The sequence below is a fragment of the Paenibacillus sp. USDA918EY genome, from assembly GCF_009870825.1.
Classification (GTDB): domain Bacteria; phylum Bacillota; class Bacilli; order Paenibacillales; family Paenibacillaceae; genus Paenibacillus_AQ; species Paenibacillus_AQ albilobatus.
In genome coordinates this window covers 1-85,488 of record NZ_WTWY01000022.1, presented here as the reverse complement: position 1 = coordinate 85,488, position 85,488 = coordinate 1, and the positions used below count along the sequence as shown (strand labels likewise).

73 protein-coding genes and 1 tRNA gene are annotated in these 85,488 nt (G+C 53.5%); 51 read left to right on the top strand and 23 right to left on the bottom strand.

All coding sequences use genetic code 11. The features are described 5' to 3' along the window. Positions 1-313 precede the first annotated feature (313 nt). Together GQY55_RS27960 and GQY55_RS27955 are read left to right on the top strand one after the other, a co-directional pair. Positions 314-808 carry a CYTH domain-containing protein gene (locus tag GQY55_RS27960; RefSeq protein ID WP_160045204.1) on the top strand — a complete coding sequence of 165 codons (495 nt, stop codon included), beginning with the start codon at positions 314-316 and terminating at the stop codon, positions 806-808. Positions 809-1,211: 403 nt separating this feature from the next. Further along, entirely contained in the window at positions 1,212-2,348 is a 1,137-nt protein-coding gene (locus GQY55_RS27955; protein WP_160045203.1) for a glycoside hydrolase family 88 protein, read from the top strand. Between the two features lie 83 nt (positions 2,349-2,431). On the opposite strand, the gene GQY55_RS27950 is transcribed toward GQY55_RS27955, so the two are convergent. Continuing rightward, on the bottom strand, positions 2,432-3,457 hold the full coding sequence (locus tag GQY55_RS27950) for a chitosanase (protein ID WP_236575924.1): 1,026 nt from the start codon (positions 3,455-3,457) through the stop codon (positions 2,432-2,434). 400 nt (positions 3,458-3,857) lie between these two features. Between GQY55_RS27950 and GQY55_RS31670 the strand changes: the two genes are divergently transcribed. Continuing rightward, a complete protein-coding gene (locus GQY55_RS31670; protein ID WP_236575923.1) occupies positions 3,858-4,010 on the top strand; it encodes a hypothetical protein in 153 nt (50 codons plus the stop codon). Between the two features lie 129 nt (positions 4,011-4,139). Continuing rightward, complete coding sequence (locus GQY55_RS27945; RefSeq protein WP_160045202.1) at positions 4,140-5,009, top strand: EamA family transporter; 870 nt, start codon at positions 4,140-4,142, stop codon at positions 5,007-5,009. Between the two features lie 161 nt (positions 5,010-5,170). Here the strand turns inward: GQY55_RS27945 and GQY55_RS27940 are convergent, their stop codons facing one another. Then, a complete protein-coding gene (locus GQY55_RS27940; protein WP_160045201.1) occupies positions 5,171-6,115 on the bottom strand; it encodes a helix-turn-helix transcriptional regulator in 945 nt (314 codons plus the stop codon). Between the two features lie 259 nt (positions 6,116-6,374). On the opposite strand from GQY55_RS27940, the gene modA reads away from it, so the two are divergent. The 4 genes from modA to GQY55_RS27920 all read left to right on the top strand — a co-directional run bounded on the left by modA (position 6,375) and on the right by GQY55_RS27920 (position 9,684). Next, positions 6,375-7,232: a molybdate ABC transporter substrate-binding protein gene (gene modA / locus GQY55_RS27935; protein ID WP_160045200.1), complete on the top strand. Its 858-nt coding sequence runs from the start codon at positions 6,375-6,377 to the stop codon at positions 7,230-7,232. Between the two features lie 15 nt (positions 7,233-7,247). Then, positions 7,248-7,946, top strand: coding sequence for a molybdate ABC transporter permease subunit (gene modB / locus GQY55_RS27930; protein WP_160045199.1), 699 nt, complete (start codon positions 7,248-7,250; stop codon positions 7,944-7,946). Positions 7,947-8,169: 223 nt separating this feature from the next. Beyond that, positions 8,170-8,442 (top strand): hypothetical protein, encoded by a 273-nt coding sequence (locus GQY55_RS27925; protein WP_236575922.1) that lies wholly within the window; start codon positions 8,170-8,172, stop codon positions 8,440-8,442. 87 nt (positions 8,443-8,529) lie between these two features. Beyond that, positions 8,530-9,684, top strand: a complete 1,155-nt coding sequence (locus GQY55_RS27920) for a response regulator (RefSeq protein ID WP_160045197.1) — start codon at positions 8,530-8,532, stop codon at positions 9,682-9,684. A 194-nt stretch (positions 9,685-9,878) separates the two neighbouring features. On the opposite strand, the gene GQY55_RS27915 is transcribed toward GQY55_RS27920, so the two are convergent. Then, entirely contained in the window at positions 9,879-12,995 is a 3,117-nt protein-coding gene (locus GQY55_RS27915) for an ATP-binding protein (RefSeq protein ID WP_160045196.1), read from the bottom strand. A 264-nt stretch (positions 12,996-13,259) separates the two neighbouring features. On the opposite strand from GQY55_RS27915, the gene GQY55_RS27910 reads away from it, so the two are divergent. After that, positions 13,260-14,081 carry an MBL fold metallo-hydrolase gene (locus GQY55_RS27910; protein ID WP_160045195.1) on the top strand — a complete coding sequence of 274 codons (822 nt, stop codon included), beginning with the start codon at positions 13,260-13,262 and terminating at the stop codon, positions 14,079-14,081. A gap of 148 nt (positions 14,082-14,229) precedes the next feature. Here GQY55_RS27910 and GQY55_RS27905 read toward each other — a convergent pair whose 3' ends face one another. Continuing rightward, on the bottom strand, positions 14,230-14,388 hold the full coding sequence (locus GQY55_RS27905) for a hypothetical protein (RefSeq protein ID WP_212958890.1): 159 nt from the start codon (positions 14,386-14,388) through the stop codon (positions 14,230-14,232). Between the two features lie 471 nt (positions 14,389-14,859). On the opposite strand from GQY55_RS27905, the gene GQY55_RS27900 reads away from it, so the two are divergent. The 4 genes from GQY55_RS27900 to GQY55_RS27885 all read left to right on the top strand — a co-directional run bounded on the left by GQY55_RS27900 (position 14,860) and on the right by GQY55_RS27885 (position 17,314). Next, on the top strand, positions 14,860-15,777 hold the full coding sequence (locus tag GQY55_RS27900; protein WP_160045193.1) for a hypothetical protein: 918 nt from the start codon (positions 14,860-14,862) through the stop codon (positions 15,775-15,777). Positions 15,778-15,799: 22 nt separating this feature from the next. Next, on the top strand, positions 15,800-16,057 hold the full coding sequence (locus GQY55_RS27895) for a hypothetical protein (protein ID WP_160045192.1): 258 nt from the start codon (positions 15,800-15,802) through the stop codon (positions 16,055-16,057). Positions 16,058-16,765: 708 nt separating this feature from the next. Next, a tRNA-Pro gene (locus tag GQY55_RS27890) sits at positions 16,766-16,839 on the top strand. Between the two features lie 280 nt (positions 16,840-17,119). After that, positions 17,120-17,314, top strand: a complete 195-nt coding sequence (locus tag GQY55_RS27885) for a hypothetical protein (protein WP_236575921.1) — start codon at positions 17,120-17,122, stop codon at positions 17,312-17,314. 70 nt (positions 17,315-17,384) lie between these two features. Here GQY55_RS27885 and GQY55_RS27880 read toward each other — a convergent pair whose 3' ends face one another. From GQY55_RS27880 to GQY55_RS27870, 3 genes are all read right to left on the bottom strand, one after another. Continuing rightward, positions 17,385-17,987 (bottom strand): nucleotidyltransferase domain-containing protein, encoded by a 603-nt coding sequence (locus GQY55_RS27880; RefSeq protein ID WP_160045191.1) that lies wholly within the window; start codon positions 17,985-17,987, stop codon positions 17,385-17,387. 155 nt (positions 17,988-18,142) lie between these two features. Next, the gene (locus GQY55_RS27875) at positions 18,143-18,340 is read right to left on the bottom strand and encodes a hypothetical protein (RefSeq protein WP_160045190.1); all 198 of its coding nucleotides are present in this window, start codon (positions 18,338-18,340) and stop codon (positions 18,143-18,145) included. 178 nt (positions 18,341-18,518) lie between these two features. Further along, complete coding sequence (locus tag GQY55_RS27870) at positions 18,519-18,941, bottom strand: hypothetical protein (protein ID WP_160045189.1); 423 nt, start codon at positions 18,939-18,941, stop codon at positions 18,519-18,521. Between the two features lie 296 nt (positions 18,942-19,237). Between GQY55_RS27870 and GQY55_RS27865 the strand changes: the two genes are divergently transcribed. After that, positions 19,238-20,065, top strand: a complete 828-nt coding sequence (locus GQY55_RS27865) for an aldo/keto reductase (RefSeq protein WP_160045188.1) — start codon at positions 19,238-19,240, stop codon at positions 20,063-20,065. 197 nt (positions 20,066-20,262) lie between these two features. Here GQY55_RS27865 and GQY55_RS27860 read toward each other — a convergent pair whose 3' ends face one another. From GQY55_RS27860 to GQY55_RS27845, 4 genes are all read right to left on the bottom strand, one after another. After that, positions 20,263-20,967 carry a CPBP family intramembrane glutamic endopeptidase gene (locus GQY55_RS27860; protein WP_160045187.1) on the bottom strand — a complete coding sequence of 235 codons (705 nt, stop codon included), beginning with the start codon at positions 20,965-20,967 and terminating at the stop codon, positions 20,263-20,265. Between the two features lie 116 nt (positions 20,968-21,083). After that, positions 21,084-22,211 carry a cytochrome P450 gene (locus tag GQY55_RS27855; protein ID WP_236575920.1) on the bottom strand — a complete coding sequence of 376 codons (1,128 nt, stop codon included), beginning with the start codon at positions 22,209-22,211 and terminating at the stop codon, positions 21,084-21,086. A gap of 76 nt (positions 22,212-22,287) precedes the next feature. Beyond that, positions 22,288-22,866 carry a TetR/AcrR family transcriptional regulator gene (locus GQY55_RS27850; protein ID WP_160045185.1) on the bottom strand — a complete coding sequence of 193 codons (579 nt, stop codon included), beginning with the start codon at positions 22,864-22,866 and terminating at the stop codon, positions 22,288-22,290. 198 nt (positions 22,867-23,064) lie between these two features. Beyond that, positions 23,065-23,409 carry a winged helix-turn-helix transcriptional regulator gene (locus tag GQY55_RS27845; RefSeq protein ID WP_160045184.1) on the bottom strand — a complete coding sequence of 115 codons (345 nt, stop codon included), beginning with the start codon at positions 23,407-23,409 and terminating at the stop codon, positions 23,065-23,067. Between the two features lie 161 nt (positions 23,410-23,570). On the opposite strand from GQY55_RS27845, the gene GQY55_RS27840 reads away from it, so the two are divergent. The 7 genes from GQY55_RS27840 to GQY55_RS27810 all read left to right on the top strand — a co-directional run bounded on the left by GQY55_RS27840 (position 23,571) and on the right by GQY55_RS27810 (position 30,887). Beyond that, positions 23,571-24,509 carry an aldo/keto reductase family protein gene (locus GQY55_RS27840; RefSeq protein WP_160045183.1) on the top strand — a complete coding sequence of 313 codons (939 nt, stop codon included), beginning with the start codon at positions 23,571-23,573 and terminating at the stop codon, positions 24,507-24,509. A gap of 418 nt (positions 24,510-24,927) precedes the next feature. Beyond that, positions 24,928-25,632, top strand: a complete 705-nt coding sequence (locus GQY55_RS27835; protein ID WP_236575919.1) for a glycerol-3-phosphate responsive antiterminator — start codon at positions 24,928-24,930, stop codon at positions 25,630-25,632. A 71-nt stretch (positions 25,633-25,703) separates the two neighbouring features. Next, positions 25,704-27,128 (top strand): ABC transporter substrate-binding protein, encoded by a 1,425-nt coding sequence (locus GQY55_RS27830; protein ID WP_236575918.1) that lies wholly within the window; start codon positions 25,704-25,706, stop codon positions 27,126-27,128. Positions 27,129-27,145: 17 nt separating this feature from the next. Then, the gene (locus GQY55_RS27825; RefSeq protein WP_160045180.1) at positions 27,146-28,027 is read left to right on the top strand and encodes an HAD family hydrolase; all 882 of its coding nucleotides are present in this window, start codon (positions 27,146-27,148) and stop codon (positions 28,025-28,027) included. Continuing rightward, positions 28,009-29,082 (top strand): ABC transporter ATP-binding protein, encoded by a 1,074-nt coding sequence (locus GQY55_RS27820; protein WP_160045179.1) that lies wholly within the window; start codon positions 28,009-28,011, stop codon positions 29,080-29,082. Before GQY55_RS27825 ends, GQY55_RS27820 begins: the two co-directional genes overlap by 19 nt. Beyond that, on the top strand, positions 29,079-29,951 hold the full coding sequence (locus GQY55_RS27815) for a carbohydrate ABC transporter permease (RefSeq protein ID WP_160045178.1): 873 nt from the start codon (positions 29,079-29,081) through the stop codon (positions 29,949-29,951). Before GQY55_RS27820 ends, GQY55_RS27815 begins: the two co-directional genes overlap by 4 nt. A 105-nt stretch (positions 29,952-30,056) precedes the next feature. Then, positions 30,057-30,887 carry a carbohydrate ABC transporter permease gene (locus tag GQY55_RS27810; RefSeq protein ID WP_236575925.1) on the top strand — a complete coding sequence of 277 codons (831 nt, stop codon included), beginning with the start codon at positions 30,057-30,059 and terminating at the stop codon, positions 30,885-30,887. 408 nt (positions 30,888-31,295) lie between these two features. Here the strand turns inward: GQY55_RS27810 and GQY55_RS27805 are convergent, their stop codons facing one another. Continuing rightward, the gene (locus GQY55_RS27805; RefSeq protein WP_160045177.1) at positions 31,296-31,922 is read right to left on the bottom strand and encodes a DUF3298 and DUF4163 domain-containing protein; all 627 of its coding nucleotides are present in this window, start codon (positions 31,920-31,922) and stop codon (positions 31,296-31,298) included. Between the two features lie 550 nt (positions 31,923-32,472). On the opposite strand from GQY55_RS27805, the gene GQY55_RS27800 reads away from it, so the two are divergent. Together GQY55_RS27800 and GQY55_RS27795 are read left to right on the top strand one after the other, a co-directional pair. Continuing rightward, complete coding sequence (locus GQY55_RS27800; RefSeq protein WP_160045176.1) at positions 32,473-33,666, top strand: amino acid deaminase/aldolase; 1,194 nt, start codon at positions 32,473-32,475, stop codon at positions 33,664-33,666. After that, positions 33,654-34,970, top strand: a complete 1,317-nt coding sequence (locus GQY55_RS27795; protein WP_160045175.1) for a D-arabinono-1,4-lactone oxidase — start codon at positions 33,654-33,656, stop codon at positions 34,968-34,970. The genes GQY55_RS27800 and GQY55_RS27795 overlap by 13 nt, the downstream gene beginning before the upstream one ends. 129 nt (positions 34,971-35,099) lie before the next feature. On the opposite strand, the gene GQY55_RS27790 is transcribed toward GQY55_RS27795, so the two are convergent. The 4 genes from GQY55_RS27790 to GQY55_RS27775 all read right to left on the bottom strand — a co-directional run bounded on the left by GQY55_RS27790 (position 35,100) and on the right by GQY55_RS27775 (position 39,706). Next, positions 35,100-37,034: an FtsX-like permease family protein gene (locus GQY55_RS27790; protein ID WP_160045174.1), complete on the bottom strand. Its 1,935-nt coding sequence runs from the start codon at positions 37,032-37,034 to the stop codon at positions 35,100-35,102. After that, the gene (locus GQY55_RS27785) at positions 37,009-37,779 is read right to left on the bottom strand and encodes an ABC transporter ATP-binding protein (RefSeq protein WP_160045211.1); all 771 of its coding nucleotides are present in this window, start codon (positions 37,777-37,779) and stop codon (positions 37,009-37,011) included. The genes GQY55_RS27790 and GQY55_RS27785 overlap by 26 nt, the downstream gene beginning before the upstream one ends. Before the next feature lie 224 nt (positions 37,780-38,003). Then, positions 38,004-39,008: a sensor histidine kinase gene (locus GQY55_RS27780; RefSeq protein WP_160045173.1), complete on the bottom strand. Its 1,005-nt coding sequence runs from the start codon at positions 39,006-39,008 to the stop codon at positions 38,004-38,006. Beyond that, on the bottom strand, positions 39,005-39,706 hold the full coding sequence (locus GQY55_RS27775; protein ID WP_373309305.1) for a response regulator transcription factor: 702 nt from the start codon (positions 39,704-39,706) through the stop codon (positions 39,005-39,007). Before GQY55_RS27775 ends, GQY55_RS27780 begins: the two co-directional genes overlap by 4 nt. 270 nt (positions 39,707-39,976) lie before the next feature. On the opposite strand from GQY55_RS27775, the gene htpG reads away from it, so the two are divergent. From htpG to gcvPB, 22 genes are all read left to right on the top strand, one after another. Beyond that, positions 39,977-41,857: a molecular chaperone HtpG gene (gene htpG, locus GQY55_RS27770; protein WP_160045172.1), complete on the top strand. Its 1,881-nt coding sequence runs from the start codon at positions 39,977-39,979 to the stop codon at positions 41,855-41,857. Positions 41,858-42,184: 327 nt separating this feature from the next. After that, positions 42,185-43,321, top strand: a complete 1,137-nt coding sequence (locus GQY55_RS27765) for a YecA family protein (protein WP_160045171.1) — start codon at positions 42,185-42,187, stop codon at positions 43,319-43,321. A 298-nt stretch (positions 43,322-43,619) separates the two neighbouring features. Beyond that, a complete protein-coding gene (locus tag GQY55_RS27760) occupies positions 43,620-45,047 on the top strand; it encodes an N-acetylmuramoyl-L-alanine amidase (protein WP_201452261.1) in 1,428 nt (475 codons plus the stop codon). A gap of 154 nt (positions 45,048-45,201) precedes the next feature. After that, positions 45,202-45,912: a response regulator transcription factor gene (locus GQY55_RS27755; protein WP_160045170.1), complete on the top strand. Its 711-nt coding sequence runs from the start codon at positions 45,202-45,204 to the stop codon at positions 45,910-45,912. Beyond that, positions 45,909-47,366, top strand: a complete 1,458-nt coding sequence (locus GQY55_RS27750; RefSeq protein WP_160045169.1) for a sensor histidine kinase — start codon at positions 45,909-45,911, stop codon at positions 47,364-47,366. The genes GQY55_RS27755 and GQY55_RS27750 overlap by 4 nt, the downstream gene beginning before the upstream one ends. After that, complete coding sequence (locus tag GQY55_RS27745; RefSeq protein ID WP_160045168.1) at positions 47,363-48,550, top strand: hypothetical protein; 1,188 nt, start codon at positions 47,363-47,365, stop codon at positions 48,548-48,550. Before GQY55_RS27750 ends, GQY55_RS27745 begins: the two co-directional genes overlap by 4 nt. A 284-nt stretch (positions 48,551-48,834) precedes the next feature. Next, positions 48,835-50,244 (top strand): ABC transporter substrate-binding protein, encoded by a 1,410-nt coding sequence (locus tag GQY55_RS27740; RefSeq protein WP_160045167.1) that lies wholly within the window; start codon positions 48,835-48,837, stop codon positions 50,242-50,244. Further along, positions 50,237-51,118, top strand: a complete 882-nt coding sequence (locus GQY55_RS27735; protein ID WP_160045166.1) for a carbohydrate ABC transporter permease — start codon at positions 50,237-50,239, stop codon at positions 51,116-51,118. Before GQY55_RS27740 ends, GQY55_RS27735 begins: the two co-directional genes overlap by 8 nt. 15 nt (positions 51,119-51,133) lie before the next feature. Beyond that, positions 51,134-52,012, top strand: a complete 879-nt coding sequence (locus GQY55_RS27730; protein ID WP_160045165.1) for a carbohydrate ABC transporter permease — start codon at positions 51,134-51,136, stop codon at positions 52,010-52,012. Between the two features lie 20 nt (positions 52,013-52,032). After that, positions 52,033-53,190 (top strand): efflux RND transporter periplasmic adaptor subunit, encoded by a 1,158-nt coding sequence (locus GQY55_RS27725; protein ID WP_160045164.1) that lies wholly within the window; start codon positions 52,033-52,035, stop codon positions 53,188-53,190. A 101-nt stretch (positions 53,191-53,291) separates the two neighbouring features. Further along, positions 53,292-55,832 (top strand): hypothetical protein, encoded by a 2,541-nt coding sequence (locus tag GQY55_RS27720; protein WP_160045163.1) that lies wholly within the window; start codon positions 53,292-53,294, stop codon positions 55,830-55,832. Between the two features lie 27 nt (positions 55,833-55,859). After that, positions 55,860-56,012 carry a hypothetical protein gene (locus tag GQY55_RS31665; RefSeq protein ID WP_236575917.1) on the top strand — a complete coding sequence of 51 codons (153 nt, stop codon included), beginning with the start codon at positions 55,860-55,862 and terminating at the stop codon, positions 56,010-56,012. Next, positions 56,009-57,715: an amylo-alpha-1,6-glucosidase gene (locus tag GQY55_RS27715; RefSeq protein ID WP_160045162.1), complete on the top strand. Its 1,707-nt coding sequence runs from the start codon at positions 56,009-56,011 to the stop codon at positions 57,713-57,715. Before GQY55_RS31665 ends, GQY55_RS27715 begins: the two co-directional genes overlap by 4 nt. Positions 57,716-57,980: 265 nt before the next feature. Further along, positions 57,981-59,744 (top strand): cache domain-containing sensor histidine kinase, encoded by a 1,764-nt coding sequence (locus GQY55_RS27710; RefSeq protein ID WP_160045208.1) that lies wholly within the window; start codon positions 57,981-57,983, stop codon positions 59,742-59,744. Further along, positions 59,701-60,885, top strand: coding sequence for a response regulator (locus tag GQY55_RS27705; protein WP_236575916.1), 1,185 nt, complete (start codon positions 59,701-59,703; stop codon positions 60,883-60,885). The genes GQY55_RS27710 and GQY55_RS27705 overlap by 44 nt, the downstream gene beginning before the upstream one ends. A gap of 131 nt (positions 60,886-61,016) precedes the next feature. Next, positions 61,017-62,288 carry an ABC transporter substrate-binding protein gene (locus GQY55_RS27700; protein ID WP_160045161.1) on the top strand — a complete coding sequence of 424 codons (1,272 nt, stop codon included), beginning with the start codon at positions 61,017-61,019 and terminating at the stop codon, positions 62,286-62,288. A 34-nt stretch (positions 62,289-62,322) separates the two neighbouring features. Further along, on the top strand, positions 62,323-63,315 hold the full coding sequence (locus tag GQY55_RS27695; RefSeq protein WP_160045160.1) for a carbohydrate ABC transporter permease: 993 nt from the start codon (positions 62,323-62,325) through the stop codon (positions 63,313-63,315). Then, positions 63,312-64,124 carry a carbohydrate ABC transporter permease gene (locus GQY55_RS27690; RefSeq protein ID WP_160045159.1) on the top strand — a complete coding sequence of 271 codons (813 nt, stop codon included), beginning with the start codon at positions 63,312-63,314 and terminating at the stop codon, positions 64,122-64,124. The genes GQY55_RS27695 and GQY55_RS27690 overlap by 4 nt, the downstream gene beginning before the upstream one ends. Before the next feature lie 23 nt (positions 64,125-64,147). After that, positions 64,148-67,267, top strand: a complete 3,120-nt coding sequence (gene ebgA / locus GQY55_RS27685) for a beta-galactosidase subunit alpha (RefSeq protein ID WP_236575915.1) — start codon at positions 64,148-64,150, stop codon at positions 67,265-67,267. Continuing rightward, positions 67,260-68,042 carry an SDR family NAD(P)-dependent oxidoreductase gene (locus GQY55_RS27680; RefSeq protein WP_160045158.1) on the top strand — a complete coding sequence of 261 codons (783 nt, stop codon included), beginning with the start codon at positions 67,260-67,262 and terminating at the stop codon, positions 68,040-68,042. Before ebgA ends, GQY55_RS27680 begins: the two co-directional genes overlap by 8 nt. Before the next feature lie 46 nt (positions 68,043-68,088). Next, positions 68,089-69,492 (top strand): aminomethyl-transferring glycine dehydrogenase subunit GcvPA, encoded by a 1,404-nt coding sequence (gene gcvPA, locus GQY55_RS27675; protein WP_160045157.1) that lies wholly within the window; start codon positions 68,089-68,091, stop codon positions 69,490-69,492. 24 nt (positions 69,493-69,516) lie between these two features. Continuing rightward, a complete protein-coding gene (gene gcvPB / locus GQY55_RS27670) occupies positions 69,517-71,103 on the top strand; it encodes an aminomethyl-transferring glycine dehydrogenase subunit GcvPB (protein WP_160045156.1) in 1,587 nt (528 codons plus the stop codon). A gap of 41 nt (positions 71,104-71,144) precedes the next feature. On the opposite strand, the gene GQY55_RS27665 is transcribed toward gcvPB, so the two are convergent. Beyond that, the gene (locus tag GQY55_RS27665; protein WP_160045155.1) at positions 71,145-71,342 is read right to left on the bottom strand and encodes a hypothetical protein; all 198 of its coding nucleotides are present in this window, start codon (positions 71,340-71,342) and stop codon (positions 71,145-71,147) included. A gap of 191 nt (positions 71,343-71,533) precedes the next feature. Here GQY55_RS27665 and GQY55_RS27660 point away from each other — a divergent pair, with 191 nt between their 5' ends. From GQY55_RS27660 to GQY55_RS27650, 3 genes are read left to right on the top strand one after another with little or no spacing between them, the layout of a single operon-like run. Then, a complete protein-coding gene (locus GQY55_RS27660) occupies positions 71,534-72,709 on the top strand; it encodes a glucose-1-phosphate adenylyltransferase (RefSeq protein WP_160045154.1) in 1,176 nt (391 codons plus the stop codon). A gap of 43 nt (positions 72,710-72,752) precedes the next feature. Beyond that, positions 72,753-73,856 carry a glucose-1-phosphate adenylyltransferase subunit GlgD gene (gene glgD / locus GQY55_RS27655; RefSeq protein WP_160045153.1) on the top strand — a complete coding sequence of 368 codons (1,104 nt, stop codon included), beginning with the start codon at positions 72,753-72,755 and terminating at the stop codon, positions 73,854-73,856. A 27-nt stretch (positions 73,857-73,883) separates the two neighbouring features. After that, positions 73,884-76,343, top strand: a complete 2,460-nt coding sequence (locus GQY55_RS27650; protein WP_160045152.1) for a glycogen/starch/alpha-glucan phosphorylase — start codon at positions 73,884-73,886, stop codon at positions 76,341-76,343. Positions 76,344-76,543: 200 nt separating this feature from the next. Here GQY55_RS27650 and GQY55_RS27645 read toward each other — a convergent pair whose 3' ends face one another. From GQY55_RS27645 to GQY55_RS27625, 5 genes are all read right to left on the bottom strand, one after another. Continuing rightward, complete coding sequence (locus tag GQY55_RS27645) at positions 76,544-77,305, bottom strand: SGNH/GDSL hydrolase family protein (RefSeq protein WP_160045151.1); 762 nt, start codon at positions 77,303-77,305, stop codon at positions 76,544-76,546. 216 nt (positions 77,306-77,521) lie between these two features. Further along, positions 77,522-78,562, bottom strand: a complete 1,041-nt coding sequence (locus GQY55_RS27640; RefSeq protein ID WP_160045150.1) for a Gfo/Idh/MocA family protein — start codon at positions 78,560-78,562, stop codon at positions 77,522-77,524. A gap of 42 nt (positions 78,563-78,604) precedes the next feature. Then, positions 78,605-79,684 carry a Gfo/Idh/MocA family protein gene (locus GQY55_RS27635; RefSeq protein WP_160045149.1) on the bottom strand — a complete coding sequence of 360 codons (1,080 nt, stop codon included), beginning with the start codon at positions 79,682-79,684 and terminating at the stop codon, positions 78,605-78,607. Between the two features lie 4 nt (positions 79,685-79,688). Next, the gene (locus GQY55_RS27630; RefSeq protein ID WP_160045148.1) at positions 79,689-80,537 is read right to left on the bottom strand and encodes a sugar phosphate isomerase/epimerase family protein; all 849 of its coding nucleotides are present in this window, start codon (positions 80,535-80,537) and stop codon (positions 79,689-79,691) included. Between the two features lie 26 nt (positions 80,538-80,563). Then, positions 80,564-81,727: a Gfo/Idh/MocA family protein gene (locus GQY55_RS27625; protein WP_160045147.1), complete on the bottom strand. Its 1,164-nt coding sequence runs from the start codon at positions 81,725-81,727 to the stop codon at positions 80,564-80,566. Between the two features lie 157 nt (positions 81,728-81,884). Here GQY55_RS27625 and GQY55_RS27620 point away from each other — a divergent pair, with 157 nt between their 5' ends. Beyond that, positions 81,885-82,712, top strand: a complete 828-nt coding sequence (locus tag GQY55_RS27620) for an AraC family transcriptional regulator (RefSeq protein ID WP_236575913.1) — start codon at positions 81,885-81,887, stop codon at positions 82,710-82,712. A 158-nt stretch (positions 82,713-82,870) separates the two neighbouring features. Continuing rightward, a complete protein-coding gene (locus GQY55_RS27615; protein WP_160045146.1) occupies positions 82,871-83,794 on the top strand; it encodes a hypothetical protein in 924 nt (307 codons plus the stop codon). Between the two features lie 104 nt (positions 83,795-83,898). Here GQY55_RS27615 and GQY55_RS27610 read toward each other — a convergent pair whose 3' ends face one another. Then, on the bottom strand, positions 83,899-84,336 hold the full coding sequence (locus GQY55_RS27610) for an Rrf2 family transcriptional regulator (RefSeq protein WP_160045145.1): 438 nt from the start codon (positions 84,334-84,336) through the stop codon (positions 83,899-83,901). A 193-nt stretch (positions 84,337-84,529) separates the two neighbouring features. On the opposite strand from GQY55_RS27610, the gene GQY55_RS27605 reads away from it, so the two are divergent. Then, positions 84,530-85,171 (top strand): NAD(P)-dependent oxidoreductase, encoded by a 642-nt coding sequence (locus GQY55_RS27605; protein ID WP_160045144.1) that lies wholly within the window; start codon positions 84,530-84,532, stop codon positions 85,169-85,171. Positions 85,172-85,488: the final 317 nt, after the last annotated feature.

Below are 85,488 nucleotides of genomic sequence, written 5' to 3'. Positions count from 1 at the left end.
TGCCCAACAAGTTGCCTAATGATTATAACCTGTCTAACTTTATGGGGTCACTTCATTCACACGGGTGGTTTTGATTGCGAGTCGCAGAATTCAGAACCTTCCGGGTCACCAGAAAGTACTTGGACCGGCTTCGAAGCTACAGGCCCATATTGTAGGGGATTTACCTGTACGAATAAGTTGGCGACCGGCCCGATGGGCTCTGGAACAACCGTGCCTCCCGGGGATGACGGGCCTGCGATTGTCCCTCCATGCGTTCGCCCGTATAATGAATGTGACTGGTTTCAGATTGCGAGAAAACGGGAGGAATCCATCCATGGCCCTGGAGATTGAACGAAAATTTTTGCTGCCGGCGTTTCCGGCGGCGCTCATCGAAGAAAACGTGCTAAAAATCGAAAAAGAACAGCTGATTGAACAGACCTACTTGGCGCTTCATGAAGACCAGGAGCTGAGGGTTCGGAAAATCGTCGACCTGGCGAGCGGCCGGGCGGAATACACCCATACGTTCAAAAAAGGCCACGGCATTGCCCGCGAGGAAGTGGAGTATGCCATTTCGGAAGGGCTGTACGAGCAAATGGTTGCCAAACATCGGGCGGTCCCGTTGTTCAAAAAGCGCACCACCGCCTTATGGGGTGACCGCGTGGTCGAAATCGACGATTACCGGCAAATCGAGCTGCTGGTGCTGGAAGCGGAATTCGCATCCGTCGCGGAGGCGGAAAACTTCGATCCGCCGGCTTGGTTCGGCAGGGAAATCAGCTCCGACAAACAATACAGCAACAAAAAAGTGTGGGCCGACCTTCAAAGCCGTTAAAAAACGACCGAAGGCGGGGGAAACGCGGACAAGCCAACGGCGGTGCCGAATGGTGAAAAGGTATGGACAAACCTGGCGGCGGATGCCTATTATCTTATTATGGAATACCATTCGGCCCATGACAGCGGCGCTATTTGATCCATCTTAAGATTTGCGCAGCATCGTACGGAATACCGGAACGGGTGGCCTTACGCGCGGTCACACGCGAAAGGCGGCGCACTTGGGACAAGCGGCCGAACCAGCTTCGGCTGTCCCCTCCGCGAAAGTTTTTGTAAGCGCATTCGCGGCGTTTCCCGTACGACAAGAAGAATAGCCATGGTTTTTTTCGGGAGGGAATGGGACCGGCAACCGTCAAGGTTGCTTCGAATCATGAAACCGAACTTGAAAAGGAGAAAAACGGGCGATGTGGCAAAAGGCGATTGAAGACGCGGCGGCCAAGTTGAAACGGAATATCAGTTCTCACCCGGGGCTTTTTCCGCATATTGCGGGCAAAGACGCCATGGGGGAGAAGCGTTACGACTGGGGCGCGAACGTAGACTGGATCGAAGGATTTTATACCGGGATGATGTGGCTTTGCTACGAATACGGCGGGGACGTTTTTTTTCGCGATGCGGCTGAGGCGCAGCTGGACGATTACCGCAACCGTTTGGTAAAGCATATTAGCCTCGACCACCACGACATCGGGTTTCTGTATTCCCTTTCCGCCGTGGCCCAGTGGCGCGTGCTGAAAGACGAGAAGGCCCGGGAGCTTGGGCTGCAGGCGGCGGACAAGCTGCTTCAACGCTGGCGGCCGCGGATCGGAGCCATTCAGGCTTGGGGTCCCGAAGGCGATCCGGAGAACGGCGGGCGGATCATCATCGACTGCTTGCTGAACCTGCCGCTATTATATTGGGCCCATCGGCAGACGGGCGATGAAAAATATTACGATATCGCCTACCGCCATGCGCTCCTCAGCCGGCGTTTCCTCGTTCGCGGCGACGGCTCGTCGTATCATACGTTTTATTTTGACACGGAAAACGGCAACGCCATCCGGGGCGGCACGCATCAAGGCTACCGGGACGGCTCGACGTGGACGCGCGGGCAGGCATGGGGCATCTACGGTTTTGCTTTATCCTATCGTTATACGAAGGACGCGCGTTTCCTCGACACGTCCAAGCGGATGGCCCGCTATTTTATCGAGCATTTGCCGGAGGATGACGTCGCTTATTGGGATTTCGACGCACCGGTCGAGCCGGGGACGTCCCGCGACAGCTCCGCTTCGGCCATCGTCGCTTGCGGTTTGCTCGAGCTGCTCGAGCTGATGGACGCAAACGATCCGGAACGCGCATGCCTGCAGGAAGCCTTGCAGCGGATGATGACATCGCTTGTGGAGAATTACGCCACGATCGGGATTCCTGACGCGGAAGGATTGCTTCAGCACGGCTCCTACCATGTGCGCGGCGGCATCGGCCCGGACGACTACATGATCTGGGGAGATTATTATTACCTCGAGGCGCTGGTCCGGATGTCGAAGGGCATTAAGGGGTATTGGTACGAATAAGGCATGATCGAACTTCGTAAAGACTTGAACTGAGAAAGCAGGGGCACCGCTTGCGATGCCCGCTGCTTTTTCCGGTTTCCGGCTTATTTCAGCTCCCAATCGGTTACTTTTTTGATCGCGGCATCGGCGTCTTTCAAATCGGTTTCGCCCATATTGAGAAGCGTACTCCATTGTTTGACGCGGTTTTTCCCGTTTGGCGGCTGGTTGTAATCGTGGGTGTCGACGATTTTGGTCCGTTCGGCGTAAAATTTCGTCATAAACGTCTTTTCGTCCTTGCTGCTTCCCGAGCGGGAAAGGATGCCTTCCAGGCTGCCGGAATCGCCCGTCGCTCCCTGATTCAAGGCGGTGTCAACAAAAGAGCCGATCGTCAGCGCCGAAGTAAAACCGCGTTTTCTCGCCTGCTCGACGCTGTATTTGATATACACGTTATAGAAGGTGCGCCACATCGCTTCCCGCCAGGCCGCGTCATTCTGGAGGCTGTTGATCTTACTGACGAACTTGCTTTTGCTGTCCGAAATGACGAGGATGCCGTTTTTCATCTTGCCGTTGATGCCAAGGCGCTTCAGGGCGCCTTCGACGCTTGGGTTGCTTGCGCCCTTGGCGCGGTCGTACTCTTTAAAAAGGTCGGGACCGTCCGGGCCTTCGTCATTCGGCCCCCCGGTCGTCGCGCCGAAAATCCCGATGGTATACCCGCGGTCATCTCCGATATCCTCGCAATATCCGTAATATTTCGTCCAGTTGAGGTCGTCCTGCTCCGGTTTGTTGACGAGCTTCATGATGTTGTCCCACTGCTCGCCGTCCAGGCCGGTGTTGGCTTTCAGAAATTGCAGCGTTTCCGGGGAAAAATTGGCGTCATGGCTTCCCGCGGCAGCGGCGAAGGCTTGAACGTCCGCATCGGAAGCTCCGGCGGGGAGTACGTTCACTTCTGCACCAGGGCTGTCAGCGGAGTCCGTCACATCGGGCTGCTCCGCGGCAGCTGCATGTTCGTCGGCAAAAACCTTTGTCGGCACGGGACCGGACATGGCCGTCAATGAGCCGACCAGCGTGAAGCTGAGCAGGAAAGCGGTCAGTTTTTTTCTTGCGGCGGCTTGTCTGTTGGCATTGTTCATGGATTATCCCTCCAAAAGTGATGAATGGCAAAAACGGTATTCGATTTTTCTTGATAAAAGTAAAAACGCTTTAACTTTCGCTGGATAAAAAACGAACACAGTAAAAAATATATTTTTGGTGCAAATCCCTCCTTCCGGTATTCACATAATGTTTAAGCGCTTAAACTTTTGGGACAAAAAGGCATTCCGTTTCCGATCCGCTGCGTTGGAGGCTCCGGAGCCGCGGGCCATGATCAGTGTCGCGTGGATGCAGCAAGAGCATACTTGAGATCGCGGCGGTCGAACAAGGGGCCAAACGACTATTCGTTTGGCTGATTTCTGTGTAGATATTTTATCCTAATCGGGGATTTCGCACGACAGGATACCGCACCGTTCGAGCCAAGCCGCTTTCGGGCGCAAAATGAAGTCGAATTACCGCCTGGGCGTCATTATCGTTTTCGGAAACGATGTCGTTTTTTGGCTGTCCGGCTGCACGCTTCATTTTGGCGGACAAAGGGCAGGCGATTTTTTTCAGCTGGGGTCTTCTGCCTTGGCTGCGTTTCTGATATGGTGATGAGGCAGGGAATTTATGGGCCTTCCCGGCGAGTAAACGGCTTTAAAATCCATATGCTATACGGTGAATGGTCAGATACATAAAGATCGGATCGGCGGCATCTTGGCATCAAAGGGGGACTGATCGGCAATGTGGATTGCCTTTGCGTTTGGGTCGGCGCTGTTCGCCGGCATCACATCGATTCTCGCCAAAATCGGAATCCGCAACGTGGACTCCAATTTGGCCACCGCGCTGCGCACGTGGGTCGTGTTGATTTTCTCCTGGCTGATGGTTTTTGTGGTCGGGTCGCAGAACACGATCACGGCTTTAAGCGGGAAAAGCTTGCTGTTTCTCCTGTTGTCCGGCTTGACGACGGGAGCTTCTTGGATCTGTTATTTCCGGGCGCTGCAACTCGGGGACGTCAACAAGGTCACGCCGGTGGATAAATCGAGCAACGTGCTGACGATGATGTTGGCGTTCGTTTTTCTCGGCGAGCGGCTGACGTGGAGCAATGCCATCGGGATGGTGGTCATCGCGGCCGGCACGTATATGATGATCCAGAAAAGCAAATCGGAAAAAGCGGCGTCCGCCGTCCGCAGAAGCTGGCTGGTTTACGCCTGTTTATCCGCGCTGTTCGCGGCATTAACCTCGATCTTGGGCAAAATCGGCATCGAGGGCGTCGAGTCGAACCTGGGGACGGCCATCCGGACGATCGTCGTGCTTTTGATGGCTTGGCTGATCGTGTTTGCCCAAAAAAAGCAGCGAGAGATCAAACGGATCGACCGCAAAAGCTGGCTGTTTATCACCCTGTCCGGGCTGGCGACGGGCCTGTCGTGGTTATGTTTTTACAAAGCGCTGCAGGACGGACCGGCAAGCGTCGTCGTGCCGATCGACAAGCTCAGCATTTTGATCACGGTGCTGTTCGCCTTCGTTTTCCTGAAGGAAAAGCTGTCGCTGAAATCGACGGCCGGATTGGTGCTGCTGACGGCGGGAACGCTTTTGTTGCTGCTCAAAGGATAGCGAATGAACCCCGGAAGCGGGGCCAGCGGCCTCGAAGCCGATTCAGGTGCTTTGCGGGGACGCCGGAAAGTCTAAATTCTTATTATGGAAAAAGGAGCTGTCCCGCAGGTTGCTTTGCACCCGGGAAGCTCCTTTTATTTATGACCAAGCAAGGAAGGCGGTCACGTCTCGAACAAAACCTCTCCCGTGCGCGATAGATCGTACCCCGCGATCGTTTGCAGCTCCTTCCGGAACTCCTCCGAACGCAAAATGTCCAGCAGCGCCCCGATCCAGGCCATGTTTTCCGCTTTTTTCAGCATCACCAGATCGTAGCGCTCCTGAATGAGCGGGATAAAATCCACCTGCCCGACGATGGCCGCGGCTTTTTCGATGCCGACGCCGACGTCGGCGTCGCCGGACGCAACCTTGGCCGCCACGCCGATATGGTTGGTCTGCTCCTCTTCATATCCGTCGAGCTGCTCCGGCCGGATGCCGTGCAGGCGCAGCTGCTCGTCCAACAGGACGCGGGCGCCGGAGCCTTTTTCGCGGTTTGCCATTCGCAGCCCGGGACGGGCGAGATCGGACCAGCCGGAAAGCCCGAGCGGATTGCCTTTTTGCACGTAAAGACCGGCGTTTCTCGACAGCAGGTTCACGACCATGCAGGGAAAACCGACGAGCAGCTTGCGGATGTACGGAATGTTGTATTCCCCGGTATCTCCGTCCAGCAGATGGGTGCTGACGATGTCCGATTCCCCGCGGTACATGGCGATCAGGCTGTCCAGGCTGCCGACATACGCCCGCAGCGGCCGGATGCCGGCAACGCCTTTTTCCATATATTTGACCAAAATGTCCAGGCTGATATCCTGTCCCGTCACGACCAAAGGGCGAACGCCGCTCAAGGCCGCTCCGTGATGAAGCGGATCCGCCGTTTGGACGGGCTGGGGAACGGCTTTGATGCCCTTGGCCCGCTGCTTGTAAGCTTCGAGGTCCGCCGCGTCGACGCGCATCTGCTTGCCGACCCGGTAGGACGGAAGTTCGCCTTTTTTGATCAGGTCGTAGACGGTAAGCTTGGATATTTTCAGCATTTTGGCGATTTCTTCGGTGGTATAGGATATATCGCTCGACATGGAAATCCTCCTTATTCGAAACAGGCGCTCGTTTGGCGGCAACGCCGCATTGCTTCTTTCATTGTAACACGCGGAAGGCCAAAGAACATGCTTCATCCTGCCGTACCTGCCGGACAAACCGATGGAACATCTCCCAGGACCTACTTTTGACGGTTTGTGAAACTTTTCCGAATCCGGTTTACAACGCCAGGAATATCTAGGTATAATTTATATCAATTATAACTATTTATAACTAAATATAATGATTTGGAGTGCTGACATGCGGATTAATTATCGAAACAGTCTGGTTTTATTTATGATCATGATGGTCATGCTGCTTGCGGCAGGTTGCGGGGGCGGGGCAGCCACCAAAACGGACGGCGCTGCGGAAACCGCGGACAAGGGGACGGATCAGGCGGTATCGAATGCGAAGCAGGCGGCCAAGACCGACCTGACGATCTCCGCCGCGGCAAGCATGACCGATGCGCTTGAGGAAATCAAAAAGGCTTATGAGCTGGCCCATCCCGATGTGGAGCTGAATTTCAACTTCGGCGGTTCCGGCGCGCTGCAGAAACAGATCGAGCAGGGGGCGCCTGCGGACCTGTTCCTCTCCGCCGCGGTCAAAAACATGAAGCCGCTTGTCGAGCAGGGGCTTATGGCCGACGGCAAGGTCAAAACCCTTCTGAAAAACGAGCTGGTCGCCGTCGTGCCGGCAGATTCGGCCAACCCGGTCGCAAGCATCGCGGATCTCGGCAATGCGGACGTCAAAAAGGTTGCGATCGGCATCCCGGAAAGCGTTCCGGCAGGCAATTACGCCAAGGAAGCGCTGACGAATTCGAAGCTGTGGGAACCGCTTCAGCCGAAACTCGTTCAGGCCAAAGACGTGCGTCAGGTGCTGCAATACGTCGAAACCGGCAATGCGGACGCCGGGTTCGTGTACAAGACGGATGCTTTGTCTTCGTCCAAAGTCAAAATCGCGTTTACGGTGGATCAAGGCACCTATTCGACGGTCGAATATCCGGCGGGCATCGTCAAAGCGACCAAACATGCGAAGGAAGCGGAAGATTTTTACGAATATTTGCAGTCCGAGGCTTCGCTTGACGTTTTCGTTAAATACGGCTTTTCCGTTCCGGAGTAAAAAGGATGTGCGCTTATGAGCTGGCATGACTTTTGGCCGCCCGTCCGTATTTCCCTGGAGGCGGCGCTGCTGTCGAGCGTGATCGTTCTCGTCCTGGGCGCTGCGGCGGCCTGGTGGATGGCGCGAAAAACGTTCAAAGGGAAAAGCGTGCTGGAGACCGTTTTGATGCTGCCGCTGGTGCTTCCCCCGACGGTGGTCGGCTTTTTGCTCCTGGTGCTGCTGGGGCGGAAAAGCTGGATCGGACAGGCCGTAGAATGGCTGTTCGACGCGCCGATTATCTTTTCCTGGTGGGCCGCCGTCATCGCGGCGGTGGTCGTTTCCTTTCCGCTCGTATACCAAACGATGAAAAACGGATTCGCCGCCGTCGATCCCGAGCTGGAAAACGCCGGGCGCGCGAGCGGTGCAAGCGAATGGCAGGTATTCCGATACATCACGCTTCCGCTTGCCGTCCATTCGGTCGGCACCGCCTTTATCCTCGGCTTTGCGCGCGGACTCGGCGAGTTCGGGGCGACGTTGATGATCGCGGGCAACATTCCGGGCAAAACCCAGACGATTCCGACGGCGATCTATGTGGCGGTGGACGCGGGCAATACGCCGATGGCTTGGGCATGGACCGGGGCGATCATCGTCATTTCGTTCCTGATGCTGTCGTTAACCGGACGCCGGAACCCGGCCGATGCAAACCGCGCTTCGGCGGCATCCAAAACAATCTAGTCGGGCGCAGCGAAAATGCTGCCATAGTCTAAAGGCATAAAAAGGCTTGATTTGGTGGTGCACCGAATCAAGCCTTTTTTCCCATCCTCCCCGTTCCTTTTTCAGAATATATTCAGAGCTTTATAGTTAAATGGATATATACTCGCTGAAATGGGGGAAAGGGTTATTCCACCGGCCGTTACACGGCAGAACATTAGAAAAGGATTTGTGTGGTGATAAATTGATGTTATCCGAAATACAACAAGAGGCGCTGAACAAGGCGCAAACGCATGGAGGGAAACTCGTCCGCTGGAGACAGGGCGGATATTGGACGTATGAGGGAGCCGTGTCGAATATAAAAGACCGTTCTCCGAAAGTGTCCGATTTGGAATGGTATTGCACGACCAACACGATTTTCGCCCTCGTCCGGCGGGGGTTTATGGCCATGGAGGATTGGGAGAATTGCTTGGTCATCCCGGAGGAAGCGAAAGAAGAAACCGATATAAAAGAATTATAGACGAACCGGAGTTATTTGGTGCAACCTGGCATGCTTTGCTGTTAAAATATTTAGAAGAAAAGCAGCACTGTCAAGGAGGAGAGAACCTTGAAGGTCTTGATCGTCGACGATGAAAATCTGGCTTTATTAAAATTGGAAAAACTGCTGCATTCGCAAGGCGGGCTTGGTTTTCCGGTCCAGGTGATTGGGGCGTACCAGAATCCTTATGCTGCGCTTGAAGCGGTGAGGCAGGAGGCGCCGGACGTCGCCTTTCTGGATATCGAGATGCCGGAATTTTCCGGTTTTGAGCTGGCGGAGCAGCTGTTGGAAATTCATCCGCAAATGCATGTCGTTTTTGTTACCGCCTACCAGGATTTTGCCGTAAAAGCATTTGAAGTGAACGCGCTCGATTATTTGCTGAAGCCCGTGCATCCGTCGAGACTGGCCGTGACGCTGGACCGGATCGGACGGTTTTCGCTCCTTAATACCGCAAATGCCGCCGAGGAACAAACCGGAGAAGCGATGCTTTGCTGCCTGCAAAGCCTGCACTACCGGGATCGGGAAGGCAGGCCGCAATTCTTCCGGTGGAAAACGCTGAAAGCCCCGGAATTGTTTGCATATCTGATCTACAACCGGGACAAAATGGTGAGCAAGCAAACCTTGATCGATTTGCTGTGGCCGGAGCAAGACATGAAGAAAGCAACAACACAGTTACATACGGCCATCTACCAAATCAGGCAAATGATTAAGGCGAGCGGGCTCCAGCTGCAGATCAAATACCATGACGAAGGTTATCGGCTGGTTTGGGGCCAGGTGGCGTTCGACATGGACATTTGGGAAAACAGCCTTCGCGACGCGCCGCCAGTAACGCCCGAGACGCTCCCCCGGCACTTGTTGACTTTGGACATGTACGCAGGCGACTATTTGGAGGAACACCGGTATATTTGGGCGGCGCCGGAGCAGGAGCGCATCCGGCTGCTCTGGCTGAAATATGCCAAACCCGTAGCGGAATGCCACGTTCGGCTTGGACAGCATGCCGAAGCGGCGAAGCTGTACCAGCAGATGATCGGAAGGTTGCCTTATTTGGAGGACGGTTATCTGGGATTGATGAAAATGTATGCGGAGCTTCATAATTCCACGGAAGTCAGAAGGCTGTACCAGCAGCTGACGGACGTGTTCGAGGGCGAATACGACATGACCCCAAGCGAGGAAACGACGGCATGGTACCAGGAATGGGAGCAGGCGGTCGCAAGCGGCGCATAGACGGGAAATTATCGATTCGAAAGGGACGCAGCCCTGATCAATGCTGCCCAAAGCTCTAATCGCACCCATCTTTCGGATGAAGGTTGTTGAATTCGAGGCCATCAAAAACGATGGTCCTAATCATAGCAAAAAGGGGCCGTCCCCAAAGACGGCCCCTTTTCTATTCCTGTGATGGCGCAGGATGGTGGCTTGCTTTACTTGCGATGGTTCGGAATGACGAAGGACATGACCGTGCCTTCCCCAAGCTTGCTTTCAATCTGCAAACCTTGCCCGTAATGCTGCTTCAGCCTCCGGTTCGTATTGAGGAGTCCGATGCCCCCGGAGGTCCGGCCGCCGCCGGCATCCGGGTGAAGCAGGTGCGCGGCTTCCTCTTCGGACATGCCTTTGCCGTTATCCCTGACGTCGAACCTCGTGCCTTCCTCCTCCCGTCGGATCCGGATTTCTACCGTCCCGCCTTGAATCCGGCTCAGCAGGCCGTGCTTCACCGCATTTTCGACCAGCGGCTGCAGCGTCAACGGCGGAATGAACAGCGAAATGTCCGGATCGACATTCCATACGACCTCCAGCCGCGGCCCGAAACGTTCCTTCTCGATGTAAAGATAGGACTGGACCAGATCCAGTTCATGGGAAAGGGGAACGACCTGCTCCGAGTTCAGAAAATCGATGCTGATCCGCAAATACGAGGTAAACGCATCGGCCAAATCCCGCATTTTGTCCAGATCGATTTCGCTTAGCGACATAATCGAATTGATCGTATTGAACAGGAAGTGGGGCTGGATTTGGGCCTGCAGATAAGCGGCTTCGATCCGGAGCCTTTCTTCGGCCGATTTTTTGAGCGTCCCTAAAGAAAATACCCGGTATTTCAGCTCCAGCGCATCCACCGGCTTCGCCACATAATCGTTTGCCCCGGCGACAAATCCGGCGTAGATGTCCTCCGGCCGGCTTCTGGCGGTCAACAGCAGGATCGGCAGCTCGAAGCTGCTGAACCGTTCCCGGACGATCCGCGTCAGCTCATAGCCGGACATATGCGGCATCATGACGTCGGAAATCAGCAGATCCCATGATGAGGATTCAAGCAGATGCAGCGCTTCTTTCGCCGACAAGGCCGTCTGGATCTCGTAGTTTTCATCCGCAAAAATGCCGGCAAGAACTCTCAGGTTGACGGGATCGTCCTCAACGATCAAAATCCGTATGCCCTTGGCCAAAGCATGTCCATTCATGCCGGCGCGATCGTTGGCGGGGTCCGGTTCGACGGCTGCGGCCGTTTCCCGGGCGAGTATGCCGTCCCACTCGTTTTCGCCCGGCTTCGGTTCGGCGCGGTCGGCTTTTTGAACTTCTGCATCCGCCTCGAAGCCGCTTTCCGCCAGCGGGAGGGAAAAGCTGAACACCGTGCCTTTGCCAGGGGTGGACTCGGCCGTCAAGGTGCCGCCATGAAGCTCGACCATCTGTCTGCAGATGCTGAGGCCCAGTCCGATGCCGCCGTTTTCGTCTTCACCCTGCCCCTGCTCATACGGAAGGAAAATCCGTTCCAGCGCATCCTGCCCGATGCCGCGCCCGGTATCCGCCACACGGATCACGACCGCTCCTCCATCGGCCTCGGCCGAGATGTTGATGGTGCCTTCGTCGGTAAACTTGATGGCATTATGAAGCAAATTGAACAAAATTTGAGTCAGCCTCTGCTCATCGGCATACACCGAAGGAAGCGTCTCCGGAACCCCTGAGGTGATCCGGACGGGTTTGCCTTCCGTCATGTAGGCGAGCATGCTGATCACGCCGGATACGACAGTCTCCACCTGAAGCGGCCGTTGACGGAGCACGATCCCTTGGTCCTTCAATCTGACGGCGTCGAGCAGATCGCTGAGCAGATAAGACATCCGGCGGCTGATGGTGACGAGAAGCTCCATGTTCTTGAGGCTTTCTGGGTCCATGGAGTGTTGCTGGCGGGTCAATACCGACTGGGCGATATTGATGATGCCGTGCAGCGGCGTCCGCAGTTCATGCGAGGTGTTCGCCAGGAACTGGTCCTTCCGTTCGTCCGCCTTTCGCAGCTGCTCGTTCAGCTTGGCGTTTTCCGCCGCGTTCCGGAAATAACGTTTAAACCAGTAGGCGGAAAAGCCGACGATGGCGGCCAAAATGTCGACCGGATAATAAATGGGAGTGAAATTCCAATCGAAATTCACCATCCCCCATAAAATGTTGGATATGACGCTGGCCGCCGCGAGCAGGATCAGAAAAGCATCCTTTTGCTTTTGGCGCATCATTTTGCCGATCAGGAAGAAAAACCAGAACGTCGGCAGCAGGTACAGCACGCCAAAGATATGATAGGCCTTTGACAGATGCACCAGGTTTGCCGGAGCGATAAGCAAAAATGCGCAGTACAGGGCGCTGGCGCCAACATATGCGACAAACAAAGGCCCCCGCCGGGTTTGCCCGGAAAAATTTCTGCCCATCAGCAGCATGCAGAACGTAATGCCCAAATAGGACAGAATCCGGATCTTCAGCATCCACGTATAATTGAGGGGAAGCCAGCGCAAAAGCACGTATTCATGATCCGACACCACCGTCAATCCCGCAAATACGAGCAGCAGAACGAAAGCCAGAAGAAGCTTCTCCCTCGGGTTGATGATATACATAATGCCGGCGTACAGCGCATGAAGCAGGAGGATCATGAAAACGACCAGCTGAAAACCGATCGAATACCACCACTGAAAATCGATTGCCGCCTGCGTGCCAAACCTCATAGACTCGATAATTCCCCCGGTGGTAGGATCGTCGTAGTTGGCGGATTGGATCAGGATATCGATCACGTTCTGCTGACTCGGAGTGATGGTGTTGGTGAAAGATACGAGCTCCGGAATATATTCCTTGCCCGATGGAGCAGGTTTCCCGAAGCCGCCCATGGTTTTTCCGTTGACGATGACAACGGTGGAGGATTTAATCTCCTTGATCCACAGTTCGTAAGGCTGGTCCAGCGGTTGATCCACAAGAATGCGGAGCCTGTAGGTTCCGTAACCGAACGACGAACCGTTTTTATCGTTCCAAGCGGCACTCCAATCGCCGGGAACTTGAATATAGCGGCGCTCATCCTTGGCCTGTTCGGCCTGCCGGCTGCCGGAGATCAGCCGATTCGGATAAAACTCCCACGCCCCGTCCAGTACGATGGAATGCCTGTTATCCAATCGGGCTCCGCGCAAGTCGAGAACGCCCTGCTGCACTTTAGGCTGTTCCTCGGTTCCGAATGCATCCGACCAAAGCATTCTTGCACAAATGAGCAGCGCAATGTACAGCAAAAATACGACCGTTTTTTTCATTAATATGTATCGTCCCTGTTATAAAGTCGTCGTCAGGCGTGTTCATGTTGTCAAAGTACATTCTATTATACGACATGATTCGCGGTTCCGTCTGTCCATCTAGAGCACCGTCTTCTTTTTTACGAATGAAGACTTCCCGGGAGCCTTCTTCAGCTTCCGGAAGGGATGCATCGATTTCGTATGTTGCGCTCTGGACGGATGGGAATTCTTCATCGATAATGGGAAAGGAAAGATATGGATCCTGAATAAGGGAGAGCTGAAAACATGAAGATTCGGTTTCTGGGCACGGCGGCGTTCGAAGGAATTCCTTCGTTGTTTTGCCGTTGTCCGCTGTGCGTGAAAGCAGGGGAGGAAGGCGGCAAAGAGATCCGCTCCCGTACTTCGGTCATGCTGGATGATGAACTGAAAATCGACTTTCCGCCGGATACGTTTATGCACATGATTCGCGACAGGCTGGATTTGGAAAAAATCAAGGATCTTATTTTTACCCATTCCCATTCCGATCACTTGTATGCCGACGATTTGGTTGCCAGACTTCCAGGGTTTGCCCGTTCTGCCGATCATCCGATCGAGGTGTACGGGAACGACGCGGTTCTTCTGCGGATCAAACAAGCGCTGGACGCAAACGGAGGAGCGAAGGGCAAATACAATTTGCACAGACTCCGGCCGCTTGAACGAACCCAGCTGCAGACGGCGGTTGTCGTGCCTCTTCCGGCCAGCCATGATCCGAACGAAACCTGTTTGCTTTATTACATCGAAAAAGACGGCAAAACCTTGCTTTACGGTCATGACAGCGGCTGGTTCCCGGAGGAAACGTGGCAATGGCTTCAAGGGAAAAGGCTGGATTTGGCCATTCTCGAATGCACGGTCGGGCAAATCAACTACCGGCAAAGCCATATGAACGTCGATGCCGTATTGGAAACCAAACAGCGTTTTGAGGAGTTCGGGATACTGAAGCCGGACGCGCAAATCGTCGTCACCCATTTTTCCCATAACGGGCAGCTGTCTCATTCGGATTTGGTGGACATATTTACGCCTCACGGCATCCAGGTCGCATACGACGGCATGAATCTTGAACTTCCGTGATCTGACGCCACATCTGATGCGAAAAGCATCGGCTTTTTTGCAAATAATTCGATCATGATTAGGGTGCGGCTGAAGGAGTAGAGAAGGAGCCGATCATTGAGGGGTCTCAGCTTGAAAAGAAGCCATTGGAGCGGAAACGAATATGCACTCAGCATTTTTGGCTGCTGGGCTGGGCAGACTCGCTTCGAGGCGGCTTCACGGATGCTTTGGGAGGCTGCTCGGCCCGTTTGGCTTCGGCGCAACCCACAATCAGAATGCTGAGGGTCATGACTGCCGCGACGACGGAATGCATCTGCCTTGATTTCATCATTTCACCTCCTTTGGCTTCAAATTAGAAAGTGTAAGTTCTGGAGCCTTCACATGCCTTTATCGCAAGGAAAATTTCCGCTAATCGCGGGCTGTCTACTATGAAAGTGCGTCGATGGACGTTTTTCTTATAAACGAACAGGCAGAAGAGATCATTTTGTAACCGCTATCTTATATAACGTTTTTCCCTGGACCTGGTTCCGGACTTCATAAAACGTTCACAAGTTCATTTTGAAAGCGCCAACGTTTTGTTACAAATACCCGCTGGGAGATTTTGCGAAACATTCATTTTGTTGTTGAAATAAATGGAACAGGTTGCATATGAAACTTAATCGAACATGGTTGTATTAGGATAACAAATATAAAACCATTAAAAAATATGTAACTTTTTTATAGACCAAGTTGTTCTATATTATGTAACCAAAAAATCTGAAGGGAGATTTAACGAAATGAAAAAAAATTTCTCTGTTTGATGATGTCTTTAACCGCTGTGCTTTCTATCCAAGCAACCAGTGCTTTTGCAGCAGTAACCAATGACAACGATGATGCTTCTATTGTTAGCTACGATATATTAAACGATAGCGATGTAAATGCTAAGCAAGCTTTAGCCTTTAAATTTAGTAATGAATTTAATCCTAATTTGTCTGAAGATCAGAAGAAAGAATTAAGATCTGAACTAGGCTCAATACTAGCAGAACTTGTATCCCAAGGAGCATCTGAAGAGACGATTGATAAGGAAATTCAAAAATATAACGCTCACGTGCTATTTCAGCCACAAACTAATGAAGACCAAGTTGTATCACCAATGTCCCAAGGTTCAGATATACAAATGAATAAGCCAACAATAGTTTATTCAGCAACTAGCAAGGAGTGGATCGTAACTGGGGGTGGATATTGGAAAACAGAAAATTGGAAGAATGATGTACCAGGAGTATGGCTCCCTATCACCGGTGAAACGAAAAACATCGGCGGCAGAGATTCGGTTGGTATTACTTTCTTTAATAAAAGTGGTACATATAATGCAAAGGTTTTATCATCTTCGGGGTATCTAATGAATGGTCGAGGACAAGAAATCAAAAATGACAACCCAACTTATGGAAATGGTAATGTTGGAGTGGCCTTTGAAATTCAGGACTATGCTAAATTAGCAGACGCAGGCACAGCTGATGTTTACTATATGGGACACAATTTTGCTGCACAGATAGTATACGATGAAAATTTTAAAAATTTACATGGTAATGCCCGTACTTTTTATGTTCATACGTGGGATAATTCTAGTATTAATAATATTCAAATGGGAGCGTCAGGTGGTACTTTCGGGGTTACTTTTTCAATCGCAAATGAAAGCAAGAGCTTTAAAATATTCAACAACGCTGATGCTAGCTTCTAAGAAATCAACATAGGGGGTGTAAATGATTATTACTATACTTGACATTGCTCTGCCTTCTATTATTGCCTCCATTATTGTAGTTTATATTATTACTAAGTTTTTTCCTAAAGATTCAATTAAAATGTTCCTTTTAAGTTTTCAATTTATGCTTTTTGGAATTAGTTTATTTGTTTTGGATTATGTTGCTCAGAGTAGTGAACATATACTCTTATTTGGAGGAATATTCTTTGTTATATTAGGGCTTTTACTTAGTTTATCTGCATTTTACAGAGAAAAATAATATAGGCTAGTACACATGCTTTATAATTATCTCGGAATAACTTAGTCATAGTAAGACCGTATTGTCTGTTGATACGTTTGCTTTTTTTAGAAACAACAATGAACCGTCCTTGATTTGGGCGGTTTTTTTTCATATCAACGACAAATGGAATGTTGTGGGATGAATGAATTTACTGATTTTATAGGACATGCACTTTTTTTCCTACTGGCCAAGACGCTTGTTACATTATTTGTTTCTGGGCAGAGGCAAGAATCAGGAGAACTCGGCGAACCTCAACTGGGTCTGTACCTCTACGGGCAATATGGACTAGCTTATTGCCTTCTTCAATCGTTAACTCACGAACAAACAACGTCATAATACCCCTCCTAATTGTTGATAAGGTTATTTACCCGTTTTTCAACTACGATATCAGATGTGACACTAGAAGGTTTCTGTACAACCCTTAGAGTTATATCATATTCAGAAAACATGAAATTAACGAAAAGAAAAAAAATTAAGCGCGAAGTATGGAATTACAGCACCGATTTTAGAGATTTTTTAGTCGGAAAATTTACGCAGGTATGCACGTCTAAAGTATTGCAGGTGTGCGTGCCTATGCGCTATAATAGCCTCAAATACATTAACGGATGACTCACAATTATCGAATGGGCTATCGTACAATGGGCGTGAAAACCGCGTTCTTTTGCGGAAAAAAGGCTCCGCGAACATCGGGGTATGGCGCAGTCTGGTAGCGCGCACCCTTGGGGTGGGTGAGGCCGTGGGTTCGAATCCCGCTACTCCGATTGAGTTCCATGCAGGAAATCAGGAAAAAGCGTTCACTAAAAGTTTCGGCTTTTAGTGAGCGCTTTTTTCTATGTCTTCTATTCGGAAAAGACGAAAGTCCACGGCAAGGAGAGAGAAACCTCGACTGCTCCCCGTACTTGGAAACCAGAGCGTCAGCGGCCGGGAAAAGCTAGCAATAACCCAAAGGCGGTAATACGGCGAAGTACATGTCTCCCATTCCCTAAAACTGCGACAAGAGGCATGCTTATATGGTAGAATTTAGGCAGTGAGGTGATCGAAATGAGTCGTTTTATGAAGCCGCTGACCTCTTCGCTGCACCTTTATACCGCGATGACCGAGCGCGTACCGATTGTCGTTTTTATCGGGAATGAACTCGTCGGGGCCGGGCGAATCGCAGAGATTACGGAAGAGAGCGTGAAAATCGGGGGCGAGCGGTATATGAGGGAAGTCTGCACGTTCAAGTACGCCAGTTAAAATACCGCCTCATTCTAGTGCTGCACCGATGCTCAATGGGCTTGAGGCTGTAAGGATCCGGAAGGTTTGTTTATGCCCGATTCTCCCGTTCCAAATCATCCCTCAACACATCCACCCACGTCCTGTTTCCGCCCAACCGGATCATTTGTTCAAGCAGCCACTTTTTCGATTTCCGGTCGCGGCTGCGCTCCATATAGACGTTAAAATCATGCTCGTCTTCCGGCCGCGTGCTAAGGCTTTTGAACAGCAGCTGCCAAGCCGGGTTGACGAATGGCCGCGTCAAGCTTCCCATCGCAAAGTCGCCGATCGGCATGGTCACGGTCCGGTCCTTCCGGAAAATGACTTGTTCATCGCTGCGTTCGGTCAAAAGAATTTCCAGAAACGCCGCCCCTTTGAACAGGTGAAGGCAATATCGCGGCGGTTCGACGTCCCCCAAATGACGGACAGGCTCCAGCCGATGTTCCCCGGGGATGGCCACGTTAATGTCCCAATCATTGAAAAAACTTAACGCATACGCCAAATCCTCTCTGAAAATGCAAATGTCCATATCTTTATGGCTTCGCGTCGCTTCCCCGACGGCCAAATCGATCGTCCAGCCCCCGGCAATGAACCAAGGTTTTTGGAAGGAAGCCATAAGCGATTCGATGCCGCCAAGTTCTTTTTCATGGATCATGTTCGTTTCCTCCAAGGCAGGGGTTATGCCAATGTATTTTTGAAATGCCATTCTTTTAATGCCGTTATGAATCTGCAACAGGTTTCCGTTGAATATAGCAAGTCGTTGCGTTTCCGCTCAAGGCGGTGAACCAACTCCATGGCAGAGACATGTGACTACACACTTCTTAAAACCGAGAAAATAAAAAGAAAAACGCAAACGATGATGAGCGTGATTTTCGAAAATTGCTTCAGCTTGCGGTTGTCGAACGTCTTGTTCAGCAGGAAAAAGAATCCGGCCATCCAAATCGCGTCCTGAAAAAAGGTGATGAAGATGTTTCTAATCATGTTGATAAAAAAGAATACATTATTCACGACAAAGTCCTCCTTGCGAGGTTTCTGAAAAGGTTCCCTTTTATATAGATTGAACTAAAATTTGCATCGAACTTCCTCTTAAAAGGGCCCGATGCGGCCCTATAACCTTCATTTCTTTAGTTCATTCTATATTGTTAACGCTTGTGGAACGTCGTTCGTAACCGCATGCTGAAAATTTCTACACGATTGTCGCGTTATACCCCGTCTTTTTTCCTTCCTCCACGGCTTGGACATACCCCTCAAAGTAAAAAGGGATATCGTCTTCGCTTCCGTTCGCGAGCCTTCCTCTCACTTTGTCAAAGGCGAAGATCGAGATCGAAAAAGCGGGCTCTCCGGTAATCAGGACAGGTTGCTCTTTCTCCGCAGCCCAATAGTACTCCCCGCCGTAATTCCGCCTGGCCACCTCGAAAATATAACATCCCGCCATGGAGCATACGGAATCCAAATGTTCGTCATCCGTTACAAAATCGCTGATTTCATCCAAAAGATCATCCAGCGGGCGCAGGCTTTCCACGCTAAAATCAAAATTCCCGCGGTCCGCAAAATTGGCGGCAAAGCTTTCCGCAGTTGAGATCACGTCGTCTTTTAAGCTTCTCGGCATGTTTTTAGGCTCCCTTCAACGATACGATGTTGATCGTCGCGATAATTTTTGGCAACTCATCTAATATTTACAGTTCGTTTCTATTTTTTCAAGCTTTTTGGTAGATGAAAGTCAATATAATCAAAGTTGTACGACACAAACGATGCAGGAGGGCCATCGATGAGCGGGCGAATACCGGAACCGTATTTCCGTTAATCCCCCGCTTCCTTTGACTTTAACCTGCCACTGGTTTATCTTGGGTTGTACTTGGGTGTTTATGAACGCCCATTCGAATAAACCGAGGGAGGCGTCTTTTGATGAAAAATCTTCAATCTACGGTAACCTTGAACAGCGGTCATTCCATGCCATGGTTTGGACTGGGCGTATACAAGGTGCAGGAAGGCCAAGAAGTGGTTGATTCCGTCAAAACCGCGATAGCTAGCGGCTACCGGAGCATTGACACGGCTGCGCTTTACGGCAACGAGGAAGGCGTTGGGCAAGCGATTCGGGAGTCGGGTGTTCCGCGCGAGGAATTGTTTATTACGACCAAAGTGTGGAATTCGGATCAAGGATATGACAGCACATTGAAAGCTTTTGAAACAAGCATCACCAAGCTTGGGCTCGATTATGTGGACCTCTACCTGGTGCACTGGCCGGTAAAAGGGAAATATAAAGAGACTTGGCGGGCGCTCGAAAAGCTGCAGCAGGACGGCCGGGTCCGTTCGATCGGCGTATCCAACTTCCATATCCATCACTTGGAGGATGTAATGAAAGATGCGAATGTGAAACCTGCCGTCAACCAGGTGGAGCTGCATCCGCTGCTGAACCAGGCCGAGCTTCGCGAATACTGCAAATCGCAGGGCATCCAGATCGAGGCTTGGGCTCCGCTGGCGCAAGGGCATCTGCTGGACAACGAAGTACTGAAGAACATCGGCGCGAAATACGGCAAGTCCACGGCACAGGTGATCCTTCGTTGGGATATTCAAAATGAAATCGTCACGATTCCGAAGTCCATCAATCCGAAACGGATCGTCGAAAACGCGGACATTTTCGATTTCGAATTGACGGCGGAAGACATGGAGCAAATCAACGGGTTGAACGAAAACCGCCGGTTCGGAGCCGACCCGGACAATTTCAATTTTTAAATGCACGGTCGATAACGTGAACTCAAAATCGCGTCCCCCTGCTTCCTTGGCAGGGGCGCGATTTATTTTTTTACATCTAGCCGGGGAATATGTGCATGCGGGCTCCCCTTCAACCGAAGCATGCGCAGCGGTTCTGTCGCCGCAAAAACCTTGCCCCGGGTGCTGGAGGCAAGGTTTTTTGGGGAGAGTGAACGGCATCAAGCGTACCTGTACTTGGCCAATGTTTTGGAACCCCACAGGAATACAGCGATCCAAGCTGCGATGGCGGTCCATATTCCGGTCATGCCGGGAACGTAACTCGCATCGTAGTTCGGCAAAAACGAATCGATAACGTTCAACAGCGCGTGGATGATAATGGCCCCAAACATGCTTTTTCCCGTATTGTTATACACCCAGACGATAATGACCCTTGCCGCTACGGTGCCAAGGAACCAGCAAGCGATCCACAATGGAGGATGATGGGCCTCAATGAGCGGAATGATATGCCAAATTCCCCACACGCCCCCCATAATCAAGCCTGCCCTCAATGCCCCCCACCGGTTTTGCAGCGGATCGATCGCATATCCCATCCACCCGATTTCTTCAAACGCAGCGGATATGAAAAACAAAACAAGCAGGAAGGGGAGGGAGGACCATGGAGTCGGGGGACCGGACAGCGGCAGCCCTATGATGCGAAGGGTGGCAAATGAGAGCAGTCCGATCATCGGAATGATGAAAAGCATGGGAATATACCAGACTTTATGTTGAATTCTACTGCAGTCGAACACCCTTGCAAGCAGCCGTTTTACGCCTTTTGTACGCTCCTGTCTATACTCGAGGACAACCGCGGCGACCGCAGGACACACCACCATCAAGGCGCTCACCGGAAGATTCATCGGTAGCCCGTTTATGCTTCCCGTCATGGAGCCTACCACCCAAAACGGTATCGCGAAAACAAAAACAAGAGCAAGAAATGCATGCCATGATCGATAAGACGTGACGGAATCCATGTCTCACAGCCTCCCGCTGATTATTTGTTTCATGATTTTAATATAATCGGCAGTTCCTTGAGCGCAAACATCATCGTGCTTTCCTGGCGGACAAGCTCCGCGGAACGGTCGCGGCGGAAATCCGGGAAGCGTCTTAGCAGCGTTTCGATGGCGATTTTCGATTCCAGCCGGGCGAGCTGGGAACCGAGGCAATAATGGATGCCGCTGCCCAGACCCAGATGCGGATTCGGATTCCGGTGAATATCGAATCGTTCCGGCTGCGCGAACACTTCCTCATCATGGTTGGCCGATGCCATCCATATGTGGACGAATTGCCCTTGCTTCAGCTTTTGCCCGCGCAGGTCGGTATCCTGCTTGACATGGCGGAACATCAGCTGCACCGGGGAGAAATAACGGAACGTTTCCTCGATGGCGCCCGGAATCAATCCGGGGTCTTCGAGCAGCTGCGAGCGCACCTCCGGCAGACTGTCGATGGCCAGCATGGCCGAGGAGATCAGGTTGGTCGTCGTTTCGTTGCCGGCCACGAGCAGCAGGATGCAAAATCCGATGATCTCCATTTCGGTTAAATGTTCGTTTTCGATGCGGGCCTGCACCAGCTTCGTAATCAAATCGTCCTGCGGATGACGTCTGCGGTCCTCGGCGATATCCGCAAAATAGGCGCTCATCTCCCGCTGGCAGGCATAATAGGCATCGGGATGATCGCCGACGAGGGCGTCCGACCATGCTTTGAATGTTTCCCTGTGCTCTATGGATACGCCCAGCATTTCGGCAATGACGGTAATCGGAAGCGGGCTCGCCAAATCCGCGACCGCGTCCATCCGGCCCTTTCGTTCGGCTTCGTCAAGCAGGGAGTCCGCGATGGATTGGATTTTCGGTGCGAGGGACTCGATCACGCGCGGGGTAAAAGCCTGTGAGACCAGCTTGCGCAGCTGACGGTGCTTCGGCGGGTCCTGGCGCAAAATGCTCGATTCGAGCGGATCTTCCGAGGACGGGGACCCTTGGGAAGAGAAGATTTCGTAATTCGTGAAGACGTATTTAACGTCCTCGTATTTAAAAACGTTCCAGATTCCGTTGCCTTCCGACTGAACGACCGGGGAGTGGCTGCGCATTTGCTTGAACCAATCCAAAGGCAGCAAACCGTTTTTATTCCATTCCATACGTAGCACCGTCACTTTCTTTTGCGATTTTTGAACTGACTGGTCAGTTTTGGGTCATGAAAAAAAGAAGGCCTAGCTAATCGATGGAGATAAACAGGCCTTGGGTAATGATCGTAAAGACAAAATGCTCCAAATCGTCCCGGGTGTATTCATCCGGATGGTTCAGGTAATAGTTGCAGGTGCTTTCCAGCGTGCCGATGATGCTTGCCGCCGCCAAATTGGCGTCCACGTCGCGGATCAGGTTTTCATCGCATTTGCCTTCTTCCAAGATTGCCGCCAAAAAGCGGAGATGCTCCCGCCGGAGCTGCTTCAGCTCTTCCAGGACATCCTGCTCGATTCCGTTCGAAAGCTCGTTAAACACGATATGCGAAAAATGGCGCGATTCCAAAAACAAATCCAGATGATGGCGGATGATCCGCAAAATCTGCTCCTTCAGCGGCAGGGGGGCGTACAGGTCGGCTTGGGTTCGCTGCATAATATCCTCGAAACCTTGCTTGACGACCGTTTTGAAAAGTTCGGACTTCCCCGGAAAATTATAATATAGCGTTCCCTTGGCCACCTGGGCTCTCAGGGCGATCTCATCCATGCTCGCGCGATGGTAGCCGTTTTCGGAGAACACTTCGATGGCGGCGCGTATAATTTTGTCTTTGCTCAAGCTCAATCTACCTTTCCTGCAAAATCAAATCCGTTAATCTGACTGGTCAGTTCAAAAATAAAATAACATGCTGGCAAAATTTAGTCAACTGCAGCCGGCAAGTCCAATTCCTGTGCGACGCAGAAGGGGATGGGGACGGGGATGCTTACAGGGACTTTTCACCGTTCCGTTCAAAAACAGGACGGGGGCGGACGCTCCTTAGGTCCACCGCGCCGCCCAAAGCTTCATTTGATGGCAAATGCCGTGCAAATCCTGACCCTTGGGGGTCAACGTATATTCCACCGTCACCGGCACCGTCGGGTACACCTTGCGCTCAAGCACCCCATGTTCTTCCAGATGGCGCAGCGTGCTTGTCAAAGCCCGCGGGCTCACGCTGGGGATCCGCCGCTGAAGCTCCCCGAACCGGAGCGTTCCGCAGAACAGTTCGCGGATGACGAGAAAAGCCCATTTTCCGCCGAGCACGTCCAGCGTTTTTTCGATGTTGCATTCGATAAACTCCGGATTTTTCGGGATATAGCTGCTGGCTTTTTTGGCCGTTGTCACGAAGGTCACCTCCACAGGGATATCTACTATACTGAAGTATACTAGATATCCTTGGTATAATTAAGTGAAAAACATTTCACTTCTTCAAATCGGATACGAACTTCTTTAGAATGTAGGGTGTAACCAGAATGATCTTGAATTATCTCAAGGAGGAATGAAAAATGAAATACCGGAGATTGGGCGGCAGCGGCCTGAAGGTCAGCGAAATCAGCTTGGGAAGCTGGCTTACATACGGCGGTTACGTTGAACGCGAAAATGCGGTGAATTCGATCAAAACGGCATATGATCTGGGCATCAATTTTTTCGATACGGCAAACGTTTATGAAAAAGGCGCGGCGGAAGAGCTGGTGGGCGAAACCTTGAAAGCGTATCCGCGCGAGTCCTACGTGCTTGCTACAAAAGCATTTTGGCCGATGGGCGACGGTCCCAATGACCGCGGCTTGTCCCGCAAACATATTATGGAACAGGTACACGCCAGCCTGAAGCGTCTGAAGCATGATTACGTGGACATCTTCTACTGCCACCGCCATGATGCCGAAACGCCGCTGGAAGAAACGCTCCGGGCGATCGATGATCTGGTCCGTCAGGGCAAAGTGCTTTATGTCGGCGTAAGCGAATGGCAGGCCTCTCAAATCGCGGAAGCGTTGGGCGTAGCCGACCGTTATTTGCTGGATCGCATCGTGGTTAACCAGCCGGAATACAACATGTTCAACCGTTACATCGAAAAAGAAATCATGCCGCTCTCCGAGCGTTCCGGCATCGGCCAAGTCGTCTTTTGCCCGCTGGCGCAAGGACTGCTGACAGGCAAATACACGTCGGTTTCCGATATTCCGCAGGACAGCCGTGCCGCCAAACTCGAATGGATGCGCAAGGGCATCACCGAGGAAAAAATCAACAAGGTGAAGCAGCTTGAAGGCATTGCGGGCGAACTCGGAATTTCGATGGGCAATCTGGCTTTGGCCTGGATTTTGCGCAATCGCAATGTAGCGAGCGCACTCGTTGGCGCAAGCCGTCCGGAGCAGGTCACGGAGAATGCCAAGGCTTCAGGCGTGGAACTGAGCGAAGACGTGCTGAACCGCATCGAGGACATTTTGAAATAATGCGCCAAAGTCGCCCGATCCGGATTTCGGAGAAAGGATCTTCAACCGGCTGAAACGGATTCGGCTAAGGCAGGCAGGAGCGCATTCCTGCGGTTCCGGGCGGGTTATCCCGGCATAAGGAATGGGCGCGGACCAACATGCAGGACGACCTGGAGCATAGGCTGCCAAGGCTGAAGCTGCTCGAGCCGGAGCTGCCGAAGGCATACGGACGCGGCGGCCGTCGTATATAATGTTAAGAAAGCTCGGAGCGGATGCGCTCCGGGCTTTCCTTATTTAACGGTTGCGATTGGACCCAAGGTTGCCCTCCCGGTCCAGAAGAAGGTTTTTGCAAGCCTAGCTGCGGTCAGCTCAAACCTGTTCACCGCGTTTACAAAACCATGCGGCTTGTTTAACCGTCGGGAAACGTTTTATGCGTAAGATGGAAAAGAAGAGAGCTTTAACCAAAGCAAAACCGCTAAACGAGAAACATGAAGGAAATACCGTATTCGAATGCAGCGAAGGAGGCAAACCGATGAATGACGCGATAACCAAAGAGGAGTTTTACCGTGGTCTCGCCAGGCATAAGCGTATCGCCTCAATTAAAGACCCGCGGCATATTGAGCTGGCTCTCCGCCAACGGGACCAGCTAAGCGGCATATTTCTGCTGACGGGGCATATCGGGGTGGTCAAGGGATACGTCAACGTATTCAAGGAACACGGCCTGCCCGTATTCATGCATTTGGAGAAAATAGGCGGGCTCAGCACCGACCGGTACGGACTGGAATATTTGGCCAAGGGCATCCGGCCGTCCGGGGTGATTTCCACCAAAACGAGCATCGTCAAAAACGCAAAAAAAATGGGGCTGCTGACCGTGCAGCGTTTTTTCCTCGTCGACAGCGAAGGGCTCGACAATATCGCCAAAAGCCTCTCGCAAACCGAACCGGACATCATCGAGCTGATGCCTGCGCGGATTCCGGAGATGATCTGCAGGGTAAAGTCGTTCACGGAAATTCCGATTATTACCGGAGGGTTATTGTACGAGGAAGCCCATGCGGAGGCCTGCCTGACCCACGGCGCAACGGCCATCTCTTCTTCCAGACCCGAACTGTGGGGGAAACCGGAACGAAAATTGATGAAGATTTAACTTTTTGCCGAAACGGATTTAACAGTTGTCTTTTATATTGGTATCAACAAGTAAATAAACCGGTTGGAGTCTTGGAGAAACCTGATCTGCTGCGGCCCGCGCTTTCGCTGCCGTTAGTTTTTCAGGTTTCTTTTTTGCTGCTTCCGGGCCGATTTTACAATAAAAAGGGTGGAGGAATGACTGTGTTCAAGAAGAAGTTAACGGCTTTAACGCTTGCGGCTTTCATGGCGGCGTCTTTGGCAGGCTGCGGTTCGGGCGGAGGGGATAGCGCCACGGTCGAGGGGCAGGCCGAAGCGGCGGGATCGTCCAAAAAGGTGGTCATTAAATACTGGTACGCCTACGGGGACAAAATCGAGGAAGCAAAGCTGCACATGGTCAAAACCTTTAACGAATCGCAGGACAAATACGAGGTTGTGGCCGAACACCAGGGCAACTACGACGACCTTCACGCGAAAGTGCAGGCGGCGTTTGCCGCGGGCAACGCTCCGGCGGTGACGGACCTTGAGATCGCCTCGACCGGCGTATTCGCCAATTCCGGCATGCTGGAAGAGCTGACCCCGTATGTGGAAAAGGACAAAGATCAGGTGAAGCTGGACGATTTCATCCCGGGATTGATGGGGAACGCCTACGTCAACGGCAAGCTGTACGGACTTCCTTTTATGCGCAGCACTCCGATCATGTACAAAAACGTGACGATGCTGAAAGAAGCCGGGCTTGATCCTGCCGGTCCGAAAACGTGGGAGGAGCTCGAGCAATATTCGAAAGTTTTGAAGGATAAAGGAAAATTCGGCATGACGCTTCCGGTCGATATTTGGTATTACGAGGCGCTGGTAGCCCAAAGCGGCGGCCACATGCTGAGCGAAGACGGCAAACAAGCGGCATTCAACGATGCGGCGGGAGTCGCGCCGGTCGAGTTTTGGAAAAAGCTCTCCGGCGAAGGCCTGATCAAAATGCCTGTCGGCGATGAAGCGGGGGCCACCGCGAACAAGGATTGGGCAAACCAAATTTCGGCCTTCAAGTTCAATTCGACGGCAGGCGTGGCGGAAAGCCTGGAAATCGCCAAAGGCAACGGCTTCGAGCTGCAAACGGCCTTTATGCCGGCCAACAAGGATTACGGCGTGCCGACGGGCGGCTGCCAGCTGGTCATGACGTCGAAAAGCAAACCTGAGGAGAAGGAAGCGGCATGGGAGTTTATCAAGTGGATGACGTCCAAGGAAAACACGATTTACCAGCATAAACATGTCGGTTATTTGCCGACGCGCACGTCGGCTGTAGAAAGCGAAGAGCTTCAGGAGCATTTCAAGCAATACCCGCAATATAAAGTTGCCGTCGATCAGCTTCAATATGCCAGACCGCGCCCGATGGAGAACGCTTATCCGGAAGTAGCCAAAATTTTGCGCGACGCGATCGAAAAAGCGATCATCGACCCGAAAACAAGCCCGCAGGACGCGCTGAATCAAGCGGCTGAAAAAGCGAACAAACTGCTTGGCAAATAGAAAGGATCATGCCCGAGATGACGGAAGACAGCTGGTTCGAGGACATCAAAGTCGTTATTTTCGATATGGACGGCACGTTATATCAGGAAGATACCTTTATGGAGCGCTATATCCGTTATTTGCTGGAAGGAACGGAGCATGAGGCGGATACGGAGGCGGCGGTCGGCATGGGGAAAGCGATCCGGTCCGGGGAGCAGGCTTTCGGGTTCGGCCACTTTTACCATCTGAAGGACGATCTGCTGGTCATCCGGCTGGAAGACGGATTGGCGCGGGGATACGCATGGGACGGTTCATCCGTCCCGATTCGAAAAAAGCTGTACAAGTTCGATTCCATCCTGGACGGGGAATTGCTTCATATCGGCGATCCATGGGGCATCGTCGCCATGTTAAGCCTCAAATACAAGCTGCCGGCCATAAAGCTGGGCGAAGCTTTCGACAGGGTGCGGCGGGAAATGCTTGCCGCTCCTTACCGCTTCGAGGTTCACGGCGGTTTGATGCAGGCGATCGGGGAGCTCGGCGTGGAAAAAAGAGTGCTTATGACCAATACGCATCCGGAGTCGGGCGCCGAATTTTTGGAGTTCATGCAGATTCGGCATATATTCGAAGAAGTGTGCTTCGGCGCGGGGAAGCCGGCGGGGCTGGAGTCGTATTTGACATCCCTGCAGCGGCAGGGGTACAAGGGCCATGAAATATTGTCGGTCGGGGATAACCCGTGGAATGATCTGCATCCGGTGAAACGGATCGGGGGCCGGACCTGCTTTATTTCCCCTTATCCCAGCCATGATTCCGAAGCTTGGGACTTGCGGCTGACGACGCTGGATGAACTGGAACGGCTCATGCGCGCCATACGGAAGCGGAAAATGAAGGAGGAGATGCACGAATGGCACGAATCCAGCTGAAAGGAATCAGCAAAAAATTCAAGGACGAAACGGTCATTCAAGATTTGAACCTGGAGATTAAGGACGGCTCCTTTACGGTGCTCGTCGGCCCGTCCGGCTGCGGCAAATCCACCACGCTGCGCATGGTCGCGGGGCTGGAGAAGCAAAGCGGCGGGGAGATTTGGATCGACGACACCTGCGTCAACGATACGCCGCCCGGGCTGCGCGACGTCGCCATGGTGTTCCAGAATTACGCGCTGTACCCGACCATGACCGTCCGCGGCAATATCGAATTCGGCCTGAAAAACAGGGGGGTCTCCCGAAACGAACGCGAGAAACTCGTCAAGGATATTTCGGAGATCGTCGGGCTCGCCCCTTTCCTGGACAAAAAACCGCAAAACCTGTCCGGCGGGCAGCGTCAACGGGTCGCGCTCGCGCGCGCCATGGTCAAAAAGCCGAAGGTGTTTATCCTCGACGAGCCGTTGTCCAATCTGGACGCCAAGCTGCGCAACCAAATGCGGACGGAGCTGATCCAGCTTCACAAGCGCCTGGGCACCACCTTCGTTTACGTAACCCATGATCAGGTGGAGGCGATGTCGATGGGAGACGAGATCGTCGTCATGAACAAGGGGGAAATCCAGCAGGCGGATTCCCCGATGAAGCTGTATCAGGATCCGGCCAATCTGTTCACCGCCCAATTTATCGGCACGCCGGCGATGAACGTCATGAAGATGGGCGACGTGAAAGGGCTCGACGTCCGTTCGGACCGTCCGGTAGGTTATGTCGGTTTCCGGCCCGAGCAGGGGATCCTGAACCCGGACCGGCCGGTGGAAGGGCTCGTGCTGAAGGGAGACATCGTCACCCGCGAAAGTTTGGGCGCCGAAAGCATTTATCAGATCCGTTCGGACGCCGGCATGTTTTTCGTCAAAACCTTCCTGAAACCGCTGGAGTCGGCGAACAAGGTAAACGTTGCGGTTCCGTACGAGCAGCTCTTTTATTTCGGCCCGGACGGGGGCAGAGTGTACGGGGCGGGAGTTTCGGCCAAACCTTTGGTTGCCGGAGGCGCGATCGTATGACGCTTTGGCATAAACTTCGTCCCTATAGCATGGTTGCTCCGGCCATCATCATTTTTTCGCTGTTTTTCATTTATCCGATTTTTTACATGCTTTATTTGAGCTTGTTCGACTGGAATTTCGTCAGCCCGACGAAAACGTTCGTGGGCATTCAAAATTTCGTGGACCTGCTTACCGAACCGGAATTCAGGCAGGTGCTTTCCAATACGACCATTTATACCGTGTTAACGGTGGCGCTGACGACGGGACTGTCGCTGCTGCTTGCCTTATGGCTTAACCGGGGGAACGTCTTCTACGGCATCGTGCAGGGCGCGATTTTCAGCCCCCACATCATTTCGCTCGTCTCGATTTCGCTCCTGTGGACCTGGCTGATGGATCCGGAATACGGGCTGCTCAACTGGGTGATCGGGTTGTTCGGCTTCGGGAAGCTGCAGTGGCTGTCGCATCCGAGCACTTCGCTCATTTCGCTCGTCATCGTCGCCGTCTGGAAGGGAATCGGGTACAACACGCTTGTGTTTATCGCCGGTCTGCAAAGCATTCCGGCCGACATTTACGAAGCGGCTTCCCTGGACCGTTCCCGGCCGTGGACGACGTTTACGAAGCTGATTTTGCCGATGCTGTCGCCGACGATTTTTTTCCTGGTCATCATCAACATGATCGGTTCGTTCCAGGTGTTCGAAACGATCGCCATCATGACCCAGGGCGGGCCGGTCAATTCGACGAATACGCTCGTTTATTACATTTACCAATACGGCTTCCGATTTTTCAAAATCGGCTACGCTTCCGCGGCGGGCGTCATTCTGCTCGTCATCGTCGGCATCCTGACCATCGTTTATTTCAAACTGCTGTCGAACCGGGTTCATTACCGTTAAGGAAAAGAGGTGTCATGCTTGAAAGCCGCAAACCGCGCCATCGAAGGGCCGATCCGGGCCGCAGCCGGCCATCCGCTGAACGGGATCCGGACGAAACAAGCCCTTTTGCGCAAAATTTTGAACCTTATTCTCCGCGTCGCGAACGTCGCCGGGCTGCTGCTGCTGGTGCTGATCTTTGCCCTGCCTTTCGTCTGGATGCTGTCCACGTCGCTGAAGACGCTGCCGGAGACGATGATCTTCCCGCCGGAGTGGATTCCGCGCCATCCCGTTTGGAAAAACTACGCCGACGCCTGGCATACGGGGCCGTTCCTGCATTATATAACGAACAGCGTCATCATTTCCGTCAGCATCCTCATCCTGCAAATGCTGACGATCATTCCGGCGTCCTATGCGTTCGCCAGGTATAAGTTTGCCGGGTCGGGCTTTTTGTTCAGCGTCGTGATGGTCACGCTGATGATCCCGAGCCAGCTGATTTTCCTGCCCGTCTATTTGGAGCTGAGCACCTTCAAGCTGCTGAATACCCATCTCGGGCTGATCCTGCCATTTGCCTCGAGCGCGTTCGGCATTTTCCTGCTGCGGCAGGCGTTCCGGCAAATCTCCGACGAATTGATCGAAGCGGCAAGGCTGGATCAGGCGAAAGAGTGGAAAATCATCGTCCGGATCATGGTCCCGATGGTGAAACCGGTGCTTGTCACCTTCGCGTTGTTCAGCTTTATCGCCCATTGGAACGATTATTTCTGGCCGCTGGTCATGACGACCAACGAAACCGCCAGAACGCTGCCGATCGGGATCGCCAAAATCCGCGAGGTCGAAGGCGTGGGCACGTGGAATATTTTGATGGCAGGCAACCTGATCCTCGTGGCGCCGATCCTTGTCGTGTTTTTCCTGTCGCAGCGCCAAATCATCAAGGCGTTTGTATACAACGGCGTCAAATGATCGAACGTTTACATCGAAGCGGGAATCTGCAGGGTAAACGCGGCGGATCCGCGTATATCTACCACAGTCCTTCAAATCAATGTTCCTACAACAAAAACGGGGAGCACCAAGCGTGCTTCCTGTTTTCGTGCATATTATCGTTTTCGAATATCTGCTGATAGTTACGCAAGTTAGCTTCATCCTTTTTCACGCATATGCTCTAATTCGTCATTCCCTTCTCCCAAGGCCGTAGTTGAAACGTAATAAGCATTGTCGACCAGGAAAAGATCGATCATATTGAAAAGAGAAAAGAGTAGGAAGCAACTCCTTTATTGGCTAAGTTCAAAAGAGAACCTTTCCGCGACATATAACAACTTTTACGGCGGCATGGAGCAGCTTTTTGCTGTTTGGACGGCAATGGGCGCGCGTTTAAGCGATATCGGCTGCCAGTATCGTCAGCGGCCCTTCCTCGGCGGCGATGTTTTGCAGGACGTAGACCGAAACCGGAAACATCGGGAACCCGACGTAATAGGGCGTAATCGAATACAGCGGATAAAAGATGACGAGCGCTTTGTCGGCCAAATAATAATCCTGGGTCGGCTGCACGGTGACCGCCGTGCCTTCCAGGACGGGGAGGTTCCGCTTTTTGATCTGCGCGTTGATTTCGTCCGTCAGCAGGGCCTGGTAGTTCGAGCCCGGTTTAAACAAATCGGACAGCGCATAGGAGGCGCCGGAGCCGGTGTAGAAGGTCAGCCCTTTGGCGACGGTATAACCGTGGGCCATGGGAGTGGAATACGTGTAATTGCTGAGCATCAGGCTTAATATGCCGCGCTCGTTCGTTTTGATCTCGAAATTTCCGACCGTTTGCGGGTTGCTCCCGGTTTGAACATGCTGCTGGATGCGCTGCATTTCCTGAATTTTCTCCACGATCGCGCGGTTGATCCGCTCCTCCGCCCGGGGATTGGCCAGTCCGGAAATTCGGGGATAATGGATCCGGATGCCCGGGGCGTTATACGTTTGGGTTTGCACATGAACGGGCGGCTGGTATAGAGGCATTTTCATTCGCTCCCATATGTTCGAATTTTGCTGCATTAGCCTATTCGCAAGCGGGTTACTTCGTGACTTTGGCGGAAGCCATTGGCGAGGAGACGCGATCCCCCGAAAAAGAATCCGTTGCCCGTATTTTCCTTTTCGGCTAAAATGAGGATAATTTACGACAGCCTCGCACAGCACGCTTTTTTGGATGCTTTTCAACCGTTTTCCCCATGAATCCGCATATTCATCTCCGTAAAACCCGCATTTTTCCGATAGCAGCTCGGGAAGTCGCAGTACCGCAAAAGGCATCGTTAACTGCCGAAAGTAGATTTTTCCGATCGTCGTCCGCCAAAATGATAGCGCTTACCTATCCTTGTCCCGGGCATTCTGCCTGCATACAGCCTGGATTGTTTTCCGTGAGAGAACGTCGATCGATGTTTTTCTTAAGATATAAGAAGGTACAAATTTCGAAGCGATGGCTTCCTTATATCTCAAGGAAAATTTCCGCTAAGCGCGGTCTCTCTTCTGTGAAAGTACGTCGATCGATGTTTTTCTTAAAGGAGGGAAAAGTTTGGAACGGGGTTATTCTTACTACAAACAGGCGTTTGAGCGTATTCCGAAACCTTTCGCCTACGTTGATCTGGATCTGCTCGGCAAAAATATCGGGCACATCCTGGCGCGGGCCGGCTCCAAAAACATCCGAATCGCGACCAAATCGGTCCGGAGCGCCGCGTTGCTGAAACGGATTCTTCATCAAAGCCCGGTTTTTTGCGGGTTGATGTGCTTTTCCCCGCAGGAGGCCATATATCTGGTAAAGCAGGGGATGGACGATATCGTGATGGGTTACCCGGTCTGGGAGCCGTCCGCGCTGGCGGGGATGGCCGAACTGATCCGCCAAGGCAAGTCGGTTACGCTGATGGTCGACTCGGTCGCGCACATCGAGCATCTCGAACGGATCGCGGCCCGGCACGGCGTCCGGTTTCCGGTATGCATCGACATGGATATGTCGCTGGACGTTCCGGGGCTGCATTTCGGCGTGTGGCGCTCGCCGGTTCGTACCATTGCCGAAGCCGGACCGCTCGTGGAGCGGATCTTGTCCTCCCGCCTGGTCATGCTGGACGGGGTGATGGGGTATGAAGCGCAGATTGCCGGCGTGGGCGACCATTACCCGAACAAAATGGCAAAAAACATGCTGGTGCAGGCGCTGAAACGGCGTTCCGCCAAGCAAGTAGCCGAAAAACGGGCGGCGCTTGTGGCCATGATCGAAGACGCGATGGGGGCGCCTTTGCGTTTCGTAAACGGCGGCGGCACGGGAAGTTTGCTTACTACGGTCCTGGAGGAAGCGGTGACGGAGGTGACGGTCGGCTCCGGTTTTTTTGCGCCGGCGTTATTTGACCACTACAGGGATTTCCGTTATCTGCCTGCGGCGGGTTTTGCCGTTGAAATCGTGCGTCAGCCGGGTAAGCATATATATACCTGTCTCGGGGGCGGGTATACGGCTTCGGGAGCCGCGGGCCGCGATAAACTGCCGCTGCCTTATTTGCCGGCCGGGGCGTCCCTATTGCCGCTGGAAGGCGCGGGGGAGGTGCAGACCCCCGTAAAGTATGACGGGGAGGAGCCCCTCACGCTGGGCGACCCGATCTTTTTCCGTCATGCGAAGGCCGGCGAGCTATGCGAACGGTTTAATTATTTGTACGGCCTATCGAAAGGCGGCATCGTTGAAAAAATCACAACCTACCGGGGGGATGGACAATGCTTTCTTTAAACGAAAACCGGAAAGTCTGGAAAAACTGGTCGGGCGCCGTCCGCAGCACGCCCAAACATATCGTTTATCCGGCGGCCGTTGACGACATCATGTCTTTGGTCCGTTCCTGCGCCAAGGAAGGCAAGGGCATCCGCGTCATCGGGGCGGGGCATTCCTTCACGCCGCTGGTGCGGACCGATGACGTTCTGCTGTCGCTGGACCATCTGGCCGGGGTCGAGCCGGTGGACGAATCTTCGCGCAGCGTCTGGATTTGGGCGGGCACAAGGCTGCGGGACATCAGCGAAGCGCTGCACAGGCAGGGCTGGGCGCAGGAAAACCTCGGCGACATCGATATCCAATCGATCGGCGGGGCGATCGGAACCGGAACGCACGGGACGGGAATCCGTTTCGGTTCTTTATCGACGCAGCTGCTCGAAGCGCAGGTGATTACCGCATCCGGCGAGCTGCTGACGTGCAGCGAGGAGGAGAACCGCGAGCTGTTCAAGGCGCTGCAGGTTTCGCTCGGCATGCTGGGGATCGTGGTCAAAGTCCGCATCCGGGTCGTTCCGAGAACGGTGCTCCACTACAAAAGCATGCGCCTGACCGTTGACGAATGCTTCGGGCGGCTGGCGGAGTTTCGGGACGACCACGACCATTTCGAGTTTTTCTGGTTTCCCCATACCGACACCGTCCAGGTGAAATTGCTGGATGAAACGGACGAAACGCCGTCCGAAAGCCGTTTTTGGCAGCAGGCCAATCAGCTTGTGATGGAAAACGCCTTTTTCGGCATGCTGTCGGCTGGCTGCCGCATCCTTCCAGGCTTGTGCAAGCCGGTAAGCCGGCTGTCGGCGCGTTTTGTCCCGACGGGAGAGGATACGGCGTACAGCCACGAGCTTTTCGCCACGCAGCGGCTGGTGCGCTTCAATGAAATGGAATACAGCGTCCCCGCGGAAAAGATGGAGGAGGTCGTTCGCGAAATTCGCGCCAAAGTCGCGGCCGAAAAACATGCGGTGCATTTTCCGGTCGAATGCCGTTACGTCAAAGGCGACGACATATGGCTCAGCCCGGCCTGCGGCCGCGACTCCGCGTATATCGCCGTTCATATGTATAAGGGGATGGAACATCGGACGTATTTCCGGGATATCGAGGACATTTTCCGGCGGTATGACGGGCGTCCGCATTGGGGGAAAATGCATACCCGAACAGCGGAGGAATTGTCAGGACTGTACCCCAAGTGGGATGCCTTTCAGGAAATCCGCAGGCAGCTGGACCCGTTGGGCATATTCCAGAACGATTACTTGAAGAAACTGTTTGCCGTTAAATAAAGAAGAAACCCAAGCCCGCGATTCCCCGCGGGCTTGGGTTTTGCGTTGTGCGGCTATAAATCTCGCGAATGGTCTCTCCGGACGGGCCAAATGGCGATGCCAAGCGCGCCGGCCTGCGCAACCTTCCAATTACACCATAAGCTTGCGCAGGCTGCGGACATACTGCATCCGAACGATCAGGAAATAGACGGTTTGAACGACGATGAAACCCGCGGTCGTAGTAAGGATCGGCGGCATTATGCCGGTTTGATTCAACCCATGCAGGATGGGCACGATAACCACCATCGTTTCGACGATGGCTGCCGCGATCGGAACGTAAAAAAGCAGCGCAATTTGCGTCGAGGCGGCTTTCGCCATCTCGTCTTCGCCAAGGCCGATTTTGGACAGGGAGCGGTACATCCGCTGATCTTTACGAAGCTCCGTATGCAGCTTGAAATAGAGAAAGCTTGCCGACGACAACGAGAAAATAAGGGCGATAAAAACGCCGATAAAACTCATCACGGCCGTAGACTGCTGGGAGCTTTGATAATTTTCGCCCCGGGCATATAACATGTATTCATAGTTGTGCTGGGAAGTCACCGCCTGATTCCACTCCGCGAGTTTCGCACCAAGGGTCGCTTCCGGATCGGACCGGGAGGGAGGCGCTCCATCCCAAGCCGGAATCTTATACAAATAATAAGTCATCTTCGAGAACAGCTCCGGATCTTGGGCAAAATCCTTGTACGCCGCATCGCTCACGACCAGGAACGGGGAAGAATACGGTCCGAAAGGCATAATGTCCGTATTGACCTTCTGTTTGACGGTAAGGCTATGTCGTTTGTTTTGCAGATGGGCATCCGCAAAATCCTTGAAATGTTGGACGTTGGTGGTCCTGCTGAGGAGCAATGCCGCATCCGAAGCAGACACGTTTTGAATGCCCGGCAGGCCGGTTTGTTCGGATAACAAGCGATATGCAGACATCGGAAGCAGGTCGATGCCCCGTTGCTTGCCATTCAGCGCAAAGCCCCGATAGTGGATGAAATCCAGTTTTTGTTCGGCAAATTGGACTCCGTTGGCCTTCAACTCCTTGACGATGTAGCCGCGCTCCCCTTTTCCGTCGATGGCGTCACGGATGACGTAGACCAACGCATAGGGAGAATTTTTGTACGTCGCGGCATTGGTCTGGTACATGAACAGAAGCACGCTGGAGACCATGCAGGCCATCGCGGTAACCACCGTAACCATGAACAGAATTCGCGCGTTGTCTTTCAGCTTGTAGGCCATTTCGGAGATTCGGATCAGGTTCGTTTTTTTCCACGTGAGCGGCCGATTTTTTTTCAAAAGCTTGATGATGACCACCGACAGCTGCGTATAAAAGAAATACGTGCCGGCGATGCCCGTGACTGCAGCGTACATCAGCGTGTTGCTTGAGAATTTGCCCGTCACGGCAATCACTCCGAGAATCAGAAGCGAAGCGCCCAGGATGGACAGAAGCCAGGAAGCTTTAGGTTCTTTTTTCGGCATCACGCTGCCTTTGAGCAGCTCCTGCACCTTTTTATGCCGGATCAACGCAAGCGTGAAGACCGAGGCGGCGACAAAAAGCAGCAGAAACGCGGCGGCGGTTACAACCAGGGCTTTGGCTGGCCAGTAAAAGCGAAGTTCGGCTTCCCCGATGATTTTGCTGGTGATGAGCAGAAAGAACTTGGAAATCAGCATTCCGCCGAGGACGCCGACGATGATGGAGCCGATGCCGACCAGCATATTTTCCAGAAAAACAAGCCGGTTGATTTGGCCCGTCCGCGCGCCGAGAATCATGAGCATGCCGAATTCCTGATTCCTTGATTTCAGAAACGCGCTAAGCGAGTAGAACACGAAGAAAATGGAAAAAACGTAGACCACATAGGACGCGATCCGCATGCCGGTGGAGACGTATTGGCCGAAATCCGAATGGGAAAGATCCGGGTGGTAAATGAACATGGAGTACGCGAAAAAAATCATAACCATGACGGCGCTGCTCAGGAAATACGTGAAGTAGGCGCGGAAATTGCGCCTGACGTTGTTAAACGCGAATTGAGGAAAGCTCATGGCTGTGACCTCCCCAGAATGACAGCGCGTCGATAATGTGTTGGAAAAAGGCCTGCCGGCTTTCGCCGCGATGGATCTCGGCCGCGAGCCTTCCGTCCTTGATGAAAATGATCCGGCTGCAGTAGCTCGCCGCAACCGGATCATGCGTGACCAGCATCAGCGTCGTATGGTCCTCACGGTTCAGGCGCTCAAGCGACTCCATGACCTGTCTTGCCGAACCCGAATCCAGCGCTCCGGTCGGTTCGTCGGCCATGACGATGGCGGGGGAAGTGATCAGCGCCCGGGCGATGGCTGTTCGCTGGCGCTGGCCGCCTGAAATTTCGTACGTGCGTTTTTTCAAAATATCTGCGATGCCGAGTTTGCCCGCCACGCGCTCCAGCGAAGCTTCGATGTCGGACAGCCTCCGGTTGTCCAGGGTGAGGGGAAGCACGATATTTTCGGCGACCGTCAACGTTTCCAGCAGGTTGAAATCTTGAAACACAAAACCTAGCTTTCTGCGGCGGAAACGCGCCAGCTCTTTTTTATTCATGCGGTGCGGGCTGATCCCTTCGATTAATACTTCTCCCGCACTGGGCTCGTCGATGGTGGAGACCACGTTCAGCAGCGTCGTTTTTCCGCTCCCGGAAGGACCCATAATGCCTACGAATTCCCCTTGTTCAATATTGAAATGGATATCGGTTAAGGCTTGGGTGTTTATTTTTCCCGGATAGACCTTGCTTAAGGCTTTGACCTGCAGCAGTTCCATAAGCAGCATTCATTCCTTTCCTGTCGTTTGGCGGCGGTCTCTCATTGGGAGAGCCCGATATCAATCTACCAAACCCGAAAAAACCTAACCATCGATTTGAATTAACGTTTCCTTACAGCGGGGTTAAGATTGTGTTCGTATGCGGAGCGGCGAACGTCATGAACATCCATCGCTTGTTCTCTTCCTTCTCTTTTGTCAACTTATATGATGTTCCCCTAGCAGACTTACGCAACAGGATGATGCGGCAAAATGAACCTGACCTTTGTGCCTTGCCCCAGCTCCGATTCGATCGCGACTTCATGCCCTAACCGGGAGCAAATCTCGCGAACGAGATACAGCCCCATCCCCGTCGATTCCTGGTACTGCCGTCCCCGTTCCCCGGTGAAGTAGGGCTGGAACACCCGCTTGAGATCTTCTTTGGCAATGCCGATGCCTTGATCCCGAATGTCCAATATGACGCTCTTCCCGGAGATTTCGGCCGTGATGGATACGGTTTTCCCTTTTCCTGCGGAATAGTTCATGGCATTCGTCAGAATCTGATTCAGCATGAACCGGAGCCATTTGGCATCGGAGTAGACCGCGATCTCTTCGCCGATCCGGATATCCGGCCGGAGGCCTTTACGTATAAAAAGCCGGCGGTTCTCCGTCACGGCCGCTTTGACCGCCTGCAGCAGCGCGATCCGCTCGATCCGGAAATCCTCCTCGAACCGGTCCAAACGGGAGGTATACAGCACCATCTCCAAACCTTTGCGCATGCGTTCGATTTCCTCCTGGATGCTGTCGGCCGCTTCGGATTGGTCGACGTCGCGCAGGGTCAACTGCATGACGGATAGCGGTGTTTTCATTTGGTGCACCCAGCGGTTGATGAACGTAATATGCCGATGCATGCGGTCTGCGTGCAAGCTCAGCTTGTCCCTGTAAGATCGGTCGCGCGCGTCAAGCAATTCCTGCACGGCTTCCGGCAGCGGCGCGCCGCCAATCGTTCCCAGCGAAAGCTCCGTATCGGGAGCGATAGTCCCGATGCTGCTCAAACAAGCGTAAAGCTTCCGGAGTTGAATAAACCGGATGATGAGGTAGATGGCGAGGATGACGCTGCTGAGCAACATGCCGTATCCGATGATGCCCAGCGGCCGGTTTTCGCCGGAAAGCCAGTAGAGCAGCGGGACCAGCAGCATTTGCGCCAGATAGCAGGCAAGAAGGGGGATTTGATCCTTCCAGAACAGCTTCATCGATCCTCACCGCCCGGATTCAGCCGGTATCCTGCACCCCGTACCGTTTCAATCATGTCACCCGCGCCCAATTCCTTCAGCTTCTTCCGTACGCGGGTAATGTATACGTTCAGCGTATTATCATCGATAAACTGCCCGTCGCTCCACATCAGATCCAGTAGCTGCTCCCTGCTGACGACACGGCTTTGACGGTCCATCAGCGCTTCCAAAAGCAGCGATTCCTTTTGCGAAAGCTCGGCAGTTCTTCCGGCGAACTGTATGACATAACGTTCCGGGTACAGCCTGATCTTGCCCGCATCCATGGTCCGTTCTTCCAGCGACTTGGCGTACGAGCCGGATGCGCGGCGCAAGTTGCTGCGGACTTTGGCCAAAACGACCTCGTAATGAAAAGGTTTGGTGATATAGTCATCCGCTCCGTTTTCGAGCGCCATCACCTGATCCATCTCATGCTCCCGCGCCGATATGAACAGGATCGGGCAGAGCGAGAGGTTGCGGATTTGCCTGCACCAGTAAAAGCCGTCGAATTTGGGGAGGTTGACGTCGAGCAGCACCAGATCGGGTTTGCATGACTCGAATGTTTCGATCACGCGGCTGAAATCTTCCACCACGACCGCATGAAAATCGTATTTTGTCACATATTCGCTGAGCAGCCCGGCCAATTTCCGGTCGTCTTCAATAATAAGGATGGTTTGTTGCAAAATGATCACCTATTCTATTGGATCAACCTAATCATGAGTGCTTGACAACCAAGCGGAACCGCAGCGATCAACCCGCATGATGTCAATTCCAATTTCAGTATTGTCCCATAATATATTCCAAATTTGCACTATACCATTTTATCATGAAAACCTTGAAAAACGACGGATGTATTGACTTCGAATTTCAAGGTGTGATATATAAAAATAAGAATTAGCACTCATTGTGCAAGAGTGCTAACATATCCAACCGAGCCGAAAGGAGCCTGACTCATGATCAAAAAAGAGTTCAAAGCCGAATCGAAACGGCTGCTGGACATGATGATCCACTCGATCTATACGCAGAAGGAAATCTTCCTAAGAGAACTGATCTCCAACGCCAGCGACGCGATCGACAAAATCTATTACAAAGCTCTGACCGACGACAACATTGTTTTTAATAAGGACGATTATTATATCCGCATCACTCCCGATAAGGAGAACCGCACGCTGACCATTGCGGACACCGGGATCGGCATGACCCAGGAGGAACTGGAAAACAACCTCGGGATCATCGCCAAAAGCGGATCGCTGGCCTTCAAGGCCGAAAACGAAGCGAAGGACGGACACAACATCATCGGCCAGTTCGGCGTAGGTTTTTATTCCGCGTTTATGGTGGCCGACAAGGTGACGGTGACCAGCAAAGCGCTGGGCAGCGACCAGGCTTTCCGCTGGCAATCGGAAGGCGCGGACGGCTACACGATCGAACCTTGCGAGAAGGATTCGGTAGGCACGGAAATCATTCTTAAGATCAAAGAAAACACCGAGGACGACCGGTACGACGAGTATCTTGAGGAATACCGCCTGAGATCGATCATCAAGAAATATTCCGACTTCATCCGATATCCGATCAAGATGGAAGTGAGCGGGCAACGTCCGAAGGAAGGCAGCGAGGGCGAATTCGAGGAATATAAGGAAGAGCAAACGATCAACAGCATGGTGCCGATCTGGCGCAGAAACAAAAGCGAGCTGACGCAGGAGGATTACGAGAACTTCTATGCGGAAAAACGGTACGGTTTCGACAAGCCGCTGACGCATGTGCACGTCAAAGCGGACGGCGCCGTCGTGTACAACGCGATTTTGTTCATTCCGGAGCGCACGCCGTTCGATTATTATACGAAGGAATACGAAAAGGGCCTTGAGCTGTACTCCAACGGCGTCCTGATCATGGACAAATGCGCGGACCTGCTGCCGGACTACTTCAGCTTCGTGAAAGGGATGGTCGATTCGGAGGACCTCTCCTTGAACATCTCCCGCGAAATGCTGCAGCATGACCGCCAGCTGACGCTGATCGCGAAAAATATCAAAAGCAAAATCAAAAGCCAGCTTTTGTCGCTATTGAAGGATGACCGCGAAAAATACGAAACCTTCTACAAAGCGTTTGGCAGACAGCTCAAATTCGGGGTATACAACGATTACGGCATGAACAAGGACGTCCTGTCCGACCTGTTGATGTTTACGTCCTCGAAAGAGAAAAAGCTGGTTACGCTCGATGAATACGTGGCGAGAATGCCTGAGGATCAAAAATATATCTACTACGCTACCGGAACCTCGGTCGAGCGCATCGAGAAGCTGCCGCAAACCGAGCTCGTCCTCGATAAAGGCTACGAAATTTTGTACTTTACCGACGACATCGACGAATTTGCCATCAAAATGCTGATGAACTACAAGGAGAAGGAGTTCAAGTCGGTATCGAGCGGCGACCTCGGCATCGAGTCCGAAACGGACGAAGCGGCGTCCAAAGCCGAAGCGGAAGAAAACAAAGAGCTGTTCGAGGCGATGAAGGAGCTGCTTTCCGGCAAGGTGAAGGACGTCAAGGCCTCCAAACGCCTGAAATCGCATCCGGTATGTTTGTCCGCCGAAGGCGAGCTTTCGATCGAGATGGAAAAGGTGCTGAACGCGATGCCAAGCAGCGAAGGCATCAAGGCGGACAAAATTTTGGAGATCAACGCGCAGCATGAGGTGTTCAAGTCCTTGAAAGAAGCGTTCGACAAAGACCGCGAGAAACTGGGCTTGTACACGAACCTGCTGTACAACCAGGCGCTGCTGATCGAAGGGCTTCCGATTCAAGACCCTGTTGAATTCACGAACGACATTTGTAAAATCATGGTGTAGCTTCGTTTTCATAAAAAGCCATGAATGTCGCCCGGCCTTCCGGAGGCCGGGCGCTTTTGTTACTTATTTCCCTTCCTGGCATTTTGTAAAATTTTCGGTATAGAAGATGAAAACGCTCGAATAGTGTATAATGTGTAAAGATGCGGCTAAATTCACATGCCTCGCAATTTGCGACATCCGGTTTAGACCGCCGCAGGGTACGATTTATAACGAATGAAACGTTTTCGGTTCGCCGATGCCGAAGGCTTTTTTGGATGTGGCAACATCGTCACCTGCATGTTTATCAATCTGGAAGAGGTGTAAATGTTGGAAGACCCAAGGTTACAAATGGAAGAACGTAATATACAGCACGCCATCATCGGAGACGTGATGAACCGTTTGCCGGAAATTCTGCAAAGCTTGACCAAATCAAGACTCTCTTCGCTTGCTGCCGCCAATCAAATTTCCGGACGTTCCAAGATGAAGAAGGAAGAGCTTTCGGACGCTCTTTCAGCATATTTGACCGACCCGGAGCAACTGGGGCCGATCGTAACGGCAGCGAATGCCGATGAATGGGCCCTTCTGGAAAAAGTAATGAATGAGCCGTCCATTCAGGATAACGCGCTGCCATTCGGGCATTATTCGCATTTTCTGGAGCGCGGCCTGGTATTCAGCTTTTTTAACGAAGGCAAGCTGCATGTCCTGATGCCGGAGGAAATCAAGGCCGCCGCGTCGCGGATCGGTTTGTCCGAACTGAAAAAAGAACAGGGCTCCAAGCAGGAGATTTACGATTATATCGCCGCCGCAGCCCATTTGTATGGCGTTATCAAGCTGGACAAGCTTGTTGAAGTATATAACTCGCACCATGACGAATCGATCACGAAAGAGGAGCTTGCAGCTTATGCGGGCGAAATGGCCGGTCGCGGCCAACATATCCTTGTGGCGGACGATGTCCTGTACAACGGGCTTGCCGCAGGAAGTGCGGGCGAAAGCGCCGGGCTGGCAGAAGGGCTGGACGAGAAGCTGTATTACGTTCCGGCGAAGGAGGAGCTTCTTCGTTACGCGGATATGGGATACTTCGAAATGACCCCGCAGCTTGAAGAGCTGCAGGCATTTGTGCTCAACAACATGTGCCAGGACCAAGAACGGGTGGAAAATCTGATTGACGACATCCAGTGGGGCAGCGTGCAAAAATCTTCGATGCAGGAACTGATCAATCAGTTTGACCGGCACAAAATTCGCTTCAAAACGCCGGTGCATGCGCAGCGCGTCATTTCCCTGCTGGCAGAGGTGTATAATAACACAAGAATGTGGGCTAACGGCGGACATACGCTGGTCGAGCTCAGCGCCATGAACGCCATCGATCCGGAGAAAGGGCTCGTCAGACTCGTGGACGACAGCGCCGAGGCGATGCCGAAAGTCGGAAGAAACGAACCTTGCCCATGCGGCAGCGGATTGAAATACAAGAAATGCCACGGGAAGTAAACGGGATTTATTCGTACTTATAGTTTATTCCGCACCCTGCACGTTTCGGATCGCCCTTTTGGGTCGTCCGGCTGCAGGGTGTTTTGCATAAATTTTCGAAAGCCGCTGCATAGCGGCTTTTTTTCATTTTAGCCCCGCTCCTTAAAGAAATGATGCCTCTGACAGGTTTGTACACAACTTGGTGACATCTTGGTGAAATGGCCGTCACATTCATCGATTATATTTTGCTTAAGGGAATGGATCGCAGCCATAGTTCCCGCAAATCAATCCATGAAGCATTCATACACAAGGAGGAACTATGATAAAGCGCAGCAAACGGAAAAAACCTGTCAAAGGAATTTATATTTTTATCGTGTTATTTATTGTTTTATTGGGCATCAAACTAGTCTGGCATACGGGTTCTTCCGCGGCGAAGCTGATCCCGAACCTGGCAGAGAAGTCGGAGACATCGGCGGTTGCTCCCTCCATCTCCGCAAATCAATCGAAATACCGGATCGTGATCGACGCGGGCCACGGCGGCAAAGACCCTGGAGCAACCGGGGCAAGCGGAGCCTTTGAGAAGGAATTTAACCTGTCTCTAGCAGAGCGGGTGAACGAGCTGCTGAAGCAAGATCCGATGTTCGAAACCCGAATGACCCGTACGGATGACAGGTTCGTCGAATTGGAGAACCGCGCGGCGGCCGCCAACGATTGGAATGCGGATGCACTCATTTCGATTCACGGCAACACCTATCAGGATCCGGCGATTGCCGGGACGGAAACGTTGTACCGTCATGACGACAGCATCCCGCTTGCCCAGATCCTGCAGGAGCGGGTGGCCGAAGCGCTTGGATTTCCCGACCGAGGCGCGAAGCAGGAACATCTCGTAGTCCTGTCGTTGGCGCAGATGCCGGCGGTGCTCGTAGAGGTCGGGTACCTGACCAATCCGAAAGAAGAAAAGACGCTGCTGAGCGACAAAGGACAAGACCTCGCGGCCCAGGCCATCGTGGACGGAATAAAGGAATATTTCGAGAAAAACGGCTCCCGCAAACCAGCGGGGGATGAAGGGCTCGAGGAGGTGCCGCCTCCGGTCTCCCTGAATCGGAACCATTCGCAAATTGAAAACAAAATCTATTTCGACGGTTTGGCAAAAGACGGGAAGCAGGTGGCCTTAACGTTCGACGACGGTCCCGATAAGATCGTTACTCCAAAAATTTTGGACATATTGAAGGAAAACAAAATCAAGGCGACTTTTTTTATATTGGGAAACCGGGCCAAAACCCAGCCGGACCTGGTTCGCCGCATCGTGGAGGAAGGGCACGCCATCGGCAACCATTCCTGGTCACATCCGAATTTCGATCAGATTTCGGTGGATCAAGCCCTTAAAGAGGTTGAGGATACGCAGGCCACGCTCGAAGACGCGGTCGGGTTTCGGCCCATCTTGTTTAGGCCCCCATACGGCGCGCTTAGCAAAGACAAATTGGACGCGATTCACCAACAGGATTTGGCTGTCGTCAACTGGACGGTGGACACGATGGACTGGTCGGGCGTTTCCTCGAAGGAAATCATGAGGCTCGTCCGCAAAGAGCTGAAGCCGGGCGGGATCGTTTTGCAGCATACGGCCAACGGGAAAAACCATCTCGCCAACACGATCGAGGCGCTGCAGCAAATGATTCCCGAGCTGAAAGCGGAAGGGTATTCCTTCGTGACGGTTCCCGAGCTGCTGCACCTGCCGGATTCACAGTAGAGCGGCTGATCGGCGAATCAGCGTGTTGCCGCCATTATACGTCGATACACGTTTTTCTTAATGCTTCCGCGTTATGATAAAATCGATTCAAACAGGCATAAGTCGTAAAGCTGCCGCAGATTTCATTGATAACGAATAAGGAACGGAGATATTCATGAATAAAACGAAAATTCTCATTATCGAAGACGAGGAGCCCATTGCCGATTTGCTTGCTTACGGACTGGCGATGGAAGGGTTCGAGACCCGCATTGCCGCCAGCGGTGCGAAGGGCATGAGCGAGCTTGCGGAATTTAGCCCCGATATGCTTCTCCTCGACTGGATGCTTCCGGACCAAAGCGGGCTGGACATCTGTAAAAAAGTGACCGCGAGCTATAATATTCCCATTTTAATGATTACGGCCAAATCCGATATAACCGACAAAGTGCTCGGTCTTGAATTCGGGGCCGACGACTACATTACGAAGCCGTTTGATCTGCGCGAGGTCGTCGCCCGGATCCGCACCATACTCCGCCGGGTGGATCAAGCAGGCGCGGGCGAACGCGAGGCGGATGAGGAGAAGGAGAAGGTAATCCGGTTTCGGAATATCGAGATTGTGGCGGATGAACGGCTGGTTAAAAAGGACGGCATACCGATCGATTTGACCCCGAAGGAATTCGATCTTCTCATGACGCTGCTCGGGCATAAGGGCAAAATTTTCACCCGCTCGGAGCTGCTCGATTTCGTGTGGGGATATGATTTCGTCGGCGATACCCGTACGGTGGATACCCATATTCAACGGCTGCGCAAAAAGCTGGATGCGGGCGACCTGATTACGACCGTCTTCGGCATCGGATACAAATTCGAGAAACAGGTGGAGCAGCGATGATCCGGACGATCAGGGCCAAATTTATCGTCGGTTTTTTTCTCATCTTTTCCCTTTCATTTCTCGTGCTGAATCAGACGGTCAATGAAATCATCCGGACAAGCAATCAAAAAATCGTCACCTCGGATTTGGTCGGGATGAAAAATAACAGCAACGTCTATGTGCGCCAAGCCTTCCTGATCAACCATTTTACGAACGACAACATCTATTTCGGGCAAATGGCGGAGGAAATGGTGAATGATTTGAACCATGCGACCGGAAGCAGCGTCAGCGCCTACACGGTGGATGGCGTTTTGCTGTTTTCGTCCGATAAGACGGTTTTTGCCGGACGCGGTGACGACGACCTCAAGCAGGCCGTTGCAGGCAAGACCGCTTACAACATTAGCTACGGCCGCGATCAAGGTGCGGTCCTTTTTTCTTATCCGGTTGTCATTGACGGCACAAAGGTGGGCATTTTGCGTTTTGCGAAAGATTTTACCCTGCTTTATGAACAAAGCGGGCGGATTTCGGACATCATTTTCTACATCGCGCTGGCGGTTTTTGCCGCGGCTTTCCTGTTTTCCTACGTCCTGTCCAGACATATCACAATCCCGCTCGTCAAGCTGACCCGGGCTTCCACGGAAGTGAAAAACGGCAACTTGGACGTACGCATCCGTTTTAAGCGAAAGGACGAGATCGGCCGTCTGGCCGTCAATTTCAACGAAATGATCAACCGGATCAGCAGCCAGATTTCGACGATCGAAAGGGATCGCGACCGGCTGAAGGAACTCAACGAGCAGGAGAAGCGGTTTTTCGATAATGTCACGCATGAATTGAAGACGCCGCTGACCTCCATCCTCGGATATGCCGAAATGATTCGGGAAAAAGGGGAAGCCGACCGCGCGTTTTTCGATAAAGGAATGAATCATATCGTGGAAGAAAGCAGGCGATTGCACGGCATGGTGCTCAAGCTGCTGGAAGTATCCCGCAGACCTTCGGACGACCGTGAATTGGAACAGGTGGATGCGGGCCAGATTTTGCAGGACGTTTGCGATTCGATGTCCTTCCGCGCCAAGCGTTATAAAAAGAGCATCGTCTGCCAGGCGGACGAGCGCCTGTATGTCAACGGCCAACCGGACAGGCTGCGCCAGCTGTTTATCAACCTCCTCGATAATGCGATCAAATACAGCTCTCCTCACGCGGAGATTTCCGCCAAGGCCGAGATGGACGCCGGACTCGTTCGCTTTAGTTTCGGCAATCCGGGCGAACCGATTCCGCCTGACCAACTGAAGAACCTGTTTCAGCCGTTCTATTCGGTGAGCCGTAATTTTAAGGAAGAAGGCAGCGTCGGCCTCGGTCTCAGCATCGCCAAATCGATCGTCGACGATCATGGAGGAAGCATTCGCCTGGTCAACCAGGAAGGGCGGATTATGGTTTACGTGGAAATACCTTGCTTCGGGAAGGAGGGAGCATCATGATACGCAAACGATTTGCAGGATGGCGCGCGTTTTTGACCTTAATCATTTTCTTATCCGGATGTGCAGTGGGGCAGCGGTCGGAAACGATCATTATTCCAAGCACCGAAGCTGAACATACTTCCGATTCAGGCAGCAAGCCGTTTAAGGTGAAAACCATATATAGGCTTCCGATTTTGGACGCAAAAGACGATTCATTGCTTGGTTGGGCGGATTCCGAATCCGTTATTGGTGTTTTTCAGGACGCTTCCGGCGCAGACAGGACTTTGACGCAAAGCATACAGCGATTCCCGCCTCCCTATGAACAACCTGAGATGATGCGGCAATTAGACATCGGTTTGTGGAACCTCGTGCTGTCGCCAAACGGCAAATTTATCACCGGTTTCAAGAAGGCGCAAGATAGCGTCGAGGTGAAGCTGATCTCGCTATCCGACGGACAGGAAAAAAATATCGCTGCCATAAAGCCGCGTCAGGAACTGCTCTCCGCCCCCGCTTGGTCGGATAACGGCAAGTATATCTCCTATCTCTTCACGGACGCCGACGAAGGTCATCCCGGTACCGAAAAGAGCACCCCTAAAGAATCGGCTATCCAAATGGCCGTGTATGACACGATCGCTGGGCAAGCCAAACGCTATCCGCTAAAGGGCTTTCAAATCGAGGGCAGCGTCTCGGCGGTAAAGATGTCCGACGACGGGCAAAGCGTAGTGATCGTTTGGCAGAAAAATGTGGGGGCCGTTTATATCGGCATGGGAACGATAAGCGGAGACGCCTTTCAGATCCAATACGAAAATGAGGCGAGAAGCGATCAGGCGGCGTGGCTTAACAAAGATCAATTCGTTTTTCTCGGCACGGAAGGCACGCTCTATGAATACGATCGGCGAAATGCGGCTCTTTCCGTCCTGCTGGAGCGGGTCCTTGGCTTTCGATTATCGCAGGACAGGAAGCATATCGCTTATTTCCAGAAAGTCATCGACGACATCTCGATCTTTGCCGGCAAGCTTCAAGGAAACAACGTCTTGTACAACGAATCGGTCTATCAAGGGGTCCTACCGTCGAGGATGGATTGGAGTCCGCAAAACGACAGCCTTTTGATCAATGGGCGAAAAATATATTCAACGGCAAATCAGAAGAGTCCAGAGCCAAGTCCCGACTCGTATAATCAGTCGTTTATTATTAAGTTTCAATAGTCACTTTGCAATAGGGATGCATTCAAAAAAAGATACTCTTATTTGCGGCAGACTGAACGAATGATCGTTCGGTCTGCCGTCTTTTTTTCAGATATTAAAATCTATATGTTTTTGGAGACAACTTGTTCACAAGTAGGCGAAAGTTTGGTGACATCTTTCCTTTATATTTTGAAAAGCGGGTGATAAGCAGGATGGCTGGCCTTAAAGCCAGGAAAGGGGAGTGAAGCGGAAAAATGGGGCGGAATCCAAATTTCAAAAAATATAGAGGCGAGGAGTTCTTGCAGATGAAGAAAATCGGAGCAGGACTATGGATTACCTGTTTGTTTGCAATCCTTTTGACCGCCTGCAGCGGCGGAAGCCCTAACGGGCAAGCGTCGGAATCGGGAATCGGCAGCAAGGACGCGGCGGGGACAAACGACGGTGGTTCGGTTGCGGGCAAGGCCCAGAAGGATGATACCGTTTCCGGCGGAAAAAAGACCATCGTCTATTCGATGTTTTTCCCGGATGACCGGTTTGAGCAAGCCAAAAAGAAATACGAACAGCTGCACCCAAATGTTGAGATTATCCTGCAGTCTTCCTACACCGACGATGCCCACGTGGAAGCGGATATCGAAAAATTCGTTCAAAACACAAATACGGCGATGCTGGCAGGCAAGGGCCCCGATCTGCTTCAATCCGCGGAATATGTGAATATTTTGCCGACCGACAACTACGTGAAGCATCAGCTGCTGGAGGATCTCGGGGAATGGATGGACAAGGATTCAACCTTCCAAAAGGAGGACTATTTCGGCAATATCCTGGATAACGTTCGAATCGGCAAGGGGCTTTACGCCATGCCGCTCGCCTTTTTTCTGGAGGGATTTGCCGGAGATGAAGACGCGATCGCCAAAGCCGGAGTTTCGGTGAACGATAAGTCCTGGTCATGGAATGATTTTATGAATACCGCAAAGCAGCTTGCAGCTTCCAAAGGATCTCCTTCAGCGTTGGTATTCGGCGAGCCCGAGAACCTGTTATCCGACATCGCGATGGACAATTATGACTTATTTGTAGACGTGGCAGAACGCAAAGCCCATTTCGAATCGGAGCCCTTTACCGGTCTGATGAATCAGGTCAAATCCATGTACGACGATCAGATCGTGACCCAAGATCCGCGGAACCCGGCTTATTTCCGAACCGTCCATATCAACTCGCCGAAGGACTATTTCGTCACTCTAAGGGAATACGGTGAACATATGAAATTTTACATGAAACCTCATGCCCAGGAAACGACCGCCGGGGGATATTTCAGGCCTTACGAGAGCATCTCCATGAACTCGAACTCCAAAGTGAAAGCGGAAGCGTGGGACTTCATAAAATTCATGATGTCCGAAGAATTTCAAACGCCTTCTATGAAAACGGGATTTCCGATCAACAAAAAATCATTTGCCGATCAGATCAAGGAATTGAAGGCCAAAGGGACGGTTAAAGCCTATGAGGAGGGGCCGCTGCATGGTATGGCGGTCAAAGTCGACCCTGCCGAATTGGATCTGCTGGAGAGCCTTGTGAACGGAGCGGTTCATCAGGTTGAATACAAGTCCGAACCGGTGCGGGAAATGATCCTTAAGGAGTCCAAAGCTTTTTTTGTCGGGCAGAAATCCGCGGATGATGTCGCCAAGCTCATCCAGAACAAGGTTACGACATACCTGAATGAATAAGAGAAGCTTAAGGAGATGGATGCGCAAAGGCGGGATGAAGGCTATATGGTTTTTGGCTCCCAGCCTGATCGGCTTCGCCTGCTTTTACATCATTCCGTTTGTGATGGGTATATACGAATCGTTTACGGACGGTTCGCTTGGCGGCCGGTTCGCCGGCTTCAATAATTACCGGGCGGTGATGGACAGCAGCTCTTTCCGCAAGGCAGCCGGAAACACGCTCCTGTTTACGGGGATCAGCGTCCCGCTCCTCATACTGCTGTCCCTGCTTCTGGCGGTCCTGCTGAATCGATCCGTGTTCCTGCGGGGATGGCTCCGCACATCCTTCGTTCTGCCGCTGGTCGTGCCGGTGGCATCGGTCGTCATGTTCTGGCAATTTCTTTTCGACTGGAACGGAACGCTTAACGCATGGCTGCATCATTTTCACAAGGAACGGATCGACTGGATGCAGTCGGACGGTTCAATGGCGATTATCGTCATGATGTACGTTTGGAAAAATGTCGGTTACAACGTCATTTTATTTCTGGCCGGCTTGCAGTCCATTCCGAAGGATTACTACGAGACGGCGCAAGTGGAGGGGGCGGGGCCGATCCGTCAATGGTTCCATATTACGCTCGTATATTTGACGCCGACGATGTTTTTCGTCCTGCTCATGTCGATGATCAACTCGTTTAAAGTCTTTCGGGAGACGTATTTGCTGGCGGGAGACTATCCCTATGACCGCATTTACATGCTGCAGCACTATATGAACAACATGTTCTATTCGCTGGATATTCAGAAGCTGACCGCGGCGGCAGCGCTTATGATGGGATGCATCGTTATCCTGATCGCGGGTCTGCTCGGCATAGAGAAGCGGTTCCGGGAACTATTGGAATAAGCGGGGAGGAACAACATGAAGACATGGCGATGGTTTCCTAAGCTGATACTGACGCTCCTGCTGGCTTTTGCCGCCGTCCTGATGCTGGCACCGATCATCTTTATCCTAACGAACTCGTTTATGAAGGAGCAGGAAATAACGGCGAATTACGGCTTGATCGGACAAATGGTGGATGTGGCGAAAGGAGGCAAGGACGCCTTCATCAATTTGAAGCTGATCCCGGATTGGATCTCCTTTGGGCAATATGCCGAGGTGCTGATGTTATCGACCCAATTTATGCGCATGTTTTGGAACTCCGTCATGCTGGTCGTTCCCATCGTGGTAGGTCAAACCGTGATCGCGTCATTGGCCGCTTATGCTTTTGCCAAGCTGCGGTTTCCGGGAAGGAACAAGCTGTTTATGGTTTATTTGATGACGATGTTGATGCCGTTTCAAGTCACCCTTGTCCCCAACTATATCGTGATCGACAAGCTGGGGCTGATGAATCATGAGGCTTCGATCATTTTGCCCGGCATCTTCAGCGCCTTCGGCGTGTTCATGATGCGCCAATTCATGGCCCATATTCCCGGAGCTTATTCCGAAGCGGCGATGATGGACGGCGCGGGACAGTGGCTGATTTTCTGGCGCATCATTTTGCCGCTTGTGAAACCCGGTCTGGCAGCGCTGGTCGTTCTGCTGTTCGTCGATTATTGGAATATGATCGAACAGCCGCTTATATTTTTGCAGGACGCCGCCAAGCAGCCGTTATCGCTGTATCTCGCCCGGATCAACAAAGACGCGCTGGGCATCGGCTTCGCCGCTTCGGCGCTTTATATGGCTCCCATGGTCCTGCTGTTCCTGTATGCCGAGTCGTATTTTACCCGGGGCATCCAATTGTCCGGCATTAAAGGTTAGTTCTAGGAGTTGATTCGCCTTTGGAAGATAATATAACCCCATCAAGAAAACGCAAAATCCGCCTGATTGCAGGTTTGTTTACAGGACTTCTCCTTCTGTTCACTTTTGCCGGCAATACGCTGCAGTCGCTTACGATGCCGAAGGTACTCACCATAACGGTCAGCAAAGGGGCGATGACTCATGCCTATGAAGAAAGCGCGGAAGCGATCCCTGTGGAAATAAGAGCGTTGTCCAACCCGGCCGGATGGAAGGTAAACCATATCCTTGTCAAAAAAGGAGACGCCGTGCAAAAGGGACAAGCGCTGATCCAATATGAAGGCAGGGATGTGCAGCAGCAGCTGGCGGATGAAAAGTCCGCATTACGGAAGCTGGAATTGTCGATGGAGCAGCTCCAGTACAATGTGATGCAAGCGATGCAGGCGGAGGACGAGGCCGCCCGAATCAGCGCCGCTGCCGCACTTGAATCGGCCAAAGTCGATGTGTCCGTTCAGCAGAAGCATATTCAAAATCTTCAAGAACAGCTTGCGGACAATCAGCAAATTACGGCCCCCTTCGACGGCATCATCATGGATGTCGGCGCACTGGAGGGTTTTAGTTCCACCGGCAAACCGGATGTCGTGATCGCGAATGCAGCTAAAGGATATAAAGCTGAGCTGCTTATGCCTTCGGAGGTCGCCTCCTTGCTCGCCGTAGGCGAAACGCTGAAGGACATCAAGCTGGCCGATCAAGAAGAGCATCCGCCGATCACCGGAATCGTCGAGAAGATCGGAGGAGCGGGAGGTTCAACAGGCAGCACGATAAACGATTCTGCAGACAGCGAGCTAAACGGTTTAGGTGGAAAGGCGCCCTCATCCATGAAGCAGGTCGAGATTCTGCTGAAAGACTCTTCCCTGCATGGAGGAGAGCAGCTGCGCGTGAACATCGCCAAGTCCACAAACGGCGACGCGATCCTGGTGCCGAAAGAGGCAATCCATAAAGATCAGGAGGGGACCTACGTGTTCACCCTTCAAGAAAAGGAAGGGCCGCTTGGCAACGCTTATTATGCCGTTCGCACGAACGTGAAGGTGATCGATTCGAACGATACGACATCGGCTGTCACCGAGGGGCTATTCGATGAACAGGAGGTTATCGTAGACAGCAACGACCTCATCGTGGACGGTACGCGTGTCCATAAGTAGATAGCCGCCTCTCCCGGCGGCAGGGATTTTAGGTTCCCATAGCGCATGAAAAAGGGGATGTCATGTTTGGATAAAATAGGACAACGACCGGAGGAATGGAAATGAGAAACGTCACAAAATTTTGCGGAATCTTGTTCAGCTTGCTGCTCATCAGCCAGTATCCGCCGGCCGTTACCGAGGCGGCTTCCGGTACGCCGGGTATGGCGGTGACAAGCAGCCTGGGTTCGATCGCGATCAGCTCCCGCATGAAAGTCACGCTGGAAGACGTGAACTTATGGTCGCAGGCCGGAGGGAACATACTGACGTATACGCTGAGCTACAAAAATACGGGGAGCGGCAGCGTCAGCCTGCTGAATTTTTTTTCGAAGGTCAAGACGCCCGGCGGCTCCCTGATCATGGGGCATCCGGTCAGCATGGACGCGGCGAAAAAGACGATTCAACCCGAGGAAACGCTGCGGGTTACCTATTATGCGAACCTGAAGCAAATCCAGTCGCTCAAAGGAATCACAATCCCGCTGTATGTTTGGGATGCCGGTACAAAGGGGTACCTGAAGCTGGCCGGAACGTTTGGGGTGCCTGCGAATGGCTCTAACGAGACCCCTTACGGCAAAAGCCTGAACACCATCTTGGACAATATGCCGGTGACGGCCCGGGGCGAATCGCTTGAGGTATTGAAGTACGGCGGGAAAACCTATGCGAAGGTCGGTTTTTCCTTGACGAACCGGGGGAAAAAGGTGCTGGAAGACCCGGGATACGCCGCGTATCTCGTATCGGGCGGAGGCAGCATGTTTAAGCTTGCACTGGGTGCCACAACCGTGTTTAAGGTGCAGCCCGGCGAAAAAAAGCTCATTTCGTACCTATGCGAAATCCCTCCGAATATCCCAACGGATCGCATGAAACTTCAATTTACGCAAAAGGATGACGCCCTGCAGCTGGAGTACGCGAAATTCGCCTTTCGGCTCCCTCCTGCCACAGTGCCGAATCTTATCGTGGGCCAGGGCGCCGTCAAAAAAATGATGATCGATCAAAACAGCGTGGAAGCCCAACTCCAAAATGCCGGCGTCTCGGCGGAAAACGGGAAGGCCATATGGTCGATTCAATTCCGGTTGAAAAATAACGGGAACAAGCCGGTGACGCTCCCTTCGTATAACTTATACGTGAGAACCTCATCCGGAAAATCGTTTCCGGTCGATTCCAAAGGATTAAGCGGCCTCGCCTTAAAGCCGATGGAAGAGAAAATCATTCCGATTGGCGCGCAAATCCCGCTTGAGGTAGAGCAGGACGCGCTGCGCCTGGAATGGATCGAATCCGCCGGTAAGGAGCAGGCTGGAGACGGGAATACGAAGGATACCCCGCAAACCGGGAATACCACCGGGGCGAGCGTCGGGGGGAAGATCAACCTGCCTATAGCCTATTTTGTCATTCCCTATCGCCCGCAAACCGACGCGCAAAAGGGGGTAACGTATGCCGAGACCAACACTTTCGGCGGGTTTAATTACACGTTGGAGTCCTTGCGGCGTTTACCATGGAAGGACGAAGACATCCTGGCGGTCAAACTGAAGCTGACGAATACGCAATCGGTCGATCTGGAACTGCCGGCGTTGAAAGGATCGCTGAAGGCGGATTTGCTGGATCTTTCGTCTACGACGGAAATATGGATGGATCGGGAAGTTTCCGCCCTGCGTCCGGGGGAAAGCGCCGAGATGAACGTGCTTGCGCATATTCCGTATACCCAACCCTTCAAAACGCTGAAGGTCATCCTTTATGCGCTCGATAAGGAAGAAAAAACGCCGTTTTTGTCCTTGAGCACCCCGAACGTCATTACCGCGGCGGAGGCGGTGAAACCGGAAAAGGGCTTGGCGCTGTCCATGGCGGGCAAAAGCCTTCAACTTTTTGACTGTCAAACCAGCGTGTATGAAGGATCTCACGCCAACATCGTATTCACGGAAATGCTGCTGGACAGCGGGGGGAAACGCCGCATCGAGCTTCCACGGTTTTATGCCTATTACGAGACCGGGGACGGGGAAATATACGAGGCCGAAGCGGTTCATCCGGAAAAGCCGGCATCGCCGGGAGCAAGGCAGCAGGTCGCGTTTAGGGCTAAACTGCCGAAATCCGTGAACATATCGGATCTCAAGCTTGTATTTGGATCGGAAATAACCGGAAATCACCTGACCAAACCGGAGGAGGAACCGACCGGATTTATCGATGCGGCTTCGCTCGAGCTTGAACCGGGGATGATCCGGCCAAAAACGGGCCTGACACAGATCTCCGCATATCCGTACACCTTGTCGGTTCTGAATTTGAGCGGCAGCATGGCAGAGAAAAGCGAAACGGTGAACATCGCGATGAGTTACGATCTGCAGCGTGATGACGCCAATGAAACCGGGGCATACGATCATAAGCTGATCTTGCGAATAACGGATCCAAGCGGACAATCCCAAGAAAAGAAGGTGAGCCTTGGAACGGATTTGAACGAAGGAGCACGGAACGCTTATTCGGCAAGCTTCACCAGCGGCAGGTACCGAAACTTGGGCGGGGGAGGTTGGAAGCTTACGTTGTACGACGAAATGCTGGGCGAACGGATCGAGCTGGGCAGCCAAAGTTTCTATGTGACGGAGGAGAAACCCCAAAGCGAATAATGTTCCGTTCTAACATTTGCACCCCTTATGATCAAACAAAAAGACACCTTCATGCAAAATAAATTCGTATTTCCAACAAAATGGCCGCCACTCGAAAAACAACAGGCCGTTCCTGCGTTTCCGGATCAGGAGTACAATGAAAGCGTTATGATTCCTCTTGACGAAGGAGAGCAGCCATGAAATTCGACCTGAGCATCGTGCCCTTCAGCCGGAGAGAGACGTTTCTCGCGGTATCGCTCCTGCCTGAAGGGAAAAATAGACAAGAAGGCCTGTACCTCCGGACGGTACGGGGCGGGGACGACAAGTTCGGAGAAGCGTTCCGCATCGAATTGACGGATTCGATCGGCAAGCGGATCCCGTTCACGGCGGAAGCATCGCCGGAGGCGGTCAAACTGCAATCGCCCGCGTCCGCCGTCTACGCCGAAATGTGCATTTCGGACAGCCGCACGGTCCGTTTCCGTTCGAAGGGCTGCGGCATCCGGCTGACCTTCATGCCGGCCGCTTACGATTATGCGTATGAAGTGAACGAAAACAGCTGGGAGATGAACAGCTTTACCCACGAATGCCGCTTCATGCTGACCCGGCTTGCCGGCGGGATGAAGATGGAAGTGCCGTGGGACAAAATCAAAAGCTCCCGCGTCGTCGCCGAGTTCGCCCCGGATCCGGTTACGAACAAAGCGGAGTTTGCCGTCGAGGAATTCCGGACGGTCTGGGAACCTCGTGACGTATGGGAGCCGTTTGACGAGGCGGTCCAATCGGCGAAAGCCGATTTTGCTTCCTGGCTGGAACGCAGCTTGTCCGTTCCCGACGCTTTCGCGGAGGGACGGGAGCTCGCCGCTTACATTACCTGGTCCTGCCTCGTTCCTGCGGAAGGGTGCCTGACGCGGCCGGCCATGTACATGTCGAAAAACTGGATGACGAACATATGGAGTTGGGATCACTGCTTTAACGCGATGGCGTTGGTACGGCATGATCCGAAGCTGGCCTGGGACCAGTTCATGATCTTTTTCGACCGGCAGGATGAAAGCGGGTTGATCCCCGACTTCGTCAACGACAAATACGAGCTGTGGAACTGCAACAAACCGCCGATTCACGGCTGGACGCTCGCCTGGATGATGCGGCGGACCGATTATATCCGGGAAACCCAGCTGCGCGAGGTATACGGTCCGTTGTCCAAATGGACGAAATGGTGGTTCCGGTACCGGGACGGGGACGGCGACGGCATTCCGCAGTATAACCACGGCAACGATTCGGGCTGGGACAACAGCACCGCGTTTAATAACGGGATTCCGGTGGAAAGCCCGGATTTGGCCGCTTTCCTGATCATTCAATCCGAGCTGCTCGCCGAAATCGCCGGCCTGCTGGGACTGACGGAAGAATCTTCGGCATGGCGCCGTTTGGCGGAGGATACGCTCGATAAAATGATCGGCCATTTTTGGCGGGACGGAAAGTTCATCTCCTGCCGCTCGGGCACGCATGAGCCGTCCGACGGCGACAGCCTGCTGCTCTTTGTGCCGATCCTGCTCGGCAAACGGCTTCCCGAGCCTATCCGCGCCGCGCTGCTTGAGGGCTTGCGCGACGAAAGCCGGTTCCTGACGGCCAACGGCTGGGCGACCGAAAGCGTAAGCAGCCCGTATTATACGCCGGACGGGTATTGGCGCGGCCCGATTTGGGCGCCGTCGACGATGCTGCTGGTGGAAGGCGCCGCCGCAGCCGGAGATGCCGAGCTGGCCCGCGAAGTATCGCGCCGCTTCTGCAGCATGCTGAGCCGCAGCGGCATGGCGGAAAACTTCGACGCTTTGACCGGCGAAGGCCTCCGCGACAGAGCGTTTACCTGGACGTCAAGCGTGTTCCTTATTTTGGGGCATGAATACGCAACTTAACGTAGGAAAACCGCACTTCTCCCGCTTTTTTTAAAGCGCAAGGGGAAGTGCTTTTCCCGTTTGTCCGGCATGAAACGCCTTATGAAATTTACGTCAAATCCGTTTTAAATCCGCTTCAAATCCACGGCGAATCCGCGTCAAAGCAAGTTTATCCGCATTTGGAAAAATGTAAGCGGTGCCAAATCGGGCTTTATTTTGTCTGCTGCATGTTTGTCCATGCTAGAATGCTGTTATACGCTATACGCAGGCAAGGGGGGGAATCGTGATGATAGCTCAGCGGCTTCGCCAGCTGTACCGCCGTCTCATGTCGGGATCGTACCGCAGCATCCGCACCAAACTGCTCGTCTGTTTTCTCATCGTGGCGCTGATTCCTTTGCTTTCGCTTGGCGCGGTATCGTATTACCAGTCGGCGAAAATGATCAATTCGCAGTTCGGCAAATACGGGGAAAATGCCGTGGCCCAGCTTGAGCAGCAGACCAATTCTTCATTGGGCCGCATGAAACAGACGAGCGAGACCATTTATTCTTATTTGCTGGACCCGGCACGAACCGGTTTGGGGAACCGGGTTCCCGTTACTTATAGCGAAATTATCGAAAAAAACGATTTTGAAGCGCTGCTGAAGTCGCTCCGAACCGACCGGACGGCAGGCATTTATATCATTACGCCGTCGGGTTATTATTACGGGGAAAACAACCTGGACGTGGCTAAGCTGAACAACATCCCCGGATGGAGATCAAGGCCGGCTTCCTATCAAGGCATGTACTGGCTCGGTTTTTACAAGCAAAACCATGCCATGAGGGGTGAAGATACGAACCTCCCGGTATTGGGGCTTGCCGTGCCCATACATCATCCGAACGGGGCGCAGGACGGAAGCACGATCCTGATCGAGGAAAACGCGCAGGAACTGCTCCATATGTTCCGCTTGTTCGAGGAAGACACGAAGGCCCATTTGACGATCAAGTCTCCGGATGGAAAAATTATTTACGAGAGCGCTTCCAAGTTTGCGCCGAAAAAAAGCGACGTCATTTGGGACCGAACGCTGGCGGTGAACCAGTGGATCATCGAGGCGAGGCTGCCGGCCAAAGCGTTTTACAAATCGTCCGGAGTCATCCGGTCCAATACGGTTGTCGTAGCCTTCATTTCATGTGTGCTTGCCTTCGGGCTGGCTTATATTTTCTCTTCCCGGTTTACGGCCCGGATCCGGACGCTCAAGGATTCGATGCAGAAGGTCAGCTTCGGCAAACTGGACACCCGGCTGCCCGTCGAAGGCCGTGACGAGCTGGGGAGCCTCGACATGAGTTTTAACCGGATGGTGAGCGGCGTACAGACGCTGATCGAGGAAGTGGAGCAAAGCGAACGGCTGAAAAAGGAGGCGGAGCTGCGGGCGTTCCATTACCAGATCAACCCTCATTTATTGTTCAACACGTTAAACTCGATTCAGTGGAAAGCCAGGCTTGAGGGGGCGGAGGAAATCCGCCAGATGCTTTACCATTTGACGATGGTGCTGGAAGGCAACCTCGATATTTCGCAGGAGCTCGTCACGCTAGGCAGGGAGCTGCGGATGATCGAGCATTTTTTGAACATCCAGGAGATCAGGTACGGCGAAGTTTTTCGCTACGAACTGCGCTGCGGGGAGTCGCTGAAGCGGTATTTGATTCCGCGGATGACGCTGCAGCCGCTGTTCGAGAACATTTTTTTCCACGGGTTTACCGACGGGGTCGGCGTCATTCAGTTGGACGTCAAAGAGGTAAAAGACGAACTGGTGCTTACGCTGAAGGACGATGGCGCGGGCATTGCGCCGGAAAAGCTGGAGGGGCTGTCCAAGCCGAAGCCGGCAAGCCGCGGGCGCGGCGGGCTTGGCGTACAAAACGCGGATCAGAAGTTTAAGCTGCATTTCGGCCCGCAGTATGGGCTTACGGTACATTCGACGAAGGGCGAGGGCACGACGATCGTCATTCGTTGGCCGAAGAAGGAGGAATGTCAGGGTGGAAACGGCAAAGAAAATGAAGGTGTTGATCGCGGACGATGAGAGTATTGTACGCAAAGGCTTGCGTTCAACGGTCGATTGGGAGCGGTTCGGCATGGAGGTCGTTGCGGATGCGCCCAATGGGCTGAAGGCCTGGGAAGCATTTCTCGAATACCGTCCCGAAATCGTCATCACGGATATCGTCATGCCGGAGATGGACGGAATCGAATTGGCCCGTAAAGTCAAAGAAACGGCGCAGCGGACGAAAATCATTCTGCTCAGCTGCCACCGGGATTTCGAATACGCCCAGCAGGGCATACGCCTCGGGGCATCGGGGTATTTGCTGAAGACGGCGTTTGAGGATGAAGAGCTGGAGGAGATACTGAAGCAGTTCCAACAGGAGCTTTCATCCCCGGCTCTAGCGGACGGCCAGGATAGCGAGCGGCTGGAAACGATGCTTTTCGCCTGGCTGAACGGGCATAACGACAAATTTCCGGCCGAGCTTGCCAGCCTGCGCAAGGGAGCTTGGCATTTTAACGGCGAGCCGCTGCATGTTTATTTGATTCGTACGGCGGATTGCGGCAAGTCCTGGGACGGGATGCTTTCCGATGCGGCTCGGGAAGAAGCGGGCATATGCGAAGGAACGCTTATTCCTTACGGCGAGGAATACTGTTATTGGGCGGTGCCCGAATCGCTGCGGGATGCCGCGGAGGGACTGCTGGTCGCATGCAAAAGCCGATGCGTCAAGCTGCACTGGAGCCGAAAGGGAACGTTGACGCATCCCGACGATTTGAAGGAAGCGTTCCAGTCGCTGCACAAGGAAGCGGAGCTCGAGCGGATCTATGGCGTGTCCTGCGAAGATTGGCCCGAGCCGATCTGGAGGGCGGTCCACCTGCTGCACGCCAATCCGGCGGCGGATTGGTCGGCAAGCGATTTGGCCGAAAAGGTCGGGCTCAGCCGCAGCCATTTTTCGATCCTGTTCAAGAAGGCGGTCGGGGACAGCTTCATCGCTTTTCAATACAAACGGAAGCTGCGGCTTGCTTCGGGGCTGCTGCGGGACACAAGCTTAACGATGCAGGAGATCGCCGAACGCACGGGGCTTGGGGACAGCAAATATTTCAGCAAATGGTTCAAGCGCTGCACCGGGCAAACGCCAAGCCATTACCGCGCCCAACAAAAAGGAGAGGCCCCTCGAACAGATTGACACCCGCCCGGCAACATTCGAACAAAAACGCAACAACATTCGAATAGATGCACGTTTTGAACCGCTTTCATAAGAGTTAAGATGAAAGCGGTTCAATTATTATACACCTCATTGACAGGGGAGCTGACAAGATGAAAAAGAGAATTTCACTCATTGTCCTTGCAACAACGGTGATGGTATCCGTCCTTTCCGCTTGCGGCGGCAACGGCGGCAACGCCGGAACGTCCAGCCAAGGCGAAGGCGGCTCGAAACAAACGAAGACGCTGCGGTTTGCAACCTGGGATACCGGGGATGCGCTTAAAATCGAGCAGGATATCGCCAAAAAATTCGAATCGGCGCATCCCGGCACGAAGGTGCAGGTCGAAGCGTACGCGGACGGATTCGACCAGAAGCTGGCCGCGGGCTTTGGGGCGGCAAACCCGCCGGACGTGATGTACATGTGGGACTTCCCGACGTACCATCAATCCCTTGAACCGCTGGACAGCTACGCCGACAAGGACCCCGACCTCAAAATAGATGATTTTTACAAAGGATTGTTCAACTACGGCAAAATCGGCGATACCCTCTACGGCATTCCGGCCGGTTTTACGACCCGCGTCGTTTATTACAACAAGAAGCTTTTTGACGCGGCAGGCGTTCCTTATCCGAAGGATGGTTGGACCTGGGCCCAGTTCCAGGAGATCGCCCAAAAGCTCACCGACAAATCGAAAAGGCAGTACGGCTTCGGGGTACGCGCCGAAAACGACACGTATGACCTGCAGGGATTCGTCTGGAGCAACGGCAGCTCCTTCATTTCCCCGGACGGCAAATCGATCGACGGCTACATGAACAGCAAGGAAACCGCCGAAGCGATCCAAATGTTCGGAGACATGGTGAAAAACGGTTCCGCGGTACTGACGGGCGGCAAAGGGCAGCAGAGCGGCGACGATATTTTCAAAGCCGGCAAAATCGCGATGTGGGAAAGCGGCATCTGGCCGCTGGAGTCTTTTAAACAGGCGGGAATCGACGTAGGCACGGTGGAAATGCCGGCCTTCCCGGGCAAACCGGTGAAAGGCGTGCTCGCCGAATCCGCGCTGTCCATCGCCAAAGATTCCAAGCAAAAGGATCTGGCTTGGGAGTTCGTCAAATTTTACGTATCCAACGATTCGATCAAAATGCGCGTGGCCGACCTGCCTGTCCGCCAAAGCGTCGTCACCGAGCTGAAGAAGGACCAGGACCCGCTTTACAAGCCTTTTTACACGATGCTTGAGCGTTCCAGCGATACGCCGGCGTTCCTGCTGAATCCGAAATGGAACGAAGTGAACCGCCAGCTGTCGGCAGGGGTCGAAGCGGTGATGCACGGCGCGAACGCCCAGGAAGTGCTGAATCAGGCCGTGAAGGACAGCGAGCGGTATTTGAAATAACACTAAACAACCTCTATAGAAAGAAGGTTAGGAGATGGCTCAGACCTACCTGCACAACGCACGGGAACATACAGCCGCCCTTAAGCCCTTGAGAAAACGCAGATGGGGTGGGGCTGCTCCCTACCTCTTCATCTTTCCTTGGATATTCGGATTCGTCGTTTTTACGCTCGGACCTTTGCTGTTTTCGCTGATCATTTCGTTTTTTGATTGGCCGATCGTCGGCAAAGTGACGTTTATCGGCCTCGATAATTACATCGAGATGTTTACGGACGACCCGATGTTTTGGAAGTCGCTGTTCGTCACTTTGAAATTCGCGGTTTTGTTCGTGCCGCTCAACATTATGATCGCGCTCGGGCTCGCCATGCTGCTGAACCAAAAGGTTCGGGGCAGCGCGATTTTCCGCACCGCCTTTTACCTGCCGTCCGTTATATCGGGCGTGGCGCTCGCCATGATCTGGTCCTGGGTCTACAGCGGGGATTACGGGATATTGAACTATTTTCTGTCGCTGTTTGGCGTTCAGGGACCCGACTGGCTGAACGACACGAGATGGTCGCTTGTGGCGATGGTCGTGGCCAGCCTGTGGGGACAGGGCTCGATGATGCTGATTTTCTTGGCGGGGCTTAAGGGCATCCCAAAGGATCTGTACGAATCGGCTTCCATCGACGGAGCCGGGAAGATCCGCCAGTTTTTCAGCGTGACGATTCCGATGATTACGCCGACGATTTTGTTCAATCTGATCACCTCCATTATCGCGGCGTTCCAGCAGCTGACCTTGGCTCTGCTCCTGACGGGGGGCGGGCCGCTGAAATCGACGTATTTTTACGCGATGTACATGTACGAAAATGCATTCAAATATTTCAAAATGGGCTATTCCGCCGCAAATGCCTGGTTCATGTTCCTGATCGTGCTGGTGCTGACGTTCCTTGTTTTCAAGTCGTCGGAAGCGTGGGTGTTTTATGAGGGTGAGATGAAAAAGAATTCGCGGAGGGATAAGCGGAAATCGAGAAAAGGGGTGCAGGCCGGATGAAAAAAGCGCTGACGTACCTGCTGCTGATCCTGTTTTCGCTCCTGTTTATCGCGCCATTGTTCTGGGCGGTGACGACGGCGCTCAAATCGCAGCAGGAGCTGTACCTGTTCCCGCCCAAATGGATCCCTTCCGTCTGGAAGTTCAGCAATTTTGCCGAAGCATGGAACAGCCAGCCGTTTAACCTGTTTTTGAAAAACACGGTGTCCATCACCGTCTTGTCCACGCTCGGCCAGCTGATTTCCTGCACCCTTGTCGCTTACGGTTTCGCCCGTTTTCAGTTCAAGGGACGCGACATCCTGTTCCTGATCGTGCTGGCGACGATGATGATTCCGTGGGAAGTGACGATGATCCCGCAGTACATGGAATTCAACTATCTGGGCTGGATCAATACGCTGAAGCCGCTGATCGTGCCTTCGTGGTTCGGATCCGCTTATTATATCTTTTTGCTGCGGCAGTTTATTTTGACCCTGCCCAGGGAGCTGGACGAAGCCGCCACGATCGACGGCGCCAGCAAAGTGACGGTGCTGTTCCGGATCATCGTGCCGCTGATGTGGCCTTCGCTGATCCTGGTGGCGGTATTCCAGGTGATGAGCTGCTGGAACGACTACCTCGGGCCGCTCATTTTCCTGAACGATCAGACGAAATATACGCTGACGCTCGGTCTGTCCCAGTTTAAGGGAATGTACGGCGTCGACATGCAGTCGATTATGGCGATCACATGCCTGATCTCCATTCCGCCGCTGGCCATTTTCTTCTTCGCGCAGCGTTATATCGTGGGCGGAATCGCGACGACGGGCATCAAAGGATAGATCGCAGAGAAAGGAAGAGGACCATGAATGACATCATGCAAGAGCGGGATTGGGATAACCTCGGCGTCCTGGAGCGGAACCGCGTGAAGAGCCGGGCTTATTTCATCCCGTTCCCGGATCGGGAGGGCGCTTTGAGTTATGACCGGGGGAGTTCCCCGTGGTTCAAATCGCTGAACGGGATATGGAAATTCGATTTTGCAGAGGGGCCGGAGCTGGCTCCGCGGCATTTTTACGAGCAGGAATTCGACGTTTCGGGATGGGACGATATCCGCGTGCCGGGCCACTGGCAGCTGCAGGGTTATGGGCATCCGCATTATACGGATCTGTATTACCCGTTTCCGGTCGATCCGCCGCATGTGCCGAACGATAATCCGACGGGGAGTTACGTAAGGGAGTTCGAGCTTCCTTCGCATTGGGACGGTCGTCATGTATCCATCAAGTTCGACGGCGTGGACAGCGCCTTCCATCTATGGCTGAACGGGGCGTTTGTCGGTTACAGCCAAGGCAGCCGCCTGACGTCGGAGTTCGATCTGACCCCGTATTTGAAATCCGGCGTGAACCGCTTGGCCGTTCGTGTGTATCAGTGGTCGGACGGCAGCTATCTCGAGGATCAGGATATGTGGTGGATGAGCGGCATTTTCCGGGACGTGTACCTGGTTTCCGAACCTTCATCCGTCCGTATCGCCGATTTCCGCGTGGCGACGGAGCTTGATGCGGAAATGGCGAATGCGGTGCTGTCGGTGCGCACGGACATCAATGGAGAGGACTCCGGAGGAAAAGTTCGGCTCCAGCTGTTGGATCGGACGGGGGCCGAGCTGCTTTCCGCCGAAAAAACATGGTCCGGGGAGGCGTATGCCGAGTTTAACCTGCCCGTCGCCAAACCGGTTTTATGGAACGCGGAATCGCCGTATTTGTACCATTTGATCCTGACCGTGCTTGATACGCGGGGACAGGTAACCGAAACCGTCGCCCAGCGCGTCGGCTTCCGCCGCATCGAGGTGAGGGACGGCCAGTTTTTGGTAAACGGCAAGGCGATCCTGCTCAAAGGCGTCAACCGGCATGACCATCACCCGGATACGGGCCGGACGGTGACGTTGTCGACGATGCTGGAGGACATCAAGCTGATGAAGCGGCATAACATCAACGCGGTCCGTACGGCGCATTATCCGAACGACCCGCGCTTTTACGACCTGTGCGACGAATACGGGCTGTACGTGATGGAAGAAACGGATCTCGAAACGCATGGCTTCGAGCCGCTTGGCAACATTTCACGCCTTAGCGACGATCCGGCCTGGAAGGAAGCTTACGTGGACCGGGTGCGCCGCATGGTGGAACGCGACAAAAACCATCCGTCCGTCATCTTCTGGTCGCTGGGCAACGAATCGGGCTTCGGCTGCAACTTCCGCGCGATGTCCGCATGGTGCAAGGAACATGACCCGACCCGCCTCGTGCATTACGAGGAAGACCGGGAAGCGGAGGTATGCGACGTCGTCAGCACGATGTATTCTTCCGTGGAGAAAATGGAAGGGTTCGGCCAAATGGAGGACCATCCGAAGCCGCATGTGTTATGCGAATTCGCCCACGCGATGGGCAACGGCCCCGGAGGGCTGCGCGCGTACTTCGACGTTTTCGACAAGTACCGGCGCCTGCAGGGCGGTTTCGTCTGGGAATGGATCGACCACGGCCTCAGCCGCAAGACGGCGGACGGCAAGGCCGATTACGCTTACGGCGGCGATTACGGCGATGTGCCGAACAACGGCAATTTCGTCATCGACGGGCTCATCCGCCCGGACCGGACGCCGTCGCCGGGACTGATCGAATACAAGAAAATCATCGAACCCGTCCGGGTCGACATGATCGAAGGCGGCCGCATCCGTATCACGAACCGGTACGATTTTATCGGCCTGGATCATTTGCAGGCGCATTACAGCGTCACGGCTGATGGCCGTACGCTGCAAAGCGGCGTGCTTGCGCTCCCGCCGGTCGCTCCCGGGGAGAGCTGTGAATTGGAGGCGCCGCTGCGGGACGATCAGACGCAGACCGTCGCCGAACCCGATGCCGAACGCTGGCTGAACATCGGCTTCACGCTGGCCGCAGACTGCGATTGGGCTCCCCAAGGCCACGAGGTGGCCTGGGCGCAGTTTGCGCTGCCTGCCGCCGCGCCCGCCGAACCGAAGGCTGCGGCCGCATCCGCCGAATCCTTATCGGCTAGCGAAGAGGGACGAATGCTTACGATAGGGAACGACGCGTTCCGGATGACCTTTGACCGGCTGAAGGCGGGCATCGATTCGTTGAAGTTCGGCGGCAAGGAGCTGATTCGTCGCGGTCCGCGCCTGAACTTCTGGCGGGCGCCGATCGACAACGACATGTACGTGCTCGCGGATTGGCGCAAAGCCCATCTCGATCGGCTCTCCGAACGGATCGACGATTTCCGGTGGGAGCGGCTGGATGAAACCGCGGTACGGGTAACCTGGAATTCGCGGATTGCGCCGCCGGTTCATGATTGGGGGTTCCGCTGCGCGGTTTCTTATACGGTGAGCGGCAGCGGGCTGGTCGTCATCGACGTGAACGGGACGCCGGAAGGAACGCCGCCTTCCATGCTGCCGAAGATCGGCCTGCAGCTCGAAATTCCGGGCGACATGGAGCATGTCCGGTGGTACGGCCGCGGGCCGGGGGAAAGCTACTCGGACAGCAAGGAAGCGGGAAGGTTCGGCGTCTACCGGAATACGGTCGACGGCTTGTTTACGCCGTACGTGTATCCGCAGGAGAACGGCAACCGGACGGACGTCCGCTGGGTGTCCATCGCGGACGAATCGGGCATCGGCCTGCTTGCGGCCGGCGCGCCGGTGCTTGAATTCAGCGCAAGACGGTATACCGACGCCGACCTGGAAGCGGCACAGCATATGAGCGATCTGGTGCCGCGGGAGTTTATCGCCCTGAATCTGGATTACCGCCAAAACGGCCTCGGCAGCAACAGCTGCGGGCCGGCGCAGTCGCCGGAGCATGCGGTCAAGCCGGAGCCTTTCCGGTTCCGCATCCTGCTGCAGGCGTATATGGCCGAAGATTGCGCGCCGGAACGATTGAGCCGAAGCATGGCGGCCGAAGCGAACAACATGAAGCAAGAGGAGGAGAACGATGCTTAAATCACAGGACGTATTGAATTTGTCTGGCAAGGTGGCTGTCGTGACGGGAGGCGCTTCGGGGATCGGCCTGGCCGCCGCCGAACTTCTTGCCGAGTTTGGAGCGCATGCGGCGCTGATCGACATTAACGAAGCGGCAGGGGAAAAAGCGGGGGCGGCAATCCGCGAAAAAGGGGGACGGGCCAGCTTCCATCGCTGCAACGTCACCTCGGCCGCGGATTGCGAACGCGTTGCCGATGAGATCGCTTCTACGCTTGGAGGCATCCACATCCTGTTTAACAACGCGGGCGTCATTCGCCGCAAAACGGTGACCGAGCTCGAGGAACAAGATTGGGACCTGGTGCTGGACGTTTCGCTGAAAGGCGTATACCTGCTTTCCAAATTTATCATTCCGATCATGGAAAAAGGCGGGGGCGGCAGCATCATTAATACCGGCTCCGGCTGGGGTCTGAAAGGCGGGGACCGGGCCGCGGCTTACTGCGCGGCCAAGGCCGGGGTCGTCAATCTGACCAAAGCGATGGCCATCGACCACGGTCCGGCGAACATCCGCGTCAATTGCGTGTCGCCGGGGGATACCGACACGCCGCTCCTTCGCGACGAGGCCAAGCAGTTGCAGCAGGACGAGGCGGCGTTCCTCGTCGCCTCCGCCGGCGGGCGGCCGCTGGAACGGCTCGGCACCCCGCGCGATATTGCGAATGCCGTTTTGTTCCTGGCCAGCGACCTCTCTTCCTGGGTGACGGGCAGCGTGCTTGTCGTCGACGGAGGCGGCATTGCTTAGGACGGATCTTTGTTTTGCTTTTCCAACACGAACGGAGGCGATCAATTTGGCTGAAAGAACTTTTGCCCATCCTTATATTCCGAATACCGTTCCGGAGGTCCGGGACGCCATGCTGAAGGAAATCGGCCTGACATCCATGGATCAGCTCCATGACGCGATTCCGGACGGCCTGAAGATGAAGCGGGAGATGAACCTGCCGCCGGCGATGAACGAATACGAGCTGCGCCGCCATATCGAAGGCCTGCTGTCCCAAAACAAGCACGGCGCGGATTACCTCAATTTCCTCGGAGCCGGCTGCTGGCAGCACTTCATTCCGGCCGTATGCGACGAGATCAACCAGCGTTCCGAATTCGTGACCGCTTATGCCGGCGAACCATACGAAGACCATGGGCGTTTTCAGGCGTTGTTCGAATATCAGAGCCTCGTCGCCGAACTCGTCGACATGGATGTCGTCAACGTCCCGACTTTCGATTGGGCGCAAGCGGCTTCCACCGCGATCCGGATGGCCGGCCGTATGACGGGCCGCAAGAAGGCGTTGCTTCCGCGTTCCGTCGATCCCGATAAAGCCGCGATTATTTGCAATTACTGCATGCCGGTCATGGAAATCGGATACGTGGAGATCGATCCGGTTACGGGGAAAATGGATCTGAGCGACCTGCAAGGGAAGCTCGGCGCCAACGTTGCCGCCGTCTATTTCGAAAACCCGGGGTATCTCGGCATCATCGAGGACCGGGGGGCGGAAATTTCGAAGCTTGCCCATGACGCCGGCGCCGTATCGATTGTCGGCGTCGACCCGATCTCCCTAGGCGTTTTGGAGGCGCCATCCCGTTACGGCGCGGACATCGTCTGCGGGGATCTGCAGCCGCTTGGCATGCATATGAATTACGGCGGCGGCCAGGCAGGTTTCATCGCGACGCGCGATGAAGAGAAATTCGTCATGGAATATCCTTCCCGCTTGTTCGGCATCGTGCCGACCGAGGTGGAGGGCGAATACGGCTTCGGGGATGTCGCCTACGAGCGCACGTCCTTTGCCCTCCGGGAGAAGGGCAAAGAATCCGTAGGCACCCAAACCGCCTTGTGGGGGATCACGGCAGGCGTATATTTGGCGCTGCTCGGGCCGCACGGCATGCGTGAGGTCGGCAGCACCATCATCCAGAAATCGCATTATGCCGCGAAGAAGCTGGCGGAGATTCCGGGCGTTTCCCTTCGTTTTGAAGGCGCCTTTTTCAAGGAATTCGTCGTCGACTTTAACGCCACGGGCCTTACCGTTGCCGAGATCAACCGCCGCTTGATGGAGGAAGGGATTTTCGGCGGCAAGGATTTGTCCGCGGGGTATCCGGCGTGGGGGCAATGCGCGCTCTACTGCGTGACGGAAATCCATACGCAGTCCGACCTGGACCGCCTTGCGGCCGCGATCCGCGCGATTGTCGGCACAGGCATCGCCTATTAGAACCTAAGAGGGGGAAGAGACGCCATGAAACGGATTAAGAGAGACCATAAGGTTCGTCAGTTCCACCAGGCCAAATGGGATGAACCGGTTATTTTTGAACTTCACCGTCCAGGGGAGCGGGGCGTCATCCCGCCGGGCGCCGAAGCCGCCGTAGCGGCCGCCGTCGGCAGCGCCGAGGACAGCATTCCCGCCTCCATGCGGCGCGCCTCGGCACTCGCGCTCCCGGAGATCGGGCAGGCCAAAGTGCTCCGCCATTACTTGAGATTGTCCCAGGAAACGCTGGGATCGGACTTGAACGTCGAAATCGGGCAGGGGACCTGCACGATGAAATACATTCCGCGCATCAATGAAATGCTGATCCGCAACCCGCGTTTAACGGAGCTTCATCCGCTGCAGGACGCCGGCACCGTGCAGGGCATGCTTGAAATCTATCATCGACTCGACCTTGCGATGCGCGAAATTTCCGGCATGGACGCTTTTTCATTCCAGCCGAGCAGCGGTACCCAAGCATTGCTGGCCATGGCGTCCATCGTCCGCGCTTATCATGATTCCCGCGGCGAAGGCGATCAGCGGGACGAAATCATTACGACGATTTTCTCGCATCCGTCCCAGGCGGCGACCGCTGCGGTCAAAGGCTACAAGATCATTACGCTGCATCCGGACGAAGACGGCTTCCCGGACCTTGAAAAACTGAAAAACGCCGTCTCCGAACGGACTGCCGGATTTGTCGTCGCGAACCCGGAAGACACGGGCATTTACAATCACCGCATCCGGGAATTTACGGATGTGGTGCATGCCGCAGGCGGCGTATGCTACTACGACCAAGCCAACGCCAACGGCTTGCTCGGCATCACCCGGGCGAAGGAAGCGGGCTTTGATATGTGCTTTTTCAACCTGCACAAAACCTTCGCCGCCCCGCATATGTGCGGAGGACCGGCGACGGGCGCGCTCGGCGTGATCGAAGAATTGAAGCCGTTCCTGCCGGGGCCGCTTGTGGAACGCGAAGAAGGCGGACGTTACGTGCTGAAGGATCAGGGCGAACTCAGCATCGGCAAGGTGCGCAGCTTCCACGGCGTCGCCCAAACCGTGCTGCGGGCATACGCCTGGATTCTGAGCCTTGGCGCTGAGGGCTTGAAGGACGTGGCCCAGGTCGCCGTGCTGAACAACAACTATTTGTACCATAAAATTTTGCAAATCCGCGGCGCAAGCGCTCCGTACATCAAGGGGCGCCGCCTCGAGCAGGTGCGCTACAGCTGGAAGCAGCTGACCGACGAAACCGGCGTCACAACCGAGGACATTACGCGCCGGATGTGTGATTTCGGGCTGCATTACTGGACCTCCCATCATCCGTACATCGTGCCGCAGCCGTTTACGCTCGAGCCGACCGAGTCTTATTCCAAGGAAGATCTTGACGAATACATTCAGGCGCTGGAGCAGATTTCGAATGAAGCCTATACGAATCCGGAGATCGTCAAAACGGCTCCGCATAACAGCACCGTTCACCGCAATGACGAATCGTCCCTGGACGATCCGAAGCGGTGGTGCATTACGTGGCGCGCTTATTTGAAAAAAACCGGGGTGAGCCCGCAGGAGCAAAAAGATCCCGTATGATCGCCGTTTATAAGCACAACCCGATAAGGGTATCCCAAAGGTTAAAGAACCTGCGGGATACCCTTTTTTCGTTCCGAACCTTTAAAGTTTCGGCTTTTTGCGGGATGAGAAATATGTTTAGCAAAAAAGCCATTATCTCGACGAATGAAAACGCTTACGTTTACATATTCCTGTAGCGATAACCAGATATCCGCAAAACGGTGAAGAGTCCAGCCCAAACCGCCTGCTGTTTTTTGCATCGAATGCCTCTTCATGAAAGCAAGATAACCGTTTTCACGCGGGCTGCCGGCTTATTAGCAGCATCCATGGCTGTTTCGGAAGTTTCGTTCCGTACGTTCAACCGTTTTGCACAAAGCTTGCATCTTGCGATATCCGTACATACCCATCATTGCAGGTTTCGTCCTTGAACATGATTGAAGGAGGTTTTTTCATGAGAAGAAAGGAAGTCGTAGCCATGCTGCTGGCAGGAGGACAGGGCAAGCGGCTTAAAGGCTTGACGAAAACGCTGGCCAAACCTGCGGTTTATTTTGGCGGAACCTACCGGATCATTGATTTTACGCTTAGCAACTGCTCCAATTCGGGGATCGATACCGTCGGCGTGCTTACGCAATACGAACCGCTCGTGCTCCATTCCTATATCGGGATCGGCAGAGACTGGGATATGGAGCATCGGAGCGGGGGCGTTTACGTTTTGCCGCCTTATGAGCGGGAAGACGGAACAAGCTGGTACAGGGGCACGGCGGATGCGATTTTCAGGAACCTGAAATTTATCGAGCAATACGATCCGGAGCATGTGCTGATTTTGTCCGGAGACCACATCTACAAAATGGATTATGATCAAATGCTGCAACACCACAAGAAAAATAACGCCGACTGCACCATTTCCGTGATCGATGTGACTTTGGAGGAAGCCACGCGGTTTGGCATTTTGAACACCGATGAAGAGCTTCGCATTTATGAATTCGAGGAAAAACCGGTGCGGCCAAGGAGCACTCTGGCATCGATGGGCGTATATTTATTCAAGTGGGATGTGTTGAAAACCTATTTGCTGCAAAACGTGGACCAGCCGGGCACAAGCCATGACTTTGGCAAAGACATCATTCCGATGATGCTCTCCGATGGAAGAAAGATGTACGCCTATCCGTTTGACGGCTATTGGAAGGACGTCGGAACGATCGACAGTCTGTGGGAAGCGAACATGGATCTTTTATCGGAGCATCCGAAGCTTGTTTTAAACGATCCGGGGTGGCGGATTTTTACGCGGAATCCGAACCAGCCTGCCGAATATATCGCGCCCGGTGCCAAAGTCCGGAATAGCATGATCAATGAAGGCTGCACCGTGTACGGCGAGGTAAGCCATTCCGTGCTGTTTTACGGGGTTGAGGTGGGGGAAGGCAGCGTGGTGAAGGATTCCGTCATCATGCCTCAGGTCAAGATCGGACGGAATGTTCGGATTCACCGTGCGATCGTTGCCGAGAACATGGTAATTGAGGATGGGACGGTCATCGGCGGATATCCGGAGGGAGAAGGGGGGATCGCGCTGATCAATGGCGACAGCGACATGGCGGCAGGCTCGAAAACATCAACTCCAACAACGATCATCTGAGGGCATACAAAATCTAAATAGTCAAAAAAAGGACGGTGCCTTTATGAAGCAACTCATGGGAGTCATCAATCTGGATCATGAGCTGGATTTGTTGAACGAGCTTACCTATTTCCGCTGCGGCGCGGCCGTGCCTTTTGCCGGCAGGTACCGGCTGATCGATTTCGTGATGTCCAATATGATGCATGCGGGCGTGCTTGATATCGCGCTGTTTGTCCGCCGTAAATACCGCTCGCTGCTGGATCACCTTGGCGAAGGACGCCCGTGGGATTTGGACCGCAAACGGGGCGGGCTGTTCATTCTCCCTCCCGACTGGAATGACCCGTCCGATGTTTCCAGCGGCGAAATGCAGCATATTCATAATAATCAGGACTTTTTTGAACGCGGTTCCGCCCAATATGTCATTTATACCGGAAGCCAGCACTTGAGCAATGTCGATTTTTGCGCGGCCTATGACTATCATCTGAAGCAGGAAGCCGACGTGACCTTGATCTACACGAAAGTGGACCGGCTCCGGCCGGAGCACCAATACTGCACCCGATTAGACGTGGACGAAAGCGGCAGAGTGACGGACATCCATCTCGAGCAGGACCACGCCAATATTTATATGGAAATGTTCATCATGGAGAAAAAGCTGTTCCTTCATCTCGCCAAGCAATGCATCGCCCATGGGGAAAGCCATTTTTTCCGCGACGCCATCCAGAAAAACCGCGGCAGGCTGCGTATTGCCGGCTACGAATACAACGGCTACCATGCCGTAATCAACTCGTTGGAGAGCTACTACCGCAACAGCCTGGAGCTGCTTCAGCCGGAAAAATACAATTCATTGTTCCGGGAACAGCCGGTTCACACCAAAATCAAATATGAGGTTCCGGCCAAATATTCGGAATCGGCGGATGTCAGCAATTCGCTGGTGGCCAACGGCTGCCAGATTGGGGGAACGGTCCACAACAGCATTTTATTCCGCGGGGTGCAGGTCAAGGAAGGGGCGCGGATCTATAATTCGATCATTATGCAAAAATGCGTCATCGAAGGGGATGCGGTGCTGGAAAACGTCATTCTGGACAAAGATGTCACCATCTCGAAGGGCCGCAAACTTCAAGGCGACGTAAAGAAGCCTTTTGTGGTTGCCAAAGACACCGCGATCTAAACTTAACGCGTCAGGGGGATAACTTCTTTGTTCTACGATATGGAATTATTCACAACGGTGTTTAAAGAACAGCTTGTCAGCCGCTTGGGGAAAAACGTTGAGGAGGCGACGGCAGACGACATATACAGGGTTCTCGGGAGCCTTATTCGTGAACATATCGGGCGCGAGTGGGCCGGAACCAATCAGGCTTACAAAACGAACCGGGAAAAGCAGGTTTATTATTTTTCGATGGAATTTCTGGTCGGCCGCATGCTCGGAAACAATGTGCTGAATCTCGGCGTATACGACACCGTCCGGAAAGGATTGAAGGAACTGGGCTGGGACTTGGAAACGATCGAAGAGCAGGAGCCGGACGCGGGCCTCGGGAACGGGGGGCTTGGCCGCCTCGCCGCCTGTTTTCTCGACTCGCTCGCTTCCTTGGGTTTTGCGGGACACGGCTGCGGCATCCGTTATAAATACGGCTTGTTCGAGCAAAAAATCGTCGACGGACATCAGGTGGAGCTCCCGGATCCCTGGCTGCAAAAAGGGAACGTGTGGGAGGAACGCCGGGAGGATAAGCGGGTTGAGGTCAGCTTTTGGGGCCGCGTGGAGGTGTCCGAGAAAAACGGCAGGACGGTCTTCGAAACGGTGGGCGACGAAAAAATTTGGGCCGTTCCCTATGACGTGCCGATCGTCGGTTACGGCAGCGCCCATGTCAATACGCTCCGGCTGTGGAGCGCGGAATCGGCGGCCGATCCGGCCAAAATGCGCTTCAGGGCCCAGAACGGGCAGCCCAATAACGGGTATTATACGTTTTTGGACTATAACCGTTCGGTCGAATCCATCTCCGAATTTTTGTATCCGGACGATTCGGGATACGAGGGCAAGCTGCTCCGCCTGAAGCAGCAATATTTTTTATGCTCGGCGGGGCTGCAGAGCGTGCTGCGGACTTTCGGGAAGCTGGGGCTCCCCTTTACCGAACTTCCCCGGAAGGTCGCCGTCCATATTAACGATACACATCCGACGCTGGTCATCCCGGAGCTGATGCGGATCCTGATCGACGAAAAAGGCTTCGGCTGGGATGAGGCATGGGATGTCACCACCCGGACGGTTTCATATACAAACCATACGCTGATGAGCGAAGCGCTTGAGAAATGGCCGATTCATATGGTGCGCGAGCTTCTGCCGCGGGTGTACATGATCATCGAGGAAATCAACAAACGTTTTTGCGGCATGCTCCTCGAACGTTTTCCGGGCAGGCAGGATCTCGTATCCCGGATGGCCGTCATCGAAAGCGGGCAGGTAAAGATGGCCCATTTGGCCGTCGTCGGCAGCTACAGCGTGAACGGCGTGGCCCGGCTGCATACCGAGCTTTTGAAAACGGACGTCATGCAGCCTTTTTACGGCCTGTTCCCGGAACGGTTCAACAACAAAACCAACGGCATCGCCCACCGCCGCTGGCTCATGCACGCCAATCCCGAGCTCGCCGGCCTCATCTGCGACAGCATCGGCACCGGCTGGATCGAACATCCCGATCGGCTGCAGGAATTGGAGCGTTTTCAAAACGACCCTCTTTTTCTGGAGGAAATCGGAAGGATCAAACGCGGAAACAAGCTGCGCCTTGCCGACTATATCCGGGAGAAGCAGGGCGTTTCGGTCGATCCGGACTCGCTTTTCGACGTGCAGGCGAAGCGCCTTCACGCCTATAAAAGGCAGCTGTTAAACGTTTTGCACATTATGCATCTATATCACCTTATGAAAGACGATCCGTCCGTGGATCGTTTGCCCCGCACGTTTATTTTTGCCGCCAAGGCGGCGCCGGCTTATTTTTTGGCGAAATGCATCATCAAGCTGATTCATGCCGTCATGGACACGGTCAACAACGATCCCCGCATGGAGGGCAAATTGAAAGTCGTGTTCCTCGAAAACTATTCCGTTTCCCTCGCCGAAAAAATCATCCCCGCCGCCAATGTCAGCGAGCAGATCTCCACGGCGGGCAAAGAGGCGTCCGGGACGGGCAACATGAAGTTCATGATGAACGGCGCGCTGACGGTCGGCACGCTCGACGGAGCCAACGTCGAAATTCATGAGCGCATCGGGGCGGAGAACATGTTCCTGTTCGGGCTTCGTTCGGAGGAAGTGCTGGATTATTACAATCATGGAGGATATTTGGCAAGGGAGGTTTATGAGCGCGACCCGAGGATCCAACGCGTGCTGGATGATTTGGTCCATCCCGGTCCGTTTAGCCGCCATGACCGCGAGTTCGAGTTCATCTACCAGTCGCTTCTCGATCATAACGACGAGTTTTTCGTCCTGCGCGATTTTGCGGGTTATGCCGATACGCATGCCGCCGTAGACCGGGCGTATTTGAACGCCCATGATTGGGCCGCCAAATCGGTCGTCAACATCGCCCATTCCGGCCATTTTTCCAGCGACTGCACCGTCAAGCGATACGCATCCGACATTTGGAAGATCCGTCCGGTACGGACCGCTTTCGAAATCAAGTAACCCCCGCAAAAGCACATGGGATGCCGGCATCGTTCCGTTGCATCGGCCCTCGGCAGCTTCGTACGGAAACAAAAATCCCCCTCGGAATCAGGCCCGGGCGCGCGAATGAATCATGCGCTGCTCGGCTTGCCCAGATCTCCGAGGGGAATTCTTTTTGTCTGATTTATGATTTGGCCCGCTTTGCGGGGTGATTTATGGTTTTATGCTTCGCAGGCGGCGTTTGTTCCGCCGTCCAGCAGCAGATGCTTGTAATTCGTTTTGACGAATTCCACCACTTTGTCGAAAATGATGCGGTGGCCGGCCTCATTCGGATGAATGCCGTCCGAGCATATAAATTTCGTGAAGTCGGGATGCTGCAGAAACGCGCCGCGAACGTCGATCAATTTCGTTTTGGTCAGCTCGGATACCTTGAGAATGGTCGAGTTGTATCGTTCCTGCCACCAATAGATTTTCGTGACGCTGCCGAGCCATTTCATAACGTTTTGCTGCGCCTCCGGATCGTTTTGCGTGACCCATTTGAAATAATTGTCCGCGTTCAGCGGAGGCAGGCTCATCAGAATCGGGATGATTTGCTGGCTTTTCAGCTCGTTGACCGTTTCCGTCAGCACTTTTTCGAACGTATGAAAATCCGTTTTCGGCAGATGCTCGCGGCCCGGGTCTTTGGCAATTTCGCTCCAGTTATAATCGCAATCGTTTCCGCCGTATTCGATCAGCACGATGTTCGGCTTCTCCTTTACGACATCCTTTTTCAGATTGCTTATTCCCTTGAGCAGCGTATTTCCGAATCTTGCCGTATTGCGGACGGCGCCCTTCAGCTTGCTTTGCAGCAGCGATACATAGTTATCCTCTAGAACGACGTATTTTTTTCGAACCTCGTCATACACGACACCTTTGGAGATGGAATCGCCGGATACGATGTATTTGGCACCGCCATCCCCGAATTCCTGTTGAAAACCGCTCACAGCATCACCCCGTTTCCAATATTATTTCTTTTAACTTCTATTGTAATGCAGTTTCTTCGTATATGGCAAATGAAGGCTGTCGGTGCCGGAAGACAGAAGGTATAACTGGTATCTCACGCCATAAAAACTCCCACGCCGAACGACCTGCGGGTCGCAGTGCGAACCGGCAGAATCGGTGTGGGAGTTTTTTTAACATCATCTCATAGCTTCCCGTTGTTACTTCGAAAGCACGGCGTTAGACGGAGGAAACCGCAGCCCTTGGCCGCTTCGGGTTCGCTCGTACAATGCTTCGATCAGCTGCAGCGCCTTGATGCCTTCCTCGCCGTCGATCCAAAACGGACGATCCTCCCGGACATGCGCGTAAAAATCGGCGATCAGTTTCCGGTGGCTCGGCCCCCAATAGGATTTGCCCCCAAAATTGGAATGGGGCGGCTCGCTCAGGCGCGTTTCATTTCCGTCTTTCCATAGGTACAGCGAATCCCGCCGCTGCGTTAACACGCCATGCTCGAATACGATCTCCAGCTCCACGGGGGAATCGGTGCCGTATCCGTTTGTCCCGTAAAACAACGCCCTGGCGCCGTTTGCGAAATCGATGCAGGCATGTGCCGTATCCTCCACCTCGATGGCGTCCTCCAGCGTATCGGAGGTTACGCTTCCTTTCACGGAAGAAATTTCGCCGCCGAACCATTGCAGCAAATCCAAGGTGTGGATGGCTTGGTTAATCAGGACGCCGCCGCCTTCGGTAGCCCATTTGCCCCGCCACGCACCGCTTTCATAGTAGGCGCGGCCGCGGTTCCAAGTAACGATGCCCTTCATGCAAACCAACTTGCCCAGTTCGCCGGATGCGATATATTCATGAATGATCCGCGAAGCGTCATTGTAGCGGTTTTGGAACGTAACGCCGAGCTGGCTCCGGCTTTTTTTCGCCGCTTCGGTCATCGCTCTCGCCGCCGCGGCGTTTTCCGCGATCGGTTTTTCCGTCAGGACATGCTTGCCGGCGGCAAGCAGCCCAATGGCCATTTCGGCATGGAGGTAATGGGGGGTGCACAGATGCACGATTTGAATGTCTTCCCGTTCAAGCAGCACCTTGTAATCCGCGGCGGCTTCGCATCCGTAACGGCTTGCCGCGGCTTGCGCTTTCTCCGGATCCGTATCGATCGCCATCCGCAGCTCAGCGTCCTCCAGTTCCTCAATCGAGCCGGCATGAAGGGGATAGATGGCTCCGCAGCCGATAATCGCTGCTCCTAACTTTTGCATGACGATTCCCGTCCTGTCCGTAAAATTTGGCATGGCCATACGTTATGAAACGCGGACGGCCATTTCCTGCGCCTTCAAGCATAATTCCGCCGCCTTGAAGGCATGCTCCTGCGTCATCGCATGTTCGGTCCGGTTCAAGCAGTCGAGGATCAGTTCCCCGAAAAACGGATACCCGACCTGCCCGTTCACGTCGAATCTGCGCTCCCCGTCTTTGTTCACCAAGTAGACGTGGTCTCCGGCCGAATCCCTGGCGATGTCGATATATTTGCGCAGCTCGATGTACCCGTCGGTGCCGAGGATAAACGTCCTGCCGTCGCCCCATGTTCCGAGCCCGTCCGGCGTAAACCAGTCGACCCGGAAATATTGGGTGGCTCCGTTGTCGCCTACCAGCGTCGCGTCGCCGTAATCTTCAAGCTCCGGATATTCCGGGTGGTTGTAATTGGCGATTTTGCTGTGCAGCACCTTTGCGTCTTTGCAGCCGGAATAGTAGAGGAACTGTTCGATTTGATGGCTGCCGATGTCGCATACAATGCCGCCGTATTTTTCCTTTTGGAAAAACCATTCCGGGCGCGAGGACGCGCTTAATCGATGCGGGCCGAACCCGGTAACCTGCAGCACGCGGCCGATGGCGCCTTCACGGATCAGCTGCCCCGCGTACACGGCGGACTCGACGTGAAGCCGCTCGCTGTAATACACCATATATTTTTTGCCGGTTACCCGGACCTTCGCCCGTGCCGCTTCAAGCTGCTCCAATGACGTAAACGGCGTTTTGTCGGTAAAGTAATCCTTGCCCGCATCCATGACCTGGAGTCCCAGCGCGCAGCGTTCGGAAGGGATAGCGGCGGCCGCAACGAGGCGCACTTCCGGATCTTCGAGCACCTGCTCCAGACTGTCCGCTGCTTTTGCTCCCGGAAACTTGGAAGCAAAGCTCTCGGCTTTGGCATGATCGCGGTCGTACACCCATTTCAAAGTTGCCCCGGCTTCGACCAGCCCTTTGCTCATGCCGTGGATATGCCCGTGATCGAGCGCGGCGGCCGCGAACACGAATTCGCCGGGCTTCACGACATGGTTCGGCTTGCCCTGCGGGGCGTAATTCATTCCGTCCTGTTTTGAAGCTGTCATCCGTTTACATCCTTTCGCGCATAAATTGGCCGAACTGCTTCAGCAGCTCGCGGGAGTCATATTGGGCGCTGAAGTCCTCGATGCCGAGGTACCCGTCGTACCCTACGCTTTTCAAGTCCTCGACGAACGAGGCAAAATCGATGACGCCTTCCCGCAGCGGAGCCCATTCCGACCGCCATTTGGCGGTGCCGTCCTCGCGGCTGCCTTCCTGCACGAAACGCGCGTTTTTTATATGGACATGCGCCAAATATGGGCCAAGCAGCTGCATGCCCATGCGGTAATGCTCGAAACCTTCGTGTACCATGTTGCCCGGATCGAGCAGCACGCCGATATGATCCGGGTCGCAGTGGCTTACGAGACGGTGGGCGAGTCCCGCGCTTGGCGCGATCGTCCCGTGATGCGTTTCGACGACGCCTTTGACGCCGTATTGCTTCGCAAGCCGTTCGGCTTCCTTCAAATAGTTCACCGTTTTGTCGTACAAATCCGGATAGGATAACGTTTTATTGTAAGGGGCCACGCCGATCCGGATCATGCTTGCTCCTAGCAGGCGGGCCGCATGGAAGGCATGCTCCGTTTCGTCGAGCTTCATTTCGTTTAAGTAAGGGGTCACGCTCACGACTTCGAGTCCTTGATCCTCCGTAGCTTGTTTGAATTTAAGCATCTCCGGCTCCGGAAGGGAGGGATCGATGGAGCACAGGTTGTTTCCCCAGAAGGAAGGCTGCTCTCCCGCTACGGCCTCCGGCACTTCCTTGAACCGCCATTCGACGCCGTGAAGCCCGGCTTCTTTGGCGGCTTGAACCAGTTCTTCGGGGGTCAGGTCCGGGGTCGCTACGGTAAATACGGAAAGTTTCATTTGGTTTATGCCTCCTCGTTAAGGGATTAATGCGTTCCTTTTACGTCCAGGACAGCGGCTGCGGCAGGATCTTTGCGGAACGTGGAGTGTGCTATTTTTTCCTGAAGCTTTTCGTAAAAAAGATCCTCGTCGAGCGGCAGATCGACCCAATCGTCGGTCCAGGCGGACAAATGCATCGCGTTCGAGATGGTCAGGCCGAGAATGCCTTCTTCGCCTGGCGCAAGCAGCTTTTCGCCGTGCAGGAGCGCGTTCGTGAAATTTTGCAAAATGCCTTTATGCTGCGGCCCGCCGCCGCCCGCCACCGGAATGTCGCACACCCAGCACTCCGGCTGCCCGAATCCTCCTTTGTATTCGCGGTTGAACTGAGGTTCGGGAACGCGGAGACGCCAGAAGGTCAATTTATCGTTTTCGATGACGATTTTGCCGTTGTCTCCGGTAATTTCGAAACGGTTCGTGCCGGGGCTTTCCCCGACGGTCGTCACGAACACGCCCGTGGCTCCGTTTTCATATTCGACGTAAGCGGTCACGTCGTCTTCGACTTCGATGTTCCGGTATTTGCCGAAATGGCAAAATGCCCGGACGCGTTTCGGCATCATGCCGGTCGTCCACTGCCACAGGTCCAGCTGGTGGGGATCCTGGTTCAGCAGCACGCCGCCGCCTTCGCCGGCCCAAGTGGCGCGCCAGCCGCCCGAATCGTAGTAGCTTTGCGAGCGGTACCAGTTCGTGATGATCCAGTTCGTTCTGCGAACCTCGCCGAGCTCGCCGGATTGGATCAGGTCGCGAAGCTTGATGTACAGCGGATTCGTGCGCTGGTTGTACATGATGCCGAATTGCTTGCCGCTTTTCGCCGCCGCTTCATTCATTTCCCTTACCGCTTTGGTATACACGCCGGCGGGTTTTTCCACCAGCACATGGTAACCGTTTTCAAAGGCTTTGACGGCCATCCCCGGATGATCGTAATGCGGCACCGCAATCAGCACGGCATCCATCGCCTTGGACGCCCAGAACGCCTCGGGTTCGTCAAACAGCTGCACCGATTCCGGGAGATGCTGCTTCGCCCATTCCAGTCTTTCGGGGTTCGTGTCGCAGACGGCTGTCAGCTCGGCCCCCCGGATTTCCCCGCACAGGTTGTGAGCGTGAGAGACGCCCATATTTCCAATTCCGATAATGCCATAGCGAACCTTTTCCATGCCGGAATTTCACCCTTTCTCTTGCTATTCCCCCTAAGCTTAGCCCGAATCGAAAGAGATGAGAATAACTTGGATTAAGAGTGTTTTGCACAAAATTAAGGTGTTTTGGATAAATCGCCGATGGTACAATAAGGGGGACGAAAAGGGGGAGGGTCTCGTGGAACTGGCGCTGGACATGGCCGGCAAGATGCCGGAAGGACTGACGTTAAACATCAGCTACGCCCAATATCGAAAAGGTTTTCCCGGCTGGAACCGGACGGAAATCGCCCCGTCCTTTCACCGGTTGTATTTTATTGCGGAAGGCCGCGGTTCGGTTACCCTGAACGGGGTCAAATACGAACCAAAACCCAATCAGATGATGATTATGCCGGCAGGCACAAACCAGATGGCATTAACCGATCAGGAAGATCCGTATTCGCGTTATTTTTGCCATTTTGACGCTCAGGTGGGGGAGTGGCCTTTGTTCCCGGCCGACGGAAAACTGTACATATGCGATGCCCGGGACCCGGGGTTTATCGAGTCGACCTTCACGGAGCTGGTGGATTTGTTTCACCGGGGAGGGCCTTTTTCGGTGCTTCGGGCCCAGGCCTGCCTTTTGACGATGCTGGCATGCTGCCTGGAGGACGGGGGTTATACGGATTTTTGGAAAGATTTTATGCAGCAGGCGGAACGGAGCAAGCTCGGAAACGTATTAACCTATATCCAAACGCATTTGCATGAACCGATGGAAATCGAGCAGCTGGCGGAGATCGTGCACCTGCATCCGAATTATTTTATTCCCTATTTTAGAAAGATCATGGGAGTCACGCCGATGCATTACGTGCAGCGCAAACGGATGGAGGAAGCCAAACGGCTGCTGACTTACACCGACACCGCCGTTTCGGATATCGCCGACCAGATCGGCATGCAGCTGGCCTATTTTTCGCGGCAGTTCAAAGGGTACACGGGATTGTCGCCTTCGGCCTACCGCGCCTGCATTCGTTGATGGCGGATTGCTCTAATGCGAAGCCGGCTTTGCTTACCAAAGCATCGATTTCATGGTTCTAAAGTAAGGTTTTATTATTTGCGTATTGGAAGGCATCCCTTCATTGGGTAAGATATGGATGGCTTCGGCCCCTAAAACAAACGAAAGGTGAGATGCGAATGAAACGAGCCGTCTTCAAACCCCTGTTGACGGTATTAAGCCTGGCGGTTGCCTTAGTCATGGTTTTCCCGGCAGGTTCAGCCAGCGCGGCCGATTCCAAATGGATCAATCAGGTGCAAGCCGACTACACCGCCTACAACCAGAAAATGACCACCTCCTACAAAAATTATCAGCAGCAAATCGAGACCAGCTATAACCAGTATTTGACCCGATACACGGCAACCATGACCGAGCTCGAAAGCAAGGTGTTGTCGGATTTGAAACAGTGGGACGAAACGCTGGAAACGGATTATAACCAATTGAAGGAAAAATACGGGGATGACCGGGATAAAGCCAATGCCCTAAGAACCTATGATAAATACATTAACCAGCACTTCCGGGGCAGCCCGATGAACCTTTACGCCACGGCCGCCAACCGCGACTACCGGGAAAGCACCATGTGGGTCTATAGTACGGCGCTGAACGAAAATTTCATTGACAGCAAAACGTGGAGATACAGCAAGGCGATCAATCCAAACTATTTGGACAGCGCCGCGTTCAAATACAGCAAAGCGGTCAATGAAAACTACTATGACAGTCCGATGCAAAGATTGAAGCACGCTTCAAGCAAAAGCTATTATGGCAGTCCCATCTATCAATACTACTACGGGAAAATCAGCAAAACGAAAGCACAGCAGGAATACGCGAAAATCTATAAGCAGCAAACGGAAAGATTGAACGCCATCATCACGAAAAGCAAGCAGGATATTGCGAACAGGGCGGAGGTTACGCGGCAAGAGCTGGATCTGCTGCATGCCAAATCCGTCGACGCGCTGGAACAGCGGCGGGAGGAAGCGCTGAAAAAGATTTCGGACCTGCGCATTCAAATTTGCGGGGAAGGACTCAGCTGGGAGCCGCTGCTGAAAAAACCTGCCCAACAATGAAGTTATCTTATAAATAATGAAACGGAAAACGAGGCGAACCTCCGTGCAAGGGGATCGGCCTCGTTTTTCGTTTCGTCGTTTCTTAGTTTTCTTACCGTTCTTATTTATTTCACGTTTTCGGATTTCAAAATATCTTCAACCACGTCGGCAAGGGTAACGAGCTCCAAGGAATGTTCCATTGCTTTTTGGGCTGCGGAAAATTGCTTGGTCAGCGACTGCTGGATGTTCCGCCCGACGATACATTCCGGGTTGGGATGTTCATGGGAACTGAATAAATCGTTTTCGGCCACGACGTTCACCGCCTTGTATACGTCCAAAAGCGTAATGCCGGACAATTCTTTGGCAAGTTCAGCCCCGGGCACGCCTGCGCGCACATGAACCAGCCCCGCTGTTTTCAGCATGCCCATGACTTTGCGGATCACGACGGGATTCGTATTGACGCTGCCGGCAATATACTCCGAAGTGCTTTCACTCCTGTCTTTGCTGATGGCCAGCAAGCACAAAATGTGTATCGCGACGGAAAATCTGCTGCTGATGGACATCTTCGACCCCTTCTTTCTTCCTTTACGAATATAATCTTTTATATCATGACCATACTATCCATACAAGTAATGCGGCGCATACAAACATGCATTTGGAAAGACGGTTGACAAAACGTTCATCTGTAACTATTATGGTTACATGTAATCAATGATATTACAGGTTGTTTTAACATACGGGGGAGGAAAACATGTTATGAAAATCGCAGTCATTGGCGCCACCGGAAAAGCGGGAAGCCTGATCGTTCAAGAGGCGCTCCAACGCGGACATGAGGTGACGGCCATCGTAAGGAACGCATCCAAATGGCAAGGCGGCCAACTTGCGGTCATCGAGAAGGATTTGTTTGATTTGACGGCTGCGGATCTGCAGCCATTCGACGTCGTCGTGAACGCATTCTCGGCGCCTCCGGGAAGCGAGCATCTTCACGTGGAAGCGGGAAAAGTACTCATTCATGCATTAAAAGGAGCTCCGAGCACCAAGCTGTTTGTCGTCGGCGGAGCCGGCAGCTTGTTTGCGGACGAAGCTAAAACAGTAAGAGTAATGGATACGCCGGACTTCCCGAGCATCTATTACCCGACAGCATCCAATCAGGGCAAAAACCTGGAGGATCTGCAGCAGGCGGAAGGGATCACGTGGACGTTCCTCAGTCCGTCGGCGTTTTTTGATCCGGAGGGAAAAAGAACGGGAGCTTATAAAACAGGCAAAGACCATCTGCTTGTAAACTCCAAAGGCGAAAGCTACGTCAGTTACGCGGATTATGCCATCGCCGTACTCGACGAACTCGAAAATCCGAAACATATCAATGAACGTTTTACGGTTGTGGCGGAGCATATATAATAGAACGAAAATAAGATCACTTTGGACTGCAGGCCGGGAGTCTGTCTGAGCGAATGAATTGCTTGGGCAGACTTCTTTCATTAATTAAAAGGAAGAAGCAAATAAACCGGTTTGCGATTGTAAAATTTTGTCGCTTGCAGCAAACTGCTAATCATGGTAAATTATAAATCCGGCCGACGGAAACGAAGGTTGGAACAAGAAATCAAAAAAGAACTTAAAAAAAAGTTCTTGCAATGTTCGATAGAACGTGATATTATATAAGAGTTGCTGCTGAACATAACGGCGGCGACGAAAACGAAGTGTTTGATCTTTGAAAA

What these genes read in the sequence shown, in the direction of transcription:
- GQY55_RS27960 (WP_160045204.1), top strand. Translation starts at nt 314, where the DNA reads ATGGCCCTGGAGATTGAACGAAAATTTTTGCTGCCGGCGTTTCCGGCG.
- GQY55_RS27955 (WP_160045203.1), top strand. Translation starts at nt 1,212, where the DNA reads ATGTGGCAAAAGGCGATTGAAGACGCGGCGGCCAAGTTGAAACGGAAT.
- GQY55_RS27950 (WP_236575924.1), bottom strand. Translation starts at nt 3,457, where the DNA reads ATGAACAATGCCAACAGACAAGCCGCCGCAAGAAAAAAACTGACCGCT.
- GQY55_RS31670 (WP_236575923.1), top strand. Translation starts at nt 3,858, where the DNA reads ATGAAGTCGAATTACCGCCTGGGCGTCATTATCGTTTTCGGAAACGAT.
- GQY55_RS27945 (WP_160045202.1), top strand. Translation starts at nt 4,140, where the DNA reads ATGTGGATTGCCTTTGCGTTTGGGTCGGCGCTGTTCGCCGGCATCACA.
- GQY55_RS27940 (WP_160045201.1), bottom strand. Translation starts at nt 6,115, where the DNA reads ATGTCGAGCGATATATCCTATACCACCGAAGAAATCGCCAAAATGCTG.
- modA (WP_160045200.1), top strand. Translation starts at nt 6,375, where the DNA reads ATGCGGATTAATTATCGAAACAGTCTGGTTTTATTTATGATCATGATG.
- modB (WP_160045199.1), top strand. Translation starts at nt 7,248, where the DNA reads ATGAGCTGGCATGACTTTTGGCCGCCCGTCCGTATTTCCCTGGAGGCG.
- GQY55_RS27925 (WP_236575922.1), top strand. Translation starts at nt 8,170, where the DNA reads ATGTTATCCGAAATACAACAAGAGGCGCTGAACAAGGCGCAAACGCAT.
- GQY55_RS27915 (WP_160045196.1), bottom strand. Translation starts at nt 12,995, where the DNA reads ATGAAAAAAACGGTCGTATTTTTGCTGTACATTGCGCTGCTCATTTGT.
- GQY55_RS27910 (WP_160045195.1), top strand. Translation starts at nt 13,260, where the DNA reads ATGAAGATTCGGTTTCTGGGCACGGCGGCGTTCGAAGGAATTCCTTCG.
- GQY55_RS27905 (WP_212958890.1), bottom strand. Translation starts at nt 14,388, where the DNA reads ATGAAATCAAGGCAGATGCATTCCGTCGTCGCGGCAGTCATGACCCTC.
- GQY55_RS27900 (WP_160045193.1), top strand. Translation starts at nt 14,860, where the DNA reads ATGATGTCTTTAACCGCTGTGCTTTCTATCCAAGCAACCAGTGCTTTT.
- GQY55_RS27895 (WP_160045192.1), top strand. Translation starts at nt 15,800, where the DNA reads ATGATTATTACTATACTTGACATTGCTCTGCCTTCTATTATTGCCTCC.
- GQY55_RS27885 (WP_236575921.1), top strand. Translation starts at nt 17,120, where the DNA reads ATGAGTCGTTTTATGAAGCCGCTGACCTCTTCGCTGCACCTTTATACC.
- GQY55_RS27880 (WP_160045191.1), bottom strand. Translation starts at nt 17,987, where the DNA reads ATGATCCATGAAAAAGAACTTGGCGGCATCGAATCGCTTATGGCTTCC.
- GQY55_RS27870 (WP_160045189.1), bottom strand. Translation starts at nt 18,941, where the DNA reads ATGCCGAGAAGCTTAAAAGACGACGTGATCTCAACTGCGGAAAGCTTT.
- GQY55_RS27865 (WP_160045188.1), top strand. Translation starts at nt 19,238, where the DNA reads ATGAAAAATCTTCAATCTACGGTAACCTTGAACAGCGGTCATTCCATG.
- GQY55_RS27860 (WP_160045187.1), bottom strand. Translation starts at nt 20,967, where the DNA reads ATGACGGGAAGCATAAACGGGCTACCGATGAATCTTCCGGTGAGCGCC.
- GQY55_RS27855 (WP_236575920.1), bottom strand. Translation starts at nt 22,211, where the DNA reads ATGGAATGGAATAAAAACGGTTTGCTGCCTTTGGATTGGTTCAAGCAA.
- GQY55_RS27840 (WP_160045183.1), top strand. Translation starts at nt 23,571, where the DNA reads ATGAAATACCGGAGATTGGGCGGCAGCGGCCTGAAGGTCAGCGAAATC.
- GQY55_RS27835 (WP_236575919.1), top strand. Translation starts at nt 24,928, where the DNA reads ATGGAAAAGAAGAGAGCTTTAACCAAAGCAAAACCGCTAAACGAGAAA.
- GQY55_RS27825 (WP_160045180.1), top strand. Translation starts at nt 27,146, where the DNA reads ATGACGGAAGACAGCTGGTTCGAGGACATCAAAGTCGTTATTTTCGAT.
- GQY55_RS27820 (WP_160045179.1), top strand. Translation starts at nt 28,009, where the DNA reads ATGGCACGAATCCAGCTGAAAGGAATCAGCAAAAAATTCAAGGACGAA.
- GQY55_RS27815 (WP_160045178.1), top strand. Translation starts at nt 29,079, where the DNA reads ATGACGCTTTGGCATAAACTTCGTCCCTATAGCATGGTTGCTCCGGCC.
- GQY55_RS27805 (WP_160045177.1), bottom strand. Translation starts at nt 31,922, where the DNA reads ATGCCTCTATACCAGCCGCCCGTTCATGTGCAAACCCAAACGTATAAC.
- GQY55_RS27795 (WP_160045175.1), top strand. Translation starts at nt 33,654, where the DNA reads ATGCTTTCTTTAAACGAAAACCGGAAAGTCTGGAAAAACTGGTCGGGC.
- GQY55_RS27790 (WP_160045174.1), bottom strand. Translation starts at nt 37,034, where the DNA reads ATGAGCTTTCCTCAATTCGCGTTTAACAACGTCAGGCGCAATTTCCGC.
- GQY55_RS27785 (WP_160045211.1), bottom strand. Translation starts at nt 37,779, where the DNA reads ATGGAACTGCTGCAGGTCAAAGCCTTAAGCAAGGTCTATCCGGGAAAA.
- GQY55_RS27780 (WP_160045173.1), bottom strand. Translation starts at nt 39,008, where the DNA reads ATGAAGCTGTTCTGGAAGGATCAAATCCCCCTTCTTGCCTGCTATCTG.
- htpG (WP_160045172.1), top strand. Translation starts at nt 39,977, where the DNA reads ATGATCAAAAAAGAGTTCAAAGCCGAATCGAAACGGCTGCTGGACATG.
- GQY55_RS27765 (WP_160045171.1), top strand. Translation starts at nt 42,185, where the DNA reads ATGGAAGAACGTAATATACAGCACGCCATCATCGGAGACGTGATGAAC.
- GQY55_RS27760 (WP_201452261.1), top strand. Translation starts at nt 43,620, where the DNA reads ATGATAAAGCGCAGCAAACGGAAAAAACCTGTCAAAGGAATTTATATT.
- GQY55_RS27755 (WP_160045170.1), top strand. Translation starts at nt 45,202, where the DNA reads ATGAATAAAACGAAAATTCTCATTATCGAAGACGAGGAGCCCATTGCC.
- GQY55_RS27750 (WP_160045169.1), top strand. Translation starts at nt 45,909, where the DNA reads ATGATCCGGACGATCAGGGCCAAATTTATCGTCGGTTTTTTTCTCATC.
- GQY55_RS27745 (WP_160045168.1), top strand. Translation starts at nt 47,363, where the DNA reads ATGATACGCAAACGATTTGCAGGATGGCGCGCGTTTTTGACCTTAATC.
- GQY55_RS27740 (WP_160045167.1), top strand. Translation starts at nt 48,835, where the DNA reads ATGAAGAAAATCGGAGCAGGACTATGGATTACCTGTTTGTTTGCAATC.
- GQY55_RS27735 (WP_160045166.1), top strand. Translation starts at nt 50,237, where the DNA reads ATGAATAAGAGAAGCTTAAGGAGATGGATGCGCAAAGGCGGGATGAAG.
- GQY55_RS27730 (WP_160045165.1), top strand. Translation starts at nt 51,134, where the DNA reads ATGAAGACATGGCGATGGTTTCCTAAGCTGATACTGACGCTCCTGCTG.
- GQY55_RS27720 (WP_160045163.1), top strand. Translation starts at nt 53,292, where the DNA reads ATGAGAAACGTCACAAAATTTTGCGGAATCTTGTTCAGCTTGCTGCTC.
- GQY55_RS31665 (WP_236575917.1), top strand. Translation starts at nt 55,860, where the DNA reads ATGATCAAACAAAAAGACACCTTCATGCAAAATAAATTCGTATTTCCA.
- GQY55_RS27715 (WP_160045162.1), top strand. Translation starts at nt 56,009, where the DNA reads ATGAAATTCGACCTGAGCATCGTGCCCTTCAGCCGGAGAGAGACGTTT.
- GQY55_RS27710 (WP_160045208.1), top strand. Translation starts at nt 57,981, where the DNA reads ATGATAGCTCAGCGGCTTCGCCAGCTGTACCGCCGTCTCATGTCGGGA.
- GQY55_RS27700 (WP_160045161.1), top strand. Translation starts at nt 61,017, where the DNA reads ATGAAAAAGAGAATTTCACTCATTGTCCTTGCAACAACGGTGATGGTA.
- GQY55_RS27695 (WP_160045160.1), top strand. Translation starts at nt 62,323, where the DNA reads ATGGCTCAGACCTACCTGCACAACGCACGGGAACATACAGCCGCCCTT.
- GQY55_RS27690 (WP_160045159.1), top strand. Translation starts at nt 63,312, where the DNA reads ATGAAAAAAGCGCTGACGTACCTGCTGCTGATCCTGTTTTCGCTCCTG.
- ebgA (WP_236575915.1), top strand. Translation starts at nt 64,148, where the DNA reads ATGAATGACATCATGCAAGAGCGGGATTGGGATAACCTCGGCGTCCTG.
- GQY55_RS27680 (WP_160045158.1), top strand. Translation starts at nt 67,260, where the DNA reads ATGCTTAAATCACAGGACGTATTGAATTTGTCTGGCAAGGTGGCTGTC.
- gcvPB (WP_160045156.1), top strand. Translation starts at nt 69,517, where the DNA reads ATGAAACGGATTAAGAGAGACCATAAGGTTCGTCAGTTCCACCAGGCC.
- GQY55_RS27665 (WP_160045155.1), bottom strand. Translation starts at nt 71,342, where the DNA reads ATGCAAAAAACAGCAGGCGGTTTGGGCTGGACTCTTCACCGTTTTGCG.
- GQY55_RS27660 (WP_160045154.1), top strand. Translation starts at nt 71,534, where the DNA reads ATGAGAAGAAAGGAAGTCGTAGCCATGCTGCTGGCAGGAGGACAGGGC.
- glgD (WP_160045153.1), top strand. Translation starts at nt 72,753, where the DNA reads ATGAAGCAACTCATGGGAGTCATCAATCTGGATCATGAGCTGGATTTG.
- GQY55_RS27640 (WP_160045150.1), bottom strand. Translation starts at nt 78,562, where the DNA reads ATGCAAAAGTTAGGAGCAGCGATTATCGGCTGCGGAGCCATCTATCCC.
- GQY55_RS27635 (WP_160045149.1), bottom strand. Translation starts at nt 79,684, where the DNA reads ATGACAGCTTCAAAACAGGACGGAATGAATTACGCCCCGCAGGGCAAG.
- GQY55_RS27630 (WP_160045148.1), bottom strand. Translation starts at nt 80,537, where the DNA reads ATGAAACTTTCCGTATTTACCGTAGCGACCCCGGACCTGACCCCCGAA.
- GQY55_RS27625 (WP_160045147.1), bottom strand. Translation starts at nt 81,727, where the DNA reads ATGGAAAAGGTTCGCTATGGCATTATCGGAATTGGAAATATGGGCGTC.
- GQY55_RS27615 (WP_160045146.1), top strand. Translation starts at nt 82,871, where the DNA reads ATGAAACGAGCCGTCTTCAAACCCCTGTTGACGGTATTAAGCCTGGCG.
- GQY55_RS27610 (WP_160045145.1), bottom strand. Translation starts at nt 84,336, where the DNA reads ATGTCCATCAGCAGCAGATTTTCCGTCGCGATACACATTTTGTGCTTG.
- GQY55_RS27605 (WP_160045144.1), top strand. Translation starts at nt 84,530, where the DNA reads ATGAAAATCGCAGTCATTGGCGCCACCGGAAAAGCGGGAAGCCTGATC.